The sequence below is a fragment of the Sphingomonas sp. BRN-1R genome (genome assembly GCF_057748035.1).
This window is the reverse complement of record NZ_CM173236.1, coordinates 1,514,093-1,629,435: the sequence shown is the minus strand read 5'-3', so window position 1 is coordinate 1,629,435 and position 115,343 is coordinate 1,514,093. Positions and strand designations below refer to the sequence as shown.

Sequence of the window (115,343 nt, the reverse complement as noted above, 5' to 3'; positions counted from 1 at the left end):
AACCTCGGTGTCGAACGTGCCGGTGCCGTGCAACACATGGTGCGCATAGATCGCCGCGATATCCGCCGCATCGTCGAGCCGAACCGGCCGACACGCGATGTCCGTCATAACGTCCCCCTTCTGATAACCACTTGGCACCGCTTTACGCACGCGCACCGCGACGGCTAGGGTCTCGTTCAAACGGGGAGAGACTGCAATGCGCCTGACCATCCTGACGCTGCTCGCCGCGGCCGCCCTGCCCGCGCTGGTCGCGGCACGCCCGCAGGCGGCACCCGTTGCAGGGGCGGCGCAGGAGGCGCCCTTCACGTTCGAGAAGATCATGGTGCCGATGCGCGATGGCGCGAAGATGGAGACTGTCGTCGTCCGCCCGCGCGGGCGGAGCGGGCCGCTGCCGATCCTGCTCCAGCGTACGCCCTATGGCGTGCCCTCGGCCGCGCCCGGAAAGGTGCCGCCGTCATGGGCCTCGCTGGTCAAGGATGGCTATATCTTCGTCTTTCAGTCGATGCGCGGGCGCTTCGGATCGGACGGGCAGTTCACGCTCTCCACCGCCGTCCACCCGAACGACCCCAGGGCGACCGACGAAGCGACCGACGCTTACGACACGATCGAATGGCTGGTGAAGAACCTGCCCGACACCAACGGCAAGGTCGGCATGTGGGGCGTCTCCTATCCCGGCTTCGCCGCCGCCGTCGCGCTCGTCCGCCCGCATCCCGCGCTCAAGGCGGTCAGCCCGCAGGCGGCGTGGATCGATTACTGGCAGAACGACGATCTCCACAGGAACGGCGCACTACGGCTGAGCTACACCGCCGACTGGGTGTCCTCGCTCCAAGTCGACAAGACGCAGAACAAGCCGTTCGATTACGGCAATGTCGACACCTACGAGTGGTTCCTCGCGCTCGGCGCGGTCGAGAACCTCGACAAGCTCTACTTCAAGGGCAGCGTGCCGATGTTGAACGCGCTGCTCGATCACCCCAACCACGACAGTTTCTACACCAGCCAGAACTGGACCGCCGCGCTCGGCAAGACGACGGTGCCGACGCTCAACGTCGCCGGTTTCTGGGATCAGGAAGATCCGTGGGGAAGCTGGCAGATCTACGCGAAAGAACAGGCCAACGACCCCGATCACCTCGCGCAGATGGTGGCGGGGCCATGGGCGCACGGGACGTGGCAGGGCAAAATGGACATGCTCGGCAACATCCCGCTCGGCCGCGACACCGGCGCCGAGTTCCGCGATCAGATCCAGGCACCGTTCTTCCGCTACTGGCTGCACGGCACCGGCGAGCGGCCGAGCTTCGAGGCGAAGATGCTGCAATCGGGCTCGAATGTTTGGAAAACCTACCGCCACTGGCCGCCTTCGGGAGCCACGCCGACGAACCTGTTCCTCCACGCCAATGGCACGCTCGATTTCACCGCCCCCGCCAAGGGTGAGGCGTGCCGCGATTACGTGTCCGATCCCGCCAACCCGGTGCCGTTCCGCGAGCGCCCGATCTCGCCGACCTATCCGCGCCCCGAATGGCGCTGGTGGGAGAGCGCCGACCAGCGCTTCGTCGACCACCGTCCCGACGTGCTGAGCTGGGTGAGCGCACCGCTTGCCGGCGACCTTACCGTCACCGGCAAGCTCGCCGCGACCTTGATGGCGAGCACCAGCGGCACCGACAGCGATTTCGTGGTGAAGCTGATCGACGTGCTGCCGCAGAACTATCAGCAGTTCGACTCTGAGGCCCCGCTCGGCGCGTATCCGCGTCAGCTCAACGGCTACGAATGGCCGATCGCGATGGAGGTACGGCGTGGACGCTTCCTCGCCAGCGACGTGAGTCCCAAAGCGCTCGTGCCGAACAAGGTGGTGGCGTGGGACGTCGCTTTGCGCGACCACGACCATGTCTTCCAGAAGGGCCACCGCATCATGGTGCAGGTCCAGTCGAGCTGGTTCCCGGTGATCGACCGCAACCCGCAGACGTTCGTGCCCAACATCATGCGCGCGCGACCGGCGGATTTCGCGAAGGCGACGCAGCGGGTGTGCGCGGGGTCCAAGGTGACGTTGCCGGTGATGCGGTAGGGAGCGAGCCGCGCCCGCGCAGCGACGCGAACCGCCGGCCGGCGCGGCACAGCCGCGTCCGACGACACGGGCTTTGCCCGTGGCGGGCATGGTGGGCGATCAGCTTACCCCGTCGCCCCGGCGCAGGCCGGGGCCGCCGCGTTTGGGCCACACGCTCGCCAGATTACACAACGGCCCCGGCCTGCGCCGGGGCGACGCGAGGGTGCGAGGGGTGCGTAATCTAGGTACTCAGTCGTCATCTCAGCGCGAGCTGGGATGACGCTGGGCGGATCAGCAGGCAGTCATGGGAGTAAATCCCATGACGTCGGACGCGGGCGTCGCCCGCGCCGGCCGGCATTGCGCGTCGCTGCGCGACCGCGGCGCAGCTTGCGCCGCTCGCTTATGCTTTCAACCGCCACCCCGTCCTGAAAATCACCGCGATCGCCACCAGACACGCCACCATGAACACCGCCGTCACGCCCAGGCTTACGCCAATGCTCACGTCACCGCGGTCGAAGAAGCTCCATCGGAACCCGCTCACCAGATAGACGACCGGGTTGAACAGGCTGATCGTCCGCCACGGCGCGGGCAGCATGTCGATCGAGTAGAACGATCCGCCCAGGAACGTCAGCGGCGTGATGAGCAGCGCGGGCACCACCGAAAGCTGTTCGAACCCGTTCGCCCAGATGCCTATGATGAAGCCGAACAGGCTGAACGTCACGCTGGTCAGCACCAGAAACGCGATCATCACCAGCGGATGCGCGACGTGGAGCGGCACGAACAGCGCCGAAGTCGCGAGGATCAGCAGCCCGAGCACGATCGACTTGGTCGCCGCCGCGCCCACGAACCCCGCCACCATCTCCATCGCCGTGACGGGCGCGGAGAGCAGTTCGAACACGGTGCCGGTGAATTTGGGGAAGTAGATGCCGATCGACGCGTTCGAGATGCTCTGCGTCAGCAGCGACAGCATGATGAGGCCAGGCACGATGAAGCTGCCATAGCCCACCCCGCCGACATTGCTCATCCGCGAGCCGATCGCACCGCCGAACACCACGAAATACAGCGAGGTGGTGATGACCGGCGTCGCGATACTCTGCCAGATCGTGCGGAGCGAACGCGCCATCTCGAAGCGGTATATCGCCCAGACGCCGTGCGTGTTGATGCCTGCGCTCATGCCAGAACCTTCCCCAAGCCGTTCGTGTCGAGCGAAGTCGAGACACCTCGCGTAGCGCTTGCCCCTCGACTTCGCTCGGGGCGAACGGCGAACGGTGCTATGTGACCGCTCACGCCGCCTGCTCCTTGCGCTCGACCAGGTCGACGAAAATGTCCTCCAGCGACGATTTGCTCGTCTCCAGATCCTTGAAGCCGATCCCTATCTCGGCGAGCTTGCGTAGCAGCGAGGGGATGCCGGTATGCTCCGCCTGCGCGTCGAACACATAGCGCAAGGTGCGCCCCTCATCCTCCAGCGACAGGTGCCACTCGGCCAACTCCGCCGGAACCGCCGCCTGCGGCTCCTGAAGCGAGATCAGCATCTGGCGCTTGCCGAGCTTCTTCATCAATTCGGTCTTCTGCTCGATCAGGATGATGCGGCCCTTGTCGATCACGCCGACGCGGTCGGCCATCTCCTCGGCCTCCTCAATGTAATGCGTGGTCAGGATGATCGTGGTGCCCTTGGCGCGCAGCTTGTGGACGAGCTTCCACATGTCGCGCCTGAGCGCAACGTCGACACCGGCGGTCGGTTCGTCGAGGAACAGCACGTCGGGTTCGTGGCTGAGCGCCTTGGCGATCAGCACGCGGCGCTTCATCCCGCCGGACAGTTCGCGAATGCGCGCGCCGCGCTTGTCCCAGAGCGACAGGTCTCGCAGCACCTCCTCGATATAGGCGTCATGACCCGCCTTGCCGAACAGGCGGCGGCTATAGCGGACGCTCGCCAGCACCGTCTCGAACATGTCGACCGACAGTTCCTGCGGCACCAGCCCGATCACACTGCGCGCGGCGCGGAAATCGCGCTGCGCATCGTGGCCCATCACCGTGATGGTGCCGGTGGAGGGCGTGACGATGCCGCAGATGATGCTGATGAGCGTCGTCTTGCCCGCGCCGTTCGGCCCGAGCAGCGCGAAGATTTCGCCCTTGTTGATATCCAGATCGACGGGTTCGAGCGCGCGGTGGCCCGAGGCGTAGGTCTTCGAGACGCCCCGGACGGACAGGATCGGTTGCATGTAGGTCCCCTTGCGTGGCGCAGATAGGAACGCCGCTCCGCCGTCGCAACGGGCGCGTCCGAAGATACCACGATGCCGCGGCGACTCCTTTCGTCCCGCGTCTGCAACAGGACGGATGCTTAACCTCCGGTTAGCTGCGTCTAAGCCTGACAGGAGGCGTTACACCCGCCAGATACCTCCAGATCGGAAGAAAGGGGCATGATGGAGTTGGAAGACATGATCATCCTCGCGCGTCGTTCACGCGAATGCGCCGAGCGCGCGCGTCAGGAAGAGGCATTCTGGGAACAGATGATTGCCGAGCAGCGCGCCGAGCGACGTGCTGCCGCCAACGACGGTACGCCGCAGGAGGTCGTCGCCTGCGGAACAGCCGCCTGACGCCGGCTCACTCGCCCGCGCGCGCCTGCGCAACCAGTTTCTGCAATGTCTCCAACGGCAATGCGGAGGATACGACATGGTTGCCGATCACCCAGCTCGGCGTGCCGGTCAGCCCGAGCTGTCGCGCGACGCCCATGTTCGACGCAATTTCGGCATCGGCACGCGGCGTGAAAGCGGCCGCCTTGGCGGTATCGACCCCGGCTACCTTGGCGGCTGCGGCGATGGTCTGATCGCTGACCTGCCCGCCGGCATAGAGCGCGTCGTGGAACGGCTTGAACTTGCCCTGCTCGGCGGCGGCGAGGCTCATCCGCGCGGCGGTCGCGCTCGACTCCGCCAGCACGGGAAATTCGCGGAACACGATGCGCAGCTTGGGGTCGCTTGCCAGCAATTGCGCGATCGCGGGCAGGCTGGCGCGGCAATAGCCACAATTATAATCGTAATATTCGGCGATCGTCAGATCGGGATGCGCGCTCCCCGCCCAGGCGCTGCCGACGGGCTCGAGGATCGCGGCGCGGTTGTCGGCGATCGTCTTGGCGTGTTCCTTGTCGCGCAGCGCGTCCATCGCGGCGGGCAGCACCTCGGGATGCGACAGCAGATAATCGTGGACGACCTGCTCGATCCGCGCCTGATCGCCGGCGGGCGCGAGGCGGCTCGAGCCCCACAGCACGACGGCACCGCCCAGCAACGCGCCGAGCAGCGCGGTCAGTATCAAAGTCAGTCGGTTCATCGGCGCTTCTTATACTTCTTCGGATTGTCTTCGATGTCGTTCATTGACGTCATCGCGATGTCCTGCGCGCGCACCCAGTCGATGCTGTTGGGCGGCAGTCCGGCCATCGCCGCCTTGGCGCTGTAGGCCGCGCGCGGCACATCGCCGGTCAGGCTCGCCTGCTCGGCCGAGGCGAGCAGCGCGCGCGGCTCGTCACCGGACAGCTCGTAGGCGGTGCCGAGCTGATACCAGGCGAACGGATTGTCGTCGTCGCGCGCCACCGCCGAGCGCAACACCTTCACCGCCTCAGGGATATACTGCTTGTCCTCGGTCGCGATCAGCGCGTGGCCGAGCGTGGTGGCGATCAACGGCGCGGTGCGGGTGAGATCAGTCGCCTCGCGCAAGGGGGCAAGCGCGTCGCGCGGTTTGCCGGCTTCGAGCAGGATCTGCCCGCGCACTTCGAGGAAATACGGATCGTGCGGCTTGATCGCCAGCAGCGCCTTCGTCTCGGCATCGGCCTTGTCGGGGTAGCCGGCCTTGTGCCACGCATAGGCTCGCGCATAATGGCCATATTCGGATTGATCGCTGGCGGGATAGACGTTGAGCGTGGTCTTGGGATCGGACACGAAACCGAGCAGCTTGGCCTTCACGCGTTTGAACCGCTCCTCCAGATCGGGGTCGAGCGGGGTGTTGTACGCGGGCGAGGCGACCACGTCGCCGGTCAGCGCGGCGATGCGCTCGCCGCTCAGCGGGTGGCTCTGTGCGTAGGGGTCGATGTTCTGCAAGCCCACCGCATATTCCTGGCTCTGCAACTTCTTGAAGAAGGTGAGCATCCCCTTGCCGCTGATCCCGGCCTGGCGGAGGAACTTCGCCCCGGTGGCATCGGCGGTGGATTCCTGCACGCGGCTGAACGCGGCCGCCTTGTAGCCGGCGGCAGTCTGCCCGGCGGCGAGGATCCCCGCACCCGCGTCGCCCGCACCCGCCGCCATCGCGGCGATGCCAAGCACGAGGCTGAGGATCGAGATGCCGAGCGCAGGCCGGTAACCGGCATCCGCCAGCACGACATGCCCGTCGGCGACGTGGCCGAGCTCGTGCGCGATCACGCCCTGCACCTGATTAGCGTTGTCGGCGGCGGCGAGCAGGCCGGAGTTCACATAGACCGTCTGCCCGCCTGCGGTGAAGGCGTTGATCGAGTCATCATTGATGAGGATCACCTTGACGGTGTTGGGCGACAACCCCGCCGCGACGATCAGCGGCCGCGACATGTCGTTGAACAACGTCTCGGTCTCGGCATCGCGCAGGATCGACTGCGCGGCGGCAGGCTGCGCCCAGAGCAGCAGCGCGGTGGCGGCACCGGCGACGAGGCGTTTCAGGCGAGACATCGACACGACGCTCCTTGTTGGGCCGGCCGCGTGAACGACCGGTGAAGCGGTTCCGGCGGGGCTCCCCGAAGGGAACCCCGCCGGCATCGGTCAGGCGCCGAACGTCCGCTGCCACCAGCCGCGACGCGGCGTGCCCGCCTCGCCCGGATCGGGATCGATCGCGGTCGGGGCTTCGGCCGGCTCAGCAGCCGCCGGGGCGGTCGCCTCGGCCACGGGCTCAGCCGCGTCGGCGTTTTCCGCGGGTGCGGCATCGGCCTTGCGACGTGGCGCGCGACGCTTCTTGGGCTGGGCCTCCTCGGCCGGAGCCTCAGCGACGGGCGCCTCGGCCTCGGCGGCTTCGGCAGCCGCCTTGGTGCTGCGGCGCTTGCGCTTGGGCTTTTCGGCCTCCGCTTCGGGCTCGGGCGCGACCTCGACCGGCGCAGGCGCTTCGGCGACCAGCTCGGTATCGGCCTTGCGACGGCGCGTGCGCTTCTTCGGCGCAGCGGCCTCCGCCGCCGGCTCGGCCACGGGCTCGACCGCTTCCGGCAGAGCCTCGGCCTCGATCGTGCCTTCCGAACCCGCATCGTCGACCAGGCTCGCGACCGGAGCCTCGGCGTCAGCCTCGACCGATGCGTTGCCCTCGCCTTCGTTGCGGCGACCACCGCGACGACCGCGACGACCACGGCGGCGACGACCCTCGCCTTCACCCTCGGCAGTCTCGGCGACGCGGGCCGGAGCCTCCTCGCCTTCGACTTCGCCCTCTGACTCGGCGGCCTCGGCCGTATCGTCCTGCTCCGCCGGCTCGCCCTGCGGCTCGCCCTCGGGCCGGTTGCGACCGCGGCGACCGCGACGGCGGCGGCGCTTGCGACGGGCTTCGCCCTCGGCCTGCGTCTCACCCGGACGGTTGCGCTCCTCGCGCTCCTCGCCCTCGTCGGCGTCGTCGGTCTGCTCGACCTCCTCGGCTTCGATCTCCTCCTCTTCCTCCTCGAGATCGTCGTCCTCGTCGACCTCGATGATCGGCGCGTCGAAGCGCGGGGGATGTGCAGGCGGCGGGCCGGACGCTTCGACCGACATGCGCGCGCCCTCCTGCTCGCCGTCCGCCACGACCTCGATCGACACGCCGTAGCGATCCTCGATCTCGGCGAGTTCGGCGCGCTTGCGGTTGAGGAGGTAGAACGCCGCCTCCGCGCTCGCCCGGATGGTGAGCTGCGAGCCGCGACCGCGTGCGGCCTCGTCCTCGATCAGCCGCAGCGCCGACAGGCCTGCCGACGACGCGGTGCGTACGAACCCGGTGCCCTCGCAATGCGGGCACGGCCGCGTCGAGGCTTCAAGCACGCCGGTGCGCAGCCGCTGGCGGCTCATCTCCATCAGGCCGAACGACGAGATGCGGCCGACCTGGATGCGCGCGCGATCGTTCTTGAGCGCCTCCTTCATCGCCTTCTCGACCTTACGGACGTTGGACGAATGATCCATGTCGATGAAGTCGATCACGACCAGACCGGCCATGTCGCGCAACCGGAGCTGACGCGCGATTTCCTGCGCAGCCTCGAGGTTGGTCGCGGTCGCGGTCTGCTCGATATTGTGCTCGCGCGTCGACCGGCCGGAGTTGATGTCGATCGACACCAGCGCCTCGGTCGGGTTGATGACGAGGTAACCGCCCGACTTCAACTGCACCACCGGATGGTACATCGCCGAAAGCTGATCCTCGACACCGGCGCGCTGGAACAGCGGCACCGGGTCGCTGTAATGCTTCACCTTGCGCGCATGCGTCGGCATCAGCAGCCGCATGAACTCCTTGGCCTGACGATAGCCGTCGTCACCCTCGACGATGACTTCCTCGATCTCGCGATTGTAGATGTCGCGGATCGCGCGCTTCATCAGATCGCTGTCGCCATAGACGAGCGCGGGCGCGGACGACGACAAGGTCGTCTCGCGGATGCCGTCCCACAGGCGGGCGAGATAATCGAAGTCGCGCTTGATCTCGACCTTGGTGCGCTGCAAGCCGGCGGTGCGGACGATGCAGCCCATCGACGGCGGCAGGGTCAGCTCGGCCATGATCGACTTCAGCCGCTTGCGATCGCCCGCGTTGCTGATCTTGCGCGAAATTCCGCCGCCATGCGACGTGTTGGGCATCAGCACGCAGTAGCGGCCGGCAAGCGACAGATAGGTGGTCAGCGCCGCACCCTTGTTGCCGCGCTCTTCCTTGACGACCTGCACCAGCAGCACCTGCCGGCGGTGGATCACGTCCTGGATCTTGTAGCGGCGGCGCAGGTTCATGCGACGTTCGCGCAAGTCCTCGACCGCATCGTCAGAACCACCCTTGCGGCTGCGACGGCGACCGCTCTGCTCGGCAGCGGCTTCGGCATCGACGCCGCCGTCATCCTCGAACCGCTCGACCGAATCCTCGTCGATGTCGTCGTCCTCGGACTCCTCGTCCTCGTCGTCATCGGCATCCTGCTGGGCGCGGAGCGCGGCTTCCTGCGCGGCATGCTCGGCCTCTTCGCGCAGCAGCGCCTCGCGGTCCTCGCGCGGGATCTGGTAATAATCGGGATGGATTTCGCTGAAGGCGAGGAAGCCGTGGCGGTTGCCGCCGTAATCGACGAACGCCGCCTGAAGCGACGGTTCGACGCGAGTTACCTTGGCGAGATAGATGTTGCCCTTGAGCTGCTTGCGCTCGGCGGATTCGAAATCAAACTCCTCGATCCGATTTCCTTTGACGACGGCCACGCGGGTTTCCTCCCGGTGGCGTGCGTCGATCAGCATACGCGTTGTCATGTAATGTTCTCCGGGCGCGCGGTCCGGGTGCCTGTGGCGCTGGCCGCGCGCGAATGTGTAGCGGCTCGGCCCAGGCGGAAAACGCGCCCGGACCATTGTCGCAATGGGTTTGCAAAACTGCCTCTGCTCGCATCGCACGCCCGGGCGCATGGCCCACGGCACCCCGCGCGCTCGCAAAGCCGCCGGCAGAAACCGGGCGGCGCGAGGACGTGGGGAAATGCATCATGCGAACGTCAACCTGAGAGGGTCGCCGCTCAAAAGCGCGCGGGCGACCGGATCACCGGATCGTGCTGAAACAAGCGCTTCTCCGGTGCGCGAGCATGCGTAGCATCCCGCGTCGTGCGCAGCAACTGGCACATTTCTGCCGCGACACACCGGCAAGAATTTGCCGAACGAGCGGTTAACCCTGCCGCTTCACCGTAAACTGACGTGTCCGTGGCACAGCCGATCCCAGTAAAACGCGTAACTGGGGGGCTCGTCCCAAATGTCTTTTCGCTGGACCGGCCGCGTGCCGACGCGGCATTACGGCCGTGTGTCGTTCATCCTCGCTTTGCTGGCCTGTTGGTTCGCCGGCACCCCCGGCTGGGCCGCGACGGTGCAGCGGGTCGACGTGCGGGGCGACCGGATCGTGCTGCATTTCGATCGCAGCGTCGGCGACGCGTCCGCCTTCCTGCTCGCGCGTCCGCAGCGGATCGCACTCGATGTGGGCGGTGCGTCGCCGGGGCATATGGTCGATGCGGACGGGATCGTCACCTCGGTCCGGCAGGCACCGCATGGCGCGGACGGCCTGCGCATCGTGTTCGACCTCGCCCGCCCGGCGGTGGTGCGCGAGGGTACGCTCGGCGACGGTGGCCGCGACCTGACGCTGGCGCTGCGCACGGTTGACGACGCCGCCTTCGCGCGCGCCGCCGGTGGGGGGCGCGTGCGCGTGCTGCCGCCGTTCACCTTCGGTCAGGCGACGCAGGCCGTGCGGCGCTATCAGGTGGCGGTGCCGATCCCGCGTTCGAGCCGCACGCTGCGCCTGCCGCGCGTTTATGGCGACGACGCCAGCCGCCCATTGGTGGTGATCGACGCCGGCCACGGCGGTCAGGACCCCGGCGCGATCGCCCCCACCGACGGCCGCCGCGAGAAGGACGTGACTTTGCGCATCGCCAAGGCGATCCGCGACGAGCTGATCGCATCGGGCCGCGTGCGCGTCGCGCTGACGCGTGAGGACGATCGCTTCATCGTGCTTCAGGAACGCTTCGGCATCGCGCGCAAGCTGCACGCCAGCCTGTTCATCTCGATCCACTGCGACAGCGTCGGCTCAGGCGATGCGAGCGGCGCGTCGGTCTATACGCTGTCCGAAGTCGCCTCCGACAAGGAATCGGCGCGGCTGGCGGCGCGCGAGAACAAGGCGGACATCATCGCCGGCGTGAACCTCGCCTCCACTTCGGCCGACATCTCCTCGATCCTGATCGACCTCACGCAGCGCGAGACGATGAACTCCTCGGCCAATTTCGCCCGCCTGCTCGGCCGCGAGGCGCAGCCGCTGGTGCCGATGAAGCCGAACTTCCACCGCATGGCCTCGCTGATGGTGCTCAAAGCACCGGACATGCCTTCGATCCTGTTCGAGACCGGCTATATCTCCAACCCCAAGGACGCAGACTTCATCGATTCGCCCGCCGGTCGCCACGCGATCGCCGAGAGCGTGCGCAAGGCGGTCGACGTCCACTTCGCGCGGCGGCTCGCTTCGGCGGAGTGAGCCAGCGCCCGTTCGTCTCGAGCGAAGTCGAGGAATATGCACCACGCGCGGTGCCTCGACGGTGCCAATAGGAACACTTGCGGCGCGACAATGGGATGGGAAACGTACGCGCCCTGCCCCGGGAAGCTGGCAGGGCGCGTCAGGCTCGACCGCATTCTGCTGGTCGAAACGGCCAACGGGCGTCGTTCTGACTGCGCCGTTTCCATCATTATAGACGCCGCAGCACGCATCCGGAGCGGGCGGCAAAAATTTCCACGTACCGCCAAGGCTGGCAACGCTCGCGAAACTTGCTAGAGCCTGCGCGGATTATGGCCGACGATGATTCCAGCGTGAGCTTCCGCCTCCGCCGCCGGGCGGGCGGGATGAGCGCCAGTATCGGCCGCGCGTGGGGCCGCTGGTGGGTGAAACTGCTCGCCGTGCTCGCCGTGCTGGGCGCCATCGCCTATGCCGCGTTCTTCCTGTTGTTCGCACGCGATCTACCCTCGGTCGACAAGCTGCGCGTGTACGAGCCGCCGCTGCCGACCAACGTGCGCGGCATCGATGGCCTGCCGATCCACAGCTATGCGCGCGAACGCCGTGTCGAGCTGAGCTACAACGAATATCCGCCGCTGCTGGTGCGCGCCTTCCTCGCGGCCGAGGACAAGACCTTCTTCGAGCATCACGGCGTCGATTACGCCGGCATCGCGTCCGCCTTGTGGGACAATCTCGCCCGCAACAAGCGCGCGCGCGGCGCGTCGACCATCACCCAGCAGGTCGCCAAGAACCTGCTGATCGGCAACGAGCACAGCTACAGCCGCAAGCTGAAGGAGGCGATCCTCGCCTATCGAATCGAGGATACGCTGACCAAGCAGCAGATCCTCGAACTCTACCTCAACCAGATCGCGCTCGGGCGTAACGCGTTCGGCGTCGAGGCGGCGAGCTATGCCTATTTCGGCAAGGAGCTGAACGACCTCGATCTCGCGCAGATGGCGTATCTCGCGATTCTGCCCAAGGGCCCGTCGAACTACGATCCCGACCGCCATGCCGAGCGCGCACTGGCGCGGCGGCATTATGTACTGTCGGAAATGCTCAAGAACGGCTTCATCGACCAGGGGCAATATGCCCAGGCCGAGAGCGAGCCGCTCGGCACCGTACCGCGTCAGACGCCCAAGACCGAAGTCGCCGGCACCGGCTATTTCGTCGAGGAAGTGCGCCGCCAGTTGATCGACAAGTTCGGCGAGGATTCGAGCGCGGGTCCGTACAGCGTCTATGCCGGTGGCCTATGGGTGCGCACCTCGCTCGACCAGCATTTGCAGGATTATGCGCAGACCGCGCTGCGCAATGGCCTGCTGCGCTACGACCGGGGTCGCGGCTGGGCCGGGCCGATCTCACACGTCGAAATCGCGGGCGACAACTGGCTGCCCGCGCTGCTCAACACCAACATCGGGCTCGATTTCCAGGATTGGCGCGCCGCGATCGTCACGGCTGTCGATGGTGAAGCGGCGACGCTCGGCTTCTCCAACGGCCAGACCGGCAGCTTGCCACGCTGGGGCGCGCAGATGCCGGTGCGCGGGGTCGGCGGCACCGCCTTCGCCGCGCTGAAGACCGGCGACATCATCGCGGTCGCGCCCGAAGGCGGGCAGTTCGCATTGCGCGCAATCCCCAAGGTGTCGGGCGCGTTCGTGGTGGAGGAACCCGCCACCGGCCGCGTGATGGCGATGCAGGGCGGCTTCGACTTCCGCTTGCAGGCGTTCAACCGTGCGACGCAGGCGCTGCGCCAGCCGGGTTCGACGATCAAGCCGATCGTCTATTCCGCCGCGCTCGAAAACGGCATGACACCTGCCTCGATCATCATCGACGGACCGTTCTGCGTGTTTCAGGGCGCGCGGCTCGGGCAGAAATGCTTCAAGAACTTCGGCAGCGAAGGCGGTTCGGGGCCGCACACGATGCGCTGGGGCATCGAACAATCGCGCAACCTGATGACGGTGCGCGCCGCCGCGCAAACCGGCATGCCCAAGGTCGTCGCGCTGATGGACAAGATCGGCGTTGGCAAATACCCGCCCTACCTCTCCTTCGCGCTCGGCGCGGGCGAAACGACGGTGGCGCGGATGGTCAACGCCTATACGATCCTCGAGAACCACGGGCAGGCGCATCAGGGTACGCTGATCGACTTCGTGCAGGATCGCCACGGCAAGGTGATCTGGCCGGAGAACTGGCATGCCTGCGAAGGCTGCAACGGACCCGACTGGAACGGCAAGGCGATGCCGCGCCCGGTCAATCGCGGCCGGCAAGTGGTCGATGCGATGACCGCCTATCAGATGGTCCATATCACCGAAGGCGTGATCCAGCGCGGCACCGCGACCGTGCTGCGCGATCTCGACCGGCCGATGTTCGGCAAGACGGGCACCAATTCCGGCCCGACCGACGTGTGGTTCATCGGCGGCACCCCGCAGATGATCGGCGGGCTCTATATCGGCTACGACACGCCGCACGGGCTTGGCGGTTACGCGCAAGGCGGCACGATCGCCGCGCCGATCTTCAAGGAATTCGCGCTGAAGGCGTATGACGGCCTGCCCAAGGTGCCGTTCCGCGCCGCACCGGGCATCCGCATGGTGCGGATCGACCGCGCCTCGGGCAAGCCGGTGTACGGCGCATGGCCGACCGCCGACCCCAAGGCGCCGGTGATCTGGGAAGCGTTCAAGCCGGAAAGCGAGCCGCGCCGCGTGTTCCATCGCCAGACGCCCGAGGAAGCCGCCGCCGCCGCTGCGGCCGCCGCTGCCGCGCGGGCCAAGGCGGCACAGGCCGCGCAATCCACCGACCAGCGCAAGGACAGTGACTTCCTGCAACAGCAGGGCGGGATTTACTAGCGCGCCGCCCCGGCGTAGGCCCGGGTCGCTGCGTTTGGTGCACGCGGCTTGCCACACTACATAGCGGTCCCGGCTCCCGCCGGGCGACGTAAAGACTTTGGAGTTACCCTCATGCGCGCCGAAGCGCAGGCACATATCGATTCGATCAAGGATTCGCTTGCGTTGCTGCGGCGGTTCCTCGACTGGGACCGCGCGCTTCGCCGGCTCGACGAGCTGAACGCGCGTGTCGAGGATCCCACGCTGTGGAACGACGCCAAGGCCGCGCAGGAGGTGATGCGCGAGCGTCGCCGTCTCGACGAGGCGATCGGCGCGACGCGGGCGATCGAGACCGAACTGAGCGACACCGCCGAGCTGATCGAGATGGCCGAGGCGGAGGGTGACGCCGAGATGGAGAGCGAGGGCGTTGCTGCCCTCGCCGCTCTGTCCGACCGCGCGCAGATCGACAAGGTCAAGGCGCTGCTGTCGGGCGAGGCGGACGGCAACGACACCTATGTCGAGATCAACTCGGGCGCGGGCGGCACCGAGAGTCAGGACTGGGCGGGCATGCTCCAGCGCATGTACACGCGCTGGGCCGAGCGGCATGGCATGAAGGTCGAACTGATCGACTATCATGCCGGCGAACAGGCGGGCATCAAGTCGGCCACGCTGCTGCTCAAGGGCGAGAACGCTTACGGCTATGCCAAGACCGAGAGCGGCGTCCACCGGCTCGTGCGGATCAGCCCGTATGACAGCGCGGCGCGCCGCCACACCAGCTTCTCCTCGGTTTGGGTCTATCCGGTGATCGACGACAATATCGTGGTCGAATACAACGAAAGCGATCTGCGCATCGACACCTACCGTGCATCGGGCGCGGGCGGCCAGCACATCAACACCACCGATTCGGCGGTGCGCATCACGCACATCCCGACCGGCATCGTCGTACAGTGCCAGAACCAGCGTTCGCAGCACAAGAACAAGGCGGAAGCCTATAACCAGCTCCGCGCGCGCCTGTACGAGCGCGAGTTGCAGATCCGCGAGGCGGCTGCCAATGCCGAGAACGCCACCAAGACCGATATCGGCTGGGGCCACCAGATCCGCTCCTACGTGTTGCAGCCATATCAGCTGGTGAAGGACCTGCGCACCGGCGTCACTTCGACCAGTCCGTCCGACGTGCTCGACGGCGATCTCGATTCGTTCATGGCCGCCGCACTGTCGCAGCGCGTGACCGGCGAGACGGTAGAGGTGGAGGACGTCGACTGACGTGAGCGAGCGGGGGGCACGCCTGATTTTCAGTTGGCGCGGTGTCGTTGCGGCGTTGTTGGGCGCACTCGCTGCCTGCTCGTCCGGCACCAAGCAGGCCAGCGTCGGCCCCTTCCCGGCCGCCGACCGGCCGGTGGCGACGATCGTCTCGTCGCGCTGGTCGAACGAACAGGACCGCGACAGTCGCGACGAAGCGCAGCAGGTGATGGCGAAGGCCGGCATCAAGCCCGGCATGACGGTTGCGGATATCGGCGCGGGCGAAGGTTATTACACGATCCGCCTCGCCGCGCGCGTCGGCAAGGACGGGCGCGTGCTCGCCGAGGACATCATGCCGAGCGTCCACAATGCGCTGGCCGAGCGTGTCGCGCGCGACCGGCTCGACAATGTCAGCGTGCGGCTCGGCGCGCCCGCCGATCCCAAGCTGCCGAGCAACAGTTTCGACCGCGTGCTGATGATCCACATGTATCACGAGATCGAACAGCCGTATGAATTTCTGTGGCACATGCGCCCGTCGCTGAAGCGCGGCGGCCTCGTCGTCGTGGTCGATGCCGATCGGCCGACCCAGCGCCACGGCACCCCGCCCGCGCTGCTCACCTGCGAGTTCGCGGCAGTCGGCTACAAGCAGGTCGACCGGCACGAAATGCCTTCGGCAGGCGGCTATCTCGCCACGTTCCAGGCGGTGGGCGTGCGACCTGAGCCGGCGACGATCCGCCCTTGCGTGAACCGCTGAACGCAGCGCGGCGACGATTCTCGTGGACGGATTCGGCGCGTTTCCATAAGCTCGCGCTAACCACACTTCAGCCGGATGACGCCGATCGACGCCTGGTTCCTTGTCGCGATGCTATGCAGCCTCGGGGGTTACGGCGCCTATCTCGTCGGCCTCGGGCGGCATCTCGTCCAGCCCAATCGCGCGTCGTGGCTGATCTGGAGCGCGGGCACCGCGGTCGAGGCGGCGACCTATGTCGCGCTCAACCCGGGCGCGCTTCAGGGCTGGGTGTTCATGCTCGCCGCCGCATCGTGCATCGTCGTCACGCTCGCGATCTGGCGGCATGGCGCATGGGCCGCACCTACCTCCAGCGAGGCTGTGTGCATGGCGGCGAACCTTGTCGCGCTGGCGATCTGGCTGGCGTTTCGCGAGACATTCTGGGCGCACATGCTGATCGTCGCGGTGGTGCCGCTCGGTTTCTGGCCGACCTGGGTGAGCGTCTGGCAGGATCGCACGCGCGAACGCTCGCCTGCCTGGGGGCTGTGGACGATCGCCGATCTCGCCACCCTGCTGGTCGCGACGCATAGCGGGCCGCCGCGCATCGGCGAATATGCCTATATCTTCGCCGAACTGCTCTGCCATGCGAGCGTGTGGTTCATGGTCGGACTGGCGACGATCAACCCGCTGCGCTCGCTCGGGTTCAGGAACGGGCGGTTCTACGTGCTCGACGCGTATGCGCCCGCCGAAAATCTGTTCTCAGTCGGCGAGACGCACCTCGGCAAGGCGGTCTATGCCGCCGCCGGTTTCGCCGAAGGGGCCGAGATCGTGCGCTTCACCGGCCGCCGCTTCCGCGCCGACAAGCTGCCGGGCATGCTTCACGGCGCACGCGACCGCTTCGTGCAGGTGACGCCCGACCATTACATGGGCCCGTCGGGGCGGATCGACGACCTCATCAACCATAGCTGCGCGCCCAATGCCGGGCTGCGCTTCACCGGTGGCGACGTGATGCTGGTCGCGATCCGCGCGATCGCCCCGGGCGAGGAGATCACCTGGGATTATTCGACCACGCTCAGCGCGTCGGACTGGTACATGATGTGCCAGTGCCGCAGCCCGGAGTGCCGGCGCGTAATCGGCAATTTCGACACGCTTCCGCCCGAACGGCAGGCGTGGTTCCGCGCGCGCGGGCTGGTCGCACCGTATCTGCATGACGCAGCACCGGTCGCGGCGAACGACCGCGCCGCCTGAGATCGCGCCGGATCGGCTGGCGGGGACGGTCGGCATGCGGCACATGCGCGACATCCCCCGGCCCCAATGAGGACGATTCGATGAGCGACGAACGGATTTCGATCGAAACCAAGGATGGCACCTGCCCCGCCCATGTGCTGACGCCGCCGGTCGACGGCGTGTTTCCGGCGGTGATCCTCTACATGGACGGCGTCGGCATCCGCCCGACGCTCGTCGCGATCGCGCAGCGGCTCGCCGCCAATGGCTATGTCGTGCTGCTGCCCGACATGTTCTACCGCTATGGCGCTTACGGACCGTTCGACCCGAAGCACGTCGTCAAGCAGGGCTTCCGCGAGGTGGTCGGCCCGCTGATGGCGACCACCGGCAATGCCAAGGCGGCCGCCGACACCGAGGCGTTCCTCGCCTATCTGGACACGCGCGCGGACGTGGCGAAGGGCAAGGTCGGCACGATCGGCTTCTGCATGGGCGGCGGCATGGCGATCGCGGCGGCGGGCGCTTACCCGAAGCGGATCGCGGCGGCGATCAGCTTCCACGGCGGCAATCTCGCCAGCGACGCGCCGGACAGCCCGCATCTCTCCGCACCGACCATCAAGGCCGAACTCTACATCGCCGCGGCGGACGAGGACGGCAGCTATCCGCCCGAGATGGCCGCGCGGTTCGAGCAGGCGCTCAACGACGCGGGCGTCACCTACCGTGCCGAGACCTACGAAGGCGCGCACCACGGCTGGATGAAGGCCGACTTCCCGCCCTACGACGAAGCCGCTGCCGAGCGCGGCTGGCGCGAGATGCTGGCGCTGTTCGCGCGCACGCTCAAGTAACCGATCACGCGGGCGCGCTGACCGGCGCGCCCGCGAAATCCTCCACCAGCACGGTGTCGATCTGCCGCGCGATGCCCCGCGTCAAGGCGGGCGGCACGACCACCTCGAAACCGCGCTCGACGAGACCTGCCACCGCCCAGCGCACGCAATAATCGGCGGCGACGCCGATCACCGTCACGCGGCGCACCCCCGCCTCGCGCAGCCGCGCGAAGAACGTCTCGCGCGGGACCGGCGGCATCGCGTCGCCACGCGCATCCTCGATCAGCAGGCCGTCCTCGGCCCACATGTCGAAGACGCCCTTCTCGATCCGCCACGCCGGGATCGCGCGATCGACCAGCGCGGGGTCGAGCAGGTTGGCCCATCCCGGCGTGCCCTTCACGCAATGCGCGGGGAACGCCTTGGCCTCCTCCGACGCGGCATAGACCGCCGGCACATGCGTATCGAAGGTGAACAGCACGCCTGCGGTCCGCTCCGCCTCAAGCCCCGAGAGGAACGCGCGCATCGGCGCGACCAGATCCTCCGCGCCCGCGACGCTCAGCGCGCCATCGGCGGCGATGAAGTCGCGCTGCGTATCCACCACGACCACGAATTCCTGCATCGACCCAACTCCTTTATCCGATGCGGTTGACATATATCCAACTCAATCATAAGTAAAGCGCACATTGCATATTAGGTGCTGCGTGACCGAGTCGGACTTCCTCGAACGCTATGACCCCAACGCCTACCAGCGGCCATCGGTCGCGGTCGATCTGGTGCTGCTCGGCATTCGCGACGGCCGCCCCTCGGCGCTGCTGGTGAAGCGTGACGCGCCCCCCTTCGCCGACCGTTTCGCGCTACCCGGCGGCTTCGTGCGGATCGACGAAACGCTGGACGACGCCGCCGCGCGCGTATTGTGCGAGAAGGCGGGGATCGGTGAGGCGCATCTTGAACAGCTCTATACGTTCGGCGCAGTCGCGCGCGATCCGCGCATGCGGATCATCTCGGTTGCCTATCTGGCGCTGCTCGACGGTGCCGCGTTCGCGGCCGCGCTCGATAGTGACGTGCTGGTGCCCGCACGCATCGACGTGCCGTGGGCGGGTGACACCGGCGGCCCGGTGGAGGTGACGACGGCCAAGGGTGCGCCCGTTCCCCTCGCCTTCGACCATGCCGATATCCTCGCCACCGCGATGCTGCGGCTGCGCGGCAAGCTCGATTATTCCGACGTCGGCTTCGCGCTGCTGCCCGAGCGGTTCACCCTGCGCCAGCTTCAGGACGTGCACGAGGCGATCCTCGGCACGCCCCTCAACAAACCCGCCTTCCGCCGCCGCATGCTCGACAAAGGCTGGTTGGCGGCGACCGGCGAGCGCGAGGCGGGCACCTCGTTCCGTCCCGCCGAACTGTTCCGTTTTCAAAGACCGATCTGAGAAGGAGAAAGCCCATGGCCACTATCCGCAACCTGCTGTTCTTCGCACAACTGCGCAGCGAGGCGAGCAGCCACATCATCCGCTACCGCAACGGCAAGGTCCGCCAGAGCGGGCGCGGCCTCGTCTTCTGGTTCCGCCCGGAGACCGCGAGCATCGCCGAAGTGCCGATGGACGACCGCGAGATGACCCTGTTCGTCAAGGGCCGCAGCCAGGATTTCCAGACCGTCTCGGTGCAGGGCACGGTCGGCTGGCATGTGGTCGATCCGGTGCTGCTCGCCGAGCGGGTCGATTTCACGATCAGCCCCTACACCGGCAAGCCGCAGGCCGAGCCGGTGCCACGGATCGAGGCACGGATCGCCGGCATCGCCAATCAGGCGGTGCTGCAATATCTCGGCACCGCGCCGGTGCGCGCGTTGCTCGATGCCGGACCGGGCCCGCTTCGCGCGCAGCTCGAAGCGGCGCTCGCCGCCGACCCGGCGCTGGCGGAGATCGGCGTCGCGGCAGTGTCGGTGCGACTGACCAACCTCGCGCCGACCAGCGAACTGGAACGCGCGCTCCAGACGCCGACGTTCGAGGCGCTCCAGCAAAAGGCCGACGAGGCGACCTTCGAGCGCCGCGCGCTCGCGGTCGAGAAGGAGCGCGCCATCGCCGAGAACGAGCTGGCGACGCGCACCGAACTCGCCCGCCGCGAAAAGCTGTTGATCGCCGAGGAAACCGACAACGCCCGCACCCGCGCCACCGGCAAGGCCGAGGCACAGCAGGTCGAGGCGGCGGCGGAGGCGGACCGTATCCGCATGGTCGAAGGTGCAAAGGCGGAGGCCGAACAGGCGCACATCGCGGTGTATCGTGATCTGCCGCCGGCGGTGCTGTTCGGCCTTGCCGCGCAGCAACTCGCGGGCAAGCTGGAGACGATCGAGCAAGTCAACGTAACGCCCGATCTGCTCGCCGCGGTGATGGGCGAGTTCCGCAAGGCTCCGGCGATCGTGGCCGCTTAATTACCCCCGTTCGTCCCGAGTAGCTGCCGAGTAGCCCGCAGGGCGTATCGAGGCGGCGTATCGAGGGATGGCTCGAGCACTGTCTCGATACGCGTCCTCGATACGGCGTCGCCTACTCGGTCGCTACTCGACACGAACGGCAGCGTAAACTCGTGGGAAAGAGCGCACATGTCCACCATCCCGCCCCGCGCGGTGTTCGTCGTCCGCGAGACCGATCTCGAACAGCTCATCGCGCGCCACGCCACGCGCGATCAGGCGCGGTTCTTCCTCGAAACGCGCGGGCAGCGGATCGAGACGGTCGAGCAGCGCCATCATCAGTTCCATGCCGCGTTATCCGCCGCACGCGCGGCGGTGCCGGCGGAGTGGCGGCAGGCGCTGGTGCGGCGCGCCGATCTCGACCGGTTCCTGTTCGGGCGCGAGGATGTCGTCGTCGCGGTCGGGCAGGACGGGCTGGTGGCGAACGTCGCCAAATATCTCGACGGTCAGCCGGTGATCGGCGTCAATCCCGCGCCCGATCTTTACGACGGCGTGCTGGTGCGCGTGGGCGTAGAGCGGCTCGCCAAGCTTTATCCCGCCGCACTCGCCCCCGCCGCGCCGATCGAACGGCGCACGATGGTGCGGGCGGTGCTCGACGATGGCGAGACGCTGGTCGCGCTCAACGAGATTTTCGTTGGGCATCGCAGTCACCAGTCGGCGCGCTACCACCTCCAGCTTGGCGATGAGGGCGAGGATCACTCCTCCTCGGGCCTCATCGTCGCTTCGGGCACCGGCGCGACCGGCTGGGCGCGCTCGATCGCGGAGGCGACGGGACAAGCGCTGCCGCTCGCGCCGACCGAGCGCGCCGCCGGCTTCTGGGTGCGCGAGCCGTTCCCCAGCCGCACGACCGAGACACGGATGCGCGCCGCCAAACTCACCGACACGCCGCTGGTCGTCACCTCGCGGATGAACGAGGGCGGCGTGATCTTCGCCGACGGGATCGAACAGGATTTCCTCGGCTTCGATTGGGGCCGTCGTGTCGAAATCGCGCCCGCGCCCAATTCCCTTCATCTCGTGATCGGGTAAGGATCGCACCCATGGCTTTCACCGACATCGCAACCCGCACCTATGAGCATAACTTCCGGCTCGACCCGATCGTGCGGAGCCTGCTCGACACCGATTTCTACAAGCTGCTGATGTTGCAGATGATCCGCCACATCCACCCGGACGTGGAGGCGACCTTCTCGCTCATCAACCGCACCAAGAGCGTGCGCCTCGCCGAGATCATCGACGAGGACGAGTTGCGCGCGCAGCTCGACCATGCCCGCACGGTGCGGTTCAGCCGCAAGGAATTGATCTGGCTGGCGGGTAACAGCTTCTACGGCAAGCGGCAGATGTTCGCGCCCGACTTCATCGCATGGCTCGCCGATTTTCAACTGCCGGAGTACGATCTGCGCAAGGTCGACGGCCAGTATGAACTGCACTTCGACGGCCCGTGGACGGGCACTTCGATGTGGGAGATCCCCGCGCTCGCGATCATCAACGAGCTGAAATCGCGTGCGGCGACGCGCGACATGGGCAAGTTCGCGCTCGACGTGCTGTATGCGCGCGCCAAGGCGCGGCTTTGGGAGAAGGTCGAGCGCTTGCGCGACCTGCCCGATCTGGTGCTGAGCGACTTCGGCACGCGGCGGCGGCACGGCTTCTTGTGGCAGCGCTGGTGCGTCGAGGCGCTGAAGGAAGGGCTCGGGCATCGCTTCGTCGGTTCCTCCAACGTGCTGCTGGCGATGGATGCGGACCTCGAGGCGATCGGCACCAACGCGCACGAACTGCCGATGGTGGAGGCGGCGCTGTCGAACGGCGATGCCGAGCTGGCGGGCGCGCCCTACCGAGTGCTCGAACAATGGCGCGCGCATTACGGCGGCAACCTGCTGATCGCGCTGCCCGACGCGTTCGGCACCACCGCCTTCCTTAGACAGGCGCCGGCATGGCTGGCGGAGTGGACCGGCTTCCGCCCCGACAGCGCGCCGCCGATCGAGGGCGGCGAGCAGATCATCCGCTGGTGGCAGCAACAGGGCGTCGATCCGCGCGAGAAGCTGCTGATCTTCTCCGACGGCATGGACATCGACACGATCGAGCAGACCTACCGCCACTTCCACGGCCGCGTGCGGATGAGTTACGGCTGGGGCACCAACCTCACCAACGATTTCCGCGGCTGCGATCCGCGTGGCGGGCACGCGCTCGAACCGATCTCGCTGGTGTGCAAGGTGACGCGCGCGAACGGCCGCCCGGCGGTGAAGCTCTCCGACAATCCCGCCAAGGCGACCGGTGAGCCGGCCGAGATCGCGCGCTATCTGCGCGTGTTCGGTGGCGACGGGCGCGCTGAGGCAAGCGTCAGCGTCTGAGCGACCGCCGCCGTCACCGCGACGGGCGCAGCTCCGCAAGCGGATGGCGTTCGTTGACCAAAGCGATCAGCCGGCTGGCATCGACGTGCGTATAGATTTCGGTTGTCGCGATATCGGCGTGGCCGAGCATCGTCTGGAGCGCGCGCAGGTCCGCCCCGCCCGCCAGCAGGTGCGTGGCGAACGCATGGCGCAGCACGTGCGGCGAGATCCGGTCGGGCGGGATGCCCGCCGCCGCGCCGAGCGCACGTACGAGCTGGAACAGCCGCACGCGCGACAGGAAACTCTTGCCCGAGGGGAACAGCCATGGCTGATCCGCCGGCACATGCGCGCGCCATGCGGCGACGGCGGCACGGGCGCGGTCGGAAATCGGCACCAGCCGTTCGCGACCGCCCTTGCCGCGCAGGATGCAATAGGGCCGGTCGGGCGAAACCGCAGCCCGCGGCAGCGACACCAGTTCTGTCGCGCGCAGCCCGGACCCGTAGAGCAGCTCGATCAGCGCGGCGAGCCGCAGGTCGCGCACGTCGAGCGGATCGGCGGAGAGCCGTTCGGCGATAGTCGCGAACAGGCGATCGACGTCGGCGACGCTCAGCACCTTGGGCAGCGGCCGGCGCGTGCCCGGGCGGGGCAGCGCCGCGCCGGGATCGTCGGCGCGGTGGCCTTCGTCGGCGAGGAAAGCGAAGAACCGCCTGAGCGCCGCCGATTTACGCGCGACACTCGCATGCGACAGGTCGGCCCAGCCGCCCGCCAGCCGCATCAGGTCTTCTTCCGCCGCCGCTGCCAGCCGCCCGCCGAAAAACGCGGAGGCCAGCGCGAGATCGCTGCGATAGGCGGCAAGCGTGTTCTTCGCCGCGCCCCGTTCCGCCGCCATCATCTCGACAAACCGCTCGATCAGCGCGCGGTCGGTGCCGACTGGCGGCACATCGCTCACGATCTGGCGATCGCCTCGGCTGCGATCATGCGCGCCTCACCTTCCAGCCCGACCGTGCGCAAGGCGACGACGATGTGGTACAAGGCTTCAGGCGATACTCCCGCCCAGGTCGGCGTCTGCATGCCGACCGCAGCGAGCAGCACCACCGTCCCCGGCTGGTTCGACATGGCCGCGCGACCGATCGCGCGGGTCCAGGCATTCTCCTGCCCGATCCGCACGTCGAGCGATTGCGCGCCCTGTTCGATATCGCTCGCCGACATGCGTCCGAGCCCGGCGAGCCCGGCGAAGAACATCTTGCGCTTCAGCGTCGCATTGCCCGCACCGGCATAATTGGTGACGGCCGAGTAGCGATAACGCTGGCCTTCGGGATCGGCGAGCGCGAGCATCGCCCACGCGTCGCTCGACGTCGCGACCGCGCCGCGCCACTTCTGCGCGGTGACGTCATGTCCCGCCGCGAGCATTGACGCGACCAGCCGGTCGGCATCCGCGCCAGCCGCGCCGGCGGGAATGCGCGCCGCCGCGCCCGCCGTCAGCACCAGCCGCGCGTAACGGCCCGGATCGCCCTTGGGCTGATCCCACAGCGCCTTGATCGCTTCGAGCCGCGCCGGCACATCGCCGCCGCTATAGGCGGTCTGCAAGGTGCGTGCGGTGCCCGTCTCGGGCAGCGCTTCGTCGCCTTCGTCGGCAACCGCACCGTAGAGATCGACCAGCGCCGCGCTCGAAAACACGCCCCGCGCCGCCGCCAGTTCCGCGCCCGACGCGCGCACATGCGCAGCCAGCATCGGCGAGAGCGCGCGCCATGCCATGACGTTGCGCCCGGTGCCGTCGAGCAAAGTCTGCGGAATTTCGGTCGCCGAGGCCATGGCGAGGCCGTAGCGCCACGCGGTAAGACGATCGACATCGTCCCACTCGATCGTCACCGCCTGCCGACCGCGCGCGCCCGATCCGGCGATCTTCTGCGCGAGCAGCAGGTCCACGCCGCTCGCCGCGCGGCTCTTGCGTGCCGCCGCGATCAGCGCCTGCGCCCTGCCCGGCACGCCAGCCAGTCCCGCGCACATCGCCCGCGCCAGCACCCAGCCACGCTCGAAGCCGAGCGCCGCGCCGGCATCGGCGAGCGGGCACAGCTCGGCCGGGTCGCCGTTCGCGAGCGCCGACTGCATTGCGATCTCGTAGAGCTTGGGCGTGTAATCCTGATTGTCGACGCTCTGCACCACCGCGCGGCCGGCGACCGACTCGCCCATGCGTAGCAGCAGCCACGCACGCTCGGCCGCGAAGTCCGCGCCGTTGATGCCGGCAGGCGTATCGACCTTCGACACCAGCGCCCGGCGCAGCGCGATCGCGACCCAGCGCGAGGCGATCGGCAGGTTGAGCCCGCGCATCAGCCCCTCGACGTAGCGACCCGAAGCGTTGCCGTATGCGGTCGCCGGCAAGCCGCCGTCTGCGTTTCCGACCGGCCCGACCTGCGCAAGCGAGCGGCGCGCGTACGCCGGCATGTCATAGCGCACCGGCAGCGGGGCGGCGTCCGGCGTGGGCGTACCGCTCGGCACCGGGGTCGGCGTCGCACCGGCGAGCGTAACCGGCGGCGGCGCGCCGTTGCTGGCGGGCAGCGGCGGCGCGAGCGGGCTCGGCACGCTGCGCACCACCGCGTTACCCGCAGGCGAGGGACGCGACGACGGTGTCGGTGTCGCGGCCGGCTCGCCGAACCCGGGTGGCAGGATCGACTGCGGCGAACTCTGCCCGAGCGCAGGAATACCCACGCCCAGCGCGATCACCCCCGCCAATGCAACGAGAGGAAGATCAGCCCTGGAGATTCGCAAGCGTGACAACCTTCTCGACATGGGTCAGGGGCTTTTCATGTGCACGGCCGGCGAGGACGAACATCCCACCGACAAGCACGACGACCACGACCAGAAGCACAACCAGCGAGCGGGACATTGGCAAACCTTGTGACAATTGGGCGGCGGCCCGGCAGGCCCTTTTGCCCGAGCGGCGGGTGCGCTGTATAGCCCGTTTCCGATGTTGCAAAGCCCCGCCCCCCATCCCGTCTGGAAAGGCCAGCCGATCGTCCTTGTCGGATTGATGGGCGCCGGCAAGTCGACGGTCGGCCGCCGCCTCGCGCAGCGGCTGCGCCTGCCCTTCGTCGATGCCGATACCGAGATCGAGACGGCGGCGGGGATGACCGTCTCCGACATCTTCGCCAAGTTCGGCGAAGCGCACTTCCGCGACGGCGAACGCCGCGTGATCGCGCGGCTGATGAACGGCGAACCGCGCGTGATCGCCACCGGCGGCGGCGCCTTCATCCAGGACGAGACGCGCAAGCTGATCCTCGAAAGCGCGCTGGCGGTGTGGCTCGACGCCAGCCCCGAGGTGCTGGTCGCGCGAGTCGGACGGCGCGATACCCGGCCGCTGCTGCGCGACGGCGATCCGCGCCAGATCCTCGAAGATCTGGCGCGCGTGCGCAATCCGATCTACGCGCAGTCGCATCTTCGCGTCGTCAGCCAGCATGCGCCGCACGACCTCACCGTCAACGCCATCCTCAAGGCCATCGGATTATGACGACCGTCCGCGTCGGACTCGGCGAACGCAGCTATGACGTGGTGATCGAGGCCGGGTTGCTCGCCCGCGCCGCCGATCGCCTCAAGCCGCTCGCGCGCGGCCGCACGATGGCGATCGTCACCGACGAGAACGTGCGCCCGCACCTCGACACGTTGCGGGCTGCTCTGGGTGCGGCCGGGGTGGCGAGCGAGGCGATCGTCCTGCCGCCGGGCGAAGCGACCAAAAGCTGGACGATGCTCGAACAGCTTACCGACCGGCTGCTCGATCTCGGCGTGGAGCGCGGCGATCATGTCGTCGCGCTCGGCGGCGGCGTGATCGGCGATCTCGTCGGGTTCGCGTGCAGCATCCTCAAGCGCGGCTGCGGCTTCGTGCAGGTGCCGACGACTTTGCTCGCGCAGGTCGATTCGTCGGTCGGCGGCAAGACCGCGATCAACACGCGCGCGGGCAAGAACCTGATCGGCGCGTTCCACCAGCCAGCTCTGGTGCTGATCGACCCGGTCGTTCTGGAAACGCTGCCAGCCAGACAGGTGCGCGCCGGTTATGCCGAGGTCGTCAAATACGGGCTGATCGACGATGCCGATTTCTTCGCCTGGTGCGAGGCGAATGGTGCAGCGCTGCTGGCGGGCGATCTCGCCGCGCGCGAACATGCCATCGCCTATTCGGTCGCTGCCAAGGCGAGGATCGTCGCCGAGGACGAGCGCGAGACCAAGGGGCGGCGCGCCTTGCTCAACCTCGGCCACACCTTCGGCCATGCGCTCGAGGCGGAGACCGACTTCTCCGACCGGCTGCTCCACGGCGAGGGCGTCGCGGCGGGCATGGCTTTGGCCTATGGCTTCTCGGCGGCACGCGGGCTCGCGCCGCAAGCCGATGCGGCGCGCGTCGCCGGACATCTTCGCGACACAGGTCTGCCCGATGGACTCGCCGCCGCCGGCATCACGGCGAGCGGGAAGACGTTGGTAGGCCATATGCTGCACGACAAGAAGATGGACGCGGGCACCCTGCCCTTCCTGCTCGCACACGGGATCGGGGCGAGTTTCGTCGATACGTCGGTCGATCTCGGCACGGTCTCGGCATTTCTCGACGCCCAACCGCGTTGATGCGCCGTATGCCCGCTCGCGCCGCGTTGGCGGCGCTGCTGCTCGCCACGAGCGGCTGCGTCACCATCCCGCGCGACAGCTTCACCGCCGCCGAGCATCACGCCGCCTATCCGGTCGGCTTCCCGCACGTCCGCTACGGGCCGAACGACCCGGCGGTACGGGCGATGTTCCACGCCGATGCCGCCGGCAATCCGCCGGTGATGCTCGCGCTGTCGGGCGGCGGTGCCAACGGCGCGTTCGGCGCGGGGGTGCTGTATGGCTGGACGCAGGCGGGCACGCGGCCCGAGTTCAGCGTGGTGACGGGGGTCAGCACCGGCGCGCTGATTGCGCCGTTCGCCTTCCTCGGGCCGAAATGGGATGCCGAGCTGAAGCGCGGCTTCACCGATGGCGAGGCATCGCACCTGCTGCCCTTCCCCTTCGTCCGCCCGCTGTTTCGCGACAGCATCTACACCGGCAAGCGCATCCGTGCGCTGGTCGACAGCTTCGTCACGCCCAAGCTGATCGCCGCGGTCGCCGCCGAGCATGCGCGTGGGCGCAGGCTGCTGATCGCCACGACCGACCTCGACAGTCAGGATCTCGTGGTGTGGGACATGGGCGCGATCGCCGCCCACGGCGGCGGGCAAGCCCGCGACCTGTTCGCGACCGTGCTGACCGCATCCGCCGCCATTCCCGGCGTGTTCCCGCCGGTGATGATCTCGGCGCAGATGGGCAACCACGTCGCGCAGGAACTCCACGTCGACGGCAGCACGATCGGCGCGTTCTTCGCGCTACCCGACACCGCGCTGATCGCGCCAAGCGGACGCGGCAGCGGCGGGCGCATCTACGTGCTGGTCAACGGCAAGGCCGACGACGAATTCGCGGTAACGAAGCGTTCGCTGATCTCGCTGCTGACCCGCAGCTTCGACACGGCGAGCAAGGCGACACAGCGCACCTCGCTCGCGACGGTGGCAGCGTTCGGCCAGCAGAACAACGTCGGCACCTATGTGGCGGCGGTGCCGCCCGACGAGAAATCGTCCTCGCTCGACTTTCGCCAGCCGGCGATGCAGGCGCTGTTCGACCTCGGCCGCACGCGGATGGTGGCGGGGACGGCGTGGGCGGATCTGCCGGCGTCGTTGAAGGCGCCGGTGCGCGAGTAGTCGCGCGACTTGCCTATGTGGGTGGCGGCGCAACTCCTCAACCGGTCGCTGGTCGATCCTCCCCACAGAGCAGGAACGTGGGCGTAAATTCGGCGATGGAAACGAGCCTGTTCCAATCGCTGATCGTGACGCGATGCGAGTGAACCGTCGCGATGCCATCGACCCTGAAATCACGAAGCATGCGGTTGACGTGAACGGGGGTGAGACCCATCGCGTCGCCGATGTGCTCCTGCGTAAGACCGAGTTCGTAATCGTCGCGGTTGCCGAGCGATGCCCGCTCCATCCGCGTGCCAAGTTCGCACAGAAGATGCGCGATACGCCCGCGCGCATCCTTGCGGCCGACGTTGCCGATCCACTTGGCGAGGATCGACGCGTCCAGCACGGTGTCCCGCCAGAACGCCAGCGCGAGGTTCGGATGCGCGAGTGCAAGGCCACTCAACGCGCTATGCGCAATGTTCAGCACGCTCGAAGCGCCAAACGATGTCAGCCCCCAGCCGATCGTCGGCGCGACGACCGAGTACAGATCGCACATGTCGCCCGGCAGGTAGATCGCCGTTATCTGACGCGACCCATCGCGCATGAGGTCGAAGCGGCCGATGCTGCCCTCCGCCACCAAGGTGGCATATTCGATGGTAGCACCGGGCTGCATGAGGTCGCGTCCGGGGCCGACCTGCACCGCTTGACCGGTCAGGCCCATGAGCGCGTGCCGCTCTGCCTCCGAAATCGTGGAGTTGAGCGCCAAACGCGCAAGAAAGCGCGAGAGGGCGAGGTGGTCGCTGGTCGGCATCGCATGTCTCCCGTCGGGGCGGGAGCACGACGGCTCTCAGTCATCGAAGCCCGCAGCCTCATCGGTGATCGGGGTGGGTAACACGGATCAAGTCGAGAAACTAACCGTATCGGGTACGGGCCACAGGTTCATCGCTGAGGCGTAGCGGGCGATCCACGTAACCGCGATTTCCCCGCTGCTGAACTACCTAATCGGAACCCCTTACCGCGCCGCGCTCCACGCCAGCCACAGCCATCCCGCGATCAGCGCGAGTCCGCCCAGCGGCGTCACCGCGCCCAGCCAGCGCGGCAGGCCGAGCGCCATCAGATACAAAGTGCCCGCGAACACGCACGCTCCGCCGACGAACAGCCACCCCGCCCCGCGCGCGCCCAGTTGCGCGGCGATTAGCGCCGCGACCGCGTGGATGAGCTGATACTCACCGCCGGTCTTCAGCCACGCCGCCGCCTCGCCGCTCGCGCCGTGCGCGCCGAACGCGCCCGCGCCGACCGCCATCGCGCCTGACAGCGCCGCAAACACAACAAGCCAGTTCATCCGCCCTCCCGCAGTTCCTCGCGCACGTCCTGCACGATCATCCGCGCCGCCGAGTCGCGGAAATCGCCCGAGTCGAGCTGGACGCGCAGCCGTTCCTTGTCGCGCGCGCGGTAATGCGCCTCGCTGCGGTTGATCTCCTCATCGTCGATCTCAAGGCTGGCCATCGCCAGACGTGCCATCTTCACCGCCGATTCGAGCACCTCGCGCACCACCGCGCTGGCCGGCGAACCCTTCAGCTTGATGAGCGACCGCCGGTCATAGGCGCGCACGAACACCTTCGCGTCCGGGAAGGCGGTGTGGACGGCCTCGATCAGATCGGCCGTCACCTGATCCTTGTCGATGCAGAACAGGATCAGCTCGGCCTCGCCCGCGCCCGCCTGCCGGAGCAGATCGAGCCGGGTGCCGTCGCCATAATAGACCTTCGCGCCGAACTCGCCCGCCACGTCGATCATCTCGATATCGGTGTCGATCAGCGTGACCGGGATGCCTTGCGAGATCAGCATCTGCGCGACCGTCTGGCCAAACCGCCCGTAACCGACGATCAACGCGTTCGCCCCGTCCGCGCGCGGCCCCTCGCGGTCGCCTTCGGGGGCGACCGGCTCGGTACGCAGCCGCCGGGTCAGCGCCATCAGGAACGGCGTCGTCGCCATCGACAGCGTGACGACCGCGCCGAACAGGCTCGCGGCGGCAGGCGCGATCAGATAGGCGTGCTGCGCCTGCGCGAACAGCACGAAGCCGAATTCGCCGCCCTGGCTGAGCAGCAGCCCGAGCGCGAACGCCTCGCGCCACTTCATGCGGAACAGCAGGCCTATCCCCATCATGATCGCCGCCTTGGTGACGATCAGCGCCAGCGCCATGCCGATCACGAAGAACGGCCGCGCCGCGATCGCGTGGAGATCGAGCATCATGCCGATCGCGAGGAAGAACAGCCCGAGCAGGATCGAGCGGAACGGCTCGACATCGGTCTCGATCTCGTGCCGGTACGGGCTGTCCGCCAGCATCACCCCCGCCACGAACGCGCCGAGCGCGGTGGACAAGCCCAGCGACTGCATGATCGCCGCCGCCGCGACGACGGTGAACAGCGCGGCGAACACGAACATCTCGCGCTCACCCAAGTTACCGATTGCGCGGAACATCGGCCGGATCAGATAGCGCCCGGCCAGCACCAGCCCGGTGATCGCCAGCACGGTGTAAAGGAACAGCAGCCAGCCCGGCGGGCCGTTCGCGTCGGCCGGATTGCGCGACAGCACCGCGACGATGGTAATGAGCGGCACGATCGACAGATCCTGGAACAGCAGGATCGAGAAAGCGCGCTCCCCGAACGGGGTGCGTAAGCGGCCGGCGGATTGCAGCATCGGCAGCACCTGCGCGGTCGACGACAGCGCGAGCGGCAGCCCGAGCGCGAGCGACGCCGCAGGCGAGAAACGCGCGATCAGCCAGACCACCCCCGTCACCGCGATGCCGCACGCGACGACCTGCATCAGCCCGAGCCCGAAGATCTCCTTGCGCAACGCCCATAGCCGCGATGGGTTGAGTTCGAGCCCGACGATGAACAACAGCAGGGTGATACCGAGTTCGGCCACGCCGATCTTCTGTTCGGCATCGCCGACGAGGCCGAGCACCTGCGGGCCGACCACCGCGCCCGCGATGAGATAGCCCAGGGTCGCGCCGAGCCCGAGCCGGCGGAAGATCAGCACGAACAGCAGCCCGAAGCCGCCGAGCGCCGCGCCGTCGATCAGCGTCATGCGGCGTGGCGCAGCGCGGCGGCCGCCGCCGCGTCCGCCGCAGCCTCGAACGCGAGCCGGATCGAGGGATGGCGCGCGCTGTGCGGCAACGCCGGCGTGAAGATATCGAGACCGGGCCAGTCAGGCGCAGCGCCCTCGCCCGCCAGCCACGCGGTGAGCGCATCGCGCGCCGCGGCGATCTCGGCCGGGGAGCGGCCGATCACGTTCGCCGCCAGCAGCGACGACGATGCCTGCCCCAGCGCACAGGCGCGCACCAGCATCCCGACCGCGCTGACCCGGCCTTCGGCGTCGGTATCGATATCCACCGTGACGCGGCTCCCGCAGATTGGCGAGCGCTTTTCGGACGAGGCCATCGGGTCGGCGAGCCGCTCCTGATACGGAATGCTCGCGGCGAGGCGGAGAATTTCGGTGTTGTAGAGCGTCGCGGTCATGCCACCGATGTAGGGCCGATCCGGCGCGGCGTCACCCCGCGATGGTTAGCCACGCGAAACGAATCACCATGGCACCGTCTTCCCGAAGCGATCCAGATAGTGCAGCCCCAGCTTGCCTTTGGCCGCGAGCAGCAGGTCGGTCAGTATCGGCGCGCTCTCCTCCACCGTGAAGGGCGCGTCGGGGCCGCCGAGCGCGGTGCGGATCCAGCCGGGCGCGAGCAGCAACGTCGCGCGGGACGGTTCGAGCGCGGCGAAGCTCTTCATCAGCATGTTGAGCGCGGCCTTGCTCGCCCGATACACGGTGCCGACGCCATTCTGGTTGTTGGCGATGCTGCCCTGCCCCGACGTCATGACACCGAGCAACCCGCTCGCCGGAACAAGCTCGGCCATCGCCTCGATCACGCGCATCGGGCTGAGCGCGTTGGTGGTCATGATGTCGGTGAACTCCTCGGTGCTGACGGACCCGATCCGCATCTGCGGGTCGCGCATCGCGGTGCCGGCATTGACGAACACGATATCGAGCGTGCGGCCGGACAGGCGTTCGCGCAGCGCGGCGATTTCGTTGGGTTGCGTGATGTCGAGCGGCTCGATCTCGACCTGCCCCGGTGCCGCCTCGGCAAGGTCATGAAGCAGCGTGAGCACGCCCGGGCGAACCGTGCCGATCACATGCCAGCCGCGCGCGACAAGCTCGGCGGCAATGGCGAGGCCGAGCCCGCGGGACGCGCCGACGATCAGGGCGGTGGAGGTTTCGGGCATCGGCACATCGTCCTTCGCTGAAGCAGGCGCGTGCCCAACGCACGTCAGTCGCTCCGGTTCTCTGCCGTGTCCGACACCGGCGCGCTGTGGCCGAACACCGGCAATCCCTTGCGGCGGCGATCGACGAAATCGGCAATGCTCGCGCTGGTCGCATTCAGCAGCGGGTACGTCTTGGACGCGGTCAGCCACTCCGGCCGGTGGGCGGGGCCGCCGTGGACTGTATCGGTCATCAGCACGACGAGCAGGAAGGCAAGGCTGGTGAGGATCAACCCCTTCACCGCACCGAAGCCGAAGCCGAGCGCGCGGTCGATCGGGCCGATCGCCGAATCGCGGATGCGCGCGCCGATCGCCCGTGCGACGATCCGCCCGCCGAAATAGGTCACGCCGGCGAGGATCGCGAAGGCGAGCACCGCCGCCCCCGTCACCGTGCCGACGATGCCGGTAAGCGCGGCGGCGAGCGGCACGTGGAACAGCTTCACCGCGAACACGATCGCCACCCAGGCGAACAGCGACAGCACCTCGGTCACGAACCCACGCATCAGCCCGAGGATAGCGGCGCCGCCGACGGCGAGAAGAACGATGATGTCGAGCGCGCTCAGTCCCATGATGCGTCCGCGCTTACCCCGGCTGCGGGTGGTCTGTCGAGTGTGTCAGGCGCGCACGACACGTCACCGCCCGAGCATATGCTCGACCAGACTGCCGAGCGTGCGGAAACCGGTGAGCGCGAGCGGCCCCGGATCGGCGGCGGTGGTGGCGGGCACCAGCGCGCGTTCGAAGCCGAGCTTGGCGGCCTCCTTCATCCGCAGCGGGCCGTGCGCGACCGGGCGCACCTCGCCCGACAGCGCGATCTCGCCGAACGCGACCGCATCGGCGGGCACCGGCCGTTCGGACAGGCCGGAGATGAGCGCCGCCGCCACCGCCAGATCGGCGGCGGGATCGGCCACGCGGTAGCCGCCGGCGACGTTGAGATAGACTTCGCAGGCGGAGAAACTGAGCCCGCAGCGCGCCTCCAGCACGGCGAGGATCATCGCCAGCCGTCCACTGTCCCAGCCGACCACCGCACGCCGGGGCGTCGCGCCGCTGGCGAGCCGCACCACCAGCGCCTGAATTTCGACCAGCACCGGGCGCGTGCCTTCCAGCGCCGGGAACACGGTGGTGCCCGTCACACCCTCGTCTCGCTGCGTCAGGAACAGCGCCGATGGATTGGCGATCTCGGTCAGCCCCTCCGCGACCATCGCGAACACGCCGATCTCGTCGGTGCCGCCGAACCGGTTCTTGATCGCGCGCAGGATGCGATATTGGTGGCTGCGCTCGCCCTCGAAGCTCAGCACGGTATCGACCATATGTTCGAGCACGCGCGGACCGGCGATGCTGCCGTCCTTGGTGACATGGCCGACCAGCACGACGGCGGTGCCGCGTTCCTTGGCGAAGCGGATCAGTTCCTGTGCGGAGGCGCGCACCTGACTGACCGTGCCGGGCGCGCCCTCGATCAGATCGGAGTGCATCGTCTGGATCGAATCGATCACCAGCAGGTCCGGCGGCGTGCCCTGCGAGAGCGTGGTGAGGATGTCGCGCGTCGAGGTGGCGGAGGCGAGTTGCACCGGCGCGTTGCCGAGCCCCAGCCGCCGCGCGCGCAGCCGCACCTGATCGGCCGCCTCCTCGCCCGAGACATAGGCGACGCTTTTGCCGGACAGCGCCATCTTCGCCGCCGCCTGCAACAGCAGGGTCGACTTGCCGATGCCGGGATCGCCGCCGATCAGCGTCGCCGATCCCTCCACGAACCCGCCGCCGAGCGCACGGTCGAACTCGGCGATGCCGCTCGCCATACGTTCGGGCAGTTCGATATCGCTGTCGAGCCCGGACAAGGTGATGAACCGCCCGCCACCTTGCAGATTGTGCTTGGCCTGGAACGGCGTGACCACCCCGCCCGCCTCCTCGACCAGGGTGTTCCATTCCGAACAATCGCCGCATTGCCCCGCCCAGCGATGCGAGACCGAGCCGCAGGATTGGCAGACATAGCGCTTCTGAGGTTTTGCCATGCCCAAGACGGTACAAGAAACGGAACGATAGGGGAACAAAAATCACGCCCAACCCCCCTTCGGGTGATTGCAGGCGCGGCCTGCCCCTGCCATGGGGCAGCCCGAAGGGGCGGTACTTTGGACGATCTGGCACGCACATCGGCGTCGTTCGGCGACAATGCCGAAATCCGCACCATCCTGCGCGAGGTTTGCGATCTCACCGGGATGGGCTTCTCTGCGGTCGCGCGGGTGACCGACACGCGCTGGATCGTGTGCCAGGTGCTCGACAAGATCGAGTTCGGGCTCGAACCCGGCGAGGAACTTGATCTCAAGACCACGATCTGCGACGAGATCCGCCACAGCGGCGAGGCCGTCGTGATCGACCATGTCTCCGCCGAGCCGGCGTGGCGCACCCACCACACGCCGGTCCTGTACGGGTTCGAAAGCTACATCTCGATTCCGATCCTGCTCGCCGACGGCAGCTTCTTCGGCACGCTGTGCGCGATCGACTCGGCGCCGCACAACCTTACCGCCGGCGATCTGGTGGCGAAGATGCGCGGCCTGGCCGGGCGGGTCGCCACCATCCTGAACGCGCAGGGCGTTACGGACGCGCCGGGATCAGCAGACCGCGCCTGACCGCCGGGCGGGCAAGCCCGCGCTCGAGCCACGCCTTGACGTTGGCGAAGCCGTCGAACCCGACGAGATCGCCCGCGTCGTAGAAGCCGACCAGCCCGCGCACCCAGCCGATCGTCGCGATATCCGCGATCGTATAGTCGTCGCCCATGAACCACTCGCGCCCGGCGAGCACCCGGTCCATCACGCCGAGTAGCCGCTTCACCTCGGCGAGGTAACGGTCGCGCGGTCGCTTGTCCTCATAGTCCTTGCCGGCGAACTTCACGAAGAAGCCGAGCTGCCCGAACATCGGGCCGACGCCGCCCATCTGGAACATCAGCCACTGGATCGTCTGGTAGCGCAAGGCGGGATCGGCGGGGAGGAACTTGCCGGTCTTCTCCGCCAGATAGAGCAGGATCGCACCGCTTTCGAACAGCGCGAGCGGCTTGCCGCCGGGGCCTGCCGGATCGATGATCGCGGGGATCTTGCCATTGGGGTTGAGCGATTCGAACGCCGCCGAATGTTGCTCGTCCGCGCCGAAGTCGATCGGGTGCGCCTCATAAGGAAGCTGGCATTCCTCCAGCATGATCGACACCTTGAGGCCGTTGGGCGTCGGCAGCGAATAGAGTTGCAGCCGGTCGGGATGCCTGGGTTGCCAGCGTGCGGTGATCGGAAAGTCGCTAAGCGGCGTGCCGGCGAGCGGGTGCGGTGTGTCGTTGGGAAGCGGCATGGGAGTCTCCTTCGCGTGGACGCATATAGGGCAAGCGCGCGCGCGCTGCACCCGAGCTTCGTGAAACGCTCTGTTCCCAAGGCGACGACGCGCGGCTATGGCGCGGCGATGCAGGCGACAGACCTCCGCGTTGCGCTCTTCAGCGGCAATTACAACTACACCCGTGACGGTGCCAACCAGACGCTCAACCTGCTGGTCGGCTATCTGCTCAAGCAGGGTGCGGCGGTGCGCGTCTATTCGCCGGTCAGCCGCAAGCCCGCGTTCGCGCCGACCGGCGATCTGGTCGGCACGCGCTCGGTGAAGATGCCGGGCGGGCGGGCCGAATACAAGCTTGGGCTGGGCATCGACGCGCGAGTTCGCGCCGATCTGGATGCGTTCGCGCCCAACCTCGTCCATGTCTCCGCGCCCGATTTCCTCAATCATTCGGCGGTGCGCTATGCGCGCGAAAAGGGCATCCCGGTCGTCGCTTCGTACCACACGCGGTTCGAGACCTATGTGCAATATTACGGCATCGGCTTCGTCGCGCCGCTGATCGTGCGGATGCAGCGCAAATTCTACGAGAGCGTCGACGAGGTGCTCGCCCCCAGCCAGATGATGGGCGAGATCCTGCGCGAATGGGGCGTTACCACGCCCGTCACGCGCTGGTCGCGCGGGGTGAACCACGATCGCTTCAACCCCGCGCGCAGGAGCCTCGAATGGCGGCGCTCGCTCGGCATCGCCGACGACGAGATCGCGGTCGGCTTCCTCGGCCGGCTGGTGAAGGAGAAAGGCCTCGACGTGTTCGCCAAGGCGATGCACGCGCTCGACGCGCGCGGCGTGCGCCACAAGACCTTGGTGGTCGGCGAAGGCCCGGCGCGCGACTGGTTCGCCAAGGAAATCCCTGACGCGGTGTTCGCAGGGTTCGTGACCGGCGACGATCTCGGCCGCGCGGTCGCCTCGATGGACGTGTTCTTCAACCCGAGCGTGACCGAGACGTTCGGCAACGTCACACTGGAGGCGATGGCGGCGGGCGTGCCGGTGGTGGCGGCGCGTGCGAGCGGCGCGGTCGGGTTGCTCGAAGATGGCGTGACCGGGCTGATCGTCGATCCGCGCGACATCGAAGGCTATGCCGACGCACTGCAACGCTTCTGCGAGGATGCCGACTTCCGCCTCGGTGCAGGCCGCGCGGGCGTGGCCGAGGCAGCGGGGTATAAATGGGAGCGGATCAACCAGACCGTGCTCGACACCTATTTGCGCGTGAGCGAGCGGACGCGGTCGGCGTGCTGCTGATGGCGGCCGATGCCCGCCTGAGCAGCCCCGCCGCGCTGCGCAATCGGGCGCCGATCCTTTACGTACTGCGCACGGTGCTGCCAGCGCTGGGCACCGTGCTGGAGATCGCCAGCGGATCGGGCGAGCATGTCCTGCATTTCGCCGCCGCTTTGCCCGCGCTGACGTGGCAGCCGAGCGATCCCTCGCCCGAGGCGCGCGGCTCGATCGGGGCGTGGCTCGCGGACGAGCCGCGCGCGAACGTGCTGGCGCCGGTCGATCTCGACGCGTCGTCAGCGACGTGGCCGGTGGCGGCTGCTGACGCGGTGCTGGCGATCAACATGGTGCACATCAGCCCGTGGAAAGCGACGCTCGGGCTGCTCGCTGGTGCGGCACGGGTGTTGCCGGTGGGTGGGCCGCTGGTGCTGTACGGGCCGTTCCGGCGCGCCGGCGCGGCGATGGCGGCGAGCAACGTGGCGTTTGATGCCGACCTGAAAGCGCGCAACCCGGCGTGGGGGATTCGCGACCTAGACGCGATCGTGACGGCGGCGGATGCGCGCGGGTTAGCTCTTGAGCGCGTGATTGAGATGCCCGCGAACAATCTGTCGGTGGTGTTCGTCCGGCGCTGACTTAGATTCGCCGTTCCCCGGCGAAGGCCGGGGTCCAGTTACGGAACGCCGATAAACGCACCTCGCGCTTCGTTACCGCCACCTCTCCAACCGGACCCCGGCCTTCGCCGGGGAACAGGTCACACCAGTCCCCGCGCCCACTGCACGATCGCGCTCGCCGGCATCGCGCCGGATTGCCGTGCCACCTCGCGCCCGCCGCGAAACAGGATCATCGTCGGGATCGAGCGGATCGCGTAGCGCGCGGCGATCGCGCCTTCCGCCTCGGTGTCGAGCTTGCCAAGCCGCATCGCCGGTTCGAGTTGCTGCGCGGCGGCGGCGAACGCGGGCGCCATCTGCCGACACGGCCCACACCATTCCGCCCAGAAATCGACCAGCAGCGGCAGATCGCCGCGCCCGGCATGCGCATCGAAATTGGCGGAGGTCAGCTTCAGCGGCACTCCTTGAAACAACGGCGCGTGACATTTGCCGCAGGTGCCGCCTGCCCCCATTTTCGCCAAGGGCACACGGTTTGCGGTCGCGCACGCCGGGCAGATCACGATTTTACTGTCGCTCATGAGCGCTGATGTAGGGCTCTTACGAGCATTGCCAAGCATCCTGGAATTCCGTAAAGCGGCCATTACATCAAGAGTTGGGGCGACGCCCAACGCCAACCTGCCTATCCGGGCAAGGTGGCACTCTCACATGAGAGGATGTGGCCGATCCGGCAACCAAACGGACCCGAGCCACGGTGAAGCGTCCGCCCCGTCAGAGGACGTGAACGCCCGTGCCGATCAAGATTCCCGACGACCTGCCCGCCACCCGCACGCTCGAAGCCGAGGGCATCACCGTGATGCGCGAAACCGAGGCGGCGCGTCAGGACATCCGCCCGCTTCGGATCGGGCTGCTCAACCTGATGCCCAACAAGATCAGCACAGAGACGCAGCTCGCCCGGCTGATCGGCGCGTCCCCGCTCCAGATCGAACTGACCCTCGTGCGGATGAGCGATCATGTCGCGCGCAATACCTCGGCCGATCATATGGCGGCGTTCTACCGCCCGTGGTCGGACGTGCGCGACGAGCGGTTCGACGGCTTCATCATCACCGGCGCGCCGGTCGAGAAGCTGCCGTTCGAACAGGTGCGCTATTGGGACGAGATGCGGCAGGTGTTCGACTGGACGCAGACGCATGTGCACAGTTGCCTGACGATCTGCTGGGCAGCGCAGGCGGCCGCCTATCATTTCCACAGCATCGGCAAGCACCCGCTCGAAGCGAAGGCAAGCGGGGTGTTCGCGCACCGCAACCTGATCCCCTCCTCGCCGTATCTGCGCGGCTTTTCCGACGATTTCGCAGTGCCGGTATCGCGCTGGACCGAGGTGCGGCGTGAGGACGTGCTGCGCGCGCCCGCCTTGCGCATCCTCGCCGACAGCGACGAGACCGGCCCGTGCCTGCTCGAAGATCCGGCCTATCGGCGGCTGTATATGTTCAACCACCTCGAATATGACACCACCACGCTCGCGGACGAATATGCGCGCGATTGCGGCGTGGTGCCGGCGCATTATTTCCCCGACGACGACCCGACCCGCCCGCCCGCGAACACCTGGCGCAGCCACGCGCACCTGTTGTTCGGCAACTGGATCAACGAGATCTACCAGACTACGCCGTTCGAACTGGCGGCGTTGGGCGCGGTGGCGAAAGCGGCCTAGAATCGCGGCAGGCGTATTTTCCTGAGACCTTCATCGAAAGGTCTGGCGCGACGGTGCCAAATCGGAGAGGAAAGCACTCGGCCGCGCGGCCGTGATCGACGTTACAGGGGAATCCATCCATGATCGTAGCACCAGCGTTCAAAGCCCTTCGTATCGTCGCGATCGCGGCCGTGCTCGCGACGCCGGCCATGGCGGCCGCGCCCGCCCCGCAGGATATCGTCAACGCGCGCATGGCAGGCATGAAGAAGATGGGTGGCGGCATGAAGGCGCTCGGCACCCAGCTCAAGAGCGGCACCCCCGACAAGGCGGCGATGGTCGCCGCCGCGCAGACGATCGCCACCACCGCCAAGGGCATGGGCAAGCTGTTCCCCGCCGGCACCGGCCCCGCGGCCGGCCTCAAGACCGATGCGCTGCCCGCGATCTGGACCGAGCGCGCTACCTTCGATGCGGACATGGCGAAGCTCGTCGCCGAATCGGGCAAGCTGGTTAAGGTGGCCCGCGCCGGTGACGCCGCCGCTACGGGCACGCAGATGAAGGCCGTCGGCGCGACCTGCGGAGCCTGCCATCGCCAGTTCAAAGCCGATCACTGATCCGTCTGCACCGTGACACCCGTCGAAGCTCCCGCCGCAGCAGCGACCTCCGTGCGCGTGTGGGATCTGCCCGTCCGCCTGTTTCACTGGTCGCTGGTCGCGCTGCTCGGCTTTTCGTGGTGGAGCGGCGATCACCATGACATGGATTGGCACCGGCTGTCGGGTTACACGATCCTCGCGCTGCTGACGTTCCGCGTCTATTGGGGCGTGTTCGGCAGCCGCACCGCGCGCTTCGCGCAGTTCGTGCGGGGGCCACGCGCGGTGTTCGCGTACCTCGGCAAGCTGGGCAAGCGGCCGTATCAGGCAGCGGACGGACACAATCCGATCGGCGGCTGGAGCGTGGTGCTGATGCTCGCAGCGCTGAGCGCGATGGTGCTTGCCGGGCTGTTCTCGGTCGATGTCGACGGGCTCGAATCGGGGCCGCTTGCCGATTACGTCAGCTTCGATACCGGGCGCTGGGCGGCGGGCGTGCACCATGTGATGTTCAACGTGCTGCTCGCGCTGGTCGCGCTGCATGTGCTGGCGATCCTGTTCTATCTCATCGGGCTGCGCCACAATCTGATCGCGCCGATGATCCACGGTCGCCGCCGCGCCGAAGCCAGCCCCGTGGCGGAGCGGCTCGGCGCGTCGCCGGTGAAGGCCGCGATCGGCGTCGTCATCGCCGCTGTCTTTGCCTATGCAGTGTCGCGGGGCTTCCGCTTCTGAGCGTGACGGTGGAAGACGATTTCACGCTGAACGGCGCGCCGCCGCTGTACGAGCAGGTCGCCGTGCTCGATCCGGCGTACCACCGTGACTGTGCGATCCTGCCGACCGACCGACCCTATCGCTTCGCCGCCGCCGCACCGCTGATCGCGGTCACGATCGACGAATTCGCCCGCGCCGCGCTCGACTATCCGATCATCTTCTTCGCCGCCGAGCGTGAAGCCGTGGTCGTCACCGGCCTCACCGCGGACCGCAATCTGTTCGTCGCGCCCGACGGCAGCTATGCGCCCGGAGCCTATGTGCCCGCCTATTTGCGGCGCCACCCGTTCGCACTCGCGCACCGCGAGAACGGCAACCGCATCGTGTGCATAGACGAGTCGTCGGACCGGCTGGTCCCGCTCGGCACGCCGGGCGCGGTGCCGCTGTTCGAACGCGGTGCGCCGAGCGAGCGCGTGCATCAGGCGATCCGCTTCGCAGAGGCGATCGACGCGGCCGAAACCCGCACGCGCAGCTTCGTCGCGATGCTCGACGCGCTCGGCCTGTTCGAGCCGCGCAAGGCGTTTCACCAGCCGATCGGCCGCCCCGCATCGGAGCGGACGCTGGTGGTCGAATATGACGCGATTTCGCGTGCGAAACTCGACGCGCTCGATCCGGCGACGTTCGCGCGATTGCGGGGCGGCGGCATGCTCGACGCGATCCACGCGCACCTGCTGTCGGCAGGGAACTGGGACGTGCTGCCGCTGTGGGCGGCAGGCTGAGCGTCGCAGGGCTCAGCCGGTATAGGCCTTCACCAGCCGGTACATGAACACGCGCCCGTCCATCAGCGACTTCACGCGGATGCGCTCGTTGAGGCCATGCACGCCCTGCCCGTCGGGATCCGAGAACAGCCCGGAGACGCCATAGGTCGGAATGCCCGCCGCATTGGTGTAACGCCCGTCGGTCGCGCCGGTAGAAAGACGCGGGATCACCGGCACGCCCGGCCACATCTCCCTGGTGAGCGCCGCGATCGGTGCCATGATCTGCGGCGTCAGCGGGGGCGCGGAGGATTTCGGCTGCGGCGCATCGGCGAGCGCGACCGTCACGTGCGGGTTGCCCGCCACTGCCGCCAGCTTCGCGAGAACGCCGTCGACGCTTTCGCCGGGAATGATCCGGCAGTTGACGTTGGCCGTCACCGATTGCGGTTGTGCATTGGGCGCATGCCCGCCCGAGATCATCGTCGGGATGCAGGTGGTGCGCAGCGTCGCGTTCCAGCTCGGGTTGGCGGCCGAAACCGCCGCATAATCGGCCGCGCTCGCCTTGCCCGTGCCGATCGCGGCCATCGCGGCCTGCGTCTTGGGGTATAAAGCTGCCGAGGCGCCGAAATACGCCTTGGCGGCGGGCGTCAGATCGACCGGGAAGTCATAGGCGTTCACTCGCGCGAGTGCCTCCGCCACCCAGCCGATCGCGTTGACGTGCGGCGCCTGCCGCGAGCTGTGCCCGCCCGGCGCGGTGGCTGCGAAGGTGAAGTCCTGATAGACTTTCTCGCCCGCCTGCACGCCCTGGCTGACCGGCTTGCCCGCTTCGTCGAGCGAGCCGCCGCCGCCCTCGTTCAGCGCCCAGCCCGCCGCCAGCGTCTCGGGCCGGTTCTTGAGCAGCCACGACACGCCGTTGAGCGCCTTTTCGGTTTCCTCGCCGCAGGTCAGCGCGAGCTTGATCGTGCGTTTGGGCTTATAGCCCTCCTGCCGGAACCGGACCATCGCGTCGGTGAAGCTTGCCGCCATCGCCTTGTCGTCCGACGTGCCGCGCCCGTAGAGATAGCCGTTCTCCTCGACCAGGGTGAACGGGTCGCGCGTCCAGTCGGCGCGCTTGGCCGCGACGACGTCGATATGCGCGAGCAGCAGCAGCGCAGGCAGTTTGGCGTCGCTGCCACGCAGGATCGCGGCGAGATTGCCTTCCTTCGGATGCGCGGGATCGACGATCACCTGCACGTCCGCAGCCGGATAGCCCGCCGCCGTCAGATGCGCCGCCATGCGTTGCGCGGCGAGCGTGCAACTGCCGTCCGGCCAGCTCGAATCGGTTTCGACCAGTTCCTTGTAGAGCGCACGAAACGCGGGTTCGCCGCTGCGGGGATCGGCTGGGACGGCCTGTGCAGCGCCGGCGAGCATAGCCGACAGCGCGAGCACGGTTGAGCATTGAACGGCTTTCACGTGAGCATTCCCCCTGTAGCAGCGCGCCGCATCCAGGCGCGTTTCCCTGATGCAGCAACCTGAACGAACGCGAAGGATCAGACAAGTCGCGACAAAGTTGCGAATGCGTCGCAATCTGATTGACGTTGCGAGTGACTCGCAATATCGGAGCGCTACGTAATATTACGGGGGGACAATGACCGAACCGATTGCTCGCACCGTGCGTCACCGCACGTTCCTCGCTCTGTCCTGCGTCGGCACGCTCTTTGCGCCGAACGCGATGGCGGCACCCGCGAGCGATGCCGCCGCCGTTGATGCGTCCGCCGCAGACGCGCCGGACAACGTCGTCGTGCTGGGTCAGCGCATCAAGGAAACGCGCCAGCATCAGGAGAGTCCCAAGGCCGTCCGCCCGCTGCGCGATACGCCGCAAACCGTCACCGTGCTGTCGAGCGAAGTGCTCGAACAGCAGAACCTGCTGTCGCTGAAGGATGCACTTTCGACCGTGCCCGGCATCTCGTTCGGCGCGGGCGAAGGCGGCAGCGGCTACGGTGACAGCATCACGCTGCGCGGCTATTCGGCCAACAACGACATCACGGTCGATAACGTGCGCGACAGTGCGCAGTACAGCCGCACCGACACGTTCAACGTCGCGCAGATCGAAGTCACCAACGGCGCCAATTCGGTGAGCAACGGCTCGGGCTCGGTCGGCGGCAACATCAACCTCGTCACCAAGCGGCCACTCCAGCACGATCAGTCGGTCGTCGAGGCCGGCATCGGCACCGAAGGCTATTATCGTGCCACCGCCGATGTCAGCCACCATGTCTCCGACGGGATCGCGGTGCGGCTGAACGCGATGTACCACCGCAACGACATCCCCGGGCGCGATGTCGAGAAGGCGCGCCGGTGGGGCGTCGCGCCGTCGATCACGTTCGGCATGGGCAGTTTGACCCGGCTGACCTACGAATATCTGCACCAGGAGGATACCAACACCCCCCAGTTCGGCGTGCCCTATATCAGCGGCGCGGTCGTCGGCAGCACCACCGGCGCGACGTTCAGCGGCCCGATCCCTGGCGTCGATCGATCGAGCTATTTCGGGTTCCGCAACTACGATACGCAGCGGATCAACCTCGATCAGGCGACGCAGATCTTCGAGCACGACTTCAGCGATCGCGTCTCGATCCGCAACCTGACCCGCTACCAGGACGTGCAGCAATTCACCCGCGCGGACGGGCCGGAGGGCACATTCTGCCTGCCGAACGGCCGCACGGTGCTGAACGCGGTCTGCACCACGCCGGGCCTGTTCACCCCGAGCGGCGGCTCGCGCGGCAACACGCGCGCGACCGAGAACCAGCTCGCCTATACGCAGACCGATCTGAAGGCGGTGGCGAACACCGGCTTCATCGAACATACGTTCGACGTCGGCTTCTCGCTGTCGCGTGAGAATTACAACGCTGCGACCGGCAATTCGCAGCGCGCCGCCAACGGCGCCGCCGCGACCATCCCGCCTTATGCGATCTTCAACCCCGACGCGAACAACACCTATCTCGGTCCAGTCAACTTCGTCGTCGCCTCACGCCCGAAGTCGCAGATCGACAATTATGCGGTCTATCTGTTCGACGCGGCGAAACTGTCCGATCATTTCGAGATCAACGGCGGCGTGCGTTGGGAACGCAACATCGCCAGGTCGCAGACCAACACCTTCTCGACCACGGTGGGCTCGACGTTCGGCACGCTGACCACCGCCGGCCCCACGCTCTACAACCGCGACAGCCTGTTCTCGTACCGCGTCGGCCTCGTTTACAAGCCGATCGAGGCAGCGAGCCTCTATGTCGCCTACGGCAATTCCAAGACACCCTCGCAGAGCAGCGTCAACGGAAGCTGCACCTTCACACCGACCGCGGCGGTGCCGCTCTCGACGTGCAGCAGCCGCCCCGAAGGTGCCAAGAATTACGAGATCGGCGGCAAGCTCGAACTGTTCGACGGCGGCCTGCTGCTGACCGCCGCGTTGTTCCGCAACGAGCGCGACAGCTACCGGGTGCCCTCGGGCGACCCGACCGTGCCCGACCAGCAGACCGACGGCCGTTCACGCGTCAACGGCATCGCGCTCGGCGCATCGGGCCACATCACGCCGGCCTGGTCGATCACGGCCAATTACACGCACCTCAACAGCAAATTGCTCCAGAGCGTGTCCGACAAATGCCTTGCGGCGCCGGGTTCGGGCAATTGCACCAACACGGTGGCGAACCCCAATCCTGGCGGTGGCACCGCACTGACCGGCACGCCCAAGGATTCGGGCAGCCTCTACACCGCCTACACCCTGCCCTTCGGGCTGACGCTTGGCTACGGCGCGACCTATCAGGGGCCGTTCGTCATCAACACGCCAACCGTCACCGCGCCGCTGGTGTTCCGCTCGCACGGCTATCTCGTCCATAATGCGACGATCAGCTACGACATCACCAAGGCGTTCCAGGCGCAGGTCAACGTGAAGAACATCGGCGACAATCTGTATTACACGCGGATCCGCGCCAACAACGGCTGGGCGACGCCGGGCGACGCGCGCTCGGCGGTGCTGACGCTCAGCTACAAACTCTGATCGGCAAGGTCTGATCGGTATCTGGCACCCCGACTTGGGGGCGGCGACCTGCGGGTCGTCGCCCCTGCTTTTTGTTGACTGGGGTGCCGCAACCGGCTTGCCTCGCCGCTACCGTTCCCGAAGGTTGCCGTTCATGCTGCTCCACATCCCCAATCTGTTCTCCCCAGAGGAGGTGCGGGATATTTGTGCCCGGCTCGAGGCGGCGGACTGGCAGGACGGGCGCAGCACCGCCGGGCATCGCGCCGCACTGGTGAAGCACAACCTGCAACTCCCGCTCGACCATCCGCTCACGCACGATCTCGGCAACCGTATCGTGGACCGTCTGGGCCAGACGCCGATGTTCATCGCCGCGACGCTGCCGCTGCGCGTACTGCCGCCGCGTTTCAACCGCTACGAGGGTGGCGGCAGCTACGGCCTGCATATCGACAATGCGATCTTCCCGATCCCCGGCACGCCCGAGCGGGTACGCAGCGACATCTCCTCCACAGTGTTCCTGAGCGAGCCTGACAGCTATGACGGCGGTGAACTGGTCATCGAGGACACGTTTGGTGAGCGGTGCGTGAAACTCGCCGCCGGCGACCTGATCGTCTATCCGGGCAGCAGCCTGCATCATGTCACGCCCGTGACGCGCGGCACGCGCTACGCCGCCTTCTTCTGGACGCAGAGCCTGATCCGTTCGGACGCGCACCGTCGTACGCTGTTCGATCTCGATACGGCCATCCAGGCGCTCACCGGCGATCACCCCGAGCATGGGTCAATCGACACGCTGACCGGGGTGTACCACAACCTCCTGCGGCAATGGTCGGAGACATGAACGCGCCGCTGCCCCCGCTGGCCGCGATCCCGCCCGAGGTGCAGACGCTCGCCGATTACGAGCGGCTCGCGATGCGCCACATGCCGGCGGCGTCGTGGGCGCACGTCCAGTCGGGCGCGGGCGACGGGCTGACGGTGGCGCGCAATCGCGCCGCGTTCGATCGACTGACGCTGATGCCGCGCATGCTCGTCGATCTGCGCGGCGGACACAGCCGCCGCACGGTGTTCGGGTGCGAACATGCCGCACCGATCCTGTTCGCGCCGGTGGCGTATCAGCGCATCGCGCATCCGGAAGGCGAACTGGCCTGCGTGCGGGCTGCGGCAGCGACAGGCGTCGGCATGATCGTCAGCACGCTGTCGAGCATCCCGCTCGAAGCGATCGCCGAGGCCGGGCGCGACGCCGCCCGGCAACTCGGCACACCACCCCCACGCCTTTGGTTCCAGCTGTATCTCCAGCAAACGCGGGAGGCATCCGCCGATCTCGTCGCGCGCGCGGAAGCCGCAGGCTATGAAGCGATCGTCCTGACCGTCGATGCCGCCATCAAGCGATCGGGCTTCACGCTGCCGCCCGGCGTGACGGCGCCGAACCTGCGCGAAGGTTCCGCGCCTCCACAGGTGAGCACGCCGCGCGGCGCGATCCTGTTCAGCACCCCCCTCGCCGACGCCGCACCGACCTGGGAAGACGTCACGTGGCTGCGCACACGCACCAAACTGCCTTTGGTCGTAAAGGGCCTGCTCGCCGCGGAGGACGCACGCATCGCGGTCGAACGCGGCGTGGATGGCATCGTTGTGTCAAATCACGGCGGCCGCACGCTCGATGGCGCGCCGTCCGCGCTCGAGGTGCTGCCCGCCATCGCGGAAGCGACGGCCGGCACGGTGCCGCTGCTGCTCGACGGCGGGGTGCGTAGCGGCACCGACATCGTAAAGGCGCTCGCCCGGGGTGCGACGGCGGTGTTGGTCGGGCGGCCGCAGATGCACGGACTTGCGCTCGCCGGCATGGCCGGGGCCGCTCATGTCGCCCATATCCTGCGGGCGGAACTGGAACTGGCGATGGCCCAGCTTGGTTGCGCGACGCTCGAACAGATCGGGCCGGAGTGCCTGTTCGACGTGGGGAACTGAGGTGTTGCATCGCAGCAACAGCTCGGAATTTAGTGCCGCAGCATGGATCGTTGCGGTTTTGCGACGGTTACGCACCTCGCAAAACGACGCACCAAAGGAACTCTGTATGCGTAAGGCACTTCTCTCGATCGCGGCCCTCGGGCTCACCGCGCTGTCCGCGCAGGCTGCATCCGCGCAGGACACCACCGACACCAACCCGACCTTCCGCGGCATCCGCATCGAAGGCAATGTCGGCGGCGATCGCTTCCAGTCGCAGGGCATCCACAACGATCGCTTCGGCTTCGGCGGCACCGTCGGCTTCGACGGCGTGATCGGCGATAAGATCGTGATCGGGCCGGAAGGCAGCTACTGGCACGCCAATGACGGCAACGAGAATTGCTCGGGCGCTGGCGCGGGCAACAGCATTTGCGAAAAGTCGTTCGAGGAGTGGGGCGCTGGCGTTCGCGCGGGCTACCTCGTGACGCCGAACTTCCTCGTTTACGGCAAGGGCGGCTACGTCGATAACGAGCAGCGCAAGCGCATCGACGCGCCGACCGGCCGCAATATCGTGTACGATCACTATCGTACGGACGGCTACCAGGTCGGCGGCGGCGTCGAATATTCGCTCGGCCGCGACGTGATGAAGATGCCGCTGTTCGTCGGCGCGCAGTATGTCTTCTCGCAGTATAACGACCACACGTCGCGTCAGCGCGTGATGGGCAGCATCGGCTTCCACTTCAAGTAAGCCGGATCGGCAGGACAGGCGCGACGTGCGTCGTCCTGCTGCTTCACATACGAAACGCCGCGCGCCGGGTCCGGTCGCGCGGCGTTTTCGTGTACGTACGGTGTCGCGCCGATTTCGCCTGTTCGGCAAAGCGGCACTGTGCCACCTCAAGCGCGAACCGACGGATTGGATCGACATGAAAGCTCTGGGTGTTTTACTGGCCGGGACGATGCTGGCGCTGGCGACGGCGGGTGGCGCGCAGACGCTGCCGAACGGCATCCCGCGCAAGTTCACGCCTGTCACCTCAAGCTTCGATTACGACCGGCGCGAGGTCGATGTGGCGATGCGCGACGGCGTCAAGCTGCACATGATCCTGTTCATGCCCAAAGGTACGCACGACGCGCCGATCCTGCTCGAGCGCACGCCCTACAATGCCGACAAGATGACCAGCCGCGCGGAAAGCAGCCACGGCGTCATGCTGGTCGGCGCGGCATCGGCGGACCTGCTGCGCGCGGGCTACATCCTCGCGGTGGAGGACGTGCGCGGCAAACACGGTTCCAAAGGCGAATACGTCAACGAACGCCCGCTGATCGGCCCGCTCAACGGCACCAAGGTCGATCACGCGACTGATGCCTATGACACGATCGACTGGCTGACCAAGAATGTGAAGGAATCGAACGGTCGCGTCGGCATCATCGGCACCAGCTACGACGGGATGATGGCGGCGATGGCGCTGGTCCACCCGCACCCTGCGCTGAAGGCGGCGGCGCCGATGAACCCGGTCATCAACACCTGGATGGGCGACGACGATTTCCACGGTGGCGCGTTCCGCATGGCCGGCTACGATTATTATTTCAGCCAGGATACCGCGCGCGGTGAAGCAGGCGACCTGTGGCGCGACGCGTACGACGATTACGACACCTTCCTGCGCGCCGGCTCCGCCACCGGTTTCGTGAAGAGTCGCGGGCTGGACCAGATCCAGGTGGTGAAGGACCTGCACGACCACCCCGCCTACGACGCATTCTGGCAGGCGCAGGCGCTTGAGACGATCCTCCCCAAACAGCCGCAGACCGTGCCGACTCTTTGGATCGGCAGCCTGTGGGATCAGGAGGACATGTACGGGGCGGTGGCAGCCTATGAGGCGGTCAGCGCGAACGATCCGCAGCACGTCAACCATCTCGCGGTCGGCCCGTGGTCGCATGGCGGCTGGGCGGGCACTGGCGACAGCCTCGGCCCGATCCGCTTCGGGTCGGATACCGGCGCGTGGTTCCGCGAACACGTGTTGATCCCGTTCCTCGACGGCAATCTCAAGACCGGCGGGCACCCGGCCGACATCGCGCCCGTCACCATGTTCCAGACCGGCACCAACGCATGGCAGCGCCTGCCCGGTTGGCCGGTGGCCTGTGCGAACGGCTGCGCGGGCACGACACGCAAGCTCTATCTTCAGACCGGCGGGGCGCTCTCCTTCACCGCGCCTGCCGCAGATGGTGCGGACGACTATGTGTCGGACCCGGCCAAGCCGATCCCCTACCGCCTCCGCCCGATCCGCCCGACCTATGCGAGCGGATCGACGTGGCGACAGTGGCTGGTCGACGATCAGCGCCCCTTTTCCGATCGCACCGACGTGCTGACCTATACGACCGCCCCGCTCGACGCGCCGCTCACGCTCGCGGGCGCGCCGATCGCCGATCTGGTCGCGGCGACGACAGGGAGCGATGGCGACTTCGTCGTCAAGCTGATCGACGTCTATCCCGATGAATATGTCGAGAAGCCCGAACTCGGCGGCTATCAGTTGCCGATCGCGATGGACATATTGCGCGGCCGCTACCGCGAGGGCTTCACCGCAGCCAAGCCGATCACGCCCAACGTGCCGCTCGAATATCGCTTCGCCCTGCCCAACGTGAACCACGTCTTCCTGCCCGGACATCGCATCATGGTGCAGATTCAGTCGAGCTGGTTCCCGCTGTACGACCGCAATCCGCAGACCTTCGTGCCCAACATCTTCGATGCGAAGCCGGCAGACTATCGCAAGGCGACCGTCCACGTGTTCCACGGCCAGACGCAGGCGAGCGCGATCGAGCTGCCGGTGATCGAAGGTGCCGCCGCGCAGTAGCTAAGAGAGGCGGCGCTCAGGCGGGCATCGCCAGCCCCAGCTTTTGCGCGTAGAGTGCCGCGCCGACCGCCGGATCATGGCGCGGCGTGACAATCTCATACGGGGCAAGATGCTGCAAACGTCGCAGGAACGGCTCGCGCACCGTATCGAGCTTGGTGAGCACTCCGCCGGACCACGACAGCAGCACCGTCTCCGCCTGCGTGAAGCCGAGCTGCTGGCGCAACGCCTGTGCGATCGCGGCGAGTTCCGCCCCTGCCCGCTCGAGGATCGCTGCAGCCTCCGCATCGCCCGCAGCCGCTGCGCCCGAGACGATCGGCGCGAGCGCCGCGATCTGGTCGCGCGCCATGCCTGCCTCGCCCATCACGCGCGCGCAGATGTCGAGATCACTGCCGAGGCCGAGCGCCTCGCGGAACGCCTGTCGCAACGGACCGGTGGTTACGCGCCCGTCGCTCATCCGGGTGAACAGGTTGAGGCCCTGCACCGCGATCCAATAGGCCGAACCTTCGTCACTGAAAATCTCGCCCCAGCCGCCCGCGCGCGCCTTGCGGCCCTGCCGCTCGCCATAGCCGATCGAGCCGGTGCCGGCGACGAGGTTGATCCCGTCCGCGCAGGCGAGCGACCCCGCCCAGCCGCACACCATGTCGTTGTCGCACGTATAGCGGTCGTGCCCGAGCAGGCGTGCGCAGGCGGCGTCGAGCAGCGGATCGACCGCAGCGTCTTCGCCGAACGCAGGCAATCCGAAGAAGGCATGGGCGAGATCGCCCGGTGCGACCGACAGTTGCCCGCACACCGCGCTCACGCCCTCCGCCAGCCGCGCCACCGCCTCGTCGAGCCCGACCTGGAGATGATAGGTCGTACCGGTCAGCGCACGCGCCACCACCTGACCGTCCGCGTCGATCGCCACGAACTCGGTTTTGGTGCCGCCGCCGTCGACGCCGAGGAAGATCGTCATGCCGCCAGCGTATGGATGCGCACGCCCTGCACGACGCGATTGACCGTACCGCTCGCATTGGGCTGATCGGGCGTGCGGCCGAGCCGCAGCGAGCAATGCAGCCCGTAAAGCTGCGCGAAGGTGATGTAAGGGAACAGCAGGTCCGCATCGGCGAACCCGGCCGCACCCTCGACCAGCAACGTCTCGCCGCCGGTGTCCTGCGCCGCGATCACCACCACCGCACCGCAGCGGCCATCGGCGCGCAGTTCCTCGATGATGTCGAGATCGTAGAGCCGCGTGAGCGGATCGTTGGAGACGAACACCACCACCAGCGTGCGCGGCGTGACAATGGTTTTAGGACCGTGGCGGAAGCCGAGCGACGAATCGAACGCGGTCGGCATCGCGCCGTCGGTGAGTTCGAGCAGCTTCAGCGCCGCCTCGCGCGCGAGGCCTTCGAACACCCCGCTGCCAAGATACACGACGCGCTCGAAATCGGCAGCCGCGAGCGATGTCGCCTCGACATCCGACCGCCCCAGCATCGCCTCGACCGCATTCGCGATCGCCTCGACGCGCGCGGGCATCGTGCCGCGACCGGTGAAGATCGACAGCGCCGCCAGCATCATCGCGCTGAAGCTGGAGGTCATCGCAAAGGCGCGGTCGTGCGTTTCCTCGGGCAGCAGCACGACATGCACATTGTCCGACGCACGCCGCGACAATGCGCCGTCTGCGTTGCAAGTGATGACGAGGTGGTGGACCGAGGCGATCCGCGCGTCCGCGAGATCGACCGCCGCTATGCTCTCCGGACTGTTGCCCGACCGCCCGAACGACACCATCAGCGTCGGCCGGCCCGCATCGAGGTAGAGGTGCGGCGCGCTGACGATATCGGTGGTCGCCACCGCCTCGACCGGGCGGCCGAGCGTCGCCGACAGCCACGGCGCGAGGCACTCGCCGATGAACGCGGAGGTGCCGGCGCCGCACAGCATGATGCGCAGATCGGCTTGCGCGAGCAGCGGGGCGACGAACGCCTCGATCTCGGCTGCGGTCGCATCGAGGATCGCCTGGGTCGCGCGCAACGTCGCGGGCTGTTGCAGGATTTCGCGCCGCGTCCAGCTTTCGGCTGCGACGTCGGGCGCGAGAGTGGTGTCAAGCATCGGGGTTGCAGGCTCCATGATAGGCATCGAGCGTCGTGGCGATGTGCGCGACGATGAGATCGACCGGGTCGAGCGTCGCCGCGCCGGCGCGTACGGCGGCATAAGCGACGGGAAGATACTGGCTGAGCAGCGGCAGCGGCGGCACCGTAGCGCGCAGATTGTCGAACAGTCTGGCCTGCGCCGCCGCGATCTCCGCGTCCGGCCAGTAATAGCGGATGCGGTCGCTGAGCGAATATTGCAGCTGGAGATCGAGCGCGTCGCCGGTCTCGTGATAATATTTGCGCCAGTTGCCCGGCTCCGCCTTCATCCGCGCGATGGCGGTGCCGCGGAAGTTGGCGCGGCGGTCAGCCGGCACGGTTTCGCGCTCAATCGCGTCCAAAGCCCACAGCGCCTCACGCAGCGCGAAGGTGACGCCGGGGCCGACCTTCAGGATCGCGAAATGGTCGCGGACCAACGCCGCGAGCGCTTGCCGGGTCTGGTAATCGGTCGAATGCGCCTCGAACACGATATGGTCGACGGGCACGATCGCCGCGCTCAGCGCGGTCGCGGCGTCCGGGCGGTAGTCGACCACCTTCATATGGTCGAACTCGACGCCGGGCTGAACGACCGTGGCGATCACCCGATCCCAAGCGTCGCCAAGCCCGCTTTCGGCGAACAGCACGCGGTGCATGTCGAGCGTGGCGAGCGCCGCTTCCGGCGTCGTCACCGCGAGCGTGTCGAGATCTTCGGCCGCGCCGCCGGGCACCGGTACTTCGGTGCCGATCACATAGACGGGCGCGTCGGCGGGATCGCCCGCATAAGCATCCTCCGCGACACGGCACAGCCGCGCGGCGCGCTCGGCGATGGTGCGCTCAGGCAGCGGCGTGGGATCGTCCGCGCAGCTCATCGAGCAGTCGAGATGGATCTTCGCGAAGCCGGCGCGCACGTAATCGGCGATCATCACCTCGGCCTTCGCCATCGCCTCCTCGGCAGGCAAAGCGGTCCAGGCGTTGGGGCCGAGATGGTCACCGCCCAGCACCAGCCGCTCGCGTGGGTAACCGAGCCGGTCGGCGATGCCTTCGACAAAGGCGCGGAAGTCGGCGGGAACCATGCCGGTATAGCCGCCGTCCTGGTTCACCTGGTTCGAGGTCGCCTCGATCAGCACGAAGCCCGCCTCCTTGCGCAGCGCGTGCGCGAACGTCGCCTCGATCACCAGCGGATGCGCGGAACAGACCGAGGTGATGCCTACCGTCCTGCCGTTCTTGTGATCAGCGACGAGATTTCGAATCATCTCCATCGGCTTCTCCTTCGTCACTTCGATAGTAAAAACATTCCTGTAACGCAATGAATAGATGTAAAACGAAACTTACACCTTAGCGAGCACCACAGCTTTGTCCCCGCTGTCGGGTTCGACGGCGAGCAGGAGTGAGGCGACGACCGCGAGGACGATGCCGACCAGTTTGAGCGAGCCCGGCATGACGCCGAGCGCGACCAGCGAGATGATGGCGGTGGCGAGTGGCGCGCCGGCGTTGGTAAGCGGTGCGACGATGATCGCCTTGCCGTAGCGGAACGCGAAGACGAGCGTCAGCGCTCCGATCGCATTGAGCACCTGGATCGCCGCCGCGAGCAGCGGCCCGTCCGCGCCATAGTTGATCGGCCGGCTGAAATTGGTGAGCGACAACGCGACCGGGATCAGCGCAAGCCCCGTCACGGTCATGTAGAAGAAGATGCTCTCGCCCGACATCACGTTGTTGGCGGACTTCATGAAATAGGCCTGCAAGCCCCAGCACAGCATCACGATCAGCGCGAGGATCAGCCAGCCGCCGCCCTGCGCCTCGCCGCCGGGTGCGAAATCGAAGGTCGGCAGCGCGAGCAGCGCCAGCAGGATGCCGATCGCGCCGAGCCGCCCGGTCCGCTCGCCCATGAACAGGAACGACAGAGCGATCGTCACCACCGGCGACAGCGAGATCACCGGGAAGATCAGATAGGCCGGCCCGCGCGTGACCGCATAGAACAGCACCATCTGCCCGCCCGCGCCGAGCAGCCCCACCGCAAGGCCATAGGCGACCGCGCGCAGGTTCACGTCGAGCTTCCACTTGGCGAGCGCGAGCACGATCAAGGCGGGCGGGATCATCGTCAGCGCCCAGACGCAATAGACCAATGTCTCCGGGAAGCCGTGCTGCGGCGACAGGCCGGAGAACGCGCCCCAGATGCCCCACAGCACCACCGTCGCCATCGCATTGAACAGCCAGGCGCGACCGCCGGGAGAGGGTGCCGTCATGCGGTGATCTTTCCGTCGAGGGGGGTGGTGTCGAGCACAAGGAAATGCTCGAACGTGGCGGGCAAGGTCGCCTCAGGACCGGTCACGGTGCCGAGCGGCTTGCCGGTGAAGCCGTCGGTCACGCGGTGGCGCCCCGGCGGCAGACCGCGCAGCGCGACCGCGCCCGACCAGCGATCCGCATAGAAGGCATAGTGCATCCGCCCGCCCTTGCGGATCGCATGCCCCTCGGGCTTGTCGAAGCCGATATCGTACAGCCCGCCGAGATACTCGCCCTTGGGCAGCATGTTGGCGTGATAGAGCGCGATCCACTTGCGCCACAGCGCCTCCTTCTCCGGATGCAGCGCGATGCCGCCGGGCGGCAGCGGATCGGTGGTGTCGACCGGATCGTTCGGCCAGGTGAACTTGGTCGAGAGGATCGCGCCGATCCCGTAATGCGTGGCGAAGTCGTTGTGGCGGTCGCTCAGTTCGACATGATCGCCCGCGAACGGCGCGAACGGCCCCATCATCGCCTTGAACGTCTTGCCCTTGAGGCGGATCTGCCACGACGAGGTCGGGTCCGACGCCGGCGTGTGGTTCATCCCCGGAATGTTGTGGAACGCGAAGGAATCGCCGCACGGGCAGATTTCCATCACCGCCTGCGGGTTGATCGAGATCGCCTCGTCATAGAGCGCCTTCCAGAAATCCTGGAGCTTCTCGTACGATTCCTCGGGCCGCTTGTGGTTGTGCGCGGGGTTGTAGCAGGGCGCGACGCCGTTGAGATGCTGGCCGTCGAGCTTGAGCCCCTCGAACCCCCAGCCGAGGATGCGGCGGATCTGCCCGCGGAAATAGTCGACCACCGGCGGATAGGCCGGGCAGAGCGTGAACGCATCCCAGAAGCTGACGTTCTGTGCCGCGCCATTCTCGTCGAGCAGCAGCATATCGGGATGGTCGCGCAGCAGATCGGTGCCAGGATCGGCGGCGAGCGGGGCGAGCCACAGGCGCGGGCGCATACCGCCCGCCTTGATCGCGTGCGCAAACGCCTTCATGTCTTCGTCGCCGCGCGGGAACTTGGCGGGGTTGAGCTTCCAGTCGCCCTCGGAGGTCTGCCAGCCATCGTCGAGCACCGCCCATTCGAGGCCGATCTCCTTCGCCTTGCCCATCGCGGTGAGCACTTCGGCGATCTTGAAGTCGCGGCCATAGCCCCAAGCGCACCACACCGGCGCGTAGCTCGGCTCGGGGATGGCGGGGGCGGCGAGGCCGCGTTCCGCCATCAGCCGGCGATAGGCGTCGAGCGCGCGGAAATGATCGCCCTCATGCACCATCAGGAACACCGGCGGCAGCGTGAGCGTCTCGCCCGGCGCGAGTACCCTGGCACTGTCGCCGGCAATGGCGATACGCGTGCCGGTCGGCTGGCCGGCGACCGGCAGCGAGACGAGACGCGGCACGGTATCGACATGGCCGACCGCAAGCGCCGCATCGCGCCGCCACACTACCGCGACCGGCGTGCCGCCGCCGTAATCGGTCGCGTTCATGCCCATGAAGTTGCGCTGGCCGGTGCCGGGGCGGATCGGCTGCACCCAGTCGCGCCTGTCGGGATAAGATGCTCCGGAGAAGCTCCAAGCGCCATCCGGATGCGACAGCAGGTCGTGCGTCGCCGCCTGCCACCCGGCGACCGCGAGCGGGGCGGTGCCGGTGTTGCGATAGGTGATGTCGAGCAGGGCGAGACCGGGATAGGCGTCGCGGAACGTCACCGCGATCGTCTTCTCGATGCCGCCCTGCGCGGTGCCGCGCAGGTGGTGGACGCGGCCGCCGGCGATCTTGCCTTGCGTCTGCTCGACCAGCAGGAAGCGGTCGACCACGCGGCCGTCGCCGAGCCGGAGCGCCTCGCCCGGCTCCATCGCGGTCAGCGCCCTGCCGCGCTTCGAGACGCGCGAATGCATCCCCGAATCGAACTCGATGGTAAGCATGCCATCGCCGACCGGAACGATCGGCGCGTCTTTCAGCGCCACGCGCGCGACGGCGGGCGCGGCGGCGATGAAGGCAGCGGCACCCGACAGCCTGACAAGGGCGGCGCGGCGGGACAGGGGAAAATGCGACACGAACAGGCCTCTCGTGAGACGCCGCCTCGTCTGCGCGAGCGGCTTCGCTAAGGAATGTGCCCGAAGGCTATCGCTTGCGCAAATCAAAACGCAACATAGGATGCATTTCGTTACGTTTCGTTTGGAGAAATTGATGCGCCTGCCGACGATATTGACGCCTTTGGCCGCGATTGCGCTTGTTGGCGCCGGGCCTGCTCCCACCACCTATGGCGAGGCGGATTTCGCGCAGGTCGCGAAGCTCGACGCGCATGTTCATGCCAATCGCGATGCGCCGGACTTCCTGCGCATCGCCCGTAAAGATGGGTTCGAACTGCTGTCGATCAACGTCGACTATCCCGATTTCCCGCCGCTGCCCGAACAGGCCCGCATCGCCTACAAGATGCACGCGGCCGACCCCGCGCACTTCCACTTCGCCACCACCTTCTCGATGGACGGGTTCGGCGGCAAGGACTGGACCGCGCAGGCCACGCGCGCGGTGGATGACGGGTTCGCGCACGGCGCGGTCGCGGTCAAGGTGTGGAAGAACATCGGCATGATCGCCAAGGATACCGCGGGCAAGCGCGTGTTCCTCGACGATCCGCGCTTCGACCCGATCATGGCGCACATCCAGGCCAAAGGCGTACCGCTGATCGCGCATCAGGCCGAGCCCAAGAACTGCTGGCTGCCGCTCGACGAGATGACGACCGACAACGACCGCAGCTACTTCAGCGAACACCCCGAATATTACATGTACAAGCACCCCGAAGAGCCGGGCTACGAACAGCTCATGGCGGCGCGCGACCGCTTCGTGGCGCGCCACCCCAGGCTCGCCTTCGACGGCGCGCATATGGCGAGCCTCGAATGGAGCGTCGACCGGCTCGCCAAGTTCCTCGACAGCTATCCCAATGCGGTGGTCGATCTCGCCGCACGGATGAGCCAGGTGCAGGTCCAGTCCAACCAGAACCATGCGAAGGTGCGCGCCTTCTTCATCAAGTATCAGGACCGGCTGATGTACGGCACCGACCTGACCGACAGCCCGGCAGACCCCAACGCCCGCGCGCAGAACCCGCCCGCGACCGGCAATTTCAGCAAGGAAGCGGACGACATGTGGCGCTCGGACTGGCGCTATCTCGCCACGCCGCTGTCGCAGCCGATCGCGGCGATCAAGGCGGATGCGCCCGGCCTCGCGCTGCCGCGTTCGGTGATCGACAAGATCTACTACACCAACGCGCGGCGGTTCTTCCACCTGAAGGGTTGAGCGCCCTTCTCCGACTGCGTTCCCCGGCGAACGCCGGGGAACAGGAGCTTACGCCTCGTGGATCTCGAACCCCAGCCGCGCCGATGCGGCGCGAATGTCACCCGGCACCGGCTGATCGGCGACGAGGTGGTGGATGTTCTCCACCGTGACGATGCGGTGGAGGCAGACGCGGCCGAACTTGGACACGTCCGTCACCGCGATCACCTCGCGCGCGGCCTCGACCATCTTGCGGTTGAGCTGCGCCTCCGGCTCGTAATGCGTGGTGATGCCGCATTCGATATCGAACCCGTCGACGCCGAGGAACAGCTTGTCGACGCGCAGATTCTCCAGCGCCGCCACCGTCTGGGCGCCGTAGAAGGCGCGGTTCTTCCGCCGCAGCATGCCGCCCAGCATGACGATGTTGAGCCGTTCCTTGGCGGCGAGCACCGACAGGATATCGAGATCGTTGGTGAGGACGGTGATGTCCTCGTCATCGGGCAGGAAGTGCGCGATCTGGAGCGTGGTGGTCCCTGAATCGAGCACGATCGATTCGCCGGGCGACACCATCGCCGCGGCGAGCTTGCCGATCCGCATCTTCTCGTCGGCATGGCTGGAGCGCTTGACCTCGACCGCCGGCTCGGCGGTGACGTTGACCGCATCGGCGCTGATCGCGCCGCCATAGGAGCGCTCCATCACGCCGCGCGTCTCTAGGTAGCGCAGATCCTTGCGGATCGTCTGCATCGACACGCCGAACCGTTTGGCGAGCGGCGCGACCTGCACGCTGCCACGTTCGCGCACCATCGTGCTGATGCGCAGCCGGCGTTCACTGGTGTCGCGGATCATGCCGCCGTCTTCCTTGGTCACGTTCGTCAATTCCACATGCGTCGGCAGTGCGCCGGTGTCTGATTATGTCGCGGGGATCGCAACAAGGAAAGCGAGCCCCTGCCCGCTACGCGGCGTTCAGCGGTGCAGGCCAGCATCGCCCCAGCCGATCATCGGCGGCCTGCCCGCGCCTGCACCCGCGACGGCGACGAGCTCGACCACCGCCGCGCCCGTCACGTCGGCGGTGATCGCGCGCGGCGGCTGCGCGGGCGCGACCGTCGCCTCCGCCACCAGCTTGCGATCGGCATAGACGCGGAAGCGCACCGGCGCGCCACCGCCCAGCACCAGCGGGGTGGCGACGAAGCGGCGGAAGCCGCGATCCGCGCGCACTTCCAGCCGCGAGTTGGCGAACAGCCCGAGGCCGTGCGCAAACCTGCGCCCCTGTGCCGCCAGCGGCGAGCCATCCGGCGCGACGCCGATCCGGGCGGGGAACTGGCCCATCGCCAGCGCGGTCGCGTGGGTCAGGCCATCGGCGGCGACGTTGACGCGTGCCGGGTTCTGGTCGAGCAGCATCGCGTGTGGGTCGTCGGGTGTGCCGCGCACGCGCAGCAGCACCGCGCCATGCGCGGGCAGCGTCGCGGTAATCGCATCGCTTGCGGCCGGGCGGTCGGCGCGCGCCCATACGTCGCGCACCTGCGCGCGGCTGCCCGGCGCGAAGCCGAGCTGCGCCCAGTCGACCCGCGCCGTGACAGGCGTCGCGCCGCGGTTGAACAGCGCGACCGCACGCTCGCCGCTGCCCGCCAGCGTGCGGACCACCACCATCGCCTCGCCGCTGCGATAGGGCACGCCCTGGTTGCCCGCCGCATCCTGGTCGATCGCGATCACCTCCGGGTTGCCGACCATGTCGATCAACGCGGGCGCGGCGCCCCGCAGATCGAAGCCGAGCAGCAACGGCGCGGCGGTGATCGCCCACATCGTCACATGCGTGCGCGCCTCGACCGGGTGGTTCGCGTCGAAATCGCCGTGGCCGACCGCGAGCATGTCGGGGTCGTTCCAATGGCCCGGCCCGGCGTACAGCGCGCCGTCGACCACGCTGTCGAGGTTGCGCAGCATGCTCGCCCAGGTAAACTCGATATCGGGGCTGGTGCGCCACAGATTGCCGTGCGCATGCCCCCACAAAGGCGACAGCGCCTCGCCCCAGGCGCAGATCGAGAAGGTCGCCGCATCGCCGCCCCAGTGCCGGATCGCCGCGCCCAAGGTCGCGTAGAGTTTCTCCACCGCCGCGGGGTCGGATTTGGGGATGTCACCGCGCACGATCAGCGGGGCGAAGGGCTGGTACTTGCCCGAGGTGACGGGCGGATCGGCGGGCGTGTAATCGGCGACGCCACATGCGTCGATCTTGACGTAATCGAACTTCCACTCGGCGAAGGTGGTGCGCATGTCCTGCTCGGCATGGCCGAAGCTGCCGACCTGCCGCTCCGCCACGGTGCCTTCGGGCAGGTTCGGGCTGTCCGCGTCCCAGCGCTGCGCGCAGGTGTTGCGACCGATATCGGTGTAGAGCCCCGCCTTGAGCCCGAGGCCGTGGAGGAAGCTGGTGAACGGCACGAACGATCCGGTGTCGCTGCCCGCCACCTTGCTGGAGGGGAACATGCTGTCGCGGATGCGCAGCCGCCCGTCGGGGAGGCGGCGCAGCGCCCAGCCGTCGTCGATGTTGACGTACGCATAGCCCTTCGCGGCAAGCCCGGTCGAGACCAGCGCCTGTGCGGAGGCGCGGACCTTTGCCTCATCCACATCGGTGCGGAACGCGTTCCACGGGTTCCAGCCCATCGGCGGGGTCTGCGCGGCGCTGCCGGTTTGGACAGCGAATCGTCCGGTGGGTGCGAGCGGATCGACCTCGGCATGCGCGGGCAGCGCGACGGTGGCGGCGCACAGCGCGAAAGTGGCAAAAGCGGCGCGGTTTTTCGACGGTTTTCGCGGCATTTTCGCGCTGTTTCCTGTCCGAATCGAGGGCAAATATGGGGTGAATGCAGGCTGGACGAGCATGATTCGCACAGGCGACGCTATCAGCCCGCATCGAAATAGGCTATAAAACGAAGCCGGTCCCGTGGACGAGTAGCACCTTCGCACGTCCGCTCCAACTGCGGCGTTTGCGCAACGCTGCGGCTGCGACCGATAAGTTTCGTTTTAAAGCGTTTGACAACTTTGTTTCGTGCGAGGTAGCAAAGCGCAACAAAGCGATCGTCGAGCATCGTAACGCTGACGAGCGTGTCGCCAACAGGGAGGACGAAACATGGGCAACGCGAAAACGTGGCGTACTGTCATTTGCACGGGCATCAGCCTGACCGCGCTGATCGCGGGATCGCAGGCGGTCGCGCAGACCGAGCAGCAAGGGCCGGTCGCCGGCGCGCCGACCGACCAGACCAACCTCGGCTCCACCATCCAGTCCGGCCCGGGCGCGAGCGGTGATGCCACCACCGCGACCGGCGATGCCGCCGGCGGCGACATCGTCGTGCGCGGCGTGCGCGGCAGCCTGTTGCGTTCGATCGACACCAAGCGCGACGCTTCCACCATCGTCGATGCGATCTCGGCGGAAGAGCTCGGCAAGTTCCCCAACCGCAACGTGGCGGAGGCGCTGTCCAACATTCCGGGCGTGACGGTCGGCCGCGACGGTCGCGGCGAAGGCCGCAGCGTGACGGTGCGCGGATTGGGCGAGAATTTCGCGCTGACCACCTTGAACGGCCGCGTGCTGCCGACCGACGGGCCCGACCGTTCGTTCGCGTTCGACGTGCTGCCCTCCGAAGTCATCTCCGGCGCGGAGATCCAGAAGGCGGCGCAGGCCTCGCAGCTCGAAGGCAGCATCGGCGGCAATATCGACCTGCGCACCGCGCGCCCGTTCGATCACCCCGGCTTCCACGCAGCGGGCTCGCTCGAAGGGCAGTACAACCAGTTCGCGGAAAAAGGCGGCATCAAGGCGTCGGGCGTGGTCAGCACCACCTTCGCGAACGGCACGATGGGCTTCCTGCTGTCGGGCACGTACAACAAGTACAAGTTCCGCACCGACAACCTCGGCGAATATTCCAGCAACGACATCTACGACATCGTGACCGGCCCCGGCGGCCAGCGCAGCGTCGTCAACGCGCCCGATGGCGGCGGCGTGATCGAGCCGTATTTCTACAGCGTCGGCTATGTGGTCGGCGAGCGGCAGCGTTGGGGCGGGTCGACCGCCTACCAGTGGAAGCCCTCCGACCGGTTCGAGCTGCGCGTCGACGGCATCTACAGCAACTATACCGATACCGAGCACAACCACCGCGTCTCGGTCGGGCTGACGCCGTTCGATAACGATGGAAACGTGCGCTACGATCTCAACAACGTCCAGATCGACAAGAACAAGGTCCTCACCAACTACACCGTCAACGACGCGACGATCGACGTGCTGTCGACCGACGAGCCGCGCAATTCGGTGACGTACCAGCTTGGCGGGCATATCGACTGGAAGGCAACCGACCGGCTGAAGGTCGCCGCCGACGTGTCCTACGGCAAGGCGACCAACAACACCGGCGGGCAGAACCGCTTCGTGGTGGCCGGCATTCCGGGCTCGCGCGCGCAGGTCGCGACCCGCGACAACGGCCTGCCCGACCTGATCCTGACGATCCCCAATGCCGACGGCACGATCACCAACCGCACGCTCGACCAGGCGGGCAACCAGGATCTGCGCGTCCATTATATCGGCATCCAGGGCAGCAACATCGCCGACCGCAGCACCAGCGCCAAGCTCGATCTGCTGTACGAGGCGGACAACGGCCTGCTGCGCTCGATCGCGTTCGGCGGCGCCTATACCGACCGCAAGAAGACCGTCGACGTGATCGACAACCAATATACCACCGCCAACAATTTCGGCGGCTATCCCTTCGCCTTCTCGGCGATCGGCGCCAACGTGGTGCAGGCGCCCGAGTTCACCAACATCCTGCCCAACCTGTCGGGCAACTTCCCCCGGTCGATCCCGGCGTTCGACATCGACACCTATCTGTCGTCGCTGTCGAAGGCGGAGAACAACTCGAACGTCATCAACCCCAACACCGGCCAGCCCTATCCGACCGGCTATGCCACGCAGCAGATCGTGCCCGATCAGCTCGCCTCCTATGCGATCACCGAGAAGACGTGGAACGCCTATGCGCAGATCAACGTCGGCGGGGACCGGTGGAAAGGCGATTTCGGCCTGCGCTACGTCAACACCACCGTCGATTCGCTCGGCTATGGTGCGAGCGTGCGCAGCTATGTCGTGGTCGGCGTGGGCACCGCCAACGTCGTGTTCAACCCGATCGCGCCGATCACCGGCGGCGGCAGCTACCAGCGGCTGCTCCCGTCCGCGAATTTCTCCTACGATATCGCCGACGGTTTCCGCGTGCGCCTCGCCGCATCGCAGGCGATTTCGCGGCCGACCTTCGGGCAGTTGTCGGCGGCCAAGGATTATTCGGCGGCACAGTCGAACACGCCGGTGGTGACGGACGCGGGCAATCCCAACCTCAAGCCGGTTTCGGCCGATCAGGCCGACATCTCGCTCGAATATTATCCCAACCGCCGCATCGCGCTGACCTTGGCGGGCTTCTACAAGCATCTCACCAACTTCGTGACGACGCGCGCGGTGGCGTTCAATCTTGTGCCGACCAACCAGGTCGCAGGCGCCCCGGCGAGCTTCCCCTTCACCGAGCTTACCTATGTCAACGGCGACAGCGCCAAGGTCTATGGTGTCGAGGTCGGCGGGCAGTATTTCTTCGACAACGGGCTCGGCTTCCAGGCGAACGCGACCTACAACCATTCGCGCGCGATGACCGAAGGCAAGGTGACGACCGATCTTCAGGACGCGGTGCCGTTCTCGGCCAACGCCAAGATCTTCTACGAGAAGCACGGCATCAACGCATCGGTATCGTACCAGTATCAGTCGAGCTTCACCTCGTCGCAGTACAGCTACATCAACACGCTGGCGATCAAGCAGCGGCCCTATCATGAACTGGCGAGCAGCATCTCCTACGACATCCTGCCGCAACTGACGGTGTACGTGCAGGGTTCCAACCTGCTCGACTCCGCGACGCAGCGTTATTCGACCTACAGCAACGTGCCGGCCTTCTACGAATATACCGGCCGTGCGTTCTTCTTCGGGGTGCGCGCGCGGATCTGATCCCGCGCGCGATCACCGGCTCGCTTGACGCCGCTCGGCCACGCTGGCCGGGCGGCGTTTTGCCGTGCGCGGCGTAGGAAATCGTTGCAATTGGTGGGACCGTAGATCATTATTTGAAAACACAGGCGGGGATCGTACCTGCGATGGAGGGATGAATGCGGCACGCACGCTTCGCACTGGCCTTGGCCGCACTCGCCGCCACTCCGGCGATCGCGCAGGAACAGCGCATCGTGTTCGGCGGCCCCTCGCCCGCGCAGGTCGCGCCGGGCAGCGCGCCTGCGACGGTCAGCTTCGACGGACCCGCACCCGCCGCCGACGCCAAGGGCGTGCAAGGCACACAGCCGTTCTTCGTCTCGATCGACGAGGCGCCGGGCACGTACCGCGTGACGCTCACGCTCGGCGGTGCGCGGGCCGGTAACACCACCGTCAAGGCGGAGCTGCGCCGGCTGATGCTGACCGACATCGCGGTGCCGGCGGGGGGCAGCCGTCGCGTCAGTTTCCTCGTTAACGTACGCACGCCCGAGATCGTCGGCGGCGGCGCCGTGCGGCTGAAGGCGCCGCGCGAGAACGGCGCGGAGGCCGCCGCGTGGGACCGGCGGCTGACGCTCGAGTTCAACGGCACCAACCCGGGCGTGCGCGCGATCGAGATCGCGCCCGTCACCGTACCGACCATCTATCTGCTCGGCGACTCCACCGTGTGCGACCAGTCGGGCGAGCCCTATGCGAGCTGGGGGCAGATGCTCACCGCGATGATCGGCCCGCAGGCGGTGGTGGCGAACCATGGCGAATCGGGCGAATCGGTCGCCGCCTCGAACGATCGCGGGCGCTTCGCCAAGATCCTCGGCGAGATTCGCGCGGGCGACGTGTTCGTCGTCCAGTTCGGCCACAACGACATGAAGGACAAGGCGAAAGACCCTGAGGCCGCGCTGAAATATCGCGACGGGCTGGTGGCGTGGGCGCGCGCGGTTGAGGCCAAGGGCGCGACCGCGGTGATCGTCACCCCGATGAACCGGCACAGCTTTGAGGGCGGGCACGTCGTCAACACGCTGGAGGATTATCCCGACATGGCGCGCGCGGCGGCGAATCTGAGCGGTGCGCGGCTGATCGACCTTAATGCGCAGTCCAAGACGCTGTACGAGGCGTTCGGCGAGCAGCCCTCGCTCGCCTTGTTCAAGCACGATGCCGACGGATCGAACGCCGACACCACGCACCACAGCCCGTTCGGCGCGTGGGAACTGGCGCGGATCGTCGCCGCCGGCCTGTCGCACGATGGGCTGCCGATGGCGGGCGCGGTGAAGCCCGGCTTCCGCAGCTTCGACCCCGCGCACCCCGACGCGCTTGCCGATTTCCACGTACCGCCGAGCCCGACCAAGCTGACGATGCGCCCGCTCGGTGACGATGCCTACAAGGCCGCGCCCGCCAAATAGAAGGACTTTCCCGTGCCCTATCGACCCACCCGCCGCCGTCTGCTCGGCGATAGCGCGCTTGCCGGCGCGGGCCTGCTGCTTGCCCCCGGTTTCGCCCACGCCGCCGCGCGGACGGGCGCGCCCAGTGTGCCGCTGAAGTGGCTCGACGGCGCACCGGTGCTGCCGAGCGGGGTGGCGTGGGGCGTGCCGTGGCCGCGCGGCACGGTGCGGCGCGCGGACCGGATCACCGTGCGGAGTGGCGCGGGTGCGATCCCCGCGCAGAGCTGGCCGATGGCGTACTGGCCGGACGGATCGGTCAAATGGACCGGGCTCGCCATCGCCGCCGATCGCGATATCGGCGACCTGACCGTCGCGGTCGGGCACCAGAGCGGCCCCCGCCCCGCGACGCCGCTGACGGTCACGGAAAGCGCGGGCACGGTGGTGGTGCGCACCGGCGCGCTGACCGCGACGATCGACAAGGCGGGCAACACGCTCGTCCGGTCGCTGGTGGTCGAGGGGCGCGAGGTCGCGCGCGCGGGGCAACTGGTGGTGCTGCGCGAGGACCGGTCGCGGCAGGCGGCGGACGGCATCGTCCGCGAGGAGCGTTTCACCAGCCGCGTCACCCGCGTCACGGTCGAGCAATCCGGCCCGGTGCGCGCGGTGGTGCATATCGAGGGCACGCACGCGGGCGAAGGCGAAGGCGCGCGCGCATGGCTGCCGTTCTCGGTGCGGCTGTACTTCACCGCCGGGCTCGACGCGGTGCGGATGGTGCATTCGTTCGTGTTCGACGGCGACCAGAAGGCCGATTTCATCAAGGGGCTGGGCTTGCGCTTCGCGGTGCCGTTCCGCGAGGAGACGCAGAACCGCCACGTCCGCTTCGCCACCGACGACGATCATGTCTTCGCAGAACCGGTGCTGATGATCCCCGGCTACCGCCCCTCGGCGATGAAGGATGCCGCCGCGGGCGAGCGCGCGCAGTTGCTTGGGCACCGCGTGGCAGCACTCGCGCCATTGACCGACAAGGAGCGCGCCAACCTGCAAAGCACCGCAACCTGGGGCGACTTCAAGCTGACCCAGTTGAGCGCGGACGGATGGGACATGCACAAGCGCACCTCGCCCGAGAGCGCATGGTTGCAGGTGACGGGCGGCCAGCGTGCGGGCGGTGTCGCCTTCCTCGGCGACGTGTCGGGCGGGCTCGCGGTGGGGCTGCGCGCATTCTGGCAGAAATATCCGGCCGCGTTCGAAATCCTCGGCGCCGGCGGCGACGCGGGCACGCTGACGACATGGCTGTGGTCGCCCGATGCCACGCCGATGGACCTGCGCCATTACGACACCAAGGGCCACGGCCTCACCGTCACCTATGAGGATTACGAGGAGGGCCATGCCGATGCGTATGGCTGCGCCAACACCTCCGAGCTGATGCTGTGGGCGTGCGGCGACACGCCTGCGCCCGAGACGATCGACGCGATGCGCCGCGCCACGCACAACCCGCCGCTGCCGATCTGCGCGCCCGAACATTATCACGCCACCGAGACGCTCGGCTATTGGAGCCTGCCCGGCACGCCCGCGCCGGGGCTTGAGGCGAGCGAGATCGCCGCCGCCGACACGCAGCTCGACCGCGCCTTCGCCTTCTACGCGGGCGAGGTCGAGCGGCGGCGCTGGTACGGCTTCTGGGACTATGGCGACTATCGCCGCACCTACGATCCGATCCGCCACCAGTGGATGTACGACATCGGCGGCCACGGCTGGAACGCGACCGAGCTGATGCCCAACGTGTGGCTGTGGTTCGCTTTCCTGCGCAGCGGCCGCGCCGACATCTTCCGCGCCGCCGAGGCGATGACGCGCAACACCAACGAGGTCGACGTGCATCACATCGGCCCGTTCGCAGGGCTCGGCTCGCGTCACAACGTCAGCCATTGGGGCGACGCCAAGGAAGCGCGCATCAACGAGGCGTTCCTCAAACGGTTCTTCTACTATCTCACCACCGACGAGCGCACCGGCGATCTGCTGCGCGAACCGCTGGCGACGATGGAGGCGTCGATCGCGCGCAACCCGCCGCTGCGCAAGATCGCGCCGCGCCCCGACGTGCCGGCACCCCAGGCGTTCCTGCGCGTCGGGCCGGACTGGCTCGCGCTCGCCAGCAACTGGCTGGTCGAATGGGAGCGCACCGGCGACCCGCGCTACCGCGACTATTGCCTGACCGGCATGCGCGACATCGGCGCGATGGGCGACACGTTCCTGAAGGACGACGCCTTCGCGTTCGATCCCGCCACCAAGCACCTTCGCTCGGTCGGCGCGCCCAACCAGAAGCCGAGCCAGTTCCTGTTCCTGTTCGCGGGCGACCAGATCGCGGTCGAATTGCAGGCGCTGATCCCCTGCCCGCCATTCACGCAAGCCTGGGGCCGGCTGTGCGAGCAATTCACGCAAGGCAACCGCGCCAACTGGTATTTCGAACCGCGCATCACCGCTTATGCCGCCGACTTCACCAAGTCGGCCGAGCTGGAGGCGCGCGCGCTGAAACTGTACCGCGCGCTGCTGCACTTCGGCGAGGGCGATTACTTCCGCGCCACGCCCGAGGCTTTCGCGGGGCCGTCGACCGTGCAGGCGACCGAGGAGAACCCCGGCACCAGCACCTTCACCCCCGCCATCGCCACGCCGGAGGTGTCGCAATGGGCGCTCAACCTCATCACCATGCCGGTGTTGCTGCGGAAGTTTTCGGCGGGGTGACCTCCTTAACTGTTCCCCGACGAAGGCCGGGGTCCAGTTACAGAGCGGCGATAACGGCGTCCGCGAGCGCGGTAAATGTCGTCACCCCGGACTCGTTCCGGGGTCCGCCGTGCCACACACTCGTGCGTTGAGGATCGTTGCACCGTGGATGCCGGAACACCTCCGGCATGACGAAGGATGGTTTGCGGATGTTCGCGGCCTCGCAGCCCGTCGCCGTTGCCCGGCGAAGGCCGGGGAACACCTATGGCCGGGCGTCACCCACCAACGTCACCGGCCCGGTGAGGCCCGAAGGCTGCGGCACGATCTTGTCCTGATCCTGGTTCTCGAACCGCTCGCCATAGCGCATCGTCAGCAGCCGCAGATCGGGCCGGCCGCGTTCCGCCTCGGCGTTGAGCGCGGTGTTCATCACCGTCACCGCGATCTCGTTGTCGCCCGCCTTGAGCAGCCCCGATACATCGACCCGGTAGGGCGGCGCCCACAGCGCCCCCGCCGCGCGTCCGTTGACCGTCACCACCGCCGCCTCGCGCACCGGCGCGACGATCGCGCTGCGCGGGCGGGCGGGCTGGTCGGCCGGCTCGGTGCGCGGCGGGGTCGGGCCGAAGTCGATCGCGACGTGGCCGGACGGCACCGACGCCAGCGTCAACCGGTGGCGATAGGTCGCCGCGCCCGAGAAGGCGGCGAGATCGGGCGTGTCGCTCCACGGCGCGATCCGGGCGAGCGTGCGTAGCGGTTTGCCCGGCACGGCGAGCGTCCAGTCGCGCGACAGATCGGCGAGCGTGCGCTCGGGCGCTCGCCCCAGCGCGTCGGCGGCGGGGAGATGGTCCGCGAAGATCAGGAAGCGCGATCCGTAGGGCGCGAGGTCGATCGCGATCGCGCCGATGCCGGCGGCGGTGCGCGTCAACGTGCGCGCGTCCCACCACTGGCCGGGCTTGCCGCCGTCCTGAAAGTGCGCGCTGGTGTGGACGGGAGCGTTGCCGGTGTTGGCGACGAAATACAGGTCGCCACCCGCGATCCGCCGCCGCACGAAGCCGAGCGTCGGCGCAGGCTCGCGCAGTTGCACGTCGGGCGGCGCGAGCCCGGCGAGCGTGGCGCGCAGCGCACCGGCGGAGACGATCCGCGCATGTCCGCCCGCCGCCAGCGTGCGGCCGGTCGCGCGCACCGATGCCGTGGCGCGCGCGCCGTCGAGCAGGCCGCCGCTCGCATCCGGCAGGTGGTCGATCGCGACGACCGCGCCGCCCGCTTGCGTCCACTTCGCGATCGCGGCGAAGGCGGCGGCGTCGATCCGCGTCATCGGCGGCAGCACGAGGATGCGCGCGGTGAGATGCCCCGCCGTGATCGCCTGCGCGTCGATGAAGTCGAACCCAAAACCGGCATCGAGCACTCCGGCGATCAGGCTACCCGGCACCAGCCGCTCCATCGCGCCGTTCACCGTTGCCGTCTTGGGGCTCATCGCGGCGAAGGCATCCTCGCTCGGCAGATAGATGGCGACACGGTTGGCGGGCGTGCCCTCGCGCAGCATCGCGCTCGCCCGCGTGAGGTAGCGGGTCAGGTCGCTCATCACCGGATACCACGGATTGTGATCGTTGAGCGCGGCGGCGGCGTAGAATGCCTGCCCCGGCTCGGGCAGCGCGGGCGGGCTGTAGGGCCAGCCGTGGCCGATCAACTGGTTGATGCCTTGCAGAAAATGCCGGTCCGCCTCGATCTTCATGTCGAGCGGGGTCGCCGCGAAGGCGGGCGAGTGCAGCCACGTCCACGTCTCGGCGGAGACGACCGGGCGGCCGTAGAGGTGCGCCGCCGACGCCGCCAGCCGCGCGGTGCTGAAGTGCCGCCAGTCCGCGCCCTCGCCCTCGGGCAGCGCGACGCGCGCGTTGGAGGACAGCACCACCGGCGGGATGCCGTACACCTGCGCGCGGAAGCGGGTGCCGTGCGCCGCTGCCCAAGCCTGCGCGGGGCCGAGGTAGCGGTCGCCGACCAGCTCGGTCAGCGTGCGCGCCCAGTCGTAGCGGACCGGCGCGCCCTCGCGCGAACCGTCGAACAGTGCGGGAAGGTGATCGGCGATGTCATAGCCGCGCCGGCGGCGGAACTCGGCGGCGAAATCACCCGTCCAGCTCGACCCATAGGCTTCGAGGCTGTCGGAGAACATCGCATAGGGCGGCTGCGCCTTGGGAAAGGCGGTGAGCAACGTATCGCCGACCGCGTGGAGATAGTGCGCGACGCCCGCGCCATCCATATGGTCGAGCACGAACCCCTCGCCGCCGACCGACGCGCGCTTGACCTGCTGGCCGGTGCGCCCCGCGACGTAGAGATCGACCGTGCGCGCCGCCGCCCCGCCCAGCGCGACGCGGCCATCGGCGATGGCGAGCCGCCGCCCGCCCGCGAACGCCGCCACCGCCGCCTCGCCGGGGCCGGGTGGCGGCAGCGCGATGCTGCCTGCGCCGGGCGCAACCGGCAGCGTGACGCGCCGGATTTCGGAGGCGGCCTCCTCGATCGGCACGCTCGGGCCCCCGAACGGCCAGCCGGTGCCGACCGTCACGTCGATCCGCATCCCCTCGTACCGCGCGGTCTCGCCCGCGTGCGCGAGCCGGGCGAGGAACGGTCTGGAGAGATACGGCAGGTTGGTGGAGGTCGCGCTGTCGGGCGCGAGCGGGTAGCTCGGCTGCACTTCGAACCCGCCGAACCCGCCCGCCTTCATCGCGGCGATCTCACGGTCGATCTCGGCATCGGTCACTGCGGGGCCGAACCACCACCAGCGCACCATAGGCCGCGCATCGGCGGGCGGCGTGGCGAATCGGTCCCACACCGGATCGGCGAGCACGGGCGTGCTGCAACCGAGCAGCAGCGCCGCCGTGAGAAACCGAAACCGCATATCCGCTCCTGCCGCTATGATCCCGTCCGCGCGGGACCGATTGTCCACCGGTGGCATAGAGCAGTGGTCGGCCACGCGGAAGCAGGCGCGGCGAACAAAAAAAGAGCCGGCCCCCGAGGGGACCGGCCTTGAAAGTTTTAGGAGAGGATGCCTGAAAGGCCTGCTTCATATGCTTCGACTCGGCGTTTGCTGCAAGTGCGAACAAATACGTAGCGGATGCAAAGTTTGCATCTGGTAGCGCTACCGCACCCGCAGCGCCCAGCGCCCGACCATCAGCACCGCCACCGTCGCCAGCCCCGCCGCCAGCCCGATCCATACGCCGACGCCGCCCCAGCCGAACCAGAACGCCAGCACGATGGCGGTGCCGAGCCCGACGATCCAATAGCCTACCAGCGCGAGCAGCATCGGCACGAACGTATCGTGCAAGCCGCGCAGCATCCCCGCCCCCACCGCCTGCGCGCCATCGAAGAACTGGAACAGCGCGGCGACGAATAGGAACGACACCGCAAGGTTCGCGACGTGCAGCTCGGCCGGGCTCTGCGGCGCGAGGAACAGGCCGACCAGCTCGTGGCGCAGCGCGAGCAGGACGCTCGCGGTACACGCCATCACCACCATCGTCATGGCGAGCGCCACCCGCCCGGCGCGCGACACGCCCGCCGCATCGCCGCGCCCGAACGCCAGCCCGACCCGCACCGTCGCCGCCTGTGCGAGGCCGAGCGGGATCATGAAGCACAAAGCGGCAAGCTGGATGGCGATCGCATGGGCGGCAAGCTCGGCGGTGCCGATCAGCCCCATCAGGAACACCGCGCAGTTGAAGATCGTCACCTCCAGCCCGACCGTCACCGCGATCGGCAGGCCCAGTCGCCAGATCGCGCGGAAACGCGGCCAGTCCGCGCGCCACCACCGCCCGAACAGGTGAAAGCGGCGGAAGCGGCGCTGGCGCATCACCACCACGGCGAGCCCGACGAACATGAACAGGTTGGAGCACGCGCTGCCCAGCCCTGCCCCGAACAGGCCGAGCGGGGGCAATCCGAACCGCCCGAAGATCAGCGCGTAATTCAGCCCGGCGTTGAGCACCACCGCGATCACGCCGATCACGAACGCCCAGATCGGCGCCTCCAGCGCGGAGACGAACGCGCGCAACACGTTGTAGAAGAACAAGGGCAGCAGCCCGAACATCATCGGGCGCACCAGCCGCACCGCGTCGTGCGACAGCGCGGGGCTCTGTCCGAAGCGGAGCAGGATCGGCTCGGCCTGCCACAACGCCAGCCACATCGGCACGCAGATCGCCACCGACACCCACAAGGCCTGCCGCACGGTACGGCGCACGTCGCGCACCGCGTTGCTGCGCGTGCCGAGCGCGCGCGCGATCATCGGCGCGGCGGCGGTGACGAGCCCGCTGCCGAACATCATGCACGCGTTGACCAGATTGACGCCGAGCGACGCCGCCGCCAGCGCATGCGCCCCCGCCCAGCCGAGCAGCACCACATCCGTCGTCGCGATCAGCGCCTGAGTCAGGTTGGTCAGCACCAGCGGATAGGCGAGCGCGAGCATCGCGCGCGCTTCGCGCCACCACCCGCCGCTGTCGTCCTGTCCGGCCATGCCCGAGCGGATGAACGGCGCGGGCGCGCACGGCAAGCGTAACTTGGCCGCGCGCGAGCCGGCGCGCCGAACATCCAAATCGGATTGACATGAGACTCAACAGAATATAAAAGCACGTCCCATAATATGAACATCAAGGCGAGGATCATGGGGCGCATCTCTCATCGGACCTGGATCGCGGCGTTGCTCGCGGTGAGCGCTACCGCAGCGCAGGCGCAGGACGTGCCACGCGAGTGGGTCGATCCCGCCACCGGCCACCGCATCGTCCGCCTGTCCGACGAGCCCGGCAGCTCCAGCCTTTACTTCAACTTCAACGGCTATACCCCGCAGGGCGACCTGCTGGTGATCTCGACCCCGCACGGCATCGCCAAGGTCGATCTCAAGACGCACAAGCTGTCGAAGATCGTCGATATCGCGACGCCCTTCCGCCTGTTGTTCGTCGGCCACCGCACCCGCACCGCCTTCTACCAGACGCAGGCGGCGGACGGCACCGGCGCGAAGACGATCCTCGCCGCCGATGTCGACACCGGCAAGGTGCGCACGATCGCGACGATCGCGCGCGGCGATATCCAGACGATCAACTCGGACGAGACGCTGCTCGCCGGCGTCGACACCGACCCGGGCGCGAGCGCGGCGCCGATGGCCGCCTTCCAGAAGCGCGATTCGCGGTTCGATCAGGCCGATTACAAGGCGAACGGCCCCGACGGAAAGCCGCTCACCTACGCCGAGGCGAAGGAGACGCGCATGAACGAGCGTCTCGAGGCCAAGATCCCGATGGAGATGTTCACGGTCGACACAAAGACCGGCGAGAAGCGCGTGATCCACCGCGCGACCGACTGGCTCAACCACCTCCAGTTCTCGCCGACCGACCCCAAGCTGCTGATGTTCTGCCACGAAGGCCCGTGGCACAAGGTCGAGCGGCTGTGGCTGATGCGGCTCGACCGCCCCGGCACCCCGCCGGTTGGCTTGCACCAGCGCATCATGAACATGGAGATCGCCGGGCACGAGTGGTTCTCCCAGGACGGCAAGACGATCTGGTACGACCTGCAAACCCCGCGCGGCGAGGATTTCTGGGTGGCGGGCTATGACGTCGCGACCGGCGCGCGCACGCGCTACCACCTTCAACGCAACGAATGGTCGGTGCATTTCCACACCGCGCCCGACGGCAAGCATTTCTCCGGCGACGGCGGCGATCCCGAGATGGTCGCGCACGCGCCCGACGGGAAGTGGATGTACCTGTTCACCCCGCACGGCATTCCCGATGTGGCCGGCATCCACGCGCCGGGCGCCGCCTCGCTCATCAAACCGGGCTATTTCACCGCCGAGAAGCTGGTGAATATGTCCAAGCAGGACTACCGGCTCGAACCCAACGGCAATTTCACGCCCGACGGCAAGTGGCTGGTGTTCCGGTCGAACATGTACGGCGGCACGCAGGTCTATGCGGTGGAACTCGCCAAAACGAAATAACCAAAAGGGTGGATAACCACTCGACGATCAACGACAAGAATACCTCAGGGGACTAAGTATGAGTAAGATCTTCGCAACCCGCCGCAACCTCGTAACCTGCACGTCGACCCTCGCGCTGGCCGGCATGCTGAGCGTTCCGACGCTCGCCGTCGCGCAACAGGCGCAGGCGCCCGCCACCGCGACCGCCGCACAGCCCGATCCCGCCACGCCCGCGACGCCGACCGCCAGCGCGAGCCCGACCGCGACGCCGCAGACCCCGGCCGAGGCCGGTGGCGCGCCGGCGCCCGTCGCGGCACCCGAGGACGCGGCCCCGACGCAGGACATCGTCGTCACCGGCTTCCGCGCGAGCCTGACCTCGGCGCTCAACATCAAGAAGCAGTCGAACGGCGTGGTCGATGGGATCAACGCGTCCGACATCGCGTCCTTCCCCGATGCGAACCTCGCCGACTCGCTCCAGCGCATCCCCGGCATCTCGATCGAGCGCGACGGCGGCGAAGGTCGCCAGATCACCGTGCGCGGCCTGTCGGGCGATTTCAGCCGCACGCGCCTGAACGGGCTGGAATCGACCATCGCCACCACCGGTTCGACGCTGGGCGCGGGCATCAACAAGGGCCGCAGCTTCGACTATAGCGTGCTCGCCTCCGAGCTGTTCAACTCGATCGTCGTGCGCAAGACCCAGTCGGCCGAGATCGACGAAGGTTCGCTCGGCGCGACCGTCGATCTCCAGACCGCGCGTCCGTTCGATCTGCCCAAGGGCTGGCAGGCCGCGCTGTCCGCGCAGACCGCCTATTACGACATCAACAACAGCTTCGCGCCGCGCCTCGCCGGCTCGGTCAGCAAGACCTTCGCCGATGGCCGCATCGGCATCATGCTGTCGGGCGCGTACAGCAAGCGCAACGTGCAGGAAGACGCCTATTCCGACACCGCGCTCGCCGATTTCAGCGACGTCAACGGCGGCTTCTGCCCGGTCGTCCCGAATACGGCGGTGACGCCGGTCAACCCGCTGGTCGGCTCCAAGCCCGTCACCAGCCCGTGCATTCCCGCGACCGGACAATATGCGGGCTCCACCCCGTCGGCCTACAACACCGTCAACCAGCCGGGCGTGTTCGTGCCCAAGCTGCCGGGCTACGGCCGCTTCCAGGACAAGGAGGAGCGGATGGGCTTCGCCGGCACGCTTCAGGCGAAGCCGACCGACACCACGCTCATCACGATCGACGGCGTGTACGCGCGCTACAAGCAGGATCAGAACGATCTCGCCACCAACCCGATCAGCCTCAACCGCTCGGCCGGCGTGGCGACCGCCGGCCTCACCGCCGCGCAGTTGACCGGCCGCCCGAACATGAAGATCCGCGAAGCGCAGGTCGATGCCAACGGTCAGCTCGTGTACGGCGTGTTCGACGACACCGACTTCAGCGTGACCAACAGCGAGAACCGCTCGACCACCACCTTCTACCAGGCCGGTATCAACATCGACCAGAAGATCGGCGAGAAGGTCAACCTGCACCTCCAGTACGGGCAGAGCGAGTCGATCTTCGACAACCCCTATTCGCGCCTCGTCACCTTCAGCCGCTTCGACAGCGACGGCTTCGTCTATGATGCGCGCAGCAACCGCAACACGCCGACGCTCAACTACGGCTTCGACGCGACCAACCCGAACAACTGGCAGTTCCTCAACGGCTACGACAACATCCGCGAGTTCACCAACAAGGTGACCAACCGGCTGCACACCGTGAAGGGCGATCTGAAGTGGGAGGTGAACGACCAGTTCACCGTGAAGTTCGGCGGCGCGTACAAGCGCTTCAACTTCATCTCGGCGCGCCAGCAGCGCATCGCCTCGACCACGTCGATCCCGACGCTCGCCTCGGCGGGCCTCACCATCGCCGACGTCAGCACCGCGCCGATCAACATCAACACGATCGGCGCATCGAGCGGCGCGACCACCAGCTTCATCGTGCCGAACATCGACAAGATCATGAGCGCGTTCGATGTCGACTGCTACTGCGTCAACCAATATGGCGACTTCCGCCTCGGCAGCATCGGCACCGGCGCGCAGGGCGACAACCGCTCGGTGCAGGAAATCGACGTCAGCCCGTACCTCCAGTTCGACTTCAACATGGATCTCGGCAGCATGGCGCTGCGCGGCGACGCGGGCATCCGCTATGCGCATACGCACCAGTTCTCGACCGGCTATGTCGGTTCGGGCACGGCGGTGTCGTTCGGCCGCAACTATGAGGACTGGCTGCCCGCGATGAACCTCGCGCTTGACGTCACGCCCAAGCTGACCGCGCGCTTCGCGGCGGCCAAGGTGATGTCGCGTCCGTCGCTCAGCTTCCTCACCCCGGGCGGCTCGATCTCGACCGCCAACCCGCCGTTCTCGGCGACGGTCGGCAACCCGAACCTCGATCCGTACCGTGCGACCAACCTCGACGCGTCGGTCGAATGGTACTTCCAGCCAGGTGCGCTCCTCTCGGCGGCGTTCTTCTACAAGGACGTGTCGAGCTTCGTGCAGCAGATCAGCTCTCTGACCACCTATGCGGCGGCCGGTCTGCCGTTGAACCTGCTGACGGCGGCGCAGGACCCGAACACCGCGACCACGATCACCAGCTACGCCAACTCGTCGGGCGGCAAGATCAAGGGCGTCGAGATCCAGTATCAGCAGCCGTTCACGTTCCTGCCGGGCTTCCTCAAGCATTTCGGCACGATCCTGAACTATACGCACATCAAGTCGAACATCAGCTACATCCTCACCACCAACGCGACCGGCCCGCAGTTGATCGCGCCGCTGACCAACGTCTCGCCCAACTCGGCCAACGCGACGCTGTATTATGAGGATGCGAAGTTCTCGATCCGCGGTTCGCTTGCGTACCGCGACCAGTATCTGCGCACGGTGCCGCTGCGCGCGGGCCTCGCCGACACGACCGGTTCGTATTCAAGCACCAACTTCGACATGTCGGCATCGTACAAGCTGACCCCGCACGTCACGCTGACGTTCGACGCGATCAACCTGACCAACCAGCCGACCAGCTTCTGGGACGGTCAGGACCGGCTCGACCAGCAGGTGTACAGCACCACCGGGCGCCAGTATTTCTTCGGCGCGCGCTACAAGTTCTGATCCGATCCGTGCCGCTTGTTCGTGGGCGGCACGGCAATTTTCCTCCCCGGACTGGCGCCGCCCGAGTATCTCGGGCGGCGCTTTTGTTTCGGATTTTCCTCGCCTCCCCCGTTCGCCCTGAGCTTGTCGAAGGGCGTGTTCGAGGCGGTGGCGCGGCGTTCCGGGTATGTGCTTCGACAAGCTCAGCACGAACCGCGGGGTTTGGCGGCAGACCAGCGCAGGGCGCCCTGTCCGCCAGATATGGTGTAAGATCGAATACGGAGGACAGGATGCGCGATACCCTCATAGCCGCCACCGCGTTGCTGGGCGCGCTCGCCCCGTCCGCCGCCACGGCAGCGGCGACCTGCCCCGCGCAGGGCTATCCGGTCTATCAGTTTCCCGCCGACGCGATCCCGCGCATCGACGGCAGCGCCGACGACTGGGCCAAGGTGCCGGCTAGCTATGCGATCGGCACCGCCGCGCTCTCCGCCGATACCGGCAGCGGCGCGAAGCCCGATCCGCGCAGCCTCGACATCTCGGTCAAGGTCGGTTGGGTGAAGGGGCTCAACCGGCTGTACTTCCTCTACGAAGCCAGCGACGATTACTGGGACTTCGCCGCGCCCGGCCTGCACAACGACACGTTCGAGATCGCGGTCGACGGCAACCGCTCGGGCGGGCCGTTCATCTCGCGCTTCCACCCGCTCAAGTCGCCCTCGCCGGAGGTCGGCGCGGGGGTGAGCGACGATGCGGCGTGGTTCGATTTCCAGAACGAGAGCGCGCAGAACTACCACATCTTCACGCCCGCCAAGGACAAGGATTGGGCGATGGCGTGGGGCCCGCAGGCGGCGTGGCTCAAGCGGCTGCCGTGGTCGAACATCGCCTATCGCTACAGCTTCAAACCCGGCCAGAGCGGCAAGCTGATCGCCGAATTCTGGATCACGCCGTTCGACCATGCCGATGCGCGCGGGCCCGCCTATTCGGTGGAGAGCAACCTCACCGAAAACAAGGTGATCGGGCTGTCGTGGGCGGTGATCGACTATGACGGGCCGGACAAAAAGAGCCAGTTCTGGAACCTGTCGCCGCACCACACGATGTACGGCCAAGCGTCCGAGTTGTGTGGCTTCCGGCTGATGCCGCTCGAAGCGAACGTGCGCGCGCCGATCAAGGCGGACTGGTCGTTCGCGATCCTCGACCGCGCGCGCCGCACCGTCGCCTTCCATGACGATACGCTTGGGGCGACGACCGGCTGGGCGTGGGATTTCGGCGACGGCACGACCTCGGCCGAGCAGAACCCGGTCCACACATACGCCACACCCGGCAAGTTCGTGGTGAGCCTGCGCGCGACTGGCCCCGCCGGCACGTCGACGCTCGCCAAGGTGTGGGATGTTTCGTTCGCAGGAGATCCGCCGAAATGATTGCCACCCGTCTCGACCGTCGCGCGCTGATCGCCGCCGGTGCGCTCGGTCTCGCGAGCCGTGCCATCGCCGCGCCCCGTCGCACGCTCGACATTCGCGATTTTGGCGCGAAGGGCGACGGCACGACGCTCGCCACCGCAGCGCTGCAACGCGCGATCGACGCAGCGCCACCCGGCGCGTGCGTGCTGGTGCCGGCCGGCTTGCGCTTCGTGATCGCGCCGGTGACGCTGAAGGGCGGCATCGAATTGCGCGTCGATGGCACCTTGCTCGCCAGCACGCATGCGGTGGACTATCCCGATCCGCTCGCCGGATTGCTCAACGCCAAGACCGCGCACGGGCTGACGATCTCGGGCGCGGGCACGATCGACGGGCGCTCGCCCGAGTTCATGGAGCGCTACGATGCGGCGGGCGAATGGTATGTGCCCAAGGCATTCCGCCCGCGCCTGCTGGTGCTGGAGGATTGCGAGGGGCTGACGATCCGCGACCTGACGCTCGCCCGCGCGCCGTTCTGGACGGTGCATATGATCGGCTGCCACAAGGTGTTGATCGCGGGGCTTCGCATCGACAACCAGCCCGACGTGCCCAATTGCGATGGCATCGACCCCGATCATTGCCAGGACGTCGAGATTCGCGATTGCCACATCCGCTGCGGCGATGATGCGATCGTGGTGAAGACGACGCGCGGACACGAGCGCTACGGGCCCTCCCGCAACATCCATGTCCATGATTGCGTGCTCGACACGCAGGACGCGGGCGTGAAGATCGGCACCGAGACTGTGCAGGACATCCACGACGTGCTGTTCGAACGCTGCGAGATCGTCTCCTCCAGCCGCGGCGTGTGCATCCAGTTGCGCGACGAGGGCAATGTGTACGGCATCACCTTCCGCGACATCCGCTTCACCGCGCGGCACTATTCCGCGCCGTGGTGGGGGCGCGGCGAGGCGATCTCCTTCACTGCGATCCCGCGCACGCCGCAGACGAAGCTGGGGACGATGCACCACATCACCGTCGAGCGCGTCACCGGCCGCGCGGAGAACAGCGTGCGGATCGAGGGCAGCGCAGGCGCGCGGGCGCACGATATCGTGCTGCGGCAGGTGGCGGTGACGCTGGGGCGCTGGACGCGCTACCCCGGCGGGGTGTTCGACAACCGCCCGACCAGCGCGGTCGTGGCGGAGGAGCCGCACGATACGCCGGGGTATTTCCTGCGCCATGTCGACGGGGTGACGCTCGACCGCTGCCGGGTGGCGTGGGACCGGCCCGACGACGCGTTCTCCAACGCGGTGCAGGCGGTGGACGTGACCGCCCTGGCGCTGCCGGGGTTCGTCGGGGTGGCGGCGCATTCCGGGCTGGAGGCGATCGTCAGGCGCTGAGCCGATCCCCGGCGAAGGCCGGGGTCCAGTTACGGAGCATCCGTAAAACCGGCGTTGCGCTCCGTTACTCCGGCCTTTCCAACTGGACCCCGGCCTTCGCCGGGGGAGGTAGAAGGATCTCGCGCTCCCTTCTCTCCGTTCGTGCCGGGCCCTTCGGCTAGCTGGCAAGCCAGCCGCTCAGGATAAACTTCGGCCCGCAAGGCCGAAGTCGAGGCACCTGCGCGCGGGACCATCCCTCGACTTCGCTCGGGACGAACGGATACTTTCAATCCGTTAGTGCCGAGTAGCGTCCGAGTAGCCGGCGAAGCCGGCATATCGAGGATGCGTATCGAGGCACCGTCTCCGCCGCGACCCGTCTCTCGATACGGTGCCTCGATACGCCCTGCGGGCTACTCGGCGCCTACTCGAGACGAACGGGGTGTCACCCCGCCCGATCGATCCAATCCCCCAGCAGCACCAGATTTGCCGTCGCCGCCAGGCCCCATTGCGCGGCATCGTTGGTCGACACGTCGCTCAGCTCATCGACCGGCTTGAGCACCGCCGCCCCCTCGACATGGTGCAGCGTGCGCCACTGGTCGCGCCCCGCCCGGTCGCCGCTGCCGAGGAACTCCGCCAGCGCGCGCTGCGCCAGCGCCGGGTCGCGCCGCTCGGCCGCGGCATACGCCGTGTAGCGCGAGTGCGCCTGCGTGAGTCCGCGGCCTTTGCCGCTCGCGCCGGTCTTGGCGGTGAACGCTGCGGCCGGTGCGTTGTAGAAGGCGCAATAGTCGAGCCACGTCTCGCGATAGGCGGGCACTTCGACCAGTTTGAGCAGCTCGGCGGTGATCTCGAAAATGCCGAACACGCCGTTGAGGTGCGAGATGCTCACCTCCGTCCCCGGCCCGACGAAGCGCCCGCTCGCCAGATCGAACGCAGCCCCGCCCGCGAACCAGCCCTTGGGCAGCGCCGCGATCGAGCGCATGCCGGCGACAATGCGGTCGCGCCAGTGCGTGTCGCGGGTGCGTTCCCATTCGGTGAGCCACGCCGCGACCAAAGCCGCCCAGCTCGTGCCGAACGACATAAACACCTGCCCCGCCGGGAGTTGCCCGCCCGACACCGCCGCATTGCCGCCGGGCGGGCGGTTGTCGCCGACCCGGTCCTCGACCTTGCGGCCGATGTTGACGGTCAGCAACGCCCGGTCGCTGTCGAGCAACTCGCGCATCAGGTCGCCGCAGCGCTCGTCGGTGGTGAGATAGTAATAGTGCCGGCGGAACGCGGCGTTGCTGACGCGCTGCTGCTTGGAGCTGTCGCCCCAATGCTGCACGCCATGGCGCGTGCCGAGCCCCTTGAAGCGACCGGTGTGATAGACGTCGACCTCGCCGGTGTGGCGCGTCATCGCCTCTGCCAGCCGGAACACGTCGGCGCGGCCGGTGCGCAGGAAGGCGCTCCACAGCCACAGATCGGTCGACAGTTCGCTGTTGTCCCATGCGAAGCCGCCGATATCGTAGCGCCACACATGGCGATCGGTATCGTAGGTGTGCATGACGTCGCCGTAGTTCCAGAAGCCGTACCAGCTTCGCTGATCGACCTGGCCGATGTAGAAATCGAGTTCGCGGCTCGCGCGCCCCTCGATCTTGGCGCGCAGTGGACCGCCCTGCTGCACCGGCCCCCACAGGCCGAACAGTTCGGCGGCATGGACGCGCTCGGGCCGGGCGACGAGGCGCGGCGGCTGCGCGATCTGCGCGGCCATCTCGACCAGCCGCTCGCGTTCCGGCGTGGCGGGGAGCGCCCACAGCCGGAACTCGGTGGTGCGGGCGATGCCGGTCGCATCGCCCCAGCCGGGCTCGAAATCCTCATAGGTGATGTCGAGGCCGAGGTTCTGGTGCGCGTAATCGGCCATGCCCTCGGTATCATGATAGAAGCGCAGGTCCATCGCGGGCGCGTCGGGGGCGTGATACCAGAGCGTGAAGGTCGCCGCGTCGCCCGCCGCGCCGCCCACGTCGAGTCCGACCGGCGGGCGCTGCCAGAAATCGTGCATCGCGAACGCCACGCCGCCGCCGGTCGCGCCGCCGATATAGCCGAGGCCGGGTGCGCGGCCGGCGGTGTCGACGTCGATCCAGCCGTGGCCGGGGCCGGTGCGCTTGGTAATCGCGAAGCCGTCGGCATTGGGCTGACGCAGGCGGAACTCGCCCCACGGGGTGATGTACTGCGCCTCGTCGCGTACCGCCGGCGATGCGGTGGCGAGCGGCGGCGTGGCTTGGCCGGCGATTTGCGCCTCGCGGAACGGCTTGCCGGGATCGCGGCGCAAGCCGGTAAGCGGCCGCACCGCCTCGCCCCACAGCCCGCCCTTCTCGCCGGCGAAGCGGACGTGGCGATCGTGGAGCGGATCGCTGAGCGGCACCTGCCCTTCGAGGCCGAGCCCGCGCACGAACAGCTTGGCGGGATCGATATCGAAGATCAGGCTGTGGACGATCCGCACCGAGGCGGACCCGGCGTGGAAATAGAGCCGCAGCGTGAACGTCAGCCATTCACCGCTGCTCCCGCGATGCATGCCGTCGAGCTTGACCACCGCGCGGATCGGCCCGCGCTGTTCCACCGTCGCTGCGCGGATCGCGCTGGTGGCGTGCGACAGCGTGGCACCGCCGTCCGCGTCGTCGTCGGAACGGTCCTGCGCGCTTGCGATCAGCCGGACGCCACGCATCACCTCGCGCCCGCCGACGCTGGCGGAGCGCACCAGCGCCTCGCCGCTCTTGCCGATCTGCCAGCGCGTCGTGCCGACGCTCACCTCGATCGCATCGGCAGTTTCGCGCACGCTCACGCCGTCCTGCGCGAGAGGGACGCTGCCCGGAACCACCTTCAGCCCCTGCCCGGTGCCGCCGCCGGCGGGAAGCGCATGGCCGGTCCACTTGATCGACCCGTCCGGCCACCACGCCATCGGCCACGTCTGCACGGACTCGCGCCGTCCGCCCTCGCCCGCCAGCACATAGCCGCCCGCGCGGTAGCGTGTGCCGCGCGGCCACGGCTGGCCCCAGCTCTGGCCTTCGTGCGTACTCGGTGGCGTCGCGTCGAGCCACGCGACATCGTCGCCGCCCGCGCTCGCATAGCCTGCGCCGAATACGCGCGCGGGGAGTGCTGCGATGCCGCCGATCGCGGCGGCGCTCGCCAGAAAGTCGCGGCGTCGCCAGCGGGTGCCGTTCATCGATCCTCTCCCTGTGTCCGTCGCCCGGGCGACTCTCATGGGCGGAGCATCGCACGGGCTTTGATAAGCTGACAACATGCAAATCTCCGTTGCAACATCTGGGATTACAACGCGGCTCGCGAAGCCCGGACGGATCGGTTAAGGCGGGGTGACATGCCGGCGATGTGCGCGCGGCCAGAGTAAGGGTATTGCATGCGGCGCGACGCGCTCGAACGCCGGGAGGCGCTGATCCGTGCGGCGGCGGCGTGCTTCGTGGAAAGCGGCTATGATGTGCCGCTGGAGGATATCGCCGAGCGCGCCGGGGTCGGGCGCGGCACCTTGTACCGCAACTTCCGCGATCGGATGGAGCTGCTGCTCGTGCTGTTCGAGCGCGAGATCGACGCGATCGGCGCGGAGTTGGCACCGGACATGGCGCTGCCTGCGATCATCACGCGGATCGTCCAGCGCGCGCTCGGTGTGCGGCTGTTGTTCGCGCGGCTGACGGTCGATCTGGAGAAGGACCCGGCCAATTGCACCGCCTTCCTCGCGCTGCACGCGCGCATGAGCGCGATCCTCCACCCCTTCGTCGACCGCGCCCGCCAGCGCGGCGAGATCCGCGCGGACGTGACGACCGAGCAGGTGATGCTTGGCGTCCGCATGATCAGCGGGCTGCTCAAGTCGCCGCTGGCGGCGGACGATCCCGACGCGCTGATCGCCGCCGCGCTCGATCTGCTGATGCGCGGACTGGCACGTTAGTTCGCGGGCGCGGGTTCGCTCCAACCGAGGCCCAGACTTTTCTGCACGCCGATATAGGCGTTGGTCAGTTGCGCCTTGGCCTGCGCCACCGCGATCGCCGCCGACAGCCGCTGGCGCTCGATGTCGAGCTGGTCGATCAGCGTGGCCGTGCCCGCCTGGAAGCGCTGGCGGTTGAGCGTCGCGGCGCGCGTGGCGGTCGCCTCCGCGCTGCTTAATTGGCCGAGTTGCTGGCGCACGTTGCCGAACAGCGACAGGTTTTTCTCGGCATCCTGAAGCGCCTCCAGCACCTTCTCGCGATACTGCGCCTCCGCCGTGTCGCGCTGCGCCTCGGACTGGCGGATCGCCGCGCGGGTGCGGCCGAAATCGAGGAACGACCAGCTCAGCATCGGCGCCAGCAGCGTGGTGAACTTGCTGGGATCGACCACATCGCCGATATTGGTGCCGCCGAGCCCGACGATGCCGGTGAAGTTGAGCTTGGGGAATAATTTGGCGGTCTGCACGCCGATATTGGCGTTGCTCGCCGCCAGCGCGCGTTCGGCCGAGCGGATGTCGGGGCGGTGCGCGATCAGCGCGGCGGGGTCGCCGATCGGCACCTGCGCAGGCGGCAGCGGCACCGGCGCTTGGCCGTCGAGCGTGGTGTCGAGCGCGCCCGGCTCGCGCCCGGTCAGCACCGCGAGCTGATCCCTATACTGGTCGATCTGCGCGGCGAGCGGCACGTTCTGCGCATCGGTGTTCTGCGCCTGCGTCTGGAGCCGCTCGACATCGAGTTGCGAGGCGGTGCCCGCCTGATAGCGCTGCCGCGTGAGGTCGAGCGCCTGATGCTGGAGCTTGCTCGACTGCGCGTTGAGCCGCTGGCGTTCCTGCACGTCGCGCAGATTGACATAGGCCTGCGCGACCTGCGCCGACAGGCTGACCTGCGCGTCCGCAAGATCGGCGAACCGCTCGCCGAGCGCGGCGCGCGCCTGCTCGATGCCGCGCCTGCCGCCGCCGAACAGATCGACCTCCCACGAGGCCTGCCCGCCGAGATTGTAGAAGTTGAGCGAGGAGAGGCTGGAGTCGCCCGATCCGCCGCTGCCGGTGTCGGAACTGCTGCCGAGGCTGGTGCCGGGCAGATCGGCATGCAGGTAGCTCGCGTTGGCGCTGACGGTGGGCAGTTCGCCCGCGCGCTTTGAGGTGAGCTGCGCGCGCGCCTCGCGGATGCGGGCCTGTGCCACGTCGACATTGGGGCTGTGCGCGAGCGCATCGTCGACAAGGGCGTTCAGCGTGGTGTCGCCGAGCGCCTCCCACCAGCGCGCGAGGCCGGGCGTGGGTGCGAACGCCGCATCCTTCGCGTGCACGAAGCTGCCGCGCGCGGTCGCGTCGGACGCGGCCTTGGGTGGTCCGGCATAGTTCGGCCCGACCGTGCAGGCGCCGAGCAGCACGAGGGCCGCGAGAGGAAGTCGCTTGAACATCAGTGCATCGCCGCCGGTTCGGAGTGTTTCGGCAACGGCCGAAGGAACAACACGAGCGGCAGCACGATCATCGTGCCGCACGCCATGATGAAGAAGATGTCGTTATAGGTCATCACCAGCGCCTCGATCTGGATCTGCCCGCCAAGTTGGCGATAGGCCGCCGCCATGCTGCCGGCGCGCTGCGCGCTCTGCGCCAAATAGTCCTGCACGATCACCGAATTGGCGTGGAGCGACTCCTCCATGCGCCGCGAGTGGAACCACTCGCGCTGGTCCTGGATGATCGAGATGCCGGCCAGCGCGAAGCTGCCGCCGAGGTTGCGCATCGCGTTGAACAGCCCCGATGCGTCGCCCGCATCGGCCGGCGGCACCGACTGCACCGCCGCCTGGCTGAGGAACAGCATCGCGAGGATCTGCCCGACGCCGCGCAGCAACTGCGACCCGGTAAAATCGCCGCCGGCCGCCAGCGCGTTGAGGTTCGAATCGAACCACGCCGACGCGCCCATGATGAGCAGCCCCGAGCCGACCGCGATGCGAATGTCGATCCGCCGCAGCAGGATCGGCACGATCGCCATCAGCATCAGGCTCGGGATCCCTGACAGCATGACCACCTTGCCCGATTGCAGCGAATTGTAATCAGCAATCGAAGCGAGGAACTGCGGGATGACATAGGAGGTGCCGTACAGCACGATGCCGAGCACCACGCCCATCAACGCGACCGAGCCGAACTGCCGGTCGAGCAGCAGGCTGAGCTTGATGACCGGCCGCCGTGCGAGGAACTGCCCCGCGATCAGGCAGATGAAGCCCACCGCCGACACCGCCGCAACCGTGCGGATCATCGGCGAGGCGAACCACAATTCGCGCTGCCCCTCCTCCAGCATCACCGTCAGCCCGCCCAGACCCAGCGCCAGCCCGATGATGCCGAGGAAATCGGCCTGCCCGAACTCGCCGAGCTTGGCCTTCTGGTGCGGCAGCCCGATGAGCAGCAGCCCGACGAGGATCGCGCCGATCGGCAGGTTGAGGAAGAAGGCGTAGTGCCAGCTCACGTTCTCGGTCAGCCAGCCGCCGATGACCGGACCGATCACCGGCCCCATGATCGCAGTGACGCCGAACGCGGCGATGCCGACCGGTTGCTGGCGGCGCGGCAGCCGCTGCGCGATGATGGTCTGCGCGGTCGGGATCAGCGCGCCGCCGGTAAAGCCTTGGCCCACGCGGCCGATGATCATCTGCGTCAGGTTGGTCGAGATGCCGCAGATCATCGAGAAGGCGGTGAACAGCACCACCGCGATCAGCAGGAAGGTGCGCAGGCCGAGCATCCGCGTCAGCCACGCCGACAGCGGGATGATGACGATCTCGGCGACGAGATAGGCGGTGGCGACCCACGTCCCCTCGGTGCCGCTCGCGCCGATCTCGCCCTGGATGGTCGGCAGCGAGGAATTGACGATCGAGATGTCCAGCGTCGCCATCAGCGCGCCGAGCGTGCCCGCCGCCACCGCCAGCCACGCGGCGGCGTCGGCGCGATCCGGGGCGGCGGGGGCCGCATCAGCCATGTTTGCGCGCCTCGGCCTGCTGCTTTTCCTGCTGCTGGATGCGCTTGAGATCGTCCTTCGCCGCGATGGTGTCGACCGACACCGTAACCGACAGACCGGGGACGAGCAGCTTGCGCGCCTCCGGCGTCGCCTCGATGGCGATGCGGACCGGCACGCGCTGCACGATCTTGGTGAAGTTGCCGGTCGCGTTCTGCGGCGGCAGCAGCGAGAATTGCGCGCCCGTGCCCGGCGACACGCTGGCCACGCGCCCGTGGAGATCGGTGCCGCCGAGCGCATCGACCGAGATCGTCGCGGGCTGGCCCGCGCGCATCAGCGCGAGCTGCGTTTCCTTGAAGTTGGCGGTGACGTAGATCTGGTCGAGCGGCACCACCGACATCAGCCGCGTGCCAGCCTGCGCATATTGGCCGACCACCACGCTCTTGTCGCCGATCCGCCCGTTGATCGCGGCACGGATCACCGTCGCGCCGACATCGACGTCGGCGGCGGACAATTGCGCGCGCGCGCCCTGCGCCTGTGCGCGCGCCTGTTCGACCTGCGCGCGCATCGAGGCGATGCGGCGCTGCTGCGCGAGCAAGGTCGCCGCCTGCGCGCGCACGTCGGCGGCGGATTGCTGCGCGGTGGTCTGAAGCTGGGCGAGCTGCTGGCGGGTTTCCGCACCGCTCGCCGCGAGCGGGGTGTAGCGCGCGACTTCGGCGGCATCGTGTGCCGCCTTCACGCGCGCGGCGGCGAGTTGCGCACGCGCCTGGTCGATCGTCGCATATTGTTCGGCCATGCCCGCGCGCGCATTGTCCGCGCTCGCCTCGGCCTGCGCGATCTGCGCCTGCGCCTGTTCGGACTTGGCGCGATAATCGCGCGGGTCGATGCGGACGAGCGGATCGCCCGCCTTCACGTCCTGGTTGTCGATCACCAGCACCTGCGCGACATAGCCGCTCACCTTGGGCGCGACCGTGACCGCATCGGCCTGGATCGTCGCGTCGTTGGTCGACTGAAGGTATTTGCCGGTGGTCTGATAGTGGATGAACCAGATCACCCCCACCACCACCAGCACCAGCACGACCACCGCCAGCACGATCTTGACGACCGGGCTCATCTTCTTGGCCGGTTTGGCCTGCGCATCGTCGGTTTCGGCCGGCTGCTGATGCTCGCCACCCTGCGCCGTCTGCGGGCGCTCGTCCCGATCGTCATCACCCTGGCTCATCGCGCTCTACCAAGACCTCACACAAGCGGACATCGTGTCCGATTCACGAAAGACCCTTACTCGCAAGTGCAGCAATCGTTCCAGCGAATACCGCACGCGCGGCTGCTTTCTCGGGCGACGCGCTTTCGTTTCACGCACGCGAACCGGTGCATTGCCGGGGGTTACGGCCGCGTCTCAGCCGTTCGGGCATGCCGCGGTGCGGTCTGCCGCCCAGCCGACCGCATTCTCGAGCAGCGCCTGATACTGCGCGTCGGAATAGGTCTCCGGCCGGTGCCCGATCGCCGAGTAAAACGACCGCCCACGTCCGACGCAACGGCTCCACACGATGGGGTGATCGCCCATGCGCAGCGTGACGCCGGTGGTTGCGACCGGATCGTAGCTGCTCTCGTCCAGCGTCGCGATGATGTGCGCGCCGCTCGCGCGGGGGCTGGCGGCGAACGAATACCATTCGTCGTTCATCGTCCAGTCCGCCGGCAACCCACGCGCGACCGGCCCGGCGGCGGGATCGAGCACCAGCCGCGCATCCTGGAACTGCTTGGCGTTGGGGTGGCCGACGAAGCGCGCGCCGATCAGCGTATCCGCGTACCAGTCCCAGAAATAGGCCGGGTCGCCGGCGGAACCGTGGACGCCGACGAAGCCGCCGCCCCCTTCGATGAAGGCGCGCAGCGCCGCGCGCTGGCGAAGCGTCAGCACGTCGCCGCTGACGTTGTTCCAGATCACCGCATCGAACCGCCCGAGCGTGCCTGGGCTGATCGCGCCGGCCTTGTCGGTGGCGACGATCGCCCAGCCCTTGCGCTTCGCCATGTTCACGAAGGCGGCGTGCGCGGCATCGACCGAGGGACCGTCGCGAAAACCGGTGATCTTCTCGAACAGCAGCAGGCGTGGGCGGCCGGCGGGAAGCGACAGCGCGGGCCGGTCGTCGTCATAGCGTGCGCATCGCGCGGCACGATCGGCGGCGGTGACGGGGATGCCGCGCAGCCCGGCCCCGATCGCCGCGACCTGCGTAGGCTCGAGATGCGCGAAGTTCGCCGCCTCGCGCACGGTCAGGATCACCGCGAAATTGGGGGTGGTCGTGCCTGCGAAGCGTGGCGGCATCTTCGCGAGCGCGCCCGGTGCGACGCGCTCGAACACCGCGCGCGCGGGCGGACTGAGCAGCAGATCGATGAACGGCGACGCCAGCGAGAACGGCATGTCGCGCATCGGGCAGTCGCGCACCGCCGCCGCGCTGGCGGGGCTTGCCGCCATGGCCGCGACCGTCAGCAGCAGCGCCCCGGCGGCGCGTGCGATCTTCGAGCGAACCATGCCGCATCCTCCCTGTCTCGTTACGGAGGGAGGCTAGGCGCGCGTCCGGGAGCGGTCAATCGCGGCCGGCAGCGGGATCATTTGTCGGTGAAGCGTTTCACCTTCACCGGCAGGTCCTTGCCCTTGGTACGACGCGACGGGATTTGCACCGGGTGCTTCTTCTTCCACTCGGCGAAGGTCATCGGGCCATCGGGGGTGTCGATCATCAGGTCGTCGGTGCTCATGCCGGTTGCTCCACATCGTCGGCGACGATCCTAACCCATTCCCGGCACGCAGCGCGAGCGCGCAGCGTTTTCCCGGTGGCATCGCGTCGGCGGGGCGGGCAGATACGGGGAATGCAGACAGCCCCAACATCCGCGCGCGACTGGTGCGTCTGGGCGCAGGCCGAGCAGCAGGCGGGGCGGACCGAGCGCGCCAGGGAAGGATTTCGCCGCGCGCTCGCGATCGATCCGGGTGCGTTCGCCGCGCGTTTCGGACTGGCCTCCATGTTGCTGGACGATGGCGACGTCAGCGGGGCGGAGGCGATCGCCACGGCGATGGCGCGTGAGGCGCCGCACCGCCCGGACGTGCTGTGGTTGCAGGGCCGGCTCGCACTGGCGCGGGGGCAAGCGGGCGCTGCGGCCGATGCGCTCGGCCGGTTGCTCGCCGACCGGACGCTGGGCGCGCCGCAACGCGCGGAGGCGTTGTTGCTGCTCGGGCTGGCGCTCGATCAGGTCGGGCGGCACGGCGAAGCCTTCGACGCGGCGCGTCAGGGCAAGCAGATCCAGCGCGCGATGTTCGCCGCGCAGGCCGCGAGCCGCGAGGGCGAGGTGGCCAAGCTCACGCGGCTGGCGGGCTGGATGGCGAACGAACCCGCGCCGTGGACCGCCCCGGCGCGACCGGCCGCGCCCGGGGCGGCCGCGACGCATGTGTTCCTGCTCGGTTTCCCGCGTTCGGGCACCACCCTGCTCGAACAGGTGCTGGCGGCGCACCCCCGCGTCGCCACGCTCGAGGAAGCGCCGACGCTCGCCGCCGCCTATGAGGCGTTCCTTGCCGATGCCGATGCCTGCGCGGCGCTGATGCGGCTCGACCCGGCGGAGGCGGCGGCCTGGGCGGACCATTATTGGCAGGGCATCCGCCGGCGCGGCATCGACGTCGCCGGGCGAGTGTTCGTCGACAAGCAGCCGGCCGGTACGCTGACGCTGCCGATCATCGCGCGGCTGTTCCCGCAGGCGCGCATCCTGTTCGCGCTGCGCGACCCGCGCGATGTCGTGCTGAGCTGCTTCCGCCAGGCGTTCCAGATGAACGCGATGACCTATGCCTTCACCGATCTCGCCGAAACCGCCGCCTGTTACGCGGCCTGCATGACGCTGGCGGAACAGGCGCGCACCCGCCTGCCGCTCGCCTGGAGCGACGTGCGGCATGAGGCGCTGGTCGAGGATTTCGACACCGAACTCGCCCGGATCGCCGACGTCCTCGCGCTGGAGCCCGATCCTGCGATGACCGCGTTCGCGCAGGCCGCACAGACCCGCACCATCCGCACGCCGAGCGCGCCGCAGGTCCGCGCCGGGTTGAACCGGCGCGGACTGGCGCGATGGCAGGCCTACCGCGAGGCGCTCGCGCCGGTCATGCCGACGCTCGCCCCCTGGGTCGAACGCTTTGGCTACCCCGCGTGATCGTCAGAACTTCACGCGCGCGCCGAAGAACACCTGCGTCCCGTTCGAATAGACCGCGCGCGGCTGATCGCGGTTCTGCGCATAGTATTTGAGTTTGTTGTTGGTGATGTTGAGCGCATCGGCGGTCAGCGTGATGTTCTTGGTGACGCTCACGTTGAACGAGCCGTCGAGCTGACCGTAATTGTCCTGGTTCTCGGCCGAGCTGCGATCGAGCCCGACGAAATAATGCGAGCGGTAGGTGTAGGCGAGCCGCAGGTTGATCGGCCCCTTGTCGTAATATCCGACCAGATTGTACGTGAACTTCGACGTGCCGACCAGCGGATTGCCCGCGACGTCATGCCCATCGACATAGGTGCCGTTCGCCTGGAAGCCGAAGCCGTAGGCGATCGGCTGCTGCACCTGCAATTCCACGCCCGACAACTGGCCGGTGGTGTTGGTCGGCGACGAGATGGTATATTCGTGGAAGCTGTTGTCGAGCTGCGTGAAATAGGTGCCGGTCGAGGTGCCGAACGTCACGTAGGATTGCAGGTCGTCGTGGAACACGCTGATCGAGGCGAGCGACGCGGGGCCGTAATACCATTCGAGCGCGCCGTCGAACACGGTCGCCTTGATCGGGCGCAGGTTCGGGTTGCCGCCGCTGCCGGTGAAGTTGGTGTCGGTCAGCGATACCGTGCCGCCCAGCGCGCTGAAGTCGGGGCGCGACATCGTCTCCGCCGCGGCGATGCGCAGCAGCACCTTGGGCGCCAGATCGAACGTCAGGTTCACGCTCGGCAGGAAATCGACATAGGTGTTCTTGACGTTGGCGATCGTGAACGGGCCATAGGCCGAGGTGGTGATGACGTTCGCGCCGCACGCCGCCGCACCGGTGCCGCCGGGCGTACAACTGACCGGCACGTTTACGAACGCGCTTTCCTTGGTGCTCACCACGCGCAGGCCGAAATTGCCACGCCAGCCCTGCCCGCCGACATGCGCGAGCGCATAGCCCTCGATGTCGGTTTCCTTGACCTTGAACTCGCCCGGCCAATATTCGTTCTGCGGCTGGACGATCGCCGAGATCGGTCCGCGCACGCCGCCCGGAATGGCGTTGATGACCTTGGTGATCGTCGCCGGATCACCGCCGAGCGGCACCAGCAGCCCGGGGATGCCAAGCGTGCCGGCGTTGAAGCCGCTGGGATAGGAGACGGGGTTGACGCCCGAGAAGGGGAACAGCCCCTCGCCGTAGCACGCCCCGTTCGCGCCGAGCGTACAGCCGCGATCCCAGCCCACGACCTTGCGTTCGTGATCGGCGATGCGGACGCCGAAATCGACCTTCCTGATCGGTCCTTCGCCGAGGTCGTAGCTGCCGTCGAGCTTGCCGTAGAGTTCGTGGTCGACCGACTGGAACGTCTCGTTGATCGCGAAGTCGTTGGAGATGCCGGCCGGGCTCTGCGGGTTGATGTTGGCGGTCTGCACCGCGAAGCCGTTGCCCGATGGCTGGTACGACACGCCGGTCGGCGCATCGACCTCGAAGAACGGCGACGACGGCGTGTTGCCGATGCCGCGCGTATAGCCGACCTGCCCCTTGAAGGTCAGCCGGTCGGTCGCGTGCCAGGTCGCGTCGAGATTGGCGAACCAACTCTCGCCGCTCGCATCGGGACGGACGATGTTATCGGCGACGATGCCCTCGATCTGCTGCCCGGCGAACGCGCCCGATGGCGAGATCAGCGGGAAGCTGGCCGCGACCAGCGTGTTGTTCTTGACCGTGTAGCTGGTCGGCACGTTGCGATCGAGCTCGCGCGAGCCCCAGTAGAGGAAGTTGTCGTTCACGTTGCTGGCGTTCAGGTGCGAGTAGAAGCCGCTCGCGCTGATCTCCACCTTCTCGCTCGGCTTCCAGTTGACCGTGGCGACGCCGCCTTCGCGCGTGCGCTGCTGCTCGAAATAGGAGGATCCGATCAGCGTGGGCGCCTGCACGCCGACCAGCGACGGGATCGCCGCGCCGGTCGCATTGGCCGAGGTGATCGCCGAATAGCCGAGCGTCTCCTGCCCGTAGCGGCGCAGGCTGCGCTGTTCGTAGAAACCCTGCACCATGACGCCGAAGGTCGCGGCATCGTTGCGCCAGCCGAGCAGGCCGTTGACCTGCGGCTTGGTCTCGCTGCTCTGCGTGTTGTAGGCGCCCTGCGCGGACGCTTCGAACACCCAGTTGTGCTTCTGGTCGAGCGCGCTGCGCAGCCGCAGGTCGACCGATCCGGCCACGCCGCCTTCGAGCAGCGATGCGTCCTGTGTCTTGTTGACCACCACCGCGCTGACCATTTCGGAGGGCAGCAGCGCGAAGCTGGTGCTGCGCCCCACGGTCGAGAACTGATCGAGGATGAACCAGTCGCCGGTGGAGACGGCGTGGCCGTCGATCGTCACCTGCGTGAGGCTGGGCGAGGTGCCGCGGATGCTGACGCGGTCGTTCTCGTCGAAGCCGCCCTCGCCGCTCGCCGCCGAGGAGGTGTTGACGCCGGGCAGCCGCTGGAGCGCGTCCGCCACGTTCTTGTCGGGCAGCTTGCCGATGTCCTGCGCCGAGATAACATCGACATGGTTGTCCGCGGTGCGCTTGATCTCGATCGCCCGTTCGAGCGAGGCGCGGATGCCAGTGACGACGATGTCGTCGCTCGCCGTCGTGTCGGCGCTGGTGGTTGGGGTGGCCGTCTGGGCCATGGCGGGCGTGGCGATCGCCAGCACGCTGACAGAGCCTATGAAGAACGACTTGCGCATGGTCCCGAACCCCTAATCTTGCCGGACCTGGTACGATACCAGTTTAGCGCCACTCCCACCCTGTCGTCGCAGTGGTAAGTAGCGCCTCCAACCTGAACGACTCAGAAGTTGAAATAATTTTGATCGTTAAGCAATACCAAAAAAGGCCCTTTATAATACCATTCGTTTGTTGATATGACCCTGCGGCGGCGGTTGCGTTGCGCGGACATTCGTGATCGATCCGGGCCGTGCCGAGTGGAGAAATATGGTGGAGCTTTCGCAACTGATCGGGGGACTGGACGAGCAGGCGCGCGCGCCTTTGTACCAGCAGCTCCAGCGCGCGTTGCGCGACGCGATCGAGGACAAGCGGCTGGCGAGCGATACCGCGCTGCCGCCCGAACGCGACATCGCCACCGATTTCGGCGTGTCGCGAATCACCGTGCGCAAGGCGCTCGACGCGCTGGCCGGCGAAGGCTTCATCCGCCGCCAGCACGGCGCGGGCACCTTCGTCGCGGCGCGCGTCGAAAAGAGCTTCTCGATGCTGTCGTCCTTCTCGGAAGACATGCAGTCGCGCGGGCGGACCGCGCATTCCAAATGGCTGCGCCGGTCCGCCGGCACGGTGACGCCGGAGGAGGCGATGGTGCTGGGGCTCAGCCCGGGCAGTCCGGTGCTGCGCTTCCACCGTATCCGCTTCGCCGACGATTGCCCGATGGCGCTCGAATACACCTCGGTTCCGGGCCAGTATCTGCCGTCCGAAAAGGCGGTCGATGAATCGCTCTACACCGCGCTCGAAAAGACCGGCAGCCGCCCGGTGCGCGCGTTGCAACGGCTGCGCGCGGTGCTGTTCACCGCCGAACAGGCCGAATTGCTGGAGATCGAGCCGCGCGATCCCGGCCTGCTGATCGAACGGCGCGGCTTCCTCGCCGATGGGCAGGCGGTCGAGTTCACCCGCTCCTTCTACCGCGGCGACAGCTACGATTTCGTCGCCGAGCTGCAAGTCGGTGCCGGTCGATGACGACGCGCATGTTCACCGAAGCCGCCGAGTCGCCCGCCGTCGTCGCCGCGCAACTGGTGCGCAACGCGGACGTGGTGCGCAGGCTCGCCGCGTCGCTGCGCGAACGGCCGCCGCGCGCGGTGGTGACGATCGCGCGCGGCAGTTCGGACAATGCCGCCACCTACGCACGCTATCTGGTGGAAACGCGGCTGGGCGTGCTCACCGCATCGGCGCCGCCCTCGGTCAGTTCGGTCTATGGTGTGGATCTCGACATGACCGGCACGCTCGCGCTCGCGCTCTCGCAGTCCGGGCGCAGCCCCGATCTGCTCGCCGCCGCCGAAGCGACCGCACGCGCGGGTGGGCGCGTCGTCGCGCTGGTCAACGACGAAAGCGCGCCGCTCGCCGCGCTGGCCGAGATCACCATCCCGCTCGCCGCCGGGCCGGAGCGCAGCGTCGCGGCGACGAAGTCGTTCGTCGCCGCGCTCAGCGCGACCGCGCAACTGGTGGCATATTGGTCCGCCGACGCCGCGCTCGCGCAGGCGCTGGATGCGCTGCCCGCCACGCTCGACGCCGCATGGTCGCTCGACTGGGCGCGCGGCGTCGCCGTGCTGGAACGAGCCGATCATCTCTACGTGCTGGGGCGCGGACCGGGCTTCGCGGTCGCGCAGGAAGCCGCGCTGAAATTCAAGGAGACATGCGGCCTCCACGCCGAGGCGTTCAGCGCCGCCGAGGTCCGCCACGGTCCGATGGCGCTGGTCGGCGCCGACTTCCCCGTCCTCGCGTTCCTGCCGACCGACGAAAGCCGCGCCGGCATGGACGAGACCGTCGCCGCGCTGCGCGCGCAGGGTGCCACCGTGCTGACCGTCGGCGGCAGCGGGACGGACGCCTTGCCGATGGTCGATTGCCACCCGCTGCTGCTGCCGATCGCGCAGACGCAGGCGCTGTACCGGATGATGGATGCCCTGTCGGCGGCACGCGGGCACGACCCCGACACGCCGCCGCATCTCGCCAAGGTGACGAGGACATTATGAGCCACATCGCCCTGATCGGCGGCCGCGTGATGACCGCCGATGGTCTGCGCGACGGCCTCGCCGTGGAGATCGCGGGCGACCGCATCGCCGCGCTGACGCCGCTCGCCGCACTTACTCCCGACACGCCCACGCGCGATCTCGGCGGCGGGCTGCTGTTGCCGGGCTTCATCGACACGCAGGTCAACGGCGGCGGCGACGTGCTGTTCAACGACCGGCCGACGGTCGAGACGATCGCCCGGATCGGCGCTGCGCACCGCGCGTTCGGCACGACCAGCTTCCTGCCGACGCTCATCAGCGACGAACTCGACGTGGTCGAGACGGCGCTGGGCGCGGCGCGCGACGCGATCGCGGCAGGCGTGCCCGGCGTGCTCGGCGCGCATATCGAAGGGCCGTTCCTCAGCCACGCACGGCAGGGCATCCACGATTCCGATCACTTCCGGCCGCTCGACGCGCGCGGGATCGACTTGCTCACCCGCGACTGGGGCGGCCGCGTGCTCGCCACGCTCGCCCCCGAGATGGTCGACCGCGCCGCCGTCCGCCAACTCGCGGCGGCGGGCGTGATCCTGTCGGCCGGGCATACCAACGCCAGCTACGCCGAGATGCGCGACGGTTTCGCGGACGGCTTCACCGGCGTCACGCATCTGTTCAACGCGATGTCGCCGCTCGCCAGCCGCGCGCCCGGCGTGGTCGGCGCGGCGCTGGAGAGCGACGCGTGGTGCGGGCTGATCGTCGATGGCCGCCATGTCGATCCGGTGGTGCTGCGGCTCGGCCTCGCCGCGCACCGGCGCGACCGCTTCATGCTGGTGACGGATGCGATGCCCTGCGTCGGCGGCGATCGCCACAGCTTCCGGCTTCAGGGCAAGACCATCCAGGTGCGCGACGGCGCCTGTTACGATGATGCCGGGCGGCTCGCCGGGTCCGATCTCGACATGGCGAGCGCGGTGCGCGGCGCGGTGCGGCTGCTCGGCGTCGATCTTGCCCAGGCCTCGTACATGGCGAGCGGCGCGCCCGCCGCGTTCCTCGGCCTGACGCACGAGACCGGGCGGATCGCACCGGGTCTGCGTGCCGATCTCGTGCTGCTCGACGACGATCTGGTCGTGCAGGAAAGCTGGATCGGCGGCGCGGACGTCGCCCAAACGCGAGGGATACAGAACCATGCGTGACCCGCTGCGCCGCACGCTCACCGCGCTGGCGCTGCTCGCCGCGCCCGTCGCGCACGCCGAACCCGCGATCACACCGCGACCGCTCCACGCGGATGCCGAGGCCGGTCCCGCCGTTCCTTTCGGCGACGGCACGCGCCTGCTGACGCCGCCGGGCGATGCCGAGGCCGGCGACGTGGCGCGCTACCTCGCCGATCTCACCCGGCAGTCGGGCGGCCCTGCCCTCGCGATCGGCGTTGCGCCGCGCGCCGCGCCCGCGATCCGCTTCGTCCGGCGCGCCGGTCTCGCGGCCGAGGGGTACACGCTCGACATCGGCGAGGGCGGCGCGACCGTCACCGCGTCGACACATGCCGGGCTGCTCTACGGTGCGGTGAGCCTGTGGCAGATGCTCGCCGCCGCGCCCGACCATCGCCTCGCCCGCGTCCATGTCGCGGATTCGCCGCGCTTCGCCTGGCGCGGGATGCTGCTCGACAGCGTGCGGCATTTCCGCTCGCCCGCCGCGATCGCGAAGATGGTCGACTGGATGGCGCTGCACAAACTCAACCGGCTGCAATGGCACCTTGCCGACGATCAGGGCTGGCGAGTGGAGGTTCCGCACTACCCACGGCTGACGCAGGTCGGCGCCTGGCGCACCACCCCGCCCGCCGCCGGGCTGACGCCGGGACGCTACGGCGGCTTCTACACGCGCGACGACATCCGCCGGCTGATCGCGCTCGCCGCCCGGCGCAACATCACGATCGTGCCGGAGATCGACATGCCCGGGCACGCGACCGCCGCGATCCTCGCCTATCCCGCAGTCGGGCTGACCACGATGACCGCGAAGAACCTCGGCGACTGGGGGGTGTTCCCCTCGATCTACGGCGTGGACGCGGCGAGCTTCGCCTTCCTGCACGACGTGCTCGACACGGTGATGGCGCTGTTCCCCTCGCACGAGATCGCGATCGGCGGCGACGAGGCGGTGCATACATTGTGGCACCAGTCGCCAGCGGTGCAGGCGCGGATGCGCGCGCTCGGCCTGAAGGACGAGGCGGCGCTGCAAGGCTGGTTCGTGGGCCGGATCGGCGATTACCTCACCAAACATGGCCGCACCTTGGTCGGCTGGGACGAGATCCTTGCCGATCCCGCGCTGTCCCGGTCCGATATCGTGCTGTCGTGGCACGGCGCGGAAGGCGCGATCGCGGCGGCGCGTGCCGGGCATGACGTCGTGATGGCGACCGCGCCGACGCTCTATTTCGACAACCGCCAGGCGACCGCGCCAAGCGAGCCGCCAGGCCGCGGCTTCCTGGTGGCGCTGCGCGACGTCTATGGCTACGATCCGGGCGATCCGCCGCATGCGGCCGGCACGCCCGGGCTCGACGCGGCGGCGGCGCGGCATGTGCTCGGCGTGCAGGCGCAGTTGTGGAGCGAGCATATCGTGACCGACGCGGATCTGGAGCCGATGGCGCTGCCACGCGCCGCCGCGCTCGCCGAGATCGGCTGGACCGCGAGCGCGCGCCGCGACTGGCCCGATTTCGTGAGCCGCCTGCCCGCGCTGTTCGCCGGCTATCGTGCGCTCGGGCTCAAGGCGGATGACGGCGCGGTGGCGGTGGCGGCGCGGATCGCGCCGGCCGGCGGCACCGCGCAGGTGACGCTCACCCGCCAGCTCGACCTGGGCGACATCCGCTACACCACCGACGGCTCCGCGCCCACCGCCGCATCGCCGCGCTACGACCGCCCGGTCGCGCTCGGCTTGCCCGCGCGGTTGCGCGCGGCGAGCTTCGCGGGCGCGCAGCCGCTCTCCCGCACGCTCGATCTCGACCTGAATGCGGTTTCCGCCACCCGGCGCACCAGCCAGCAACTCGAACTGTGCAGCGATGCGGTGACGCTCAACCTGCCCGGCCGCGCCACGACGGGGGCGGCGGCGGGAAGCCCGGCGACCCCGGCCTATCTGGTCGATATCCGCAATCCGTGCTGGGTCGATCGCGGTGTCGATCTCACGCGCGGGGGGCATGTCGCGGTCGCGGTGGTGGCGCTGCCGTACAATTACCAGTTCGCCAACGAAGCCCCGTCCGCCGCGCCCGCGCCCGCTGCGCCCGCTCCCGCCGCGCTGGTGCTGCGGCAAGGCTGCGACGGCCCGGTGCTTGCGACCACGCCGCTGGCCGGCGTACCGCGCGACCGCCTGCCCCACACGCTGATCGCCGCGATCCCGCCGCAGCCCGGCCGGACCGATCTGTGCGTGCAACTGCCGCGACCGCAGGACGATCCGCTATGGGCGCTCGACACGATCGAGGTGCGGCCATGACGCTGACGCTCGTCTCACCGCTGCAAGGCTGGGCCGGTCCGCTCGCCGAACTGCCCGACGCGGCCTTTGCCGAGGGGATGGTCGGCGACGGCGTCGCGATCGATCCGACCGGGACCACGCTTCACGCGCCGTGCGCCGGCGTCGTGATCGGCGTCCACCGGGCGCGTCACGCGGTCACGCTGCGCGCCGACAATGGCGCGGAGATCCTGTGCCACGTCGGCATCGAGACGGTCGCGCTCGGCGGTGCGGGGTTCACCGCGCTGGTCGCGGATGGCGAGCACGTGGCGGCGGGTGCGCCGCTGCTGCGCTTCGATCTCGACGTGCTGGCGGAAGGCGCGCGCAGCCTCGCCTCGCCGATCCTGGTGATCGATCCCGATGCGTTCCGCATCACGCGGCGCGCGCACGACACACGCGTCGCGGTCGGCGACTGGCTGATGGATCTGGAGGCGACCGCCACGACGCGCGTGACGGAGGGCGCGTCCGACGCGCCGGTGCGCACGCGCGCGGTGGTGCTGCCGGACGGCCACGGCATCCACGCGCGGCCCGCCGCCGCGATCGCGGCGCGCGCACGCACGTTCGCGGCGGAGATCGAACTCGTCACCTCCCGCGCCCGCGCCGACGCGACCAGCCCGGTCGCGCTGATGACGCTGGGTCTCGCCGCCAGAGACCATGTCACGCTCAGCGCGCGCGGGGCGGACGCCGACGCGGCACTGGCGGCGTTGGCGCGCCTGATCGAGCACGAGTTGGAGGGTGCCGGCACCGCGCCCGCGCCCATGCCTGCGCCGACACCGCCTCGCACCGGCGGCATTACCGCGGTGCCGGGCATCGTGGTCGGCACGATCGTCCGCTTCGAGGCCGCGCGCCGCGACCCGCCGGCGACCGGGCAAGGCGCGGCCGTGGAAGCGGCGGCGCTCGCATCGGCGCTGGCCGCCGTGCGCGCCGCGCTCGTCACCCGCGCCGGCGACGGGCCGAATGCGCAGCGCGCGATCGCCGATGCGCACCTCGAACTGCTCGACGATCCGCGCCTTCAGGCCAGCGCCGCCGCCGCCATCGCGGGCGGGGCGAGCGCGGGCGCGGCGTGGCGCGCGGCGCTCGCCCCCGATATCGCTGCGCTGCGCGCGGTCGCCGACGCGCGGATCGCCGGGCGGGCCGACGATCTGCTCGATCTCGAACAGCAGGTGATCGCGGCGACGATGGGTCCGTCCGCCGCCGCCCCCGAACTGCCACGCGACGCGATCCTGGCGGCGCGCGATCTGCTGCCGTCCGACCTGATGGCGCTCGATCCCGCCCGTCTCGCCGGCATCGCGCTCGCCGAGGGCGGGCCGACCGCGCATGTCGCGATCATCGCGGCGGCGCGCGGGGTGCCGATGGTGGTGGCGCTGGGCGAGGCCGCGCTCGCGCTGGCGGACGGCGCGCGCGCGGTGCTCGATGCCGATGCCGGAACGCTGACGCACGCTGACGACGCGACCGAGGCCGCCGCCCATGCGCGCATCGCCGCCGCGCGCGAGCGGCGCGCCGCCGCACAGGCGCAGTCGGGCGCGACCTGCCACATGGCGGACGGCACGCGCATCGAGATCTTCGCGAACCTCGGCGCGCTCGCCGATGCCGATGCGGCGATGGACGCGGGCGCGGAAGGCTGCGGTCTGCTGCGCACCGAATTGCTGTTCCTCGACCGCGACACGCCCCCCGACGAAGACGAGCAGTTCGCACTCTACGATGCGATCGCGCGGCGCATGGCGGGGCGCCCGGTCATCATCCGCACGCTCGACATCGGCGGCGACAAGCCGGTGCGCTATCTGTCGATCGCGGCGGAGGAAAATCCCGCGCTCGGCCTGCGCGGTATCCGCGTCGGGCTGCACCACCCGGACCTGCTCGATATCCAGTTGCGGGCGATCCTGCGCGTGGCACCGGCGGACCAGTGCCGCATCCTCCTGCCGATGATCGCCAGCCTGGACGAACTCGCCGAGGTGCGCCGCCGCGTCGCTGCGGCGGCGCGCGCGATCGGTCGCGACGCGCCGGTGCAGATCGGCGTGATGATCGAGACGCCCGCCGCCGCGATCACCGCCGACGTGCTTGCCCGCGAGGCCGATTTCTTCGCGATCGGCACCAACGATCTCGCGCAATACACCCTCGCGATGGACCGGGGAAATCCGCTGATGGCACCACAGGTCGACGCCCTTCACCCCGCCGTGCTCCGCATGATCGCCGAAGCCGCGCGCGCCGGCGCGGCGCAGGGCCGCCCGGTCGGCGTCTGCGGCGGCCTCGCCTCCGACCTCGTCGCCGCGCCGATCCTGATCGGGCTTGGCGTTACCGAATTGTCGGCGGTGCCGGGCATCATCCCCGAAGTGAAGGCGCGCGTCCGTACGCTGACGCGCGAACGCTGCGCCGCGCTGGCGGCAGACGCGCTGCGGCAAAGCTCCGCTGCCGCCGTGCGCGCGCTGGTCGCGCAGGGTGCGGCATGAGCGGCGGGCGCTTCTCCGCCGGCGCCTTGCAGGGCCTCGGCCGCGCGCTGATGTTGCCGATCGCGGTGCTGCCGATCGCCGGGCTGCTGCTCCGGCTCGGCCAGCCCGATCTGCTCGACATCCCCTTCGTCGCGGCGGCGGGGGATGCGATCTTCCAGAACCTCGGGCTGCTGTTCGCGATCGGCGTGGCGGTCGGCTTCGCGCGGGACGGCAATGGTGCGGCGGGACTGGCCGGCACCGTCTGCTTCCTCGTCGCGACGCACGGCGCGGAGGCGTTGCTCCACCCGCCCGCCGACATCGGCGCGGGCCTGCCCGATGCGACCAAGGCGATCATGCTTGCCGCCTATCGGCAGGCGGCGCTCGCCAAGCTGAGCGTGCCGCTCGGCGTGCTGTCGGGGCTGATCGGAGGGATTTTCTACAATCGCTTCGGCGCGATCGCGCTGCCCGACTATCTCGCCTTCTTCGGCGGGCGGCGGTTCGTGCCCATCGTCAGCGGGCTGGCCGGGCTGGTGCTGGCGCTCGGCTTCGGGCTGGGCTGGGCGACGCTCAACGGCGCGATCGACGCGCTCAGCCACGCGCTGGTCGCCGCCGGGCCGGTCGGGCTGTTCGTGTACGGCGTGCTCAACCGGCTGCTGCTGGTGACGGGGCTGCACCACATCCTCAACAACGTCGCCTGGTTCATCGTCGGCGATTTCCACGGCGCCACCGGCGATCTGAACCGCTTCTTCGCGGGCGATCCGAGCGCGGGCGCGTTCATGAGCGGGTTCTTTCCGGTGATGATCTTCGGCCTGCCCGCCGGGTGCCTCGCCATGTATCGCAGCGCCCGGCCCGAGCGGCGGGCCGAGGTCGGCGGAATGCTGCTCAGCCTCGCGCTGACGGCGATGCTGACCGGCGTGACCGAGCCGATCGAATTCACCTTCATGTTCCTCGCGCCGTGGCTCTACGCGGTTCATGCGGTGCTGACCGGGGCGGCGATGGCGCTGATGGATGCGCTCCACGTCCGGCTCGGTTTCGGCTTTTCGGCGGGGCTGCTCGACTATGCGCTCAATTACGGGCGCGCGACCCGTCCGCTGCTGCTGCTGCCGGTCGGTGCGGTCTATGCGGTCCTCTATTACACGCTGTTCCGCTTCTTCATCGTCCGCCTCGATCTGCCGACGCCGGGCCGCGAGCGGACGCCACCGGCGCCACCCGTGGCGGTGGCGAGCGCGCAGGGGACGCGGCCGCAACAGTTCATCGCGGCGCTGGGCGGGCGATCGAACCTGGTGTCGATCGACGCCTGCACGACGCGTCTGCGGCTGGTGGTGGAGGATCAGTCCGCAATCGACGAGGCCGCGCTGAAGCGGCTCGGCGCGCGGGGCGTGATGCGGCCCTCGCCGCGCGACCTGCAAGTGGTGATCGGCCCGACCGCCGACCAGCTCGCCCGCGAGATGCGCGAGGCACCCGCCGCCGCCCCGCTGGACCTCGGCCGCGGTCTGCTCGCCGCGCTCGGCGGCCCTGCCAACGTGCGGAGCGCGAGGCTGCGCGCGGGGCGCGTCGTGGTCACCGTGGCCGACGGCGCCGCGACCGACGCCGCCGCGATAGCCGCGTGCGCGCCGCGCGGCGCGGTGGAAAGCGCGCCCGGACAGTGGCACCTGCTCGCCGGCCCGGCAGCCGAAGACCTGCTCGCCACGCTCGGCCATTGATCGCGATTGCCGCGCGGCGGACCACTGCCATATACGGCGGGATATGCCGGTTGGCGCATCGCCGGGCGGTCGATTGAAGGATGCATGCCGATGACCGGACTGATCGCCCTCACGCTGCTCGCCGCGCTCGCAGCGCCTGCCGCCGCGCAGGACATGCCGATGGCCGCCTCCGCCGCGCCGGTATGCCCCAGGGATGCCGAGCCGATCCCCCCGGCGCTGACCGCGTGGAGCATGAAGACGCCGCGTGTGGCGGCAACCGATGCCGCCGCGCTCGCCACCGCCACCGTGACACCGGGTACGGCCTACACCGTGGCGCTCACGCAGACCGCCAGGGTGACGTTCCCGCTCGCCCCTTCGCACCCCGGCACGCCCGCAAGTTACGGCGGCATCGTCGGCTTCACCGTGACGCAGGGCGGCACGTACCGCGTCGCGATCGGCGCGGGCGCGTGGCTCGACGTGGTGCATGGCGGCGGCGCGCTGCGCTCGACCGCGCACGCGCATGGGCCGAACTGCTCGGGCATCCGCAAGATGGTCGATTTCACGCTGCAACCCGGCAGCTATACGCTCCAGATCGCGGGCAGCGATACCGCAACGGTCCCGCTGCTGATCGCGCGGCTGCCCTGATCGTGTGCGACGGCGACCACCTCGCGGTTGCCCGCTGCCGCGGCTTCGCATAGGAACCGCAGCGCCGGGCCGGCGTGCCGGTCCGGCCGACTCGCGCTGGTGCCTCGCCAAGGGGCTTAATCGGGAACACGGTGCGGACGATCCGTCGTCCAATGCCGGGGCTGTCCCTGCAACTGTAAGCGGCGAGCGGGATGCACATCGTCTCTTTCCACGTTTGGGGAGAGGCAGCCACTGGACCCGCGCACACCGCGCAGGATCTGGGAAGGCCGTACACCCCCGCGACGACCCGTGAGCCAGGAGACCTGCCAGCGTCCGGTCGCTCTCGCCTCGGTCCAGGGGATGGCCGCGGCACGGACCTGTCCGTCTGAGCGACGTCACCCGCGGCGGGGGCCGCATCGGTGTCGTGACTCGGCGCAGGGCGTCCGCCGGGTCCGCGTGCCGACCGTCGCCGCGACGGCAAGCCCCCGCCCGACGTTGCTGAGGCGCCCGGGGGATGAAGGTCGATGCCACCACAGGACACACCGCTTCGCCGCAGGATCGGCGGACTGTACGCCTTTCTGATCGCCGCCAACATCGGCGCCTGGATCTGGGCGTTCGCGCTGTTCCACGCACAGCCGCTGATGCTCGGCACCGCGTTGCTCGCCTGGGGGCTGGGCCTGCGCCACGCGGTCGATGCCGATCATATCGCCGCGATCGACAACGTCACGCGTAAGCTGATGCAGGACGGCAAGCGCCCCGCCACGGTCGGCTTCTGGTTCGCGATCGGGCACAGCACGATCATCCTGCTCGCCTCGGTCGGCATCGCCTTCACCGCATCGGCGCTCGCCCGGTTCGAGGCGCTGAAGGCGACCGGCGGGGTGGTCGCGACGATCGTGTCGGCCGGGTTCCTGTTCACCATCGCGGCGATGAACCTCGTTATCCTGCGCTCGGTGTGGCGCACCTTCCAGCATGTCCGCGCCGGCGGGGTCTATGTCGATGAGGATCTCGACATGTTGCTCGGCGGGCGCGGGCTGCTCGCGCGGCTGTTCCGGCCGCTGTTCCGGCTGGTGTCGACGAGCTGGCACATGGCGCCGCTCGGTTTCCTGTTCGGGCTGGGCTTCGACACCGCCACCGAGGTCGCGATCCTTGGGTTATCGGCGGCGCAGGCCAGCCACGCCTTCGCGATCGGCCCGGTGCTGGTGCTGCCGGTGCTGTTCGCCGCCGGGATGGCGCTGGTCGATACCACCGACGGCATCCTGATGCTGGGCGCCTACGAATGGGCGTTCGTGAAGCCGATCCGCAAGCTTTACTACAACATCACCATCACCGCCGTATCGGCAGCGGTGGCGATCGTGATCGGCGGGATCGAGACGCTGTCGCTGCTTGCCGACAAGCTCGGCTTGCGCGGTGGCGTCTGGTCGGCGGCGGCGGACCTTGGCGGGCGGTTCAACCTGCTCGGCTTCGGCATCATCGCGCTGTTCGCGTTGTGCTGGCTGGCGAGCTGGGCGATCTTCCGCTGGCAACGCCTCGACGAGATCGAGGTGCGGCAGAGCGCCTAGCGTTCGACGACGCGATCGGCGACGGCCTCGCGCGCCTGCCAGCCGCGCCGTTCGAGTTCGGGCACCGCCGCTGGTTCGGCCGGGTAGCCGATGCACAGCAGCCCGACGAGCGTCCAGCCGTGCGGCACGTCCAGCAAGGCGGCGACCGCGTTGGGATCGAGGATCGACACCCAGCCGAGCCCGATCCCGCGCGCGGCGGCGGCGAGCCAGATCGTGTGGATCGCCATCACGGTCGAATAGCGCAGCGCCTCGGGCATGGTGGCGATGCCGAGGCCGTGGCCGGCGGCCGGGGCCTCGTCCGAGAACACCGCGACGATCTCGGGGGCTTCACGCAGGCCGTGCAGCTTCAACGCGCGGTGTCGCGCCTGCCGATCGGCATCGGCGAACGTCAGCGCGGCGGCGGCGCTGGCGGCATCGACATGATCGGCGAGCGCGGCGCGCAGGCCGGGCGAGCGCACCCGCACGAACCGCCACGGCTGCGCATTGCCGACCGACGGCGCGAGCGCGGCGCTGTCGAGCAGATGCCGCATCGCCTCCTCGCTAACGGTCTCGGTTCGAAAATGGCGCACGTCGCGCCGCCAGCGCAGCAGTTCGGCGAAACGCGCTTCGAAAGCCGCGTCGAACACCGGCGCGACCGGGCGTGCGCGGCGCAGCAGGTACACGTCCATGATCCAGCCGTGCTCCGCGCGCAGGTCGGCGCGGCGGCGAGCGATCTCCGGCCCGGCGGTGGCGAGCGGACCGGCGACCAGCGCCTGTTGCGGCATGCCGAGATAGGCGCCCCACCAGATCTCCACCCCCTCCGCCGCCAGCGTCTCGAACGCGGTGCCGCCGTCGAGCATCACCGCGAGCGTATCGACACCCTGCGGCCAGCCGCCGTCGCGCAAGCGCCGCCCGGTGGTGACGAGCACCGGCGCGGCGAGATCGTTGAGCGGGATCGCGTGCGCTGCCGTCAGCGCCTGTACGGCGGTGATCCCCGGCACCACCTGCACGCGCATTGCCATGCCGTCCCCGCGCAGCCGTTCGGCGATGCGCAAGGTGCTGTCGTAGAGCGACGGGTCGCCCCACACGAGCAGCGCCAGCCGCCCGCCATCCGGCAGATGCATCGCGATCTGCGCCGCCCACGCCCGTGCGATCGCGTCGTGCCATGCATCGACCGCCTCCCGATACGGCGCGGCGGCATCGCGTTCGGGCAAATCGAACTCGACCACGCGCGTCGACCCGGTGAGGACGGCGACGCACAGGCCACGGCGCAGCTCAAGCAAATCGGCGGCGCGGTCCCCCTTGCGTGGCAGCAGGATCACATCCGACGCGTTCATCGCGGCGCGCGCCGCTGCGGTAAGATGGTCGGGATCGCCAGTGCCGATGCCGATCAGGTGGAGGTCGATCATCCCGCCTGTCCGATCATGTGGAAGAACGTACCGGAGACGTGACCGCGATATGATCCGCTCTCCGCCACCGCTGTCCCGTCCGCGTCGGTAACGTGCGCGAGCGCCGCGTCGGGCTGGTCGAGGATGGTCGAATAGTGAAACTCATGGCCGGTCAGCACCGCGCCCGCGCCGAGCCCGGCGATCGGCGCGGCGAGCGTCGCGCGGCGGTAGCCGAGGTGCATGCGGCGCTGCGCATAGCTCGTCACCAGCCCGAGCAGCCCGGCCATGCGGTGGCGTACCCCCTCGGCATCGATCAGTCCTTCGCCCAGCACCATATAGCCGCCGCACTCGCCGTGGATCGGCCGGGTACGCGCATGGCGTTCGAGACCGGCGTGGAAGGTCCGCGCTGCCGCCAGCCGTCCGGCGTGCAGCTCGGGATAGCCGCCGGGCAGCCACACCAGATCGGCATCGGCGGCGGGCGCTTCATCGGCGAGCGGGGAGAACGGCAGGACCTCCGCCCCCGCCCGCCGCCAGCCGTCGAGCATATGCGGATAGACGAACGAGAACGCCGCATCCTGCGCCAGCGCGATCCGCTGCGCGGGCGGCGGCGTGATGGCGGCGGGCATCGGCGCGGTTGCTGCGGCAGTCGCCACGGCCCGCAGCGCCTCGATATCGACGTGCGCGCGCAGGAACGCGGCATAGTCCGCGATGCGCGCGTCGAGATCGGGATGCTCGATCGCCTGGACGAGCCCGAGGTGCCGCTCGGGCAGTTTCAGGTCGCCGCGACGCGGCAGCGCGCCGAACACGCGGATGCCCGCCGCGGCCATGCCCGTGACCGCCAGCCGCTCATGGCGCGGGCTCGCCACACGATTGAGGATGACGCCCGCCACCACCAGATCGGGATCGTAGCGCGCGAAGCCGAGCGCGGTCGCCGCCGCCGATTGCGCCTGCCCCGACACGTCGATCACCAGCACAACCGGCCAGCCCATCCGCTTGGCCACATCCGCGCTCGCGCCGTTGCCGGTCGCGCCGGGCTTCGCCACGCCGTCGAACAGCCCCATCGACCCTTCCGCCAGCACGATCTCGGCATCGTGCGCCTTGGCGGCGATGTCGCCCATCATCGCAAGCGGCATCGCCCAGCTATCGAGGTTGAACGACGCGCGCCCGCTGGCGGCGTGGTGAAAGGCGGGATCGATGTAATCGGGACCGCTCTTGAACGGCTGCACCGTGATACCGTCCTCGCGTAGCGCGCGGAGCAGGCCGAGCATCACCGTCGTCTTGCCGGTGCCCGACGCGGGCGCGGCGATCATCAGGCCGGGCGTCATGCCTCACCCCCGGCGAAACGTGAGTCGGCACTTTGCGGACGGAAGCGCCGGTCGTAGCCGGGCGCGTAGAGGCTGCTCTCCGCAAAGCCGGTCTCGTCGAGCACGCGCCCAACGAAGATCAGCGCGGTACGCTCGGGCCGGCCCGCCACCGCATCGCTGATCGTGGCGAGCGTCCCGCGCACAATCTGTTGGTCAGGCCAGCTCGCCCGCCACACCACGGCGACCGGGCAGTCCGCGCCGTAAGCGGGGGTGAGTTCGGCGACGACATGATCGAGATTGTGGATCGAGAGGTGGATCGCCAATGTCGCCCCGGTCGCCGCGAACGCGGCGAGCGTCTCGGCGGGAGGCATCGCGCTGGCGCGGCCGGGGGTGCGGGTCAGCACCACCGATTGCGCGATGCCGGGCAGGGTCAGCTCGACCTCCAGTTCGGCGGCGGCGGCGGCGAAGGCCGGCACGCCGGGGGTGATGGTGAACGGGATGTCCGCCGCGCGCAGCCGGCGGAGTTGCTCGCCGAGCGCCGACCAGATCGACAGATCGCCCGAATGCAGCCGCGCGACATCGTGGCCGGCTTCGTGCGCCGCCGCGATCTCGTCTATGATCGCATCGAGCGTCAGCGGCGCGGTGTTGACGATGCGCGCACCGGGCGGACAATGATCGAGCAGCGCCTCGGGCACCAGCGATCCCGCGTAGAGGCACACCGGCGAGGCAGCGATGCGGTCGCGACCGCGCAGCGTGAGCAGATCCGGCGCGCCGGGGCCGGCGCCGATGAAGTGGACGGTCATGAGGGCATTCCTTGCGCGATGGCGCAGGTCGCCATCCGGTCTGGGGAGATCTGACGGGTGCCGAGCAGCCGTGCGCCCGGCCCGGCGGCGGCGAGCGCGGCGGCTTCCGCCACGCTGCCTACGCCGCGCGCCTGCACGCTGGCGGCGGATCGGGTCAGCGTCGATGCAGCCGACAGCGCCTCTGGCGAAACGGCGATGACGGGCAGACCAAGCACCAGCCCGAGACACTGGATGATGGGCGTCTTGTCGGCAGGCGCAGCCAGCGCCGCGACCGCCGGCTGACCCGCCTGAGCGAGCGCCAGCGCTGCCCGCAGCGCATCCACATCAGTAGCGGCGCGGAAACCGAACCCGGCGACGATCACAGCACCACGCTCCACTGCACGACCGGATAGCTCGCGCGCCAGCCGCGCCGCGATCCGATCGGCGCGGCCTGCGACAGCTCGATCCGCAACAGCTCGCCGCCCTTGCATGCCTGCCATGCCGTCAGCAGCGCCTCTGATTCGAGCGTCACCGCATTGGCGACCAGCCGCGTGCCCGCCGGCAGCATCGCCAGGGCGGCGAGCAGATCGTCGGACAGCCCACCGCCAACGAACACCGCATCGGGCGGCGCATGCCCCGCCAGCACTTCGGGCACACGCCCCTCGACCACACGCAGCCGATCGACCCCCAGCGCCTCGGCATTGCCGCGCGCGCGTGCGGCGCGGACCGGATCGGCTTCGAACGCAGTCGCCTGGGTGGTGGCGTGGGCGAGCAGCCATTCGATACCGATCGACCCCGATCCCGCGCCGATATCCCACAGATGCTCGCCCGGTTTGGGCGCGAGCGCGGAGAGCGTCAGCGCGCGGATTGGGCGCTTGCTGATCTGGCCGTCATGCTCGAACCAATGATCGGGCCGGCCGGCGGCGTGGGGTAGCGCCGCCCCCTCGCCAGCTACAACAACGCCGACTGCGACCGGATGCGCGATATCGTCGAACGCCAGCGCGTCCGCAGTCGCCGCGCGGATGCGTTCGCGCGGTCCACCGAGCGCCTCCAGCACATGCAGATGCGACGCGCCGAAACCCTGCGCGCAAAGATACGCCGCCAGCCCGTCCACCGCCGCACCGTCGCGCACCAGCACCAGCGCGCGTTGCCCGTTCGCGAGGTGTGGCCGCAACCGCGCGAACGGCGCGGCATGGAGGCCGAGGCACACGGTCGTCTCGATCGGCCAGCCCAACCGCGCGGCGGCGAGGCTGAACGTCGAGGGCGCGGGATGCGCGACCCATTCGTCGGCGGTGAGGTGCCGCGCAATCACGCTGCCCGCGCCGAACCAGAACGGATCGCCCGACACCAGCATCACCACGCGCCGTCCGCGCTGGCCGAGCAACCACGGCACCCCCGCATCGAACGGGACTGGCCACGGCACCACCTCGCCCGTAAGACCCGGCGCGAGCGCGAGGTGGCGGGCCGCGCCCGTCACGATCTCGGCCGCCGCCAGCGCGGCGCGGGCGGCATCGGACAGGCCCGCGACGCCGTCCTCGCCAATGCCGACGATCGTCAGCCAGGGAGCATCAGCCATGCCCAACATCCTCGTCCTCGGCGGCACCACCGAAGCCAGCGCGCTCGCCGCCGCCTTGGCGGAGCGCGGCGACGATGCGGTGCTGAGCTACGCCGGCCGCACCGCCGCGCCGAAAGCGCAGCCGGTGCCGGTGCGCGTCGGCGGGTTCGGCGGGGTGGAGGGTCTCGCCGACTATCTGCGCGCGGAGAGCGTCACGCATCTCGTCGATGCGACCCACCCCTTCGCGGCGCGAATGAGCACCAATGCAGTCGCCGCCGCCGCGCTGGCTGGCGTGCCGCTCGTCGCGCTGACCCGGCCGGCGTGGCAGCCGGTCACGGGCGATCGCTGGACGCATGTGGCCGATGTGGCGGCGGCGGTGGCGGCGCTGGCCGGGCCGCCGCGCCGCATCCTGCTCGCGCTCGGGCGGATGCACGTCGACGCCTTCGCCGCGCAGCCGCAGCACCACTATCTGCTCCGCTTCGTCGATACGCCCAAATACGCGCCCACGCTGCCGCATCACGATCTGGTGGTGGATCGCGGCCCGTTCGATGCCGAGGGCGACCGGCGGCTGATCGAGGCGCACCGCATCGACCTCGTGCTGTGCAAGAACGCCGGTGGGACCGGCGCGCAGGCCAAGCTGATCGCCGCACGCGCGCTGTCGCTGCCGGTGCTGCTGATCGACCGACCCGCCGTGCCGCCCCGCGAGGAACGGCACCATGTCGGCGAGGTGCTGGCGTGGATCGACCGTCATGCCGAACGCGGCGTGTAGAGGATCGGGCTGCCGGCGCGGGGGATCACCCGCGTCTGGCTCGATCCGACGATGACGACCGTGCGCATGTCCGCCATCTCCGCCTTCGCATCAGGTAGCGGAACGATGGTCAGGATTTCCTCGGGCGTGGACACCGCGCGCGCGAACAGCACCGGGCGGGCGTCGCCGCAGGTTGCGCGCAACACCTCAAGCACACGGCCGAACCCGTCCGGCCGCGCCTTCGAACGCGGATTGTAGAAGGCGATCGCGAAGTCCGCCTCTGCCGCCAACCGCACGCGGCGTTCGATCAGCGACCACGGCTTGAGATTGTCCGACAGGTTGATCGCGCAAAAATCGTGGCCGAGCGGCGCGCCCGCGCGCGCGCTCGCCGCCAGCATCGCGGTGATGCCCGGCAGCACGCGGATATCGAGTTCGCGCCACGCCTCGGGGCCAGCCTCAAGCGCCTCGAACACCGCCGCCGCCATCGCGAACACGCCGGGATCGCCAGACGAGACCACCACCACGCGTGCGCCCGCCGCCGCCAGCGCAAGCGCATGCGCGGCGCGGTCGAGTTCGACGCGGTTGTCGCTGGCGTGCAGCGTCAGCCCGGCACGCGGCTCAATGCGCGCGACATAGGGGATGTAGCCGACCACGTCGGTCGCCTGCGCGAGCGCATCGCTGACTTCGGGCGTCACCAGCGCGACGTTTCCCGGCCCGAGCCCGGCAATGGCGAGCCAACCGCTCACGGTCGCCGCCCCTGCCCGTGGATCAGCAGGATCGAGAAATAGGGCGCGACCGTCTCCGCATCGCAGAGCCGCGTCACGCGCTGTTCGGCCATCGCGGCATATTCGACCAACCACGCCGCGCCCTCCCGTCCGGCGGCGGCGACCGCGCGGCGCAGCTTGGGCAGGTGGCGGCCGATCTTCATCACCACCAACGCATCGGTATCGCGGATGCGGCGGGTGAGATCGTCCTCGGGCATTGTCCCCATCAGCACGGTCAGCACGTCGTCGCCCCAGGTGATCGGCGCGCCGCTCGCGGTCCATGCGCCTGACATGCCGGTGATGCCCGGCACGACCTCGACCGGCGCAAGCCCCGACAGCCGCGTGTAGAGGTGCATGAACGAGCCGTAGAAGAACGGATCGCCCTCGCACAGCACCACCACATCCTCGCCGCCGCGCGCAAGGGCGGCGAGATGCGCGATGCAGTCCGCGTAGAAGGCGGCGAGCCGATCGTTATAGCGCGGGTCCGACACCGGGATTTCGGTCGTGACCGGATATTGCATCGCGTATTCGACCACGTCGTCGCGCAACATGCCCTCGACGATGGTGCGCGCCTGCCCCATCCGCCCGGCCTTGCGGAAATAGGCGACGTGGCGTGCGCCGCGCACGAGCCGGTCGGCACGCACGCTCATCAGGTCGCGCGCGCCGGGGCCGAGGCCGACGCCGTGGATCGTCCCCATCGTCATTCCGTGCGGCTCGCCAGAGCGTTGACCGCAGCGACGGTGATCGCGCTGCCGCCGAGCCGCCCCTCGACCACCACGCACGGCACCGGCTGCGCCGCCCACAGGGCCGCCTTCGATTCGACCGCGCCGACGAAGCCGACCGGGCAGCCGATGATCGCCGCCGGGCGCGGGCATGCCGGATCTTCGAGCATGTTGAGCAGATGGAACAAGGCGGTGGGAGCGTTGCCGATCGCCACAATCGCGCCAGCGAGATGCGGCCGCCACAACTCCAGCGCCGCGGCCGAGCGCGTGTTGCCCATCGCGCGCGCAAGCTCGGGCACCTGCGGATCGCGCAGCGTGCAGATCACCGCATTGTCGGCCGGCAGGCGCGTGCGCGTGATCCCCTCGCTCACCATGCGCGCATCGCACAGGATCGGCGCGCCCGCCTCAAGCGCTGCCCGCGCGCGTGCCGCGAGTCCGGGCGAGAAGCGGATGAGCGCCGCGAGATCGACCATGCCGGCGGCGTGGATCATCCGCACCGCGACGATCTCCTCCTCAGGCGCGAAGCGCGCGAGATCGGCCTCGGCGCGAATGGTCGCGAAGGACTGGCGGTAGATCGCCGCGCCATCGGTTTCGTAACTATAAGGCAAAGTCGGCTCCAAAGTGGGCGAGAATGTCGGGGACGGTCATGCCGGTGCGGACCGGCGCATCGCCCGCCCGGCAGCCCGTGACGAGATCGAAGCGGCCGCCCCGCCCGACCAACGTGACATCGGCCGCGCGTGCCCGCGCGCAGCCCTTGGCGCAGCCTGAGACGTGGAGCGTGCCCGCAACGTGCGGCGCGAGGTGGCGCGCGAGCGTGCGCGTCTCGACGATCGCCTGCGGGCAGGCCGGCGCGCCGACACAGGCGTCGACGCTAACCGTTGCGGCATCGTGCGGCACAGGCTCCGGCGCGAGCCCTTCGAAGATCAAAGTCCGCCACGGCGTCACCCGCACCGCCGCGACCGGATGGTCGGCGATGAAGCGCGCCATCTCGCCTGCGTCGATGCGGCCGAACGGCAGACCCTGCGTGCGGCCGATCGGCTCCGGTGCGGGTGTCGGCGATGCCGGGCGGATGTCCCCAGCGGCCCAGCCGGGCAACTCCGCACGGTGCCGGGCCATGCGACCCGCCGCGCCGCCGCCGCTCGCCACGAACCAGTCGGCGAGCGTAATCAGCGCGTCGATCTCCCCGCCGGGAGCGAGTGCCACGCCGGTTGCACGACCATCCGCGCGCAGGATCAGCCCGCCGCCTTCGCCGCGCTCGATGCGGATATCGCCGGGATCACTCGCCAGCACTGACGCGGCGCCCGCGTCGAGCACGAAGCCGAACTTGCCCGGCAGCTCCGGCAGGTCGTCCAGCCGCGCCAGCAGTTCGCTGGCGATGCGATGCGTGTCGTCGCCCACTCGCCACTCGGGCGCGACGAGCAGCGCGCGCGCTTCCCGCGCGGGATCGGCGTCGATCAGATCGAACGCGCCGAGCCGTTCGAGCAGCGCCCGCCAGGCCCCTTCCGCAACGCCGCGGATCTGGAGGTTGGCACGGCTGGTCGCGTCGATCTGACCGTTGCCATAAGTGACGGCCGCCGCGCACAGGCCGAGCACCTGATCGCGCGTCAGCCGGGCGAGGCGCGGGCGCACCCGCACGAGCAGACCGTCGCCCGCCGCCATCGGATGCCACGCATCGGGGCACCAGCCTTTGACCACGCTCATGACGCGCCCAATCCCGCGAGAATTGAGTTGCGCCGCGTCGGCCACAGCCCGCCCGCATGGAGCGCCGCAAACCGCGCCTCGAGCGCCGCCAGCGCCGCCGGGTTGGCGCTCGCGAGGAAGGCGCGCACGTCCTCCCGCCCGAGCGTCGCGTCGTAATAGGCGTCGAACAGCTCCGGCCCGACCGCCCCCGCGAGATGCGCGAACGCGCCGAGATGATCGAGCGTCGCCGCGATCTCGGCGGCGCCGCGAAAGCCGTGGCGCATCATGCCGTCGATCCAGCCGGGATGCGCCGCCCGCGCCCGCACGACGCGGGCGATCTCCTCGCGCAGCGGCCGCGCGCGCACTGCCGCCGGGTCACGCGCGTCAAGATGGTAGAGCGCCGCCGCGCCACCCGTCACCGCCTGCGCCGCCGCGAACCCGGCTTCGTGCGCGGCATAATCGGCCGCGAGCAGCAGATCGGTCTCCGGCAGATCCTGCACGTGCACGAACGCATCGGCAGCGGCGACGCGCCGTGCCAGCCCGGCGGGATCGCGCGTGCCGTCGCTTGTGTGGCTTGACGACGTTAACCACGCCTCGCCCGCCGCCTGCCGCGCCGCATCGGTATAGGTCTCGCCCGCGTCGCCCATGCCGATGCCGTAGCGCCCCGGCGCGGGGCCATAGACGCGCGATGACGGCGCATGCCCGACGAACGGGTTCCAATCGGCCGGCTCGTCGCGCGCCGCCAGCGCCGCGACGCTTTGCGCG

Annotated in this window: 92 protein-coding genes, 1 pseudogene and 2 riboswitches (2 of these 95 running past the window's edge); of the genes and pseudogenes, 46 read left to right on the top strand and 47 right to left on the bottom strand. The window is 68.6% G+C overall.

The annotated features are described in order from the left end of the window. On the bottom strand, positions 1 to 108 hold the 5' end (the start) of the coding sequence (locus AC3ANX_RS07405; RefSeq protein ID WP_488336349.1) for a GNAT family N-acetyltransferase. It extends 390 nt beyond the left edge of the window; the window shows 108 of its 498 coding nt (coding positions 1–108); its start codon is at positions 106 to 108; its stop codon lies beyond the left edge, outside the window. Between the two features lie 88 nt (positions 109 to 196). Between AC3ANX_RS07405 and AC3ANX_RS07400 the strand changes: the two genes are divergently transcribed. Continuing rightward, positions 197 to 2,056: a CocE/NonD family hydrolase gene (locus tag AC3ANX_RS07400; protein WP_488336348.1), complete on the top strand. Its 1,860-nt coding sequence runs from the start codon at positions 197 to 199 to the stop codon at positions 2,054 to 2,056. A 379-nt stretch (positions 2,057 to 2,435) separates the two neighbouring features. Here AC3ANX_RS07400 and AC3ANX_RS07395 read toward each other — a convergent pair whose 3' ends face one another. Then, complete coding sequence (locus AC3ANX_RS07395) at positions 2,436 to 3,209, bottom strand: ABC transporter permease (protein WP_488336347.1); 774 nt, start codon at positions 3,207 to 3,209, stop codon at positions 2,436 to 2,438. Between the two features lie 109 nt (positions 3,210 to 3,318). Then, positions 3,319 to 4,254, bottom strand: coding sequence for an ABC transporter ATP-binding protein (locus tag AC3ANX_RS07390; protein ID WP_488336346.1), 936 nt, complete (start codon positions 4,252 to 4,254; stop codon positions 3,319 to 3,321). Between the two features lie 198 nt (positions 4,255 to 4,452). On the opposite strand from AC3ANX_RS07390, the gene AC3ANX_RS07385 reads away from it, so the two are divergent. Further along, on the top strand, positions 4,453 to 4,629 hold the full coding sequence (locus tag AC3ANX_RS07385; RefSeq protein WP_488336345.1) for a hypothetical protein: 177 nt from the start codon (positions 4,453 to 4,455) through the stop codon (positions 4,627 to 4,629). 7 nt (positions 4,630 to 4,636) lie between these two features. On the opposite strand, the gene AC3ANX_RS07380 is transcribed toward AC3ANX_RS07385, so the two are convergent. The 3 genes from AC3ANX_RS07380 to AC3ANX_RS07370 all read right to left on the bottom strand — a co-directional run bounded on the left by AC3ANX_RS07380 (position 4,637) and on the right by AC3ANX_RS07370 (position 9,471). Continuing rightward, positions 4,637 to 5,356, bottom strand: coding sequence for a DsbA family protein (locus AC3ANX_RS07380; RefSeq protein WP_488336344.1), 720 nt, complete (start codon positions 5,354 to 5,356; stop codon positions 4,637 to 4,639). Then, positions 5,353 to 6,717 carry a M48 family metalloprotease gene (locus AC3ANX_RS07375; protein WP_488336343.1) on the bottom strand — a complete coding sequence of 455 codons (1,365 nt, stop codon included), beginning with the start codon at positions 6,715 to 6,717 and terminating at the stop codon, positions 5,353 to 5,355. Before AC3ANX_RS07375 ends, AC3ANX_RS07380 begins: the two co-directional genes overlap by 4 nt. A 90-nt stretch (positions 6,718 to 6,807) precedes the next feature. Beyond that, a complete protein-coding gene (locus AC3ANX_RS07370) occupies positions 6,808 to 9,471 on the bottom strand; it encodes an Rne/Rng family ribonuclease (protein ID WP_488336342.1) in 2,664 nt (887 codons plus the stop codon). 484 nt (positions 9,472 to 9,955) lie between these two features. On the opposite strand from AC3ANX_RS07370, the gene AC3ANX_RS07365 reads away from it, so the two are divergent. From AC3ANX_RS07365 to AC3ANX_RS07340, 6 genes are all read left to right on the top strand, one after another. Then, positions 9,956 to 11,215: an N-acetylmuramoyl-L-alanine amidase gene (locus tag AC3ANX_RS07365; RefSeq protein WP_488336341.1), complete on the top strand. Its 1,260-nt coding sequence runs from the start codon at positions 9,956 to 9,958 to the stop codon at positions 11,213 to 11,215. 308 nt (positions 11,216 to 11,523) lie between these two features. Further along, positions 11,524 to 14,061 (top strand): penicillin-binding protein 1A, encoded by a 2,538-nt coding sequence (locus AC3ANX_RS07360; protein WP_488336340.1) that lies wholly within the window; start codon positions 11,524 to 11,526, stop codon positions 14,059 to 14,061. A 111-nt stretch (positions 14,062 to 14,172) separates the two neighbouring features. Continuing rightward, positions 14,173 to 15,300, top strand: coding sequence for a peptide chain release factor 2 (prfB, locus tag AC3ANX_RS07355; RefSeq protein ID WP_488336339.1), 1,128 nt, complete (start codon positions 14,173 to 14,175; stop codon positions 15,298 to 15,300). A 55-nt stretch (positions 15,301 to 15,355) separates the two neighbouring features. Continuing rightward, positions 15,356 to 16,030 carry a class I SAM-dependent methyltransferase gene (locus AC3ANX_RS07350; protein ID WP_488336907.1) on the top strand — a complete coding sequence of 225 codons (675 nt, stop codon included), beginning with the start codon at positions 15,356 to 15,358 and terminating at the stop codon, positions 16,028 to 16,030. Between the two features lie 75 nt (positions 16,031 to 16,105). Continuing rightward, positions 16,106 to 17,251 carry an SET domain-containing protein-lysine N-methyltransferase gene (locus tag AC3ANX_RS07345; RefSeq protein ID WP_488336338.1) on the top strand — a complete coding sequence of 382 codons (1,146 nt, stop codon included), beginning with the start codon at positions 16,106 to 16,108 and terminating at the stop codon, positions 17,249 to 17,251. Between the two features lie 80 nt (positions 17,252 to 17,331). Further along, complete coding sequence (locus tag AC3ANX_RS07340) at positions 17,332 to 18,069, top strand: dienelactone hydrolase family protein (RefSeq protein WP_488336337.1); 738 nt, start codon at positions 17,332 to 17,334, stop codon at positions 18,067 to 18,069. A gap of 4 nt (positions 18,070 to 18,073) precedes the next feature. On the opposite strand, the gene AC3ANX_RS07335 is transcribed toward AC3ANX_RS07340, so the two are convergent. Continuing rightward, positions 18,074 to 18,667 carry a cysteine hydrolase family protein gene (locus AC3ANX_RS07335; protein WP_488336336.1) on the bottom strand — a complete coding sequence of 198 codons (594 nt, stop codon included), beginning with the start codon at positions 18,665 to 18,667 and terminating at the stop codon, positions 18,074 to 18,076. An 82-nt stretch (positions 18,668 to 18,749) separates the two neighbouring features. On the opposite strand from AC3ANX_RS07335, the gene AC3ANX_RS07330 reads away from it, so the two are divergent. The 4 genes from AC3ANX_RS07330 (at position 18,750) to pncB (ending at position 22,845) form a co-directional block, all read left to right on the top strand. Next, positions 18,750 to 19,472: an NUDIX hydrolase gene (locus tag AC3ANX_RS07330; RefSeq protein ID WP_488336335.1), complete on the top strand. Its 723-nt coding sequence runs from the start codon at positions 18,750 to 18,752 to the stop codon at positions 19,470 to 19,472. Positions 19,473 to 19,486: 14 nt separating this feature from the next. After that, complete coding sequence (locus AC3ANX_RS07325; RefSeq protein ID WP_488336334.1) at positions 19,487 to 20,467, top strand: SPFH domain-containing protein; 981 nt, start codon at positions 19,487 to 19,489, stop codon at positions 20,465 to 20,467. 168 nt (positions 20,468 to 20,635) lie between these two features. Further along, positions 20,636 to 21,529: a diacylglycerol kinase catalytic domain-containing protein gene (locus AC3ANX_RS07320; RefSeq protein WP_488336333.1), complete on the top strand. Its 894-nt coding sequence runs from the start codon at positions 20,636 to 20,638 to the stop codon at positions 21,527 to 21,529. Between the two features lie 11 nt (positions 21,530 to 21,540). After that, positions 21,541 to 22,845: a nicotinate phosphoribosyltransferase gene (pncB, locus tag AC3ANX_RS07315; RefSeq protein WP_488336332.1), complete on the top strand. Its 1,305-nt coding sequence runs from the start codon at positions 21,541 to 21,543 to the stop codon at positions 22,843 to 22,845. Positions 22,846 to 22,858: 13 nt separating this feature from the next. Here pncB and AC3ANX_RS07310 read toward each other — a convergent pair whose 3' ends face one another. From AC3ANX_RS07310 to AC3ANX_RS07300, 3 genes are read right to left on the bottom strand one after another with little or no spacing between them, the layout of a single operon-like run. Then, entirely contained in the window at positions 22,859 to 23,716 is an 858-nt protein-coding gene (locus tag AC3ANX_RS07310) for a tyrosine-type recombinase/integrase (protein WP_488336906.1), read from the bottom strand. A 53-nt stretch (positions 23,717 to 23,769) separates the two neighbouring features. Next, positions 23,770 to 25,530: a hypothetical protein gene (locus AC3ANX_RS07305; RefSeq protein ID WP_488336331.1), complete on the bottom strand. Its 1,761-nt coding sequence runs from the start codon at positions 25,528 to 25,530 to the stop codon at positions 23,770 to 23,772. Positions 25,531 to 25,570: 40 nt separating this feature from the next. Continuing rightward, a complete protein-coding gene (locus AC3ANX_RS07300) occupies positions 25,571 to 25,708 on the bottom strand; it encodes a hypothetical protein (protein WP_488336330.1) in 138 nt (45 codons plus the stop codon). An 81-nt stretch (positions 25,709 to 25,789) separates the two neighbouring features. Here AC3ANX_RS07300 and AC3ANX_RS07295 point away from each other — a divergent pair, with 81 nt between their 5' ends. The 3 genes from AC3ANX_RS07295 to AC3ANX_RS07285 are packed head-to-tail and all read left to right on the top strand — an operon-like array spanning position 25,790 to position 28,562. After that, positions 25,790 to 26,329, top strand: coding sequence for a shikimate kinase (locus AC3ANX_RS07295; protein ID WP_488336329.1), 540 nt, complete (start codon positions 25,790 to 25,792; stop codon positions 26,327 to 26,329). Next, positions 26,326 to 27,426 carry a 3-dehydroquinate synthase gene (gene aroB, locus AC3ANX_RS07290; RefSeq protein ID WP_488336328.1) on the top strand — a complete coding sequence of 367 codons (1,101 nt, stop codon included), beginning with the start codon at positions 26,326 to 26,328 and terminating at the stop codon, positions 27,424 to 27,426. Before AC3ANX_RS07295 ends, aroB begins: the two co-directional genes overlap by 4 nt. A gap of 8 nt (positions 27,427 to 27,434) precedes the next feature. Next, positions 27,435 to 28,562 (top strand): patatin-like phospholipase family protein, encoded by a 1,128-nt coding sequence (locus AC3ANX_RS07285; protein ID WP_488336327.1) that lies wholly within the window; start codon positions 27,435 to 27,437, stop codon positions 28,560 to 28,562. Positions 28,563 to 28,599: 37 nt separating this feature from the next. Here AC3ANX_RS07285 and AC3ANX_RS07280 read toward each other — a convergent pair whose 3' ends face one another. From AC3ANX_RS07280 to radA, 7 genes are all read right to left on the bottom strand, one after another. Continuing rightward, positions 28,600 to 29,349, bottom strand: coding sequence for a Crp/Fnr family transcriptional regulator (locus tag AC3ANX_RS07280; RefSeq protein ID WP_488336326.1), 750 nt, complete (start codon positions 29,347 to 29,349; stop codon positions 28,600 to 28,602). A gap of 201 nt (positions 29,350 to 29,550) precedes the next feature. Continuing rightward, a complete protein-coding gene (locus AC3ANX_RS07275) occupies positions 29,551 to 29,880 on the bottom strand; it encodes a DUF423 domain-containing protein (protein ID WP_488336325.1) in 330 nt (109 codons plus the stop codon). Next, entirely contained in the window at positions 29,877 to 31,625 is a 1,749-nt protein-coding gene (locus tag AC3ANX_RS07270; RefSeq protein ID WP_488336324.1) for a cation:proton antiporter domain-containing protein, read from the bottom strand. Before AC3ANX_RS07270 ends, AC3ANX_RS07275 begins: the two co-directional genes overlap by 4 nt. Further along, positions 31,622 to 32,056 carry an iron-sulfur cluster assembly scaffold protein gene (locus tag AC3ANX_RS07265; protein WP_488336323.1) on the bottom strand — a complete coding sequence of 145 codons (435 nt, stop codon included), beginning with the start codon at positions 32,054 to 32,056 and terminating at the stop codon, positions 31,622 to 31,624. Before AC3ANX_RS07265 ends, AC3ANX_RS07270 begins: the two co-directional genes overlap by 4 nt. Positions 32,057 to 32,119: 63 nt before the next feature. Then, positions 32,120 to 32,812, bottom strand: a complete 693-nt coding sequence (locus AC3ANX_RS07260; RefSeq protein ID WP_488336322.1) for an SDR family NAD(P)-dependent oxidoreductase — start codon at positions 32,810 to 32,812, stop codon at positions 32,120 to 32,122. Between the two features lie 44 nt (positions 32,813 to 32,856). Further along, entirely contained in the window at positions 32,857 to 33,417 is a 561-nt protein-coding gene (locus AC3ANX_RS07255) for a CvpA family protein (RefSeq protein ID WP_488336321.1), read from the bottom strand. A gap of 63 nt (positions 33,418 to 33,480) precedes the next feature. Next, positions 33,481 to 34,851 carry a DNA repair protein RadA gene (gene radA / locus AC3ANX_RS07250; RefSeq protein ID WP_488336320.1) on the bottom strand — a complete coding sequence of 457 codons (1,371 nt, stop codon included), beginning with the start codon at positions 34,849 to 34,851 and terminating at the stop codon, positions 33,481 to 33,483. A 117-nt stretch (positions 34,852 to 34,968) separates the two neighbouring features. Here radA and AC3ANX_RS07245 point away from each other — a divergent pair, with 117 nt between their 5' ends. Beyond that, entirely contained in the window at positions 34,969 to 35,466 is a 498-nt protein-coding gene (locus AC3ANX_RS07245) for a GAF domain-containing protein (RefSeq protein ID WP_488336319.1), read from the top strand. Here the strand turns inward: AC3ANX_RS07245 and AC3ANX_RS07240 are convergent. After that, complete coding sequence (locus AC3ANX_RS07240) at positions 35,432 to 36,172, bottom strand: glutathione binding-like protein (RefSeq protein ID WP_488336318.1); 741 nt, start codon at positions 36,170 to 36,172, stop codon at positions 35,432 to 35,434. The two genes, AC3ANX_RS07245 and AC3ANX_RS07240, sit on opposite strands and share 35 nt — an antisense overlap. A gap of 108 nt (positions 36,173 to 36,280) precedes the next feature. Between AC3ANX_RS07240 and AC3ANX_RS07235 the strand changes: the two genes are divergently transcribed. Together AC3ANX_RS07235 and AC3ANX_RS07230 are read left to right on the top strand one after the other, a co-directional pair. Beyond that, entirely contained in the window at positions 36,281 to 37,441 is a 1,161-nt protein-coding gene (locus AC3ANX_RS07235) for a glycosyltransferase family 4 protein (RefSeq protein WP_488336905.1), read from the top strand. Continuing rightward, on the top strand, positions 37,441 to 38,046 hold the full coding sequence (locus AC3ANX_RS07230; RefSeq protein WP_488336317.1) for a DUF938 domain-containing protein: 606 nt from the start codon (positions 37,441 to 37,443) through the stop codon (positions 38,044 to 38,046). Before AC3ANX_RS07235 ends, AC3ANX_RS07230 begins: the two co-directional genes overlap by 1 nt. A gap of 119 nt (positions 38,047 to 38,165) precedes the next feature. Here the strand turns inward: AC3ANX_RS07230 and trxC are convergent, their stop codons facing one another. Next, entirely contained in the window at positions 38,166 to 38,600 is a 435-nt protein-coding gene (trxC, locus tag AC3ANX_RS07225) for a thioredoxin TrxC (protein WP_488336316.1), read from the bottom strand. 59 nt (positions 38,601 to 38,659) lie between these two features. Continuing rightward, positions 38,660 to 38,767: riboswitch (SAM-I-IV-variant riboswitch) on the top strand. Positions 38,768 to 38,809: 42 nt separating this feature from the next. Here trxC and AC3ANX_RS07220 point away from each other — a divergent pair. From AC3ANX_RS07220 to AC3ANX_RS07205, 4 genes are all read left to right on the top strand, one after another. Continuing rightward, entirely contained in the window at positions 38,810 to 39,727 is a 918-nt protein-coding gene (locus tag AC3ANX_RS07220; RefSeq protein WP_488336315.1) for a homoserine O-succinyltransferase, read from the top strand. Between the two features lie 119 nt (positions 39,728 to 39,846). Continuing rightward, positions 39,847 to 40,317: a c-type cytochrome gene (locus tag AC3ANX_RS07215; RefSeq protein WP_488336314.1), complete on the top strand. Its 471-nt coding sequence runs from the start codon at positions 39,847 to 39,849 to the stop codon at positions 40,315 to 40,317. 51 nt (positions 40,318 to 40,368) lie between these two features. Continuing rightward, the gene (locus tag AC3ANX_RS07210; RefSeq protein WP_488336313.1) at positions 40,369 to 41,022 is read left to right on the top strand and encodes a cytochrome b/b6 domain-containing protein; all 654 of its coding nucleotides are present in this window, start codon (positions 40,369 to 40,371) and stop codon (positions 41,020 to 41,022) included. Positions 41,023 to 41,024: 2 nt separating this feature from the next. Next, on the top strand, positions 41,025 to 41,777 hold the full coding sequence (locus tag AC3ANX_RS07205) for a SapC family protein (protein WP_488336312.1): 753 nt from the start codon (positions 41,025 to 41,027) through the stop codon (positions 41,775 to 41,777). 12 nt (positions 41,778 to 41,789) lie between these two features. Here AC3ANX_RS07205 and AC3ANX_RS07200 read toward each other — a convergent pair whose 3' ends face one another. Next, positions 41,790 to 43,163: a M20/M25/M40 family metallo-hydrolase gene (locus AC3ANX_RS07200; protein ID WP_488336904.1), complete on the bottom strand. Its 1,374-nt coding sequence runs from the start codon at positions 43,161 to 43,163 to the stop codon at positions 41,790 to 41,792. 217 nt (positions 43,164 to 43,380) lie between these two features. Between AC3ANX_RS07200 and AC3ANX_RS07195 the strand changes: the two genes are divergently transcribed. The 5 genes from AC3ANX_RS07195 (at position 43,381) to AC3ANX_RS07175 (ending at position 50,525) form a co-directional block, all read left to right on the top strand. Beyond that, positions 43,381 to 45,777 carry a TonB-dependent receptor gene (locus AC3ANX_RS07195; RefSeq protein ID WP_488336311.1) on the top strand — a complete coding sequence of 799 codons (2,397 nt, stop codon included), beginning with the start codon at positions 43,381 to 43,383 and terminating at the stop codon, positions 45,775 to 45,777. Positions 45,778 to 45,910: 133 nt separating this feature from the next. Next, positions 45,911 to 46,591, top strand: coding sequence for a Fe2+-dependent dioxygenase (locus AC3ANX_RS07190; protein ID WP_488336310.1), 681 nt, complete (start codon positions 45,911 to 45,913; stop codon positions 46,589 to 46,591). After that, positions 46,588 to 47,709 carry an alpha-hydroxy acid oxidase gene (locus tag AC3ANX_RS07185; RefSeq protein ID WP_488336309.1) on the top strand — a complete coding sequence of 374 codons (1,122 nt, stop codon included), beginning with the start codon at positions 46,588 to 46,590 and terminating at the stop codon, positions 47,707 to 47,709. The genes AC3ANX_RS07190 and AC3ANX_RS07185 overlap by 4 nt, the downstream gene beginning before the upstream one ends. Before the next feature lie 106 nt (positions 47,710 to 47,815). Then, positions 47,816 to 48,433, top strand: a complete 618-nt coding sequence (locus AC3ANX_RS07180; protein ID WP_488336308.1) for an outer membrane protein — start codon at positions 47,816 to 47,818, stop codon at positions 48,431 to 48,433. A 175-nt stretch (positions 48,434 to 48,608) separates the two neighbouring features. Beyond that, a complete protein-coding gene (locus AC3ANX_RS07175) occupies positions 48,609 to 50,525 on the top strand; it encodes a CocE/NonD family hydrolase (RefSeq protein ID WP_488336307.1) in 1,917 nt (638 codons plus the stop codon). A gap of 16 nt (positions 50,526 to 50,541) precedes the next feature. On the opposite strand, the gene AC3ANX_RS07170 is transcribed toward AC3ANX_RS07175, so the two are convergent. From AC3ANX_RS07170 to AC3ANX_RS07150, 5 genes are all read right to left on the bottom strand, one after another. After that, positions 50,542 to 51,477 (bottom strand): N-acetylglucosamine kinase, encoded by a 936-nt coding sequence (locus AC3ANX_RS07170; protein ID WP_488336306.1) that lies wholly within the window; start codon positions 51,475 to 51,477, stop codon positions 50,542 to 50,544. Beyond that, entirely contained in the window at positions 51,474 to 52,607 is a 1,134-nt protein-coding gene (locus AC3ANX_RS07165; protein ID WP_488336305.1) for an SIS domain-containing protein, read from the bottom strand. The genes AC3ANX_RS07170 and AC3ANX_RS07165 overlap by 4 nt, the downstream gene beginning before the upstream one ends. Next, positions 52,600 to 53,883, bottom strand: coding sequence for a D-tagatose-bisphosphate aldolase, class II, non-catalytic subunit (locus tag AC3ANX_RS07160; RefSeq protein WP_488336304.1), 1,284 nt, complete (start codon positions 53,881 to 53,883; stop codon positions 52,600 to 52,602). Before AC3ANX_RS07160 ends, AC3ANX_RS07165 begins: the two co-directional genes overlap by 8 nt. A 69-nt stretch (positions 53,884 to 53,952) precedes the next feature. After that, the gene (locus tag AC3ANX_RS07155; protein WP_488336303.1) at positions 53,953 to 54,867 is read right to left on the bottom strand and encodes an EamA family transporter; all 915 of its coding nucleotides are present in this window, start codon (positions 54,865 to 54,867) and stop codon (positions 53,953 to 53,955) included. Further along, positions 54,864 to 56,945 carry a glycoside hydrolase family 36 protein gene (locus tag AC3ANX_RS07150; RefSeq protein ID WP_488336302.1) on the bottom strand — a complete coding sequence of 694 codons (2,082 nt, stop codon included), beginning with the start codon at positions 56,943 to 56,945 and terminating at the stop codon, positions 54,864 to 54,866. Before AC3ANX_RS07150 ends, AC3ANX_RS07155 begins: the two co-directional genes overlap by 4 nt. A 133-nt stretch (positions 56,946 to 57,078) precedes the next feature. Here AC3ANX_RS07150 and AC3ANX_RS07145 point away from each other — a divergent pair, with 133 nt between their 5' ends. After that, complete coding sequence (locus AC3ANX_RS07145; protein WP_488336301.1) at positions 57,079 to 58,182, top strand: amidohydrolase family protein; 1,104 nt, start codon at positions 57,079 to 57,081, stop codon at positions 58,180 to 58,182. Positions 58,183 to 58,230: 48 nt separating this feature from the next. Here AC3ANX_RS07145 and agaR read toward each other — a convergent pair whose 3' ends face one another. Further along, a complete protein-coding gene (gene agaR / locus AC3ANX_RS07140; protein ID WP_488336300.1) occupies positions 58,231 to 59,025 on the bottom strand; it encodes a transcriptional repressor AgaR in 795 nt (264 codons plus the stop codon). 96 nt (positions 59,026 to 59,121) lie between these two features. Continuing rightward, on the bottom strand, positions 59,122 to 60,963 hold the full coding sequence (locus AC3ANX_RS07135; RefSeq protein WP_488336299.1) for an NPCBM/NEW2 domain-containing protein: 1,842 nt from the start codon (positions 60,961 to 60,963) through the stop codon (positions 59,122 to 59,124). Positions 60,964 to 61,273: 310 nt separating this feature from the next. On the opposite strand from AC3ANX_RS07135, the gene AC3ANX_RS07130 reads away from it, so the two are divergent. From AC3ANX_RS07130 to AC3ANX_RS07120, 3 genes are all read left to right on the top strand, one after another. Then, positions 61,274 to 64,159, top strand: coding sequence for a TonB-dependent receptor (locus tag AC3ANX_RS07130; protein WP_488336298.1), 2,886 nt, complete (start codon positions 61,274 to 61,276; stop codon positions 64,157 to 64,159). A 155-nt stretch (positions 64,160 to 64,314) separates the two neighbouring features. Further along, the gene (locus tag AC3ANX_RS07125) at positions 64,315 to 65,586 is read left to right on the top strand and encodes a rhamnogalacturonan acetylesterase (protein ID WP_488336297.1); all 1,272 of its coding nucleotides are present in this window, start codon (positions 64,315 to 64,317) and stop codon (positions 65,584 to 65,586) included. Positions 65,587 to 65,598: 12 nt separating this feature from the next. Next, a complete protein-coding gene (locus AC3ANX_RS07120) occupies positions 65,599 to 68,292 on the top strand; it encodes an exo-rhamnogalacturonan lyase family protein (protein WP_488336296.1) in 2,694 nt (897 codons plus the stop codon). A 241-nt stretch (positions 68,293 to 68,533) separates the two neighbouring features. Here the strand turns inward: AC3ANX_RS07120 and AC3ANX_RS07115 are convergent, their stop codons facing one another. After that, complete coding sequence (locus tag AC3ANX_RS07115; protein ID WP_488336295.1) at positions 68,534 to 71,158, bottom strand: glycosyl hydrolase; 2,625 nt, start codon at positions 71,156 to 71,158, stop codon at positions 68,534 to 68,536. Positions 71,159 to 71,398: 240 nt separating this feature from the next. Next, on the bottom strand, positions 71,399 to 72,760 hold the full coding sequence (locus AC3ANX_RS07110) for an MATE family efflux transporter (protein WP_488336294.1): 1,362 nt from the start codon (positions 72,758 to 72,760) through the stop codon (positions 71,399 to 71,401). 147 nt (positions 72,761 to 72,907) lie between these two features. Here AC3ANX_RS07110 and AC3ANX_RS07105 point away from each other — a divergent pair, with 147 nt between their 5' ends. The 4 genes from AC3ANX_RS07105 to AC3ANX_RS07090 all read left to right on the top strand — a co-directional run bounded on the left by AC3ANX_RS07105 (position 72,908) and on the right by AC3ANX_RS07090 (position 80,103). After that, the gene (locus tag AC3ANX_RS07105) at positions 72,908 to 74,227 is read left to right on the top strand and encodes an oligogalacturonate lyase family protein (protein WP_488336293.1); all 1,320 of its coding nucleotides are present in this window, start codon (positions 72,908 to 72,910) and stop codon (positions 74,225 to 74,227) included. 58 nt (positions 74,228 to 74,285) lie between these two features. Continuing rightward, positions 74,286 to 77,339 carry a TonB-dependent receptor gene (locus AC3ANX_RS07100; protein ID WP_488336292.1) on the top strand — a complete coding sequence of 1,018 codons (3,054 nt, stop codon included), beginning with the start codon at positions 74,286 to 74,288 and terminating at the stop codon, positions 77,337 to 77,339. Positions 77,340 to 77,608: 269 nt separating this feature from the next. Next, positions 77,609 to 78,733 carry a PKD domain-containing protein gene (locus AC3ANX_RS07095; protein ID WP_488336291.1) on the top strand — a complete coding sequence of 375 codons (1,125 nt, stop codon included), beginning with the start codon at positions 77,609 to 77,611 and terminating at the stop codon, positions 78,731 to 78,733. Next, the gene (locus tag AC3ANX_RS07090; RefSeq protein WP_488336290.1) at positions 78,730 to 80,103 is read left to right on the top strand and encodes a glycoside hydrolase family 28 protein; all 1,374 of its coding nucleotides are present in this window, start codon (positions 78,730 to 78,732) and stop codon (positions 80,101 to 80,103) included. Before AC3ANX_RS07095 ends, AC3ANX_RS07090 begins: the two co-directional genes overlap by 4 nt. 421 nt (positions 80,104 to 80,524) lie before the next feature. Here the strand turns inward: AC3ANX_RS07090 and AC3ANX_RS07085 are convergent, their stop codons facing one another. Then, complete coding sequence (locus AC3ANX_RS07085; protein WP_488336289.1) at positions 80,525 to 83,278, bottom strand: exo-rhamnogalacturonan lyase family protein; 2,754 nt, start codon at positions 83,276 to 83,278, stop codon at positions 80,525 to 80,527. A 192-nt stretch (positions 83,279 to 83,470) separates the two neighbouring features. On the opposite strand from AC3ANX_RS07085, the gene AC3ANX_RS07080 reads away from it, so the two are divergent. Then, positions 83,471 to 84,013, top strand: coding sequence for a TetR/AcrR family transcriptional regulator (locus tag AC3ANX_RS07080; RefSeq protein ID WP_488336288.1), 543 nt, complete (start codon positions 83,471 to 83,473; stop codon positions 84,011 to 84,013). Here AC3ANX_RS07080 and AC3ANX_RS07075 read toward each other — a convergent pair. From AC3ANX_RS07075 to AC3ANX_RS07055, 5 genes are all read right to left on the bottom strand, one after another. Beyond that, positions 84,010 to 85,464 carry an efflux transporter outer membrane subunit gene (locus AC3ANX_RS07075; protein ID WP_488336287.1) on the bottom strand — a complete coding sequence of 485 codons (1,455 nt, stop codon included), beginning with the start codon at positions 85,462 to 85,464 and terminating at the stop codon, positions 84,010 to 84,012. The two genes, AC3ANX_RS07080 and AC3ANX_RS07075, sit on opposite strands and share 4 nt — an antisense overlap. Next, positions 85,464 to 87,011, bottom strand: coding sequence for an MDR family MFS transporter (locus tag AC3ANX_RS07070; protein WP_488336286.1), 1,548 nt, complete (start codon positions 87,009 to 87,011; stop codon positions 85,464 to 85,466). The genes AC3ANX_RS07075 and AC3ANX_RS07070 overlap by 1 nt, the downstream gene beginning before the upstream one ends. Then, positions 87,004 to 88,209 carry an HlyD family secretion protein gene (locus tag AC3ANX_RS07065; protein WP_488336285.1) on the bottom strand — a complete coding sequence of 402 codons (1,206 nt, stop codon included), beginning with the start codon at positions 88,207 to 88,209 and terminating at the stop codon, positions 87,004 to 87,006. The genes AC3ANX_RS07070 and AC3ANX_RS07065 overlap by 8 nt, the downstream gene beginning before the upstream one ends. Positions 88,210 to 88,383: 174 nt before the next feature. After that, on the bottom strand, positions 88,384 to 89,511 hold the full coding sequence (locus AC3ANX_RS07060) for a ThuA domain-containing protein (protein WP_488336284.1): 1,128 nt from the start codon (positions 89,509 to 89,511) through the stop codon (positions 88,384 to 88,386). 77 nt (positions 89,512 to 89,588) lie between these two features. Continuing rightward, entirely contained in the window at positions 89,589 to 89,735 is a 147-nt protein-coding gene (locus AC3ANX_RS07055; protein ID WP_488336283.1) for a hypothetical protein, read from the bottom strand. 111 nt (positions 89,736 to 89,846) lie between these two features. Between AC3ANX_RS07055 and AC3ANX_RS07050 the strand changes: the two genes are divergently transcribed. Further along, the gene (locus AC3ANX_RS07050; RefSeq protein WP_488336282.1) at positions 89,847 to 91,166 is read left to right on the top strand and encodes a tetratricopeptide repeat-containing sulfotransferase family protein; all 1,320 of its coding nucleotides are present in this window, start codon (positions 89,847 to 89,849) and stop codon (positions 91,164 to 91,166) included. Between the two features lie 3 nt (positions 91,167 to 91,169). On the opposite strand, the gene AC3ANX_RS07045 is transcribed toward AC3ANX_RS07050, so the two are convergent. Then, positions 91,170 to 93,905 carry a TonB-dependent receptor gene (locus AC3ANX_RS07045; protein ID WP_488336281.1) on the bottom strand — a complete coding sequence of 912 codons (2,736 nt, stop codon included), beginning with the start codon at positions 93,903 to 93,905 and terminating at the stop codon, positions 91,170 to 91,172. A 244-nt stretch (positions 93,906 to 94,149) separates the two neighbouring features. On the opposite strand from AC3ANX_RS07045, the gene AC3ANX_RS07040 reads away from it, so the two are divergent. The 8 genes from AC3ANX_RS07040 to AC3ANX_RS07005 all read left to right on the top strand — a co-directional run bounded on the left by AC3ANX_RS07040 (position 94,150) and on the right by AC3ANX_RS07005 (position 105,656). Further along, on the top strand, positions 94,150 to 94,899 hold the full coding sequence (locus tag AC3ANX_RS07040; RefSeq protein ID WP_488336903.1) for a GntR family transcriptional regulator: 750 nt from the start codon (positions 94,150 to 94,152) through the stop codon (positions 94,897 to 94,899). Beyond that, on the top strand, positions 94,896 to 95,909 hold the full coding sequence (locus AC3ANX_RS07035) for an SIS domain-containing protein (protein ID WP_488336280.1): 1,014 nt from the start codon (positions 94,896 to 94,898) through the stop codon (positions 95,907 to 95,909). Before AC3ANX_RS07040 ends, AC3ANX_RS07035 begins: the two co-directional genes overlap by 4 nt. Beyond that, positions 95,906 to 97,072: an N-acetylglucosamine-6-phosphate deacetylase gene (gene nagA / locus AC3ANX_RS07030; RefSeq protein ID WP_488336279.1), complete on the top strand. Its 1,167-nt coding sequence runs from the start codon at positions 95,906 to 95,908 to the stop codon at positions 97,070 to 97,072. Before AC3ANX_RS07035 ends, nagA begins: the two co-directional genes overlap by 4 nt. Continuing rightward, positions 97,065 to 99,350: a beta-N-acetylhexosaminidase gene (locus AC3ANX_RS07025; RefSeq protein ID WP_488336278.1), complete on the top strand. Its 2,286-nt coding sequence runs from the start codon at positions 97,065 to 97,067 to the stop codon at positions 99,348 to 99,350. Before nagA ends, AC3ANX_RS07025 begins: the two co-directional genes overlap by 8 nt. Beyond that, positions 99,347 to 101,812 carry a phosphoenolpyruvate--protein phosphotransferase gene (ptsP, locus tag AC3ANX_RS07020; protein ID WP_488336277.1) on the top strand — a complete coding sequence of 822 codons (2,466 nt, stop codon included), beginning with the start codon at positions 99,347 to 99,349 and terminating at the stop codon, positions 101,810 to 101,812. Before AC3ANX_RS07025 ends, ptsP begins: the two co-directional genes overlap by 4 nt. Further along, a complete protein-coding gene (gene nagE, locus AC3ANX_RS07015) occupies positions 101,809 to 103,494 on the top strand; it encodes an N-acetylglucosamine-specific PTS transporter subunit IIBC (RefSeq protein WP_488336276.1) in 1,686 nt (561 codons plus the stop codon). The genes ptsP and nagE overlap by 4 nt, the downstream gene beginning before the upstream one ends. Before the next feature lie 90 nt (positions 103,495 to 103,584). Beyond that, positions 103,585 to 104,118: a homogentisate 1,2-dioxygenase gene (locus AC3ANX_RS07010; protein WP_488336275.1), complete on the top strand. Its 534-nt coding sequence runs from the start codon at positions 103,585 to 103,587 to the stop codon at positions 104,116 to 104,118. An 80-nt stretch (positions 104,119 to 104,198) separates the two neighbouring features. Then, positions 104,199 to 104,442: riboswitch (cobalamin riboswitch) on the top strand. A gap of 179 nt (positions 104,443 to 104,621) precedes the next feature. Next, on the top strand, positions 104,622 to 105,656 hold the full coding sequence (locus AC3ANX_RS07005; protein WP_488336274.1) for a HoxN/HupN/NixA family nickel/cobalt transporter: 1,035 nt from the start codon (positions 104,622 to 104,624) through the stop codon (positions 105,654 to 105,656). Here the strand turns inward: AC3ANX_RS07005 and bluB are convergent. The 6 genes and pseudogenes from bluB to cbiE form a co-directional block, all read right to left on the bottom strand. Then, positions 105,653 to 106,324: a 5,6-dimethylbenzimidazole synthase gene (gene bluB / locus AC3ANX_RS07000; protein ID WP_488336902.1), complete on the bottom strand. Its 672-nt coding sequence runs from the start codon at positions 106,322 to 106,324 to the stop codon at positions 105,653 to 105,655. The genes AC3ANX_RS07005 and bluB overlap by 4 nt on opposite strands. Continuing rightward, positions 106,298 to 107,044: pseudogene (gene cobF / locus AC3ANX_RS06995) on the bottom strand (precorrin-6A synthase (deacetylating)); the annotation flags it as partial. The pseudogene cobF and the gene bluB, both read right to left, overlap by 27 nt. After that, a complete protein-coding gene (locus tag AC3ANX_RS06990; protein WP_488336273.1) occupies positions 107,041 to 108,348 on the bottom strand; it encodes a cobyrinic acid a,c-diamide synthase CobB in 1,308 nt (435 codons plus the stop codon). The pseudogene cobF and the gene AC3ANX_RS06990, both read right to left, overlap by 4 nt. Further along, a complete protein-coding gene (gene cobM / locus AC3ANX_RS06985) occupies positions 108,345 to 109,130 on the bottom strand; it encodes a precorrin-4 C(11)-methyltransferase (protein ID WP_488336272.1) in 786 nt (261 codons plus the stop codon). The genes AC3ANX_RS06990 and cobM overlap by 4 nt, the downstream gene beginning before the upstream one ends. After that, positions 109,127 to 109,492, bottom strand: a complete 366-nt coding sequence (locus tag AC3ANX_RS06980) for a cobalamin biosynthesis protein (RefSeq protein ID WP_488336271.1) — start codon at positions 109,490 to 109,492, stop codon at positions 109,127 to 109,129. The genes cobM and AC3ANX_RS06980 overlap by 4 nt, the downstream gene beginning before the upstream one ends. Continuing rightward, entirely contained in the window at positions 109,489 to 110,694 is a 1,206-nt protein-coding gene (gene cbiE / locus AC3ANX_RS06975; RefSeq protein WP_488336270.1) for a precorrin-6y C5,15-methyltransferase (decarboxylating) subunit CbiE, read from the bottom strand. Before cbiE ends, AC3ANX_RS06980 begins: the two co-directional genes overlap by 4 nt. On the opposite strand from cbiE, the gene AC3ANX_RS06970 reads away from it, so the two are divergent. Next, entirely contained in the window at positions 110,684 to 111,433 is a 750-nt protein-coding gene (locus tag AC3ANX_RS06970; protein ID WP_488336269.1) for a cobalt-precorrin-6A reductase, read from the top strand. The genes cbiE and AC3ANX_RS06970 overlap by 11 nt on opposite strands. Here AC3ANX_RS06970 and cobJ read toward each other — a convergent pair. The 5 genes in view from cobJ to cobN are tightly spaced (each overlapping or abutting the next) and all read right to left on the bottom strand, a layout consistent with a single transcriptional unit that may run on beyond the window. Then, positions 111,412 to 112,158, bottom strand: coding sequence for a precorrin-3B C(17)-methyltransferase (gene cobJ / locus AC3ANX_RS06965; protein ID WP_488336268.1), 747 nt, complete (start codon positions 112,156 to 112,158; stop codon positions 111,412 to 111,414). The two genes, AC3ANX_RS06970 and cobJ, sit on opposite strands and share 22 nt — an antisense overlap. After that, complete coding sequence (gene cobI, locus AC3ANX_RS06960) at positions 112,155 to 112,880, bottom strand: precorrin-2 C(20)-methyltransferase (RefSeq protein WP_488336267.1); 726 nt, start codon at positions 112,878 to 112,880, stop codon at positions 112,155 to 112,157. The genes cobJ and cobI overlap by 4 nt, the downstream gene beginning before the upstream one ends. Continuing rightward, a complete protein-coding gene (locus AC3ANX_RS06955; protein WP_488336266.1) occupies positions 112,877 to 113,506 on the bottom strand; it encodes a precorrin-8X methylmutase in 630 nt (209 codons plus the stop codon). Before AC3ANX_RS06955 ends, cobI begins: the two co-directional genes overlap by 4 nt. Next, positions 113,496 to 114,599, bottom strand: a complete 1,104-nt coding sequence (locus tag AC3ANX_RS06950) for a cobalamin biosynthesis protein CobG (protein ID WP_488336265.1) — start codon at positions 114,597 to 114,599, stop codon at positions 113,496 to 113,498. Before AC3ANX_RS06950 ends, AC3ANX_RS06955 begins: the two co-directional genes overlap by 11 nt. Beyond that, a protein-coding gene (cobN, locus tag AC3ANX_RS06945) for a cobaltochelatase subunit CobN (protein WP_488336264.1) crosses the window boundary here: on the bottom strand, positions 114,596 to 115,343 show its 3' portion. It continues 2,495 nt past the right edge of the window; 748 of the gene's 3,243 nt are visible here — the last part of the coding sequence; its start codon lies beyond the right edge, outside the window; it ends in the stop codon at positions 114,596 to 114,598. Before cobN ends, AC3ANX_RS06950 begins: the two co-directional genes overlap by 4 nt.

Excerpts from the sequence above, each read along its gene's own strand:
- nagA (WP_488336279.1), top strand. The coding sequence starts at position 95,906 with ATGAGCCACATCGCCCTGATCGGCGGCCGCGTGATGACCGCCGATGGT.
- AC3ANX_RS07380 (WP_488336344.1), bottom strand. The coding sequence starts at position 5,356 with ATGAACCGACTGACTTTGATACTGACCGCGCTGCTCGGCGCGTTGCTG.
- AC3ANX_RS07190 (WP_488336310.1), top strand. The coding sequence starts at position 45,911 with ATGCTGCTCCACATCCCCAATCTGTTCTCCCCAGAGGAGGTGCGGGAT.
- AC3ANX_RS06990 (WP_488336273.1), bottom strand. The coding sequence starts at position 108,348 with ATGACGCCCGGCCTGATGATCGCCGCGCCCGCGTCGGGCACCGGCAAG.
- AC3ANX_RS07195 (WP_488336311.1), top strand. The coding sequence starts at position 43,381 with ATGACCGAACCGATTGCTCGCACCGTGCGTCACCGCACGTTCCTCGCT.
- AC3ANX_RS06950 (WP_488336265.1), bottom strand. The coding sequence starts at position 114,599 with ATGAGCGTGGTCAAAGGCTGGTGCCCCGATGCGTGGCATCCGATGGCG.
- AC3ANX_RS07365 (WP_488336341.1), top strand. The coding sequence starts at position 9,956 with ATGTCTTTTCGCTGGACCGGCCGCGTGCCGACGCGGCATTACGGCCGT.
- cbiE (WP_488336270.1), bottom strand. The coding sequence starts at position 110,694 with ATGTTGGGCATGGCTGATGCTCCCTGGCTGACGATCGTCGGCATTGGC.
- aroB (WP_488336328.1), top strand. The coding sequence starts at position 26,326 with ATGACGACCGTCCGCGTCGGACTCGGCGAACGCAGCTATGACGTGGTG.
- AC3ANX_RS07165 (WP_488336305.1), bottom strand. The coding sequence starts at position 52,607 with ATGCTTGACACCACTCTCGCGCCCGACGTCGCAGCCGAAAGCTGGACG.
- AC3ANX_RS07335 (WP_488336336.1), bottom strand. The coding sequence starts at position 18,667 with ATGCAGGAATTCGTGGTCGTGGTGGATACGCAGCGCGACTTCATCGCC.
- AC3ANX_RS07045 (WP_488336281.1), bottom strand. The coding sequence starts at position 93,905 with ATGCGCAAGTCGTTCTTCATAGGCTCTGTCAGCGTGCTGGCGATCGCC.
- AC3ANX_RS07260 (WP_488336322.1), bottom strand. The coding sequence starts at position 32,812 with ATGCCCGAAACCTCCACCGCCCTGATCGTCGGCGCGTCCCGCGGGCTC.
- AC3ANX_RS07370 (WP_488336342.1), bottom strand. The coding sequence starts at position 9,471 with ATGACAACGCGTATGCTGATCGACGCACGCCACCGGGAGGAAACCCGC.
- AC3ANX_RS07050 (WP_488336282.1), top strand. The coding sequence starts at position 89,847 with ATGCAGACAGCCCCAACATCCGCGCGCGACTGGTGCGTCTGGGCGCAG.
- nagE (WP_488336276.1), top strand. The coding sequence starts at position 101,809 with ATGAGCGGCGGGCGCTTCTCCGCCGGCGCCTTGCAGGGCCTCGGCCGC.
- pncB (WP_488336332.1), top strand. The coding sequence starts at position 21,541 with ATGGCTTTCACCGACATCGCAACCCGCACCTATGAGCATAACTTCCGG.
- AC3ANX_RS07075 (WP_488336287.1), bottom strand. The coding sequence starts at position 85,464 with ATGTTCAAGCGACTTCCTCTCGCGGCCCTCGTGCTGCTCGGCGCCTGC.
- AC3ANX_RS07185 (WP_488336309.1), top strand. The coding sequence starts at position 46,588 with ATGAACGCGCCGCTGCCCCCGCTGGCCGCGATCCCGCCCGAGGTGCAG.
- AC3ANX_RS07215 (WP_488336314.1), top strand. The coding sequence starts at position 39,847 with ATGATCGTAGCACCAGCGTTCAAAGCCCTTCGTATCGTCGCGATCGCG.
- AC3ANX_RS07090 (WP_488336290.1), top strand. The coding sequence starts at position 78,730 with ATGATTGCCACCCGTCTCGACCGTCGCGCGCTGATCGCCGCCGGTGCG.
- AC3ANX_RS07300 (WP_488336330.1), bottom strand. The coding sequence starts at position 25,708 with ATGTCCCGCTCGCTGGTTGTGCTTCTGGTCGTGGTCGTCGTGCTTGTC.
- bluB (WP_488336902.1), bottom strand. The coding sequence starts at position 106,324 with ATGGACGTGTACCTGCTGCGCCGCGCACGCCCGGTCGCGCCGGTGTTC.
- prfB (WP_488336339.1), top strand. The coding sequence starts at position 14,173 with ATGCGCGCCGAAGCGCAGGCACATATCGATTCGATCAAGGATTCGCTT.
- AC3ANX_RS06970 (WP_488336269.1), top strand. The coding sequence starts at position 110,684 with ATGCCCAACATCCTCGTCCTCGGCGGCACCACCGAAGCCAGCGCGCTC.
- AC3ANX_RS07040 (WP_488336903.1), top strand. The coding sequence starts at position 94,150 with ATGGTGGAGCTTTCGCAACTGATCGGGGGACTGGACGAGCAGGCGCGC.
- AC3ANX_RS07085 (WP_488336289.1), bottom strand. The coding sequence starts at position 83,278 with ATGAACGGCACCCGCTGGCGACGCCGCGACTTTCTGGCGAGCGCCGCC.
- AC3ANX_RS07340 (WP_488336337.1), top strand. The coding sequence starts at position 17,332 with ATGAGCGACGAACGGATTTCGATCGAAACCAAGGATGGCACCTGCCCC.
- AC3ANX_RS07400 (WP_488336348.1), top strand. The coding sequence starts at position 197 with ATGCGCCTGACCATCCTGACGCTGCTCGCCGCGGCCGCCCTGCCCGCG.
- AC3ANX_RS07200 (WP_488336904.1), bottom strand. The coding sequence starts at position 43,163 with ATGCTCGCCGGCGCTGCACAGGCCGTCCCAGCCGATCCCCGCAGCGGC.
- AC3ANX_RS07310 (WP_488336906.1), bottom strand. The coding sequence starts at position 23,716 with ATGATGGCGGCGGAACGGGGCGCGGCGAAGAACACGCTTGCCGCCTAT.
- AC3ANX_RS07135 (WP_488336299.1), bottom strand. The coding sequence starts at position 60,963 with ATGCCGCGAAAACCGTCGAAAAACCGCGCCGCTTTTGCCACTTTCGCG.
- AC3ANX_RS07080 (WP_488336288.1), top strand. The coding sequence starts at position 83,471 with ATGCGGCGCGACGCGCTCGAACGCCGGGAGGCGCTGATCCGTGCGGCG.
- AC3ANX_RS07265 (WP_488336323.1), bottom strand. The coding sequence starts at position 32,056 with ATGACCGCGACGCTCTACAACACCGAAATTCTCCGCCTCGCCGCGAGC.
- AC3ANX_RS07155 (WP_488336303.1), bottom strand. The coding sequence starts at position 54,867 with ATGACGGCACCCTCTCCCGGCGGTCGCGCCTGGCTGTTCAATGCGATG.
- AC3ANX_RS07125 (WP_488336297.1), top strand. The coding sequence starts at position 64,315 with ATGCGGCACGCACGCTTCGCACTGGCCTTGGCCGCACTCGCCGCCACT.
- AC3ANX_RS07275 (WP_488336325.1), bottom strand. The coding sequence starts at position 29,880 with ATGAACTGGCTTGTTGTGTTTGCGGCGCTGTCAGGCGCGATGGCGGTC.
- AC3ANX_RS07270 (WP_488336324.1), bottom strand. The coding sequence starts at position 31,625 with ATGACGCTGATCGACGGCGCGGCGCTCGGCGGCTTCGGGCTGCTGTTC.
- AC3ANX_RS07115 (WP_488336295.1), bottom strand. The coding sequence starts at position 71,158 with ATGCGGTTTCGGTTTCTCACGGCGGCGCTGCTGCTCGGTTGCAGCACG.
- AC3ANX_RS07130 (WP_488336298.1), top strand. The coding sequence starts at position 61,274 with ATGGGCAACGCGAAAACGTGGCGTACTGTCATTTGCACGGGCATCAGC.
- cobM (WP_488336272.1), bottom strand. The coding sequence starts at position 109,130 with ATGACCGTCCACTTCATCGGCGCCGGCCCCGGCGCGCCGGATCTGCTC.
- AC3ANX_RS07375 (WP_488336343.1), bottom strand. The coding sequence starts at position 6,717 with ATGTCTCGCCTGAAACGCCTCGTCGCCGGTGCCGCCACCGCGCTGCTG.
- AC3ANX_RS07240 (WP_488336318.1), bottom strand. The coding sequence starts at position 36,172 with ATGCCGCTTCCCAACGACACACCGCACCCGCTCGCCGGCACGCCGCTT.
- AC3ANX_RS07160 (WP_488336304.1), bottom strand. The coding sequence starts at position 53,883 with ATGGAGATGATTCGAAATCTCGTCGCTGATCACAAGAACGGCAGGACG.
- AC3ANX_RS07105 (WP_488336293.1), top strand. The coding sequence starts at position 72,908 with ATGGGGCGCATCTCTCATCGGACCTGGATCGCGGCGTTGCTCGCGGTG.
- AC3ANX_RS07175 (WP_488336307.1), top strand. The coding sequence starts at position 48,609 with ATGAAAGCTCTGGGTGTTTTACTGGCCGGGACGATGCTGGCGCTGGCG.
- cobI (WP_488336267.1), bottom strand. The coding sequence starts at position 112,880 with ATGACGATGGGGACGATCCACGGCGTCGGCCTCGGCCCCGGCGCGCGC.
- AC3ANX_RS07025 (WP_488336278.1), top strand. The coding sequence starts at position 97,065 with ATGCGTGACCCGCTGCGCCGCACGCTCACCGCGCTGGCGCTGCTCGCC.
- AC3ANX_RS07110 (WP_488336294.1), bottom strand. The coding sequence starts at position 72,760 with ATGGCCGGACAGGACGACAGCGGCGGGTGGTGGCGCGAAGCGCGCGCG.
- AC3ANX_RS07145 (WP_488336301.1), top strand. The coding sequence starts at position 57,079 with ATGCGCCTGCCGACGATATTGACGCCTTTGGCCGCGATTGCGCTTGTT.
- AC3ANX_RS07095 (WP_488336291.1), top strand. The coding sequence starts at position 77,609 with ATGCGCGATACCCTCATAGCCGCCACCGCGTTGCTGGGCGCGCTCGCC.
- AC3ANX_RS07325 (WP_488336334.1), top strand. The coding sequence starts at position 19,487 with ATGGCCACTATCCGCAACCTGCTGTTCTTCGCACAACTGCGCAGCGAG.
- AC3ANX_RS07385 (WP_488336345.1), top strand. The coding sequence starts at position 4,453 with ATGATGGAGTTGGAAGACATGATCATCCTCGCGCGTCGTTCACGCGAA.
- AC3ANX_RS07005 (WP_488336274.1), top strand. The coding sequence starts at position 104,622 with ATGCCACCACAGGACACACCGCTTCGCCGCAGGATCGGCGGACTGTAC.
- ptsP (WP_488336277.1), top strand. The coding sequence starts at position 99,347 with ATGACGCTGACGCTCGTCTCACCGCTGCAAGGCTGGGCCGGTCCGCTC.
- AC3ANX_RS07390 (WP_488336346.1), bottom strand. The coding sequence starts at position 4,254 with ATGCAACCGATCCTGTCCGTCCGGGGCGTCTCGAAGACCTACGCCTCG.
- AC3ANX_RS07395 (WP_488336347.1), bottom strand. The coding sequence starts at position 3,209 with ATGAGCGCAGGCATCAACACGCACGGCGTCTGGGCGATATACCGCTTC.
- trxC (WP_488336316.1), bottom strand. The coding sequence starts at position 38,600 with ATGAGCGACAGTAAAATCGTGATCTGCCCGGCGTGCGCGACCGCAAAC.
- radA (WP_488336320.1), bottom strand. The coding sequence starts at position 34,851 with ATGGCAAAACCTCAGAAGCGCTATGTCTGCCAATCCTGCGGCTCGGTC.
- AC3ANX_RS07070 (WP_488336286.1), bottom strand. The coding sequence starts at position 87,011 with ATGGCTGATGCGGCCCCCGCCGCCCCGGATCGCGCCGACGCCGCCGCG.
- AC3ANX_RS07180 (WP_488336308.1), top strand. The coding sequence starts at position 47,816 with ATGCGTAAGGCACTTCTCTCGATCGCGGCCCTCGGGCTCACCGCGCTG.
- AC3ANX_RS07170 (WP_488336306.1), bottom strand. The coding sequence starts at position 51,477 with ATGACGATCTTCCTCGGCGTCGACGGCGGCGGCACCAAAACCGAGTTC.
- AC3ANX_RS07320 (WP_488336333.1), top strand. The coding sequence starts at position 20,636 with ATGTCCACCATCCCGCCCCGCGCGGTGTTCGTCGTCCGCGAGACCGAT.
- AC3ANX_RS07035 (WP_488336280.1), top strand. The coding sequence starts at position 94,896 with ATGACGACGCGCATGTTCACCGAAGCCGCCGAGTCGCCCGCCGTCGTC.
- AC3ANX_RS07255 (WP_488336321.1), bottom strand. The coding sequence starts at position 33,417 with ATGGGACTGAGCGCGCTCGACATCATCGTTCTTCTCGCCGTCGGCGGC.
- AC3ANX_RS07100 (WP_488336292.1), top strand. The coding sequence starts at position 74,286 with ATGAGTAAGATCTTCGCAACCCGCCGCAACCTCGTAACCTGCACGTCG.
- AC3ANX_RS07295 (WP_488336329.1), top strand. The coding sequence starts at position 25,790 with ATGTTGCAAAGCCCCGCCCCCCATCCCGTCTGGAAAGGCCAGCCGATC.
- AC3ANX_RS07065 (WP_488336285.1), bottom strand. The coding sequence starts at position 88,209 with ATGAGCCAGGGTGATGACGATCGGGACGAGCGCCCGCAGACGGCGCAG.
- AC3ANX_RS07285 (WP_488336327.1), top strand. The coding sequence starts at position 27,435 with ATGCCCGCTCGCGCCGCGTTGGCGGCGCTGCTGCTCGCCACGAGCGGC.
- AC3ANX_RS07230 (WP_488336317.1), top strand. The coding sequence starts at position 37,441 with ATGGCGGCCGATGCCCGCCTGAGCAGCCCCGCCGCGCTGCGCAATCGG.
- AC3ANX_RS07010 (WP_488336275.1), top strand. The coding sequence starts at position 103,585 with ATGACCGGACTGATCGCCCTCACGCTGCTCGCCGCGCTCGCAGCGCCT.
- AC3ANX_RS07060 (WP_488336284.1), bottom strand. The coding sequence starts at position 89,511 with ATGGTTCGCTCGAAGATCGCACGCGCCGCCGGGGCGCTGCTGCTGACG.
- AC3ANX_RS07360 (WP_488336340.1), top strand. The coding sequence starts at position 11,524 with ATGGCCGACGATGATTCCAGCGTGAGCTTCCGCCTCCGCCGCCGGGCG.
- AC3ANX_RS07235 (WP_488336905.1), top strand. The coding sequence starts at position 36,281 with ATGCAGGCGACAGACCTCCGCGTTGCGCTCTTCAGCGGCAATTACAAC.
- AC3ANX_RS07055 (WP_488336283.1), bottom strand. The coding sequence starts at position 89,735 with ATGAGCACCGACGACCTGATGATCGACACCCCCGATGGCCCGATGACC.
- AC3ANX_RS07280 (WP_488336326.1), bottom strand. The coding sequence starts at position 29,349 with ATGCCGACCAGCGACCACCTCGCCCTCTCGCGCTTTCTTGCGCGTTTG.
- AC3ANX_RS07345 (WP_488336338.1), top strand. The coding sequence starts at position 16,106 with ATGACGCCGATCGACGCCTGGTTCCTTGTCGCGATGCTATGCAGCCTC.